Source organism: Micromonospora sp. NPDC049529, from assembly GCF_055586685.1.
In genome coordinates, this window is sequence record NZ_JBVJHT010000010.1 from 94,779 (window position 1) to 206,628 (window position 111,850).

A 111,850-nucleotide genomic window follows, 5' to 3' on the forward strand; every position below is an offset into this window, starting at 1 on the left:
ACCCTCGGTTCCCAGATGATCCGCCACCGGTCCTCGGTGTCACGCTTGAGCCGCACGGTGGACGGGTACGCCCAGTGGGTGCCGCCGGGCAGAGTCCAGTCGATCGTCAGGTTCGCCGTCGCAGCGTCCTCACGGACCTGCGCGTCGCCGTCGCGGCGTAGCTTCGCGGTCAGCTCGCCGGAGAGCAACTTGATCTCCTCGACCACCTTGGCCCCGGTGATGCCCTGGCCCTGCGTGTCGACGAAGCGGAGCTGGTCGAGTTTGCCCTCCTGCCATCCGCGCAGGAAGGCGTCCACGGTCTGTTCCGGCGACTCCGTCTGGGAGCAGGCGGTCAGTACTCCGGCGACCAGGCCCAGTCCGGCGAGCGCGGCGATGACCGTTCGACTCCGCTTGACGGAGGATGCACGCGTGTGGCGTTCGTACGGGCGCATGTGGCGGCAGCCACCTTTCGGTCGTTCGTCCCCGATTCGATCCCTGACGGTAGTACGCCTGTGCTGCTGGTGGCGGTTGCGTACGGGGTTCGACGGGAACCGAGATCCAGGTGTGATGACCTGCTGAGTGGGGGTACTCAGGTACACCCGTGCTCCGTACCCGCATCGGGTGAACGGGGAGTGAGGGCGAAGTCGCGATCCGGACGCGCGGTGCGTCAGTCCGCCGATCAAGGTCTGAAGCGGCGGAGGCATACTGGGCGGAGAGTGACCCACAACGCGGTGGGTCGAGGGGAGTGGCACCGATGGACCGGCGTCCGGCGATTAAGTTTCCGGAGTCCGATCTCCGGCAGGTCGATACCGGCCGGGACGACAACTTCGATCCGGTGATCGACGACGACGGCCACGGCCCTCGCGTCGAGGGCGGGGTCACGGGTGCCAGCGTCGACACCCTCTACGATCTCGGTCTGCCACCGGACGCGTTGACGGACGACGTCGAGGACGCCGATCTGGACGAACCGGTTCCGAACGCCGAGCGGCTCGTCGCCCAGGCGGTGTCGCTGGCCGGAGACGATCATGACGCGGCCACCCTGGTCGACCGGTTCTGGCGGTTCGCGCCGGACGAGGAGCTGATCGGGTTCACCGCCGCGGAGATGCTCGCCGCCGCCCAGGCGCACCGTGACCTGGCTCAGCAGCGGGTGCCGGGCGAGCTGAAGCTGCGGATCCACGAACCGGCCCCGGAGCAGCAGCACACGGTGATCGAGATCGTCACCGACGACATGCCGTTCCTGGTCGACTCGGTGACCGCCCTGCTCACCGCCCAGCACCTCGACCTGCACATGCTGGTGCACCCGCTGGTGGTCGTACGCCGGGAGCCGCTCGGTCGGCTGGCCGAGGTCGCCGCCGACGTGGAGCCGGACGACGCGATCGACGGCGACGTGGTCGAGAGCTGGATGCGGATCGAGATCGACCCGGTCCGGGACGCCGCAGAGCGGGACAAACTTCGCAGCGAGTTGCAGCGGGTGCTGACCGACGTCCGCGAGGCGGTGGAAGACTGGCCCAAGATGCGCCAGCGGGCCCTCGCGCTCGCCGACGAGCTGGCCGCCGCCCGTACGTCGGAGACCCGGCCGCCGGTGCCGGAGAAGGACATCACCGACTCGGTGGAGCTGCTGCGCTGGCTGGCGCACGAGCACTTCACCTTCCTCGGCTACCGGGAGTACCGGCTGGTCGACACGGACGGCACCGACGCCGACGGGGCCGAGCAGGCGCTGGAGGCGGTGCTCGGCACCGGTCTGGGCATCCTGCGACAGGACTCCACCGCGCCGAGGGTGCTCGCCTCGATGACGCCGGAGGCGCACGACAAGGTGCTGGAGAAGCGCCTGCTGATCATCACGAAGGCGAACTCGCGGGCCACCGTGCACCGGTCGGCGTACCTCGACTACATCGGCTTCAAGATCTTCAACGACGCGGGTGAGGTGGTCGGCGAGCGCCGGTTCCTCGGCCTCTTCTCCACCTCCGCCTACCGGACCAGCGTCCGGGAGCTGCCGGTGGTCCGCCGCAAGGTCGCCGAGGTGCTCGACCGCTCCGGGCTGAGCCCGCGCAGCCACTCCGGCAAGGACCTGCTCCAGATCCTGGAGACGTACCCGCGCGACGAGCTGTTCCAGATCAAGACCGACGACCTCTACCACGCGGTGATCGGCGTACTGCGGATGGCGGGTCGCCGGCAACTGCGGCTCTTCCTGCGCCGCGACGGCTACGGCCGGTTCATCTCCTGCCTGATCTACCTGCCCCGGGACCGGTTCACCACCCAGAACCGGCTGCGGATGCAGGAGATCCTGCTGCGCGAGCTGAACGGCATCGGGGTCGACTACACCACCCGGGTCACCGAGTCGATGCTCGCCCGGGTGCACTTCATCGTGCGTACCGATCCGTCGAACCCGCCCGGCGGGGTCGACGCCGACCTGCTCGCCGAACGGCTCGCCGACGCCACCCGGCTCTGGGACGACGACTACCGCCTCGTGCTCGAACGCAAGCTCGGTGACGAGCAGGCCAAGCGCCTGTTCAGCCGGTACACCGACGCCTTCCCCGAGGGCTACAAGGACGACCACACGCCGTACGAGGCGATGAAGGACCTGGCCAAGCTCGAACTGCTGGAGGAACCCGGCCAACTGGCCATGCACATGTTCCGCAAGCAGCGCTCGCCCCGGCCGGGCAGTGCAGCCGTCCCCTCCGACGACGAGTTGGAGGTCAGGTTCAAGGTCTACCGGTACGGCGAGCCGATGGTGCTCTCCGCCGTCCTGCCCGTCCTGCACTCGCTGGGGGTCAGCGTCGTCGACGAACACCCGTACGAGGTCGACCGGGTCGACGGCCGGATCTACCTGTACGACTTCGGCCTGCACCTCCAGGACGGCGCCCGCGACCTGGCCGAGGTACGCCCGCACGTGGAGAACGCCTTCTCCGCCACCTGGCGCGGCGAGGCCGAGGTGGACGGCTTCAACGAGCTGGTCCTGCGCGGCGGCCTCACCTGGCGGCAGGTGGTGGTGCTGCGCGCGTACGCCAAGTACCTGCGCCAGGCCGGCACCGTCTTCTCCCAGGAGTACATGGAGTCGACGTTCATCGCGTACCCGGAGATCGCCAGCCTGCTGGTGCAGCTCTTCGAGGTCCGGTTCTCGCCCACCGCACAGCTCGACGCGAGCCAGCGCGAGGTGCAGAGCAAGCAGCTGGTCGAGAGCATCGGCGAGGCGCTGGACGAGGTCACCAGCATCGACCAGGACCGGATCCTGCGCTCGTACCTGACGCTGATCCAGGCCACCCTGCGGACCAGCTTCTACCAGCGGGCCACCGACGGGCGACCGAAGGCGTACGTCGCCTTCAAGCTCGACCCGCAGGCGATCCCGGAGCTGCCGGCACCCCGCCCGAAGTACGAGATATTCGTCTACTCGCCCCGGTTCGAGGGCGTGCACCTGCGGTTCGGGCCGGTGGCCCGGGGCGGGTTGCGCTGGTCCGACCGGCGCGAGGACTTCCGTACCGAGGTGCTGGGCCTGGTCAAGGCGCAGATGGTGAAGAACGCCGTGATCGTGCCGGTCGGCGCCAAGGGCGGCTTCGTCCTGAAGCAGAAGCCGGGCGACCGGGACGAGGCCGTCATCTGCTACAAGGAGTTCATCTCCGCCCTGCTCGACGTCACCGACAACCTGGTCGGCGGGCAGATCGTGCCGCCGCGCGAGGTGGTCCGGCACGACGGCGACGACCCGTACCTGGTGGTCGCGGCGGACAAGGGCACCGCCACCTTCTCCGACATCGCCAACGAGATCTCGCTGTCGCACGGCTTCTGGCTGGCCGACGCGTTCGCCTCCGGCGGCTCCGCCGGCTACGACCACAAGAAGATGGGTATCACCGCGCGCGGTGCCTGGGAGTCGGTCAAGCGGCACTTCCGCGACATGGGCATCGACACCCAGACCCAGGACTTCACCGTCACCGGTGTCGGTGACATGTCCGGCGACGTGTTCGGTAACGGGATGCTGCTCTCCGAGCACATCAAGCTGGTGGCCGCGTTCGACCACCGGCACATCATCCTGGACCCGGACCCGGACCCGGCGGCCTCGTTCGCCGAACGGCGGCGGCTGTTCGACCTGCCGCGCTCGTCGTGGGAGGACTACGACACCAGCCTGATCTCCGAAGGTGGCGGCATCTTCCCGCGTACGTCGAAGACCATCCCGGTCACGCCGCAGGTCCGGTCGGTGCTCGCCCTCGACGAGGGGATCGACAGCATCTCGCCGCAGGACCTGATGAAGGCGATCCTCGGCGCCCCGGTCGACCTGTTCTGGAACGGCGGCATCGGCACCTACGTCAAGGGCTCCACCGAGTCGAACAGCCAGGTCGGGGACAAGTCCAACGACGCGATCCGGATCGACGGCAAGGCGCTGCGGGCCAAGGTCGTCGGCGAGGGCGGCAACCTCGGTTTCACCCAGCTCGGCCGGATCGAGTACGCCCTGGCCGGCGGTCGGATGTACACCGACTTCATCGACAACGCGGCCGGGGTGGACACCTCCGACCACGAGGTCAACATCAAGATCCTGCTCGGTGCCGCGGTCGCCGACGGCGAGCTGACCATGGCCGAGCGCGACGAACTGCTCGCCGAGATGACCGACGAGATCGCCGAGCACGTGCTCCGGGACAACTACGACCAGGCCCGCGCCATCGGCAACGCCCAGGCCCAGGCCGCGTCGCTGCTCCCGGTGCACCGCCGCATGATCAGCGACCTGGAGAAGTCCGGTGCGCTCAACCGCGAGCTGGAGGCGCTGCCGCCCGACGAGGAACTGGCCGTACGCACCGAGAACGGGCTGACCGCGCCCGAGTTCGCGGTACTGCTCGCGTACGTCAAGATCGTGCTGGAGCGGGAGATCCTGGCCGACGGCCTGCCGGACGAGCCGTGGACCACCGAGGTGTTGGAGGGATACTTCCCGACCCCGCTGCGGGAACGGTTCGCCAACCGGATGGCCGACCACCGGCTGCACCGGGACATCGTCACCACCGTGCTCGTCAACGAGGCCATCAACCGTGGCGGCATCTCGTTCATCTACCGGGTGGTGGAGGAGACCGCCGCCTCCGCCGCCGACGTGATCCGGGCGTACGTGGTGGTCCGCGACGTGTTCCGGCTGCGCGACATCTGGGCCGCCGTCGAGGACCTCGACAACAAGGTCCCGACCGAGGTGCAGACCGGCGTCTACCTGGACACCCGGCGACTGCTCGACCGGGCGGTGCGCTGGCTGGTCACCAACCGGCGTTCGCCGATCGACGTACCCGCCGAGATCGCCCGACTGCGCGACGGCGTCTCCCGGCTGCTGCCGGAACTGGACCAGCTCTTCTGTGGCACCGAGCGGCAGGCGCTCATCGCGCACATCGACCTGCTCATGTCGCGCGGGCTGGAACGGGACCTGGCCACGCAGGTCACCCGGCTGATGTACAGCTTCGGCCTGCTCGACGTGGTGGAGACCGCCGCGACCAACGGGCGGGACGTGGGCGAGGTGGCCTCGGTCTACTTCGTTCTCTCCGACAGGTTCCGGGTCGACGCCCTGCTGTCGAAGATCTCGCTGCTGCCACGGGAGGACCGCTGGCAGACCCTGGCCCGGATGGCGCTCCGCTACGACCTGTACGCGGCACTCGCCGCGCTCACCGCCGAGGTGCTCCACTCGACCGACGACTCGGTCCCGGCCGACCAGCGGGTACGCCAGTGGGAGGAGTCGAACGCGACCTCCATCCACCGGGCGCACAAGGCCATGGGCGAGTTCGACGAGTCACGCTCGGACCTGGCCGCTCTCTCCGTACTCCTGCGCCAGATCCGTACTCTCGTCCGCACCTCCGCCGCCACCAACTAACCGCGGCACACAGATCGCGCACATGTAGAGAATGAGTGGCTATCCGAGGCGGGATAGCCACTCATTCTCTACATGAGGCGCGTCGGGGTGGAGACTATCGCTGGTCGAAGATCCGGTTACTCGATCCTAGGTGCAGGAAGACCGTCTCGCCGGTGGCGTCCTGGACGGCGTCGTTGTCGGTGATCGCGTAGACCTGACCGTCGCCGGCAACGGTCAGACCCTCAAGCTTCTCCTGGGTCCAGCCGTTCGTCGCCCGCAGGTCGGGTAGCACGTCGTACGCCAGGGTCTTGGGCAGGACCCGCAGCGGACCCGGCGCCGCGGCGGCGCGCGGCAGGTCCACGGTGTAGACCCGCTTGATCCTGGCGGCCGGTCCGTTGAGCTTGTCCCGCTCGATCACCGCGAGCTTGTCTCCGACCACGGTGATCTCGGAGAGGCCGATCCAGTCACCGGGTGTGCTGGTGCCGGCCAGCCGGTAGCCGAACCAGCTCCAGGTGCCGGCCGACACGTCGTAGCGGCCGAGCCGGACCGTGCCGGCCGGGTCGGTGGCGACCTCGCGTTGCAGGGCTGCCCAGAGCACCTCGCGACCGCGCGAGTCGGTGGTCGCGGTGACGCCCTCGAAGCCCTGCTTGGCCAGGCCGCCGGCGACCTCCGCCGGCAACTCCACCACCTGCTGCGTGACGCCGTTGCGGCCGAGCCGGACCAGCTTGTTGCCGGCACCGGTGGTGCCCTCGACGGCGAGCCAGAAGCCGCCCTGCGGGCGGGCGAAGATGCCCTCCGCGTCGTAGCCGACCGGCTGACCGGCGGCGTCCGAGACGGTCAGCGCGGCGGTGATGACGGCCGGCGTACGGGTCGGGTCGACGGTGAGGATCCGGGTCGGCGTGTACGCGGCGTCGGTGACGCTGTAGAGCAGGTGCGACCTACCCGGTACGGCAGACAGCGCGCCGAGCGCACCCCAGCCGATCGGTGCCTTCGCCTTGTCGGCGGAGACGATCGTCGGGAAGGCCGGCTTGCCCTTGCCGAGTTGGTACACGGTCACCGAGGCACGTACGCCGACCTCGGCGTCGTCCTCCTCGCTGGAGACCGCGAGCAGGTTCCGCCCCGGGATCGGCAGCAGCCCCTCGGGACCGTTGGTGGCCGGCAGCACCTGCTTGAAGACCGGCTTGGTCGGCCGGCTGACGTCGTAGACGGCGACGAAGTTGCTCCGTTCCGAGCCGACGAAGGCGTAGCGGACGCCGTCGTACTCGGCGATCGCGACGCCCTCCGGCTCGGTGCCCTTGTTCTCGGCCCGATCGTCGTTGTGCAGCCCGTAGGTGACGGCGAGCCGCTCGAAGCTGTTGCCAGCATCCCAGGCCACCCGCCCGGTACGGCCGTCGAAGACGGTCCAGCCCCGGGTGCCGCCCCGCCAGTCGCCCTCGTTCGCGGTGGCGAGATAGTGGTCGTCGATCCACGCCACGGCGTCGGGCTCGCGCGGGGTGTCGGTGATCGAGCCGGTCAGGTCGATCGTGCCGTCCTCGACCGTGTCGATGCCGCTGACCGAGGCGGTACCAGCGCTGAACACGCGGATGATCCGGCCGGTCGGCAGGTCGACGATGGCGACGCCGTTGTTCTCCTGGAGGGTGACGGCGACCTCGTTCTCGCCGTTGATGGAGACGTACTCCGGTTCCGGGTCGGTCGGCGCGGCGAATCCGGCGCCGACGAACGCGGGCAGCGCCTGCCCGTCGGCGGCGGTGAACGCCACCGGCCGGGTCTGCCAGCGGCTCGGGTTGTTGCCGGTCAGGTCGACGATCTGGAGGAAGCCGGCCGGGGCCTGCGGCAGGTCGCCGTCCTCGCCTCCGGGCGGGGCCACGTCCTCGTCGCGCTCGTTCTCGATCGCGATGGCCGCGTACCGCTTGTCCTTGCTGATCGCGATGGAGTCGGGCTGGCCGCCGAGGTCGAAACTCCGTACCCGCTGCCGGGTCCGCAGCGAGATGACGTCCAACCGGCCGGACGGCGCGGTGAAGCTCGGGCTGGTGTTGACCACGACCAGGACGTACTGGCCGACCACGGCGACCGAGGTGGGCTCGTCCTCGGCGTCGCCGAGCTCGCCGAGGGCGAGGGTGCCCAGGCCACGGGGCTTGTCGGGGTTGGTCAGGTCGAGGAAGCCGATTCGCCGGGCCAGCGCGTCGGTGTAGATCAGTGTGCGACCGTCCTCGCTGACCGCCGAGATCTCGGCGACGGTCGGGGTGGCCGGGTCCTCACCAGCGGGCCGGTTCTGGAATACCGGGTAGGTGGCGGTGCGGTCGAACGACAGTGCCTGCCGGTCCGCCTTCTGGTGCGCGGTGGCCGTTCCCGCACCGGTGAGGGTGCTGGCGGCGACGGCCGCGACGGTGAGTGCCGTATATATCTTTCTGGCGGGCATCAATTCTCCGTTGCTGCTCGGGTCCCGGCTTGGAAGGTCGCACGGGCAGACGAGCGGTAACGATCCCACGGGTGAACAGTTGGCAAAGAAGTTGATCCTGGTCGGGCCCCCGTGGGGACCCGACCAGGACCGGGAGGATGCGCGTCGGTGGGTGGCGTGAGTGGCGTTACCGCGCCGGGGTTGTCGTGCCGGTGGCGAACACGATGATGTTGTCCGGATAGCTGCGTTTCTTGCGGTCGAATGTGCCGCCGCAGGTGACCAGTCGCAACCCCGCCTTGTCCGACGGTCCGTAGACCAGATCGGTGGGAAAGGCGGTCTTCGGGTACGACTTGACGCCGTCGACGGTGAACTCGGCGACGCTGCCGTCCCTGCGCGGGACCTGGATCTTGTCGCCGGCCTTGAGCGCGCCGAGTTTGAAGAAGACCGCCGGTCCGGTTTCGTGGGAGTCGACGTGCCCGACGATCACCGCGTTGCCGATCTCGCCGGGGGTCGGGCCGAGCCGGTACCAGCCGGCCAGTTCGGCCTGTGTCAGCGGTGGCACCTCGATCATGCCGGCCTTGTCGACGCCGAGTGACATCAGCTTCGCGTTCACGCCGATCTTCGGGATCGTCACGCCGGTCGGTTCGGAGCGCGTCATTGCGTGTGGTCCTGTCGTCGGTGTCCCGGAGGGGTCGGGGTCCACCGCGGTGAGGTCCGGGTTCGGCTCCAGATCCGGGTTCAGGGCCGGCTCCGGGGCGGCGGGCGTGACCGACGCGGGCGGGTTCGGGCCGAGGTATTCGGGTGCGGCCTCCGCCGCCGGCTGCGGCGGAAGTTCGGCGGTGTGGTTCAGCGAGGCGCCGACGAGTCCGGCGCCGACCAGGGCGAGTACGGCGACGAGGACATAGCCGGCGGCACGCCACGAGCGAACGTGGCGGCCGCCGGCCCGTTTCCTCGAAGCCTCAGGCGAGTGAGTCATCGATCCGACGCCGTCGCATCAACATGACGCCGCCGAGCGCGGCCGCGCCCAGCATCGCGGCGCCGCCGGTCGCGAGACCGTTGTCGCCGGTTCCGCCGTCGCCGCCGTCAACCCAACCCGTGGGTACGACCACCAGGGTCCCGAAGCCGCAGGAGCCCTTCAGCTTGTAGTGCCCGGGTGCGGTGTCGGCCGGGATCTCGGTGGTGGTCCAGTAGGTGTGGGCACCACTCTTCTCGTCCCACTTCGACCCCTCGTCCCACTTGGCGCCGTCCTCTTCCTGCGCGGATCCGTCCTCGGCGGCGGCCGGATCCTCGGCTTCGGCGGGTGCCTCGGTCTTCGGCTCCGCCGCCTTGCTCGGCTCCGCCGCCTTGCTCGGCTCCGCCGCCTTGCTCGGCTCCGCCGCCTTGCTCGGCTCCGCCGCCTTGCTCGGCTCCGCCGCCTTGCTCGGGTCGCCCGCCGCGGCCGGCTCGTCGGCCTTTGCCGGGTCGCCGGCGTCGGGGTGGCCGTTGGCGTGGTCGTCCGGGTTGGCGGCCGGGCCGGCCTCTTCCGGCGCATACTCCTCCGGCGCGTACTCCTCGACCGGTCCCAGGTCGGCGGCGGGTGGTGCCTGCTCGGGCGCGGCGGGGCTGTCGCCCGGAGCCGCCGGTGCCTCCGACGCCTCGGGCGCCGTTGCGGCGAGCGGGCTGTCGGGCGTCACGGGCTCGGCGAGGCCACTGGTCGGTGCGCTCTCGACCGCTCCGTCCGGAGCGCCCGCCTTTTCCTTCTTGCTGCGGTACGCCTTGTACTCCAGGTACTCCTTGTACTTTTTGTACTCCTGGTATTCCTTGTCGAGCTGATAGTCCTCGTTGTCCTTGTATTCCTTGTACTGTTCCGTCTCCCTGTAGCTCTTGAGTTCTTCGCTGTCCGGGAGACTCTGGGCGGTTCCGGCACTCGCGGTTTCGTTCGAGGCCTTTGGGTCCTTCTTGTCGTGTTTGGGCTTCAGTTCCAATTTTCCGGTTGCCTTCGACCAGACCCAGGGGCTCTCCTGTGGCTCCTCGCAGACCTCGACGATGGTCACTTCGTGCCCGGGCTTCGCCCATTGTGGCTTCGCCGAGACATGACCTGTCTCGGCGGCGGTGGGAGGGCCATCCGCCGAGGCGATCCCGGGCGTACCGACGAGCAAAGACGCACCGCCGAGGGCAGCTCCGGCGACTACCTTGCCGAGGAACTTCTTAGACATGGCTTCCGTCACTCCTTCCCCTGTTCACCGTGGCCCGACGACAGTCGAACCATGACCGAGGCTAACTGGTTTGTGAGCTTTCGTCGGATTAATGCGTCTTTTCTTCTATCGCCCCGTACGGGTGATGGCCCGTGCTATCCCGACCATCGGGCGGTACGCGCCCCCTGTTGATGAATCAGAGCCGCCGCGCCGACCGGGCGGGTACGAGCACTTCGGCCGTACTCGCCCCGTTGGCGCACTCGAAGCCGCTCTCCCGTGCAATGTCGGGAACACCCCCGTGCGATTCACGCCCAACCGCCCCGCCATTCCCACCAAGCCCGTTCCCCCCATTCCCTCCACCCTCCACACCCCCCTCCCGTGCCCCCACCCACCCCGCCCCCCTCCCGCCCCCTCCGCCCCCCGCGCCCCCTCGTGGATGTAGGGCAAATGGTGGTGACTGAAGGTCAACAAGCGCGTATTTGCTCTGGATCCACGAAGGGTTGTGGCCTGGATCCGGGGAGGTGGGGGTGGGGGAGAGATTGGTGGATGTCGTTGGGGTGTTGTGGTGGAAGCGCTCCCATGCAAGAATTCATCCACTGTGTAGGGGAGCCACACCGCGCAGTGGACGTCGAGGGCATCCGGTTCTCCGGACGACGTCGTCCCGGCCGAAGGCAACGGCCGGTCACCACCACCGCTCTTTGCTGCCCGTCCGGGTCGGGCATTCGAAGTCCCATGGCGCCTTGTGGACAACCCACCGGTTGAACGTCCGCTCGGTCGCCGCGCGCCGGGTCCCGCCCCCGCGGACCGGCTGGCCCAAGGAGATCAGTCGCATGAATTTACGGAGTAAATTGTCCGGCCGACGCAAAGCGCTGGTGGCGGCGGCCGCGAGCATGTTGGTGGCCGCCGGCCTCGTCACCCTTCCGGTCACGGTGGCCCACGCCGCCACCCAGTGCAGCGTCACGTACGCCACCAACCAGTGGCAGGGCGGCTTCAGCGCCAACCTGACCATCCGGAACATCGGTGACCCGCTCAACGGGTGGACCCTGAGCTTCACCTTCCCCAACAGCAGCCAGCGGGTGCAGCAGGGCTGGTCGGCGACATGGACCCAGTCCGGCAGCCAGGTGACCGCGCAGAGCCTGTCGTGGAACGGATCGCTGGCCAGCGGAGCCTCCACCGGCATCGGCTTCAACGGCGCCTGGAGCGGCAGCAACCCCGCACCGACCTCGTTCAGCATCAACGGGACCGTGTGCAACGGCGGCACGACGCCGACCACCCCGCCGACGACGCCTCCGACGACACCGCCCACCACCCCGCCGACGACGCCTCCGACGACGCCTCCGACGACGCCGCCGACCACCACGCCCCCGACCACTCCGCCGCCGGGCGGACCTCGGGTGGACAACCCGTACGTGGGTGCCACGGGTTACGTGAACCCGGACTGGAAGGCGAGGGCGGACGCCGAGCCGGGCGGTAGCCGGATCTCCAACAACCCGACCGGGGTCTGGATGGACCGGATCGCGGCGATCAACGGCTCCGCCTCCGCCCGTGGCCTGCGCGCCCACCTGGACACCGCGGTGGCGCAGGGCGCCGGCTACATCCAGGTCGTCATCTACAACCTGCCCGGCCGGGACTGCTCCGCGTTGGCGTCCGCCGGTGAGTTGGGGCCGACAGAGCTGGACCGGTACAAGACGGCGTACATCGACCCGATCGCGGCGATCATGGCCGACGCCAAGTACCGCAACCTCCGGATCATCAACATCATCGAGATCGACTCGCTGCCGAACCTGGTCACCAACACCGGCAGCCGGCCCACCGCCGTCCCGGCCTGTGACGTCATGAAGGCGAACGGCAACTACGTCAACGGCGTCGGGTACGCCCTGGCGAAGCTGGGCGCGCTGCCGAACACGTACAACTACATCGACGCCGGGCACCACGGATGGATCGGCTGGGACGACAACTTCGGCCCGTCGGCGACCCTGTTCGCCGAGGCCGCCCGCGCCTCCGGCAGCACGGTCAACAACGTGCACGGCTTCATCGTCAACACCGCCAACTACGGCGCCCTGACCGAGCCGTACTTCAACATCAACAGCACCGTGGGTGGTACGTCGGTGCGGCAGTCCAAGTGGGTCGACTGGAACCGCTACGTGGACGAGCAGTCGTTCGCGCAGGGCTTCCGTACCCAGCTCATCAGCGCCGGGTTCAACTCCAACGTCGGCATGCTGATCGACACCAGCCGTAACGGTTGGGGTGGCTCGGCCCGACCGACCGGCCCGGGTGCGACGACCAACGTGGACACCTTCGTCGACGGCGGCCGGACCGACCGCCGGCTCCACACCGGCAACTGGTGCAACCAGGCGGGTGCTGGTATCGGCGAGCGCCCGCGGGCCGCACCGGCCGCCGGCATCGACGCCTACGTCTGGATCAAGCCCCCGGGCGAGTCCGACGGCGCCAGCCGGGAGATCCCGAACGACGAGGGCAAGGGCTTCGACCGGATGTGCGACCCGACGTACGGCGGCAACGTCCGTAACGGCAACAACCCCAGTGGTGCCCTGCCCGACGCCCCGCTCTCGGGGCAGTGGTTCTCGGCCCAGTTCCAGCAGCTGATGCAGAACGCGTACCCGCCGCTGTGATGGTCGGGTAGGTCAGCTGGTCACGACAACGGGATCCCTGGCCCGACCGGTCACGGTCGGGCCAGGGATCTTCCGCGTACGGATTCAGGGAACGGTCTTCTCGACTGCGGCCGAGCCCTCCTCGGCCAGCATCCGGCGAGCCCGTTCGAGGTTGGCCGGGGTGGGATCCTGGCCCCACGCGGCGACCAGGTCCTCCGGATCCCAGGGCTGTTCGGCGCCGGTACGCGTCTCGTCCGGGCCGGGGAAGCCACCGCCCTGCGAGTCGCCGATCAGCTCCTCGGTGGGCGGGAAGTCACCCGGTACGTCGTCCGGCCCGATGAACCTCGGGTTGTCCGGGTCCTGCCCACCGCCCGTGCGCAGCTGCGGCAGGGTGCTCTCGTCGTCGGCGGCCGAGGCCATTTCCGGGGACTCCTCCAACGGCCGGTCCGGGCCCGGATCGCGTTCGGTCATGTTGCTGCCCTCCTGTCCGGTAGCGGCGTCGTTCCCATCGGGCTCGGCTACCCGGGATCGCGCGGGCCATGCCGGCCGCACCGCGCCCGGCCGGCAGGCCACCGTCGGGACGCGTGGCCGTGGAACGGTTCGGACGGGCGGTGCGGCAGCGGTACGGATCAGTGGGCGAGCACCCGGTCGAGGAAGTCGCGGTACCGGCGGATGTTCAGTCGGATCCGCTCGGTCTCGCCGGCATCGTCACCGCCGTCAGCGCTGTCACCACCGTTGTCGAGCTTGTCGCGCTGGTCGGCGAGAGCCGAGGTCAGCGACTCGACGGCCTCTCCGACCAGTCCGCGCGCCTCACCGAGGGCGGCCTGCGGGTCGTCCACGAAGCGCAGTTGCACCTCACGCCAGCGGTCGCGGAGTCCGGCGGTGGTGTCGGCGTCGAGCAGCGGCCCGACCCCGTCCCGGCCGTCCGCATCACCGACGTCCGAAGCGCCCCTGCCCGAGGCACCGACGTCCGAAGCGCTGACGTCCGAGGCACCGACGTCCGAGGGACCGAGGTCCGGAGCTGCGGTGCCCGGAGTTGTCGTGTCCGGCGTGGCCGTGGCTGTGGTCGTACCCGGTCCGGGGTTCGGGGTGTCGGTAGCCCGGCCGTCGTTGCGGCCGTTGTCGGGGCCCACGGTCGTCTCTTCCCGGGCGTCGAACTCCTCGGTCCGGTCGCCGCTGGCCAGCGCGGACGCGGCTACCGCCCCGCTGACGGTCGGGGCACCGAACGAGGTCGGCAGCGGCGCCGGTTCGTGGTACTCGATCCGATCCGGGTCGTCCGCCCGGTCCCGACCGTCGACCGGGTCGCGGCCGTCGGTCCGGTCCCGGTCCGGATCCCGGTCGTCGGTCCGGTCCGGGTCGTCGGGCCAGTCCCGGTCGTCGACCTGTACGGGGGTGCGGTTGGTCTGCTGGTCGTCCTGCTGCTGGTCGTGCTGGCGCATGGGGATGTACTCCTTCACCGGCTCGGCGCGTCCTGCGGCGACTGCCGCGGGGCGGGCTCTGGTGTGTGCTGGGGCTTCTGGGGCTGGGAGTCCGCAACGCCCGCCGGGGAACGGTCGCTCGGCCCGGTCGCGGCTACCGGGTCGGTGCCGAGCAGATCGGCGAAGAGGGCCCGGTAGTGCACCAGGGCCTGACGCAGGTCTTCGGTGCCGGCCTCGCCACGCTCGTCGCGCAGGCGGATCTCGTGGGCGTCGCGGTAGTGGGACAGGGTGCGGGCGTGTTCGACGGAGAGGGTCGCGAGCTGCTCGTCGTAGTTCCCGGTCGGGTAGCCGCGTTCGGCGATCAGGCGGGTGACCAGTTCGTCGGCGGCCCCGACCGAGTCGTTGGGCGCGTCGACGAAGTTGGCCTGGATGTCCGCCCAGGTGGTGGCGTACCGCTGGCGGGACTGCGCGGAGAGCGGGGTGAGGGTCAGCTCGGCGTGCCGGCGGGTGCGTTCGCGCAGTTCCCGCTCGGCGTCGCCGCGGCTCTCCCGTTCGGCGACCGCCTGGTCGTACTCCGGTCCGAAGCGGCGGCGCAGCGCGGCCCGGCGGGCGACCGCCCAGATCGACGCGGCGACCACCACGACGAGTACGGCGGCCCCGACAATGACGATGACCTGCGTGGGTGACATGGGATCCTCCTTCACCCTCTGCTATTCCCGCTGCGAGGTGATCGCCAATCCCCGGCCGGCACATTTTCCCCCGATGGTTGGTTTGATCGTCCCGTACTGCATGGTATGCCCGGTATTGTGTGTGATTTGCGGCGCTCCGGCGGTGTCGCCGGTCAAGCCGGGTAGTTAACTTGACTCATTCCAGAAAACGCGGTTGGGTGGCGGGGTACCAGTCGGATCTCGACCACGTGCCGGACGTCATCGAGATCAGTTTCTGGAGCCGTCGTGCCGGCTGCCAGGAATCGTCAGGAGGAGAAGGATGAGCGATCCCCGGGCATCCAAGCCGACGCTCACGACCCGTCAGGGTCACCCCGTGCACAACAACCAGCAGCAGCGTACGGTCGGGTCACGCGGCCCGGCGACGCTGGAGAACTACCACTTTCTTGAGAAGATCAGCCACTTCGACCGGGAACGGATCCCGGAGCGGGTGGTGCACGCCCGCGGCTTCGTCGCCCACGGCGAGTTCGAGGCGTACGGCCGGATCGGCGACGAGCCCGCCTCGACGTACACCCGGGCCAAGCTGTTCCGGACCGAGGGCAAGAAGACCCCGGTCTCGGTGCGCTTCTCCACCGTCATCGGCGGCCGGGACTCGTCCGAGGCGACCCGGGACCCGCGCGGGTTCGCGGTCAAGTTCCGCACCGACGACGGCAACTGGGACCTGGTCGGCAACAACCTGCCGGTCTTCTTCATCCGGGACGCGATCAAGTTCCCGGACGTGATCCACTCGCTCAAGCCGGACCCGGTGACCTTCCGCCAGGAACCGAACCGGATCTTCGACTTCATGTCCAACACCCCCGAGTCGATGCACATGCTGACCTGGCTGTTCAGCCCGCGCGGCATCCCGGCCAACTACCGGACCCAGGACGGCTTCGGGGTGAACACCTACCGGATGGTCAACGCCGCCGGTGAGGGCGTGCTGGTCAAGTACCACTGGAAGTCGCGGCAGGGGATCGAGTCGCTGACCGAGGAGCAGGCCGCCGCGATCCAGGCCACCGAGCTGGGGCACGCCTCGAAGGACCTGTACGAGTCGATCGAGCGCGGCGAGTTCCCGCAGTGGGAGCTGAACGTCCAGATCATGAGCGACGACGAGCACCCGGAGCTGGACTTCGACCCGCTCGACGACACCAAGACCTGGCCGGAGGACGTGTTCCCACTGCGCCCGGTCGGTGTGATGACGCTCAACCGCAACGTCACCGACCACCACAACGAGAACGAGCAGATCGCGTTCGGCACCGGCGTGCTGGTCGACGGGCTGGACTTCAGCGACGACAAGATGCTCGTCGGCCGGACGTTCTCCTACTCCGACACCCAGCGCTACCGGGTCGGCCCGAACTACCTCCAACTCCCGGTGAACGCGCCGCGCGCGGACGTACGGGTGAGCACCAACCAGACCGGCGGCCAGATGTCGTACGGAATGGACAACCGAGGCGCGAACCCGCACATCAACTTCGAACCGTCGTCCGTCGCCGGCCTGCGGGAGGCCGACGACTCCTACCGCGAGTACCGGCCGCACGTCTCGGGTCAGGTGCTGCGCGCGCCGATCGAGCGGCAGAACAACTACGCCCAGGCCGGTGAGCGGTTCCGCACCATGCCCGAGTGGGAGCGCGACGACCTGGTGCGCAACCTCGTCAACCAGCTGGGCCAGTGCGACAAGCACATCCAGGAAAAAATGGTGTGGCACTTCGACCAGGCGGACGAGGCGTTTGGCCGCCGGGTCGCCGAGGGTCTGGGGCTGACCGCCAACGGCTGATCCGATTGGTCGATGTCGACGCCGTCATGAGCGGTGACGGCACCGGCGCCGACTATCGCGCGCTACCGAGGGGTGTCCCGGAGACTGTCTCCGGGACACCCGTTCCGCCCGTACGCCGATGGTGGGTGCTTGTCCGGCAATAGCGGTGACGGCCCGGTGACAATGGTGCCGGCGGGCCCGACCGATCGGGCATCGGTTGCGATTATGGTCGAGATTGGACAGTGGTTCGGAAGCCCACCCGGAACGTCCGGTAGTGCATACGTCGCCGATTACGTATCCTGCCGGAGGCGCACGCTCGAATTCCGTGACTTCTCCTCGGGAGGACGCGGATCGGCCGGGCCCGGTCTTCCCTCCTGCCACCCCCGGGCGAGGTCCGATGAACAGCCGTAACTGGACGATCCGTTCAAAGATCATCGCGTTGGTCGCGGTGCCGATCGCCGCGCTGCTGGCGTTGTGGATCTTTGCCACCCTGCTCACCGTCGAGCCCGCCACCCGACTGCTCTCCGCGCAGTCCCTGCTCGACAAAGTCGGGAAACCGGGCACCGTCGTGGTCGGTGAACTCCAGGCCGAACGCCGGCTCTCCGTCCGGTACCTGGCCGGCGGTGACCTCGCAGCCTTGACCGAGCAGCGGGCGCAGACCGACCGGGCGATCGCCGACATGCGCCGCCTCACCAACGAGAGCGGTCTGCTCGACTCCGGCGGCGACCAGCTCCGCAACCGGGTCGACCAGCTCTTCGTCGCCCTGGACGCGCTCCCCGCCGGCCGGGGCTTCATCGACCGCAAGGACATGGACCGGGCCGGGGCGTTCGGGCTCTACAGCGGCACCGTCACGCTGACGTACCAGGTCTTCGACTCGATGGCCGCACTGGGCGTCGACGGCGTCAACGTGGAGTCGCTCAACGTGATCTCCCTCGGTCGCGCCCGCGAGATATTCGACCAGGTCGACGCCGTACTCGCCGGGGCGTTCGTCGCCGGCCGCTTCGCCGACGGGGAGTACCCGCAGGCGGTGCAGGCGATCGGCACCCAACGCTTCCTCTACGAGGAGGCGGTGGCCGAGCTGCCGGAGAGCGACCGGATCGCGTACCAACGGATGATCGACGGAGACGACTTCGTCCGGGTCCGGGCGATGATGGCCGAGGTGGTCGAGAAGGGCCGGACCGGTGCCGCGGTGCCGGTCGACGCGCAGGCGTGGCGGACCAGCTACGAGAAAACCCAACAGCAGCTGTACGACTTCGAGCTGGCCGCCGCCGACACGCTGACCGACCGGGCCAAGCCGGTCGCGGTCGAGGTGCTGGTCCGGCTCGGCCTCGCCGGCCTGCTCGGGCTGGCCGCGGTCATCCTGTCCATGTTCATCGCGATCCGGGTCGGCCGCTCGCTGATCGGGCGACTGACCGGCCTGCGTACGGCCGCACTGGACCTCGCCGGCCACCGGCTGCCCGACGTCGTCGGCCGGTTGCGCCGGGGCGAGGAGGTCGACGTCGCCCGCGAGTCCCCGGACCTGGAGTACGGCCGCGACGAGATCGGCCAGGTCGGGAACGCGTTCAGCGAGGTGCAGCGCACCGCCGTACGTTCCGCCGTGGACGAGGCGGGGCTGCGGCGCGGCATGAACGAGGTCTTCCTCAACATCGCCCGGCGCAGCCAGACACTGCTGCACCGCCAGCTCGCCCTGCTCGACAAGATGGAACGGCGGGTCACCGAGCCGGAGGAGCTGGAGGACCTGTTCCGGATCGACCACATGGCCACCCGGATGCGCCGGCACGCCGAGGACCTGGTGATCCTCGCCGGTGCCGCCCCCGGCCGGGGCTGGCGCAACCCGGTCGCCATGGTCGACGTGATCCGGGGAGCGATCTCCGAGGTGGAGGACTACGCGCGGGTCGACGTGGCCGCCGTACAGCCGGCGTCGACCGTCGGCCCGGCGGTCGGTGACGTGATCCACCTGCTGGCCGAGGTGATCGAGAACGCCACCTCGTTCTCGCCGCCGCACACCCGGGTACGGGTCACCGGGCAACTGGTCCCGAACGGGTACGCGATCGAGGTCGAGGACCGGGGCCTGGGGATGACCCCGGAGGCGTTGGAGCTGGCGAACCGACGGTTGGCCGACCCGCCCGAGTTCGACCCGGTGAACAGCGCCCGGCTGGGCCTGTTCGTGGTCGCCCAGCTCGGCGCCAGGCACGGGGTCAGGGTGCAACTGCGCTCGTCGGCGTACGGCGGGGTGACCGCGGTCGCGCTGATCCCCGGTGAACTGGTGGTCCCCGGCAACGGCCCGCTCGCCCTGCCCGGCCGACCGGTGGAGCCGGTCCGGACCAGCGACCCGGTCGAGGTCGGCGAATTGGTGGAGCCGGAGTCGGCGCCCGGTTCGGCGGCACCGACGCTCTCCGGGGCGACGCTGCCGTCGCGGGGCGGCGGCGGTCCCGGAGCGCGGGCCGGGTTGCTCGGCCGGGTCGGTTCGGGGCAGCGGGCCGGTTCGGGTGCACCGGAGCGGCGGGCCCGGACCCTGGGCCGGTTGACCGCGGTGCCGAGCGCACCGGACCGGGACACGCCCGACCGTACGGGTGGTCCGTTCGTGGCGCCCGTACCCAACGGCGTGCCGGGCGGGGCGACCGCGCCGACCGCCGAACCCGCCGAGGTGCCGGCCGGTGAGGACGGCCTGCCCCGCCGGATCCGGCAGACCAGTCTCGCCCCGCAGTTGCGCGAGCCGACCGGGTCGGCCCAGCCGGCCGCCCGGAGCACGGGTGCACCGGCGCAGCGGGCGACGCCGGCCGGACGCTCACCGGAGGAGGTGCGGGCGATGATGTCGGCGATGCAGGCCGGCACCGCCCGGGGCCGGCGGGACGCGGCGAGCCCGACCGACGCACCCACCGTCCAACTGGCGACCATCAAACCGTCCACCGCCGCGCCGGCCAGCGCCCCGCAGACCGTTCCCGACGAGCCGGTCACCGCCCCGCCGGCCAGCGCAGCCGATGCCCCGGTCGTCGACCCGGGCTCCACCGATTCTGGAAGGGACGCGTAGTGGTGCACCCGACGAGGCCGGCCGATCTCGCCTGGCTCCTCGACGACCTCGTGGAGCGCGTACCGACCGCGGAACAGGCCGTGGTGCTCTCCGCGGACGGGTTGCTGATGGCCGCGTCCCGGGGGCTGTCCCAGGAGGACGCCGAGCACATGTCCGCCATGGCCGCCGGCTTCCAGAGTCTGGCCAAGGGGGCAAGCCGGCAGTTCACCGCCGGTCCGGTACGGCAGACCGTGGTCGAGATGGAGTCGGCGTTCCTCTTCGTCACCGCCGCCGGGCAGGGCGCCTGCCTGGCCGTGCTCTGTGGCGCCGACTCCGACATCGGCCTGATCGCGTACGAGATGGCGATGCTGGTGACCAGGGTCGGCGAGTTCCTGAGCACACCGAGCCGTGCTGCTGGGGTGAGCGCCGATGCAAGATGAGCTGCCCGGACCGCACCACGACTGGTTGGATTCCGACGCCGGGCCGGTGGTCCGCCCGTACATGATGACCGGTGGTCGGGTCCGGCCGGCGGTCGGCGGCTTCGACCTGGTCGCGTTCGTGGTCGCGGCCGTCTCCAGCGGTGACGGCCGGGGCGAACAGCTCCAGCCGGAGCACCGGCAGATCCTCCGGCTGAGCCAGGAGCCGATCTCGGTCGCCGAGGTCGCCTCCTATCTCGACCTGCCGTTGGGGGTGGTCCGGATCCTCCTCGCCGACCTGCTCACGGCCGAGCTGATCGCGATGTACGAGCCCTCGTCGGCACCCAGTTTCCCCGAAGACGACATCCTCAAGGCGGTGGTCAATGGACTCCGTGCGCTCTGACCGGACCGGATCGGCCCGGCGAATCCCGCTCGCGTTGAAGATCCTGGTCGCCGGGGGATTCGGCGCCGGCAAGACCACCCTCGTCGGCGCGGTGAGCGAGATCAGGCCGTTGCAGACCGAGGAGGTGCTGACCGACGCCGGGGTGGGCACCGACGACCTGGCCGGTGTCGAGGGCAAGTCCACCACCACGGTGGCGATGGACTTCGGCCGGATCTCGATCAACGAGGACCTTCAGGTCTACCTGTTCGGCACCCCCGGCCAGGACCGGTTCTGGTTCCTCTGGGACGAGTTGGCGTTCGGCGCGCTCGGGGCGGTGGTGCTGGCCGACACCCGCCGGCTCGCCGACTGTTTCCCCTCGGTGGACTACTTCGAGCGGCGGGGGACGCCGTTCGTCGTCGGGGTCAACTGCTTCGAGGGGGCGCAACAGTTCAGCCCGGCGTCGGTCCGAGGTGCGCTGGACCTCGATCCGGACGTGCCGGTGGTGCTCTGCGACGCCCGCAGCCGCCAGTCCGGCAAGGGTGTGCTGGTCACCCTGGTCGAGCACGTGGCGGCCCGGCGCGGCGTGGCGGTCTCGGCGAACTGACCCGTCAGGCGGCGGCGATCAGGCCGACGCCCGGTCAGGCGGCGACGATCAGGACCTCCAGCCGGCGCGGGCCGTGCACGCCCTCGACCCGGTTCAGTTCGATGTCGCTGGTCGCCGACGGGCCGGAGACCAGGGTCAGCGGTCGGGTCGGGTCGGCCAGCCGACGCAGCGCCTGCGGCACCCCGCCGACGACCTGACCGGCCCGGACCACGCAGACGTGATGGTCGGGGACCAGGGTGAGCAGCCGCCGACCCTGGTCGGGGCCGGTGTCGAGGATCAGCGTGCCGGTCTCGGCGATCGCCACCGCGCAGCCGGTGACCACGGCGAGCCCCGGCGCGTCCAGGTCGGTCACCGTCAGGGGCCGCGGCTCGCCGTCGCGCACGACCGTCCCCGGGTACGCGGACAGCCAGCCCGCCGGCAGTCCACCCGGCACCGCCACCGCCGGTACGCCACCGAGCAGCCCGCCGAGCGCCTCGGCCACCCCGTCCGGTGCGCAGTGCGTGACCGTGGCCCGGTAGTCGAGCAGCCGGTCCACCAGCAGCTCGACCAGCGCCGGATCGACCGCTGCGGGTTCAGCCGGTGTGCGGTCGGTCGACGCCGAGCCGACCGGTGCCGACGGTGCCGGCTCCGGGGTGACGACGTACTGCCGGGGAACGGTGACCGGGGCGATCGGTGCGACCGCCCGGAGCCGGGCCATGATCTCGTCCCGTGCGGTTCTGGTCATGACAGCCCCTCCACCGCCGAGCCGGCGGTGCCGGGTGCGGTCCGTCGGTCGTCGGCGGACCACGGTCGGGTCCGCCGGTGTTCAGCCCCGGCCACGGCCGCCCCACCATTCCCGGAAGGTCTCCGGTGCCGGCAGCGGGGCGTCCCGGCTTGCGGTCCAGCCGGACAGCGGCCAGGGCAGGTGCCGGATCGCGGTCCGCCGGCCGCCCAGACGCAACGGGGCGGCGCCCCGGCGGGCGGCACGCAGCGCGGCGGTGTACCGGCGGCGGTCCCGCATCACCCAGGACATCGCCCGCATCGCGGTCCGTTCCGCCGACGGCCGGCCCCGTTTCGCGTCGACTCCCCGCTGGCGCAGGTGCACCAGTACCTCCGGGATGTCGATCCGGACCGGGCAGGCGTCGAAGCAGGCACCGCAGAGCGTCGAGGCGTACGGCAGGGTCGCGTTCGCGCCCGCGTCCGGCCCGGTCATCTGCGGCGACAGGATCGCGCCGATCGGGCCCGGGTAGACCGACCCGTACGCGTGCCCGCCGACCCGCTCGTAGACCGGGCAGACGTTCAGACAGGCGGAGCAGCGGATGCAGCGCAACGCCTGCCGCCCGACCGGGTCGGCGCGGGTGTCGGTACGTCCGTTGTCCACCAGCACGATGTGCACCTGCTGCGGCCCGTCGCCCCCGGTGACCCCGGTCCACATCGAGGTGTACGGGTTCATCCGCTCCCCGGTCGAGGAGCGGGGCAGCAGTTGCAGGAACACCTCCAGGTCGCCGAAGGTGGGCAGCAGTTTCTCGATCCCGACCACCGAGATCAGCGTCTCCGGCAGCGTGAGACACATCCGCCCGTTGCCCTCGGACTCGACCACGACCAGGGTGCCGGTCTCGGCGATGGCGAAGTTGGCGCCGGAGATCGCGACCTTGGCGGAGAGGAACTTGGCCCGCAGGTGGCGGCGGGCGGCTTCGGCGAGGGCGGCCGGTTCGTCGGTGAGCGCGGTGGCGTCCACACCGGGCATCCGTTCGGCGAAGATGTCCCGGATCTGGTGCCGGTTGTAGTGGATAGCCGGGACCAGGATGTGCGAGGGCTGGTCGTCGGCGAGTTGCACGATCAGTTCGGCCAGGTCGGTTTCGACGGCGGCGATACCGACCGCTTCGAGCGCCTCGTTCAGCCCGATCTCCTGGGTGGCCATCGACTTGACCTTGACCACCTCGGCGGTGCCGGTCTGCCGCACCAGCCGGGTGACGACGGCGTTGGCCTCCTGCGCGTCGCGGGCCCAGTGCACGGTGGCGCCGGCCGCGGTGGCGGCGGCCTCGAACCGGTCGAGCAGTTCGGGGAGCCGGGCCAGCACGTCGTCCTTGATAGCCGCACCGGAGACCCGCAGCGCCTCCCAGTCGGGCACCTCGCCGACCACTCGCAGCCGCTTGTCCCGGATGGTGTGGGTGGCCCGGCGCAGGTTGGCCCGCAGTTGCGGGTCGGCGAGCCTGGTCCGCGCGGCCACCGGGAACGGTTGCCGCGCGACGATGTTCCCGGTCCCGGTCATGCGGTCGCCCCCGTCTTCCCGGCGCCGGCCACGGTCCCCGTTCCGGCCACGGTCCCCGTTCCGGCCACGGTCCCCGTTCCGTTCACCGTTCCGGCCACGGTCTGCGCGCCGTCGACCGTGCCGGCGAGGATCTCGGCGTAGTGGACGGCGCGTACCTCGGGCCGGGTGCCGCCGTCGCCGTCAGGTCGGCCGGTGCGGCGGGAGAGTCCACCGCCGATGTGGGCCAGGCAGGAGTTGTCGGCGGCGGCGACGTACCCCGCTCCGGTGGAGCAGACCGCGTCGCACTTGTCGGCCAGCATCGCCCCGGAGACCCCGGCGTTCTTGACCGCGAACGTGCCGCCGAAGCCGCAGCACTCCTGCGCGCCGGGCAGCTCGACCAGGTCGAGGTCGCGTACGGCCCGCAGCAGTCGCAGCGGTTTGTCGCCGAGCCGCAGCATGCGCAGGCCGTGACAGGTCGGGTGGTACGTGACCCGGTGCGGGAACGAGGCGCCGAGATCGGTCACGCCGAGCACGTCGACCAGCAGTTCGGAGAGTTCGTACGTGCGCGGGGCGAGGTCGGCGACCCGCCGGGCCAGGACCGGGTCGCCCTGGGCCAGCCGGGGGTACGACTCCCGCACCATCGCCACGCACGAGCCGGACGGGGCCACCACGGCCTCGTACGGGCCGAAGGTGTCGACGAACCGGCGGACCAGCGGCATCGCCTCGGCCCGGTAGCCGCTGTTGGCGTGCATCTGGCCGCAGCAGCTCTGTTCGGTGGGGAACTCGACGGTGTGGCCGAGCCGTTCCAGGATCGTCACCACCGCCCGTCCGGTGCCGGGGAACACCAGGTCGTTGACGCAGGTCACGAAGAGCGCGATGCGCACCGATTCTCCTTTCGCGGCAGGTCGGACCGTCCGGGGTGGGGCACGTCAGGTGGTCTCGAAGAAGGGGAGGTGCCGGTCGCGGGCGGCGAGCAGGTGGTCGCGCATGGCGGCACCGGCGGTGTCCGCGTCACCGGCGGCCACCGCGTCCACGATCCGGTGGTGTTCCCGGGCGCTGATCCCGTGGTGGGTGGCCGGGAAGTAGAGCCGGAACAGGTGCAGGTGGGACCGGAGCCGGACGACGGCGTCGTGCAGCAGTTGGTTGCCGGCCCGTTCGGCGACGAGGTGGTGGAACCGGGCGTCGGTGTTGGTGAATTCCGCGATGGCGGCGAAGCCCTCGGTGCCCGGTGCCGGGCCGGGCAGTTCGGCCGCCGCGCGGAGCTGGTCGAGCGCTTCGGCGGGGTCGGGCAGCCCGGCGATCCGGCGGGTGGCCCGCTCGGTGGCGACCGGTTCGAGGATCAGCCGCATCTCGACCAGTTCGTCGAACTCGGCGCGGGTGAGCAGCGGGGTGGCGGTGTAGCCGGCGAGTGCGCGTTTGCGGACCAGGCCGTCGGATTCGAGTCGGGCGAGTGCCTCCCGGACCGGGGTCGGGGAGACCTGTAGCTGCCGGGCCAGCGCGTCGATGTTGATCCGCTCGCCGGGTGCCACGGCATGGTCCATCACCAACGTACGCACCGACTCGTAGACGTCGTCGGCGAGTGTCGTTCGTCGCGCGGGCCGCAATACCTCTACCACGATCGAAGATCCTATAGGATCCGTTGCCGGTGACGGAAGGGCTCGGCGGTCGCCGCTTTTGTGGCACCGCGATCGCGTCCTGCCGGGCGGGTCGGCCCGCGCTCTGGTTGGATCGAGCGGGTGCACCGGAACCCGCACCGGGACCGGGCGGCGGACGGAGCGGCGGATGGCTGACGGCGGCGAGATCGTCTACCTCGGTTGTTACACCGGGGAGGCCGGTGGGCGCGGGAGCGGCATCGTCGCGGCCCGACGGGATCCGGTCTCCGGCGCGCTCGACCCGCTCGGCACGGTCGCCCCGACCGTCTCACCGTCGTTCCTCGCCCGGCACCCGACCCAACCCGTGCTGTACGCGGTGAACGAGCGCGCACAGGGAACGGTCAGCGCCTGGGCGATCGAGGCCGACGCCGACCTGCGCCCGCTCGGCAGTTGGTCCACCGGCGGCGACAGCCCCTGTTACCTGGCCGTCGGGGCGGACGGTCGGCACCTGTTCAGCGCGAACTACGGCAGCGGCAGTGTGGCCGTACACCCGTTGGACCTGGTCGGGGTGCCGGGTGAGCGGACCGATCTGCGCACGCACGACGGACACGGTCCGGACCCGCAGCGGCAGGAGCGGGCGCACGCCCACATGGTCTCGCCGGACCCCGACGGCGACTCGCTGCTCGCGGTGGACCTGGGTACCGACACCGTCTACCGGTACGACCTGGACGCGCTCGGCGGGCGGCTGCTGCCGCGCGAACCGCTCAACCGGACCCGACCCGGCACCGGTCCCCGGCATCTTGCCCGCCATCCCGACCGGCGTCGCTGTTATCTCGCCGGTGAACTGGATGCGTCGGTGATTGCGTACACAATGGAGGGTGGTGGCACGCTGCGGGAACGCGGTCGGGTCGCGGCGAGCGCCCGGCACGGAACCGTGCAACCGTCCGAGATCGCGGTACGACCCGACGGCCACTTTCTCTACGTCGCCAGCCGGGGAGTGGGCACGATCTCGGTGTTCGCGCTCGACGCGGAGATCCCGCGATACGTCACCGAGGTGGCCACCGGCGGCACCTGGCCGAGGCATTTCGCATTGATCGGTACGCACCTCTACGTCGCCGACGAACGGGCCGACGTGGTGAGCGTGTTCGTCGTCGACCCGGCGAGCGGGATCCCCGAGCCGGCCGGCTCGGTCGCGGTCGCGAGCCCCACCTGCGTGCTGGGGCCGCTGTCCCCGGTGCCGGTCGCGGGTCGCTGAGTCGGCCAGCGATGGTGATAATTTTTACCGACATAAATGCTAATCAGCGAGGGTCTGTCAAATGCGCGGCTTGCTCCAGTTGAAAGCAAGGGCACGAAAGCTCACCTGCTGGGCGGATTACCCGACAGTTTGACGTCAATCAACTACGCAGTGTGAAATTTCGAGCGAGATCTGTATCTCCTGCGTAACTTTCGACCGAACGTAGGTGGCATTATGCGGAGTCGTTACGCAAGATGGTCAACGTGTCGGGCCGCCATCGCATGCGTAACAGTATTCGTGGAGCAGGCGCCATCGCAGCGGCGATGGCGCTTGTCCTTGTTGTGGTGGGGGCGTGGTTCGGCTATCGGCAGTTGGCCGAACCGGCCTGCACCGGGCAGTTGCGCCTGAACGTGCACGCCGCCCCGGAGATCGAGCCGGCCGTGCGGGACGCCGCCGCCCAGTGGGCCGAGAACGGTGCCGCCGCCGAGGGTGTCTGCGTCGACGTCGCGGTCGCCGCCAAGGACCCGGCCGACGTGGCGGCGATCCTCGCCGGCCAGCACGGAGTCTCGCTGTCCGGGGTGGGCCAGGCGCCCGGCGCCGCCGAAACCCCCGACGTCTGGATTCCCGACTCCAGCACCTGGCTGCAACGACTGAGCAAGGAGGCGGCCGGTTTCGCGCCGACCAACAACGCGCCGATCGGCCGCAGCCCGGTGGTGGTCGCCATGCCGCAGCCGGTCGCCGCCGCAGCCGGCTGGCCGGACAAGAAGATCACCTGGACCGACCTGCTCAAGCAGGTGACCACCGGCACCAAGCTGCGGACCGGAATCGTCGAACCGACCCGCGACGCCGCCGGCCTGTCCGGGCTGCTCGCCCTCGGCGCCGCCGCCGGTGCGGCCGGTGGCGCCCAGGCCCAACAGGCCACCACCTCGGCGCTGCGTGCCCTGGCCGCCGGCCGCTCCACGGTCCGGCAGGACCTGCTGGCCAAGTTCCCCCGGGCCAACGACCCGGCAACGATCGCCTCCGCCATCAGCGCCGCCGCGCTGTCGGAGGAGGACGTCATGGAGTACAACGCCAAGCAGCCGCCGATCCCGCTCGCCGCGCTCTACGTCGAGCCGACCCCGCTGTCGCTGGACTACCCGTACGCGGTGATGCCCGGCATCGAGCCGGCGCGGGTCGCCGCCGCCGAGGGACTGTTCAAGGTGCTCACCGAGGCCAGCTTCAAGGACCGGTTGGCCAAGCAGAACCTGCGCGGACCGGACGGCACCTGGGGCGAGGGCTTCACTGCTCCCCAGGGCGCCCCGAGCCCGGCCGGTACGCCCACCTCCACCGCCTCCCCGGCGGCCGGCGGTACGGCGGCCGGCGGGCCCGACCCGGCCGCGATCAGCCGCGCCCTCTCCACCTGGACCGCGATCACCCTGCCGTCCCGGATGCTCGCCGTGATCGACGTGTCCGGCTCGATGCTGGAGACCGTGCCCACCGCCAACAACGCCACCCGCGCCCAGGTCACCCTCGCCGCCGCACAGGGCGGCCTCGACCTGTTCGACGAGTCGTGGGCGGTCGGCCTCTGGGTCTTCTCCACCGAACTGGTCGGCGCCCGGGACTACCGCGAACTGGTCCCGATCGGTCCACTGACCAGCCAGCGCGGCCAGCTCAAGACGGCGCTGGCCGGCATCACGCCGAAGCGTAACGGTGACACCGGCCTCTACGACACCGTGCTCGCGGCGTACAAGGCGGTGCAGGACGGGTGGGAGCAGGGCCGGGTCAACTCGGTGGTGATGCTGACCGACGGCAAGAACGAGGACGCCAACGGCATCACCCAGGAGAAGCTGCTGGCCGACCTGAAGGCGGCGGCCGACCCGGAACGGCCGATCCAGGTGGTCATCATCGGCATCGGCACCGGCGTCAACCGGGCGGAACTGGACGCGATCACCAAGGTGACCGGTGGCGGCGTGTTCGTCACCGAGGACCCGGCCAAGATCGGCGACATCTTCCTCCAGGCGATCGCACTGCGCCCGGCACCGCGCTGAGGCTCCGACGCTCGGATGGCCGGCCGGCCGATCGCTGACCGGCCATCCGGCGAAACCTTCACCGTACGGCCGGACATCGGACGATCCACCGACGCGGATCGCGCGTTCCGGGGGTTAGGGTACGCCCGGCGGGTACCCGGCCCCACGGGAAGTGACGGTAATCCGTCCGAAGCTCTCGGTAATCGGATCCGTAGGTGAAGATATGCGAGGTGTCCCGGCACCGCGGGTCCGATGGGGAGGACCAGCGGTTGAACCGGGATTCTCCGTGAGTGCGCTGGGGAGGGCCGGTGACGTCGGCAACACTGCTGAGCTCCGCAACTCTGCCTCCGGAACTGCCACCGGGGGCATCTGCTGTCACAACCAGATCACGGCATCGGGCCTACGTCCGAACCACCGTCATCTTCGACAGCATCGCCCTCGGAGTCGCCGTACTCGTCGGATACTTCGCCCGGTTCGGTGGCGACGACCCGCGCGGCTCCGACATCTCGTACTTCATCATCGGCCCGGCCCTGGTGCTGGTCTGGTTGCTCTCGCTGCGCGGACTGCGCTGCTATGACGACCGGGTGCTGGGCTACGGCGCGGACGAGTACCGGCGGGTCACCGCCGCCAGCCTGAGGCTGGCCGGCGGGATCGCGATCGCCGGCTACATCGCCGACGTCGGCGTGTCACGCGGATTCCTCGGCATCTCCTTCGCGCTCGGCACGGTCGGCCTGGTGGTGGCCCGGTTCGCCGCCCGTAAGCGGCTGCACCGGGCGCGTTCCAGGGGGACCGGGTGGGCCCGGCAGGTGCTGGTGGTCGGGGACACCCCGCACGTGTTGGAGTTGGTGCACACCCTGCGCCGAGAGCCGCACGCCGGCTACCAGGTGGTGGGCGCGTGTATCCCGGACGCGTTGTTGGCGCCGGTGCCGCAGCGGCTGGGTGACGTACCGGTGGTCGGTTCGTTGCGCGGGGTCGCGGACGCGGCCATGGCGGTCGGTGCCGACACGGTCGCGGTGACCGCGTCCGGTGAACTCACCGCCACCCGGCTGCGGCGACTGGGCTGGCAGTTGGAGGGCACCGGGATCGACCTGGTCCTGGCGCCGGCGCTGACCGACGTGGCCGGGCCGAGGATCCACACCACGCCGGTTGCCGGGCTGCCGCTGATCCACGTGGAGGCGCCCGAGTTCCGGGGCGCCCGCAAGGTGGTCAAGGGGTTCGTGGACCGGGCGGCGGCCTTCCTGGCGCTCACCCTGGCGCTGCCGATCCTGGCCGTGCTGGCGTTGGCGATCAAGCTGGACAGCCGGGGGCCGGTGATATTTCGGCAGATCCGGGTCGGCCAGGGTGGCCGGGAGTTCGGCGTCTACAAGTTCCGCACCATGGTCACCAACGCGGACGCACTGCTGGCCGAGTTGGCCGCCCGGAACGAGACCGACGGTCTGATGTTCAAGATGCGCGACGACCCCCGGGTGACCCGGGTGGGCAGGTTCCTGCGCAAGTGGTCGCTGGACGAGTTGCCGCAGCTCGCGAACGTCCTCTTCGGTCACATGAGCCTGGTCGGCCCGCGCCCACCACTCCCCTCCGAGGTGGCCCGCTACGACGGCGACGTCGCCCGCCGCCTGCTGGTCAAGCCCGGAATGACCGGCCTCTGGCAGGTCAGTGGCCGCTCCGACCTGACCTGGGAAGACGGCATCCGCCTGGACCTCTACTACGTAGAGAACTGGTCCCTGGCAGCCGACCTGACCATCCTCTGGAAAACCTTCGGCGCCGTAGTAAACAGCCGAGGCGCCTACTAACCCCCCCCCGGCCTCCCGCCTCCCCCGCCCCGCCGATTACGGCGTTGATCATGAAGTTAGCGCGGGTTTCCGGCTTCGGAACCCGCGCCAACTTCATGATCAACGGGGTTAGCCGGTCGGGGTGAGCCAGTGGGCGGGGTTGGACAGGACGGCGCGGACGATGGAGCCGGCGGCGCCGAGGACGGCGGCGTCGCGGGTGAGCAGGGACGGGCGTACGGCAACCGGTGACCAGGCGGCGGTGAGGACGCGCCGCCTCATTTCCGCCTCCAGGGGCGGGCAGAGCCACTGCGCCAGCGGCGCGTAAATCCCGCCGAGCACGACGGTGTCCAAGTCCAGCAGGTTGATCACACCGGAGATGGCCACACCGAGCGCGGTGGCCGCCTCGGTGAGCGCCCCGAGCGCCGCCGGGTCACCGGCACCGGCCTGCTCGGCGAGCCGGGCGATCGCCGCGTCGGCGGGCAGCCCCCGATTGGCGAGCCCGGCCCCGGCCAGGATCGCCTCCTGGCCGGCGTACTGCTCCAGACAGCCTCGGGAGCCGCAGCGGCAGGGGCGGCCGGTGGGGTGGACGGGCAGGTGACCGAGCTCGCCGCTCCAGCCACGGGCGCCCCGGAACAGGGCGCCGTGCAGCACGATGCCGGCCCCGATGCCGATCTCACCGGAGACGTACAAGAAGGTCGCCGGGCCCGGCGGACCGGCGTGCAGTTCGCCGAGGGCGGCCAGGTTCGCCTCGTTGTCGATGGTCAGCCAGCCGCCGACACCGGCCCGCTGCCCGGAGTTGGCCCCACCGGGCCCCTGGCCGGGTACGCGTCCCGGTGGTCGGGCCGGTGCCGGCGCGGCCACTCCCGGTTGACCGGGCGCGGTGAGCCGGTGACCCGCCAGGGCCGGGTGGCTGTTGAGCCCGCCGGCCAGGTCGACGTCGCGCCAGCCGAGGTTCGGTGCCAGCCGGACCACCCCGGTCGAGGTGACCAGACCGGGTACGGCGAGTGCCGTGCCCGCCAACACCAGACGCTGCCGCTGCGTCTCGGCGAGGGCGGTGGCGGCCAGGTCACCGAGGTCGTCGAGCACCTCGGCGGGAGGAATCAGGCGCAGATCGACCCGGCGGACCGCCCGGTGCCGGACGGCGCCGGTCAGGTCGACCACGCAGGCCGCCAGGTAGTCGACGTTGATCTCCAGGCCGAGCCCGGCCGGACCGTCGGTGGCCAGCACCAGGCCGAGTGCGGGTCGGCCGGCACCGGTCCGCGGAGCCGGGTCGACCTCGGCCAGCAGGTGCCCGCCGATCAGGTCGTCGACCAGGGCGGAGACGGTGGCCCGGGTCAGCCCGGTGGCGGTGGCGAGGTCGGCACGGGACGGCGGACGCGGCGCGTCGGTGATGTGGCGCAGCAGCAGGGCCAGGTTGTGCTCACGCAGACTCGCCTGGCGTACGGCCGTGCCCGCCGTACCCACCTGGCCGTTGCCGGGTTGCGTCACGTCTTGACAATGCCACAGGCCGGTCAAATAATTCAACGGGTAAACAAATCAAGTATGTTACGTGGAGGTCATCGATGGCTGCCCAACCCACTCGCGCCGACAAGTTCTCCTTCGGCCTCTGGACCGTGGGCTGGGAGGCCCGCGACCCGTTCGGCGACGCCACCCGCGCCCCGCTGGACGCGGTGGAGGCGGTGCACAAGCTCTCCGAGCTGGGGGCGTACGGCATCACCTTCCACGACGACGACCTGATCCCGTTCGGCTCGGACGACGCCAAGCGCGAACACCACATCAGCCGCTTCCGCAAGGCGCTGGACGAGACCGGCCTGGTGGTGCCGATGGTCACCACCAACCTGTTCACCCACCCGATCTTCAAGGACGGCGGGTTCACCAGCAACGACCGCGACGTACGCCGGTTCGCCCTGCGCAAGGTGCTGCGCAACGTCGACCTCGCCGCCGAGCTGGGCGCCAAGACCTTCGTCATGTGGGGTGGCCGGGAGGGCTCCGAGTACGACGTCGCCAAGGACATCCGGGCGGCCCTGGACCGCTACCGCGAGGCGGTCAACCTGCTCGCCCAGTACGTGATCGACAAGGGCTACGACATCAAGTTCGCGATCGAGCCGAAGCCGAACGAGCCCCGTGGCGACATCCTGCTCCCGACCGTCGGCCACGCCCTGGCCTTCATCAACGAGCTGGAGCACCCCGAGCTGGTCGGCCTGAACCCGGAGACCGGGCACGAGCAGATGGCCGGGCTCAACTACGCGCACGGCATCGCCCAGGCGCTGTGGGCCGGCAAGCTGTTCCACCTCGACCTCAACGGCCAGCGCGGCATCAAGTACGACCAGGACCTGGTCTTCGGTCACGGTGACCTGATGAACTCGTTCGCCCTGGTCGACCTGCTGGAGTTCGGTGGCCCGCAGGGCGCCCCGGCCTACGAGGGCCCCCGGCACTTCGACTACAAGCCGTCCCGGACCGAGAACTTCGACGGGGTGTGGGCGTCGGCCGCCGCCAACATGCGCACGTACCTGCTGCTCAAGGAGCGGGCGGCGGCGTTCCGGGCCGACCCGGAGGTGCAGGAGGCGCTCGCCGCCAGCAAGGTCGCCGAGCTGTCCACCCCGACCGTCGCCGACGGCGAGACGTACGCCGAACTGCTCGCCGACCGGAGCGCGTTCGAGGACCTCGACGTGGCCGAGGTCTCGGCGCGCGGCTTCGGCTTCGTCCGGCTCAACCAGCTCGCGGTCGAGCACCTGCTCGGCGCCCGCTGAACTAGTTAACGACACCCCCCACCACCCCTCAGCCCGCCTCGGAGGCCGGAGATGGCGCTCGTCGCCGGGGTCGACTCGTCGACCCAGTCGTGCAAGGTCGTGATTCGCGACGCGGAGACCGGTGAGCTGGTCCGCTCCGGGCGGGCCGCCCATCCGGCCGGCACCGAGGTGGATCCGGCGGCCTGGTGGGGGGCGTTGCAGGAAGCCGTGGAGCAGGCCGGCGGCCTGGCGGACGTGGTTGCCGCCTCGGTCGCCGGCCAGCAGCACGGCATGGTCTGTCTCGACGAGCAGGGCGAGGTCGTCCGCCCCGCCCTGCTCTGGAACGACACCCGTTCGGCCGGTGCCGCGGTCGACCTGATCGAAGAGCTCGGCGGCGACGGTGACGCGGCTGCCGGTGACCGGGTCGGTGCGCTGGTCGCCGGCCGACAGGCGTGGGCGGAGGCGGTCGGCAGCGTGCCGGTGGCCAGCTTCACCGTGACCAAGCTGCGCTGGCTGGCCCGCAACGAGCCGGCGTCGGCCGAGCGGACCGCCGCCGTCTGCCTGCCGCACGACTGGCTCACCTGGCGGCTGGCCGGGGCGCACGGGCTGGACGCGCTGCGTACCGACCGGGGGGATGCGAGCGGCACCGGCTACTGGTCGCCGCGCACCGGCGAATACCGGCTCGACCTGCTGGAACGGGCGTTCGGCCGGCGGCCGGTGCTGCCGGTCGTGCTCGACCCGACCGGCCGGGCCGGCGAACTGCCCAACGGGGCCCCGCTCGGCCCCGGCACCGGCGACAACGCCGCCGCCGCGCTCGGCGTCGGCGCGCTGCCCGGCGACGTGATCGTCTCCATCGGCACCTCCGGCACCGTGTTCAGCGTGGCCGAGACGCCGTCGCAGGACAGCTCCGGTGCGGTCGCCGGGTTCGCCGACGCCACCGGCCGGTTCCTGCCCCTGGTCGCCACCCTCAACGCGGCGCGCGTGCTGGACGCGGCGGCGAAGATGCTCGGTGTCGACCTGGACGAGCTGGCCCGGCTGGCGCTGTCGGCACCCGCCGGTGCGGACGGGCTGGTCATGGTGCCGTACCTGGAGGGGGAGCGGACCCCGAATCGGCCGCAGGCCACCGGCGCGCTGCACGGGCTGACGCTGCGTACCTCCACCCCCGCGCACCTGGCGCGGGCCGCCGTCGAGGGCCTGCTCTGCGGCCTCGCCGACGGCCTCGATGCGATGATCGCCCAGGGGGCCACGGTCAACCGGGTGATCCTCATTGGCGGCGGCGCCCGCTCCGAGGCGATTTGCCGGATCGCCCCCGAGGTCTTCGGCTGCCCGGTCCTGGTCCCCGCCCCCGGCGAGTACGTCGCGGACGGCGCCGCCCGCCAGGCCGCCTGGGTCGCCCAGGGTGGCGAGGCACCCCCCGTGTGGGCCGCCAGCACCACCCAGGAGTACGACGCCCGCCCGGCCCCCCACATCCGCGCCCAGTACGCCCCCGCCCGCGACCTGGTGATCAACCGCCCCTCCTGACCCCCTTCCCTCCCCGTCCCCTGCCCGCTCGCCCCGCCCCGCTCGCCCCGTTGATCATGAAGTTAGCGCAAGTTCGATCTCTATTGGATGCGCTAACTTCATGATCAACCAATGTTTGTCCGGGGTGGGTGGGGAGGGGGCGGGTTAGAAGGTGATTCCTGCGGCGGTGAGGGGGAGGCCGGTGGAGGGACCGACAAACAACCTGCCGCTCAGGACCGGCAGGGGCGTCGAACGGCTCACCCGTCCTTGCAGATCCACGACGAGTAGCTGGCCGTAGTCGGAGGCTGTGTCGTCAGTGGGGAGCGGACTCAACCGGGAGAACTCGTCGAGACTGGGACCGGGAATCACGCGAATCAGCAGGTGCTCGTCGTCGGCCCAGCCCATTAGTTCTTGACTCCCCGTGTTCGCCCAGCCGACCAGGCTGCGATTCCCCGGCACGGGCACTTTGTGTTGTACTGCGCCGCTGACTGAATCTGTGACGGTGATGGAGATCTGGCCACCGATGTGCGAGGTCAGTGCCATCCGCCTGCGGTCTGGAGAGAAGCCGAAACGGGGCAGGACGCTGTCGACGGTGGGAACGGTACGGATCAGCTTGCCGGTCAGGCCATAGAAGCGGAGTTCGGTCCCCGCTGCACGTGGTCCCAGGGAGCTGGATCGGGTCAGGCTCAGCACGATGCCTTGGCTGTCAGGTGTCCAGGCCGTGTTTACAGGCTGCTCCTGCTCGGGCGAAAGATCGGGCAGCGGGACGAAGGTGGTCGTAAGGCTCTCCGGGTCCACCAGTACGAAGCCGGGCCCGACGACCCCCTCGTACCGAAAGGGGGAGAGGAGGATCCGTTGCCCGTCCGGCGACCAGTGGCCGTCGCCGTCGGCGCCGATCAGGTTGGTGTCGATCCACCGTACGTCACCGCTGACTCGATCCAGGACGCCCCAAAGGGCGGGATCGAGCGTGCCGCTGCCGCCCGTCTGGACCAGTGCGCGGGAGCCGTCCGGCGAGGGCATGGCGGACGTGTAGGGAACGTCGTCGTACCGGCCAGTTGTCCGGTCGAGCAGGAGTGAGCGGCCGTGCGGATTCCCCTTGTTGACGTCGTCCGCCACGCGGGTGTACGCGGTGATCACGAGCGGCTTGAGGCCGCCGCCGACCAACTCGTCTTTTGCCCCGATGGGGGCGAGGGCGGCCACACCGACCAGCGTGGCGCAGACGGCGGCGGCGATTCCGCTGCCGGCGCCCCATCGGGCGACCCGTTGCCGTCGGGCGGTTACCAGCGCGGCCCGCACCAGGTCAGCAGGTGGCGGGCAGGACCCAGCCAGGTCTTCGAACGCGTTCCGGAGCGCTCCGGCGAGACGCTGGTTCATCGGTCTGCCTTTTCCTTCGTACCGAGGACTTCGAGGTCGGGGCAGAGGACCCGCAACCGGGCCAGGGCGCGGGCGGCCTGGCTGCGTACGGTGGATTCGCCGCAGTCGAGAATTTGCGCGATCTCGCTGTCCGGGCGGTCCTCGAAGTAGCGCAGGACGAGCACCGCCCGGTGTTTGGGGGCGAGCTGTGCCAGTGCCTGGGTGAGCGCGAGGTTCAGATCGACCCGGGCGATGGCGTCGCCCGGTGCCCGGACCTCCGGCACCCGCTCGGTGCTCAGCTCCGGGCGCCGCCGCACGCTGCGCCACCAGCTCGTGTGCTGGCGGTACAGGGCCGTGCGCAGGTATGCCTCCGGGTTGCCGGAGTGGATCCGGCCCCAGTGTCGGGCACCCTTGGCCAGGACGGTTTGGAGCAGGTCCTCGGCCTGTTGGCGGTGTCCGGTGAGCGCGAGCGCGGTCCGGAACAGCGAGTGCCCGCGTGCCTCGATGAAGTCGCTGAACTCCCGTTCGAGATCAGCGTCCATCTGGGTCGCACCTATCCCTCATGCCGATGACAACGCCGGGCACGGATCGACCGTTGCTTATCGGCGAGGGAATTTCACCCCCACAGGTCAGCGGTGGCGAATGCCGGCCACGAAAACGCGCCACGCGTCGAGGGTGAAGGTCAAGGTCCCGGCGGTACGGTCCTTCGTGTCCCGAACCAGCACCCGACCGGGCAGGGCCTCACCCAGTATCGCCTTTCGCACGCACGTATGTCCGCGACCTTGGGCGGGCGGACTGCGAATAATCCGTGGCGGCGGATGCCGGTGGTGCTCGGCTTCGGCGCAGTGGCCGGGGCATCTTTGTCAGCAACGGAGGGGTCCCGGTGGCCGGGACCCCTCCGTCTTCTGCTGTCCGGTCCGGTTGCCGCCGGCCGGGCGTCACACCAGGAACACCTCGGCGGTGGTCCCGTCGGGTCGAGTCACTACGAGGTGTCCGTCCGGGGCGAGTCTGAGGATCACGGCCGCGATCTGGAGGCCATGGTTGACCGCGTCGGTGCGGGATACCCGCCAGTTCGATGCCAACTCCTCTACTGCGGCGAGCGCGGCCGGGGTGTGGTTGTACGTCCGTTTGACCAGTTCGGCGACCGGTGTGTCCTGCCCGTCGGTCACGAGGTGGCACTCGGTAGGTGTACCGACAGCGGTGACATCGGCGTACCTCTCTCGCGGAGATCAAGGGCCCAGTCGGGTTGCGGGCACCCAGCGGGGGGTGCACTGCCAGCAGGTGCCCGGTTGCCACGTGTATCGCCCCGGCTGGTGTTGCTGCCATGTCATGTCGGCCGCCCACTTGATCAGGGCCGGAGTCAGCGGCTCGTCCATCCGGCTCATGTCGCCGTCGCCTCTCTCATGATTGCAGCCGTACGGACGTAACCACCGAAGCACGGCAGGTGCCCGGTCCTGTTCGGATCGGTGCAGGCCGCCCAATGGGCGGAAACCCAGACTTCCTGCTCCTCGTTGCGGTTACGCGGGTCCGTCTTGTCGATGGCGACCACCCGGATCGTGGTCTCCTCCGTCGCCGGGTCGTCGCCGGTGTACCACTCGCCGGGCCGGAGATGGAGGAGCGTGCCCGATGGCACCCTGTCCAGGATGCTCATCGGGACCGCCACCAGGTCGCCTGGCGGGCGTTGAGCCGGGCTCGCCGCTCCTGGACGCTCGTCGCCTGCGACTTGGCCGCGTCGAAAATCACGGCCGGCACGTCGGCGGCCCGGGAACACTGCGCTGCTCGGCGCTGGGCCGGGCGGTCGCGGAACGGACCGATCGGGTCCGGGTCGGTACCGGCAAACCACTTCCATCGCATCGTGCACCTCCGTCGAAAGAGTGGGGCGGGGACGCGGCGGCACCCTCCCCTTCGCCGCGTCCCCGCGCGTCGAACCGGCACCGGGGAAGCGGCTCGACGTGATCGGGACCCCGTCACCGTCCACCTTGGTTGCTGACCGTAGTTGGGCGGTGACGGGATCAGCTCGAAAGCTAGTCGACTAGGTAGGCTCTGGCAATAGGCCGCGCCCAACTTGGCGTACTAGCTTTGCCGGCCGTGCTGTGGTCGACTGGTCGGGCTGACCGGAGGTATCCCCATGCCCAAAACACCCGCGTATCTACAGCTCGCAGCAGCTCTGCGCACCCGGATTCTCAACGGCGAACTACCGCCGGGCGCCAAGCTGCCCAGCGAGAGCCAGCTCATGAGGCAGCACGACATCAGCCGCAGTGTCGCGAAGTGGGCCATCGCTATGCTCAAGAGCGAGGGTCTCGTCATCGGCCGCGCAGGATCCGGCGTCTACGTACGCGACGGCCACCGTCTCATTCGCCATGCCCACGGTCGTGACATGCGCACGGTCGGCGGACCCACGTCGCCGTTCGCTCGCGACGCCGAGCGGGCCGAGCGCATCCCGATGTGGGAGCACGACGGCCGCCACGACGTTGCCGACGAGTCGATCGCACGACGTCTCGCCATCGAGCCGGGTGCACCGGTGATGCGGACCGGGTACCGCTTCCTCGCCGACGGCGAGCCAATCCAGCTCTCCACCTCGTGGGAGCCGCTGGCCATAACCGCTGGCACTCCCATCGAGTGGCCGGAGGATGGCGCTGCGGTCGGTGTCGTCGCCCGAATGGACCTGATCGGCGTACGGATTGACGAATTCGAGGAGCGGCTGACGGATCGGCCGGCACTGCCGGAGGAGGTAGCTGCGCTCGACCTGGGCCCGACGTCAGCGACGGTCTGGGTCATCGAGCGGACGTACTACGCGGCCGGTGTGCCAGTGGAGACGGCCACGATCGTGCTACCGCGCGGGCGCTACGAGTTGGTGTACCGCGTACCCGTGCTCTGATCTTCCGATTCGCCGGCGGCCCGGATGCGGACCTATCCGGGGTCCTTGGCGCATGCTGTTCGGGTGTCGGAGATGACCAAGAGCGGTGGTGGGGGCCGGGAGGTCCGGGGCGGTGGCCCGGGGCACCGGTTCTACAGCGTGGTCGTCTTCGTCGTCCTCGCGTCGCTGGACAACGTGGCGATCGGGCTGGTGCCGCCGCTCTACACGCCGATCAGCGAGACACTGCACGTCAACACCTCGGCGATCGGGCTGGTCACCGCGATCAGCTTCCTGGTCAGCGCGGTCGCGGCGGTCGGCTGGGCGTACGTCGGCGACCGGACCAACCGCAAGCCGCTGCTGATGATCGGCACCCTGCTCTGGGCGGCCGGTACGGCCGGCAGTGCCGCCGCCGGCAACTACCCCGACTTCTTCGGTGCCGCCGGGGGCTACCCGGCGTTCTTCCTCGCCCAGGCGGTGGCCGCGATCGGGCTCGGTGCCGTCGGCTCGGTCGGCTTCTCGGTGGTCACCGACCTCATCTCGCCCCGCCGCCGGGGACTGGTGATGAGCTTCTGGGGGCTGTCGCAGGGCGTCGGCACCCTCGGCGGCACACTGCTCGGCGGCATCCTCGGCTCGACCGACTGGCGGCTGCCGTTCCTCGTACTCAGTGTGGCGGGGCTGGTCGCCACGGTCGCGTACCTGTTCACGTACGACATCCAACGGGGGGAGAGCGAGCCGGAGCTTGCCGGGGCGCTCGCCACCGGGCACGAGTACGACTATCGGATCAGCCGGGCCGACCTGCCGAGGATCCTGGACCGGCGCACCAACCGGTGGCTCATCCTCCAGGGGCTGACCGCGCAGGCGGCCTTCGGTTCACTGGTCTGGTTGCCGGTCCTGTTCCAGGAACGCGCCGAGGACCAGGGCTTCTCCAACTCGACCGCGATCATCATCGGCAGTGTCTTCGCCACCCTGTTCCAACTCGGCGGGGTGCTGTCCATCGTCGGTGGACTGGTCGGCGACGCGCTGCAACGGCGTACGCCTCGGGGCCGGGCGTTGGTCGCGGCCGTCGGCATCCTCGCGGCCGTGCCGTTCTACCTGGTCCTGTTCTTCGTGCCGATCCGGATCGACGTCCCCGACGGCGCCGGCGCCGGTACGGTGATCACCTCCGTGATCGGCAGCGTGTTCACCGAGCCGACCGTCGGGTTCAGCCTGCTCACCGCGCTGCTGGCGCTCGCGTTGACCTCGGCGAACTCGCCAAACTGGTTCGCGTTGATCGCCGACGTCAACCCGCCCGAGCACCGGGGCACCGTCTACAGCCTCGGCAACCTGGTCAACGGGGTCGGCCGGGCGGCCGGTAACGGGCTGGTCGGGATCGCCTTCCAGGGGCTGCGGGCGGCCTTTCCGCCGCCGCTGAACTTCGCCGTCGGGCTGGCCGCGTTCCAGCTCTTCTTCATCCCGACCGGGATCATGTACTGGCTGGCGTCGCGCACCTCGCCGAAGGACATCGAGAATGTGCACGCCCTGCTGCACGCCCGCGCCGAGGAGGTCCGCACCCACGAGCCCGGTACGCACACCGGTCGGGAAGGGCCCCGTTAGGCGCGGACCCTTCCCGACCGACGACGGTCACACTCAGTCGCGGAACCAGACGGTGACGTCGGTGGGGACCCGGTCGTCCTGGTCGAGCGGTTCGCTGGCCTGGACCACGGTGGCGCCGGCCGGCAGCGGCACCGGGTCCGGGCCGAAGTTGGTGAGCACGGTCAGCCCGCCGTTGCGGAAGGCGATCACGTCGTCCGCGCTGGTCAACCAGTAGACCGTGCCCCGGCCGAGGCCGAGTTCCCGGCGCAGCCGCAGCGCCGTGCGGTACAGCTCGTACGTCGAGCCGGCCACGCCGCGTTGCAGGTCGAGGGCGTACTCGCCGTAGATCGCCGGCTGCGGCAGCCAGCTCCGGTCGGTGGGGCCGAAGCCGTACGACGGGGCGTCGGACTCCCACGGGATCGGCACCCGGCAGCCGTCCCGCCCCCGGTGGGCATGCCCGCTGCGTTCCCAGCTCGGATCCTGGCGCGCCTCGTCCGGCATCGTGGTGTGCTCGGGCAGGCCCAGTTCCTCACCCTGGTAGAGGTACGCCGAGCCGGGCAGGGCGAGCATCAGCAGCGTCGCCGCCCGCGCCCGACGCAACCCGAGTACGCCGTCCGGCTGCGGGTCGCCGACGCCGATCCCGTTCGGCCGGGTCTGCCCGACCGGCAGCCCGAGCCGGGACGCGTGCCGGATCACGTCGTGGTTGGACAGTACCCAGGTGGTGGGGGCGCCGACCGCCGCACTGGCCTCCAGCGAGCGGGTGATGACCGCGTACTGGGCGGGTGCGGTCCAGGTCGCCTCCAGGTACTCGAAGTTGAACGCCTGGTGCATCTCGTCCGGTCGGACGTACGCGGCCAGCCGCTCGGCGGGCTGCACCCACGCCTCGGCGACCAGGATCCGTTCGCCGGGGTAGCTGTCCAGCACCTGCCGCCAGTCGCGATAGATGTCGTGCACCCCGTCCTGGTCCCACATCGGCGGACGCGGGCCCTCGGTTCCCTCGCCGGACAGCGGTTCCACCGGGTAGTGCCAGTCGGCCAGGTCGGCCTGCTTGATCAGGCCGTGTGCGACGTCGACCCGGAAGCCGTCGACGCCCCGGTCGAGCCAGAACCGCAGGATGTCGAGGAACTCGGCGCGTACCTCGGGCCGGTCCCAGTTCAGGTCGGGCTGGCCGACGTCGAACAGGTGCAGGTACCACTGGCCGGGCTGACCGTCGGCGTCCTTGGTACGGGTCCAGGCGGGACCGCCGAAGACGCTCTGCCAGTCGTTCGGCGGCTCGTCGCCGGACGTACCCCGGCCGTCCCGGAAGATGTACCGCTGGCGCTCCGCGCTGCCGGGGGCTGCGGCCAGGGCCGCGCTGAACCACGGGTGGGCGGACGAGGTGTGGTTCGGCACCAGGTCGACGATGATCCGCAGCCCGCGCGTGTGCGCCTCGTGGATCAGGGTGTCGGCGTCGGAGAGCTGGCCGAACAGCGGGTCGACGTCCCGGTAGTCGGCGACGTCGTAACCGGCGTCGGCCTGCGGCGACGGGTAGAACGGGGAGAGCCAGACCGCGTCGACGCCGAGTTCGACCAGGTGGTCCAGGCGGGCGGTGATGCCGGGCAGGTCACCCATTCCGTCACCGTTGAGGTCGGCGAACGAGCGGGGATAGATCTGGTAGATGACCGCCTCCCGCCACCACTGCGTGGGTTCCGGCTGGTCGGTCCCGGTCGGCGCGGTCGGTGACGACTCGGTGGTCGACGACGGGGTCTGCTGGCTGTTCAGGGCGTACTCCCATGGGTGTCGGGCACGGTGGAACTCGGGCGGCCGGACGGGTCCGGCGTGGTCCGGTGGTGCTGGTGTCCAGTCTGCCGGTGATCGGCTCGCCCCGCCCATGGTCGGGCCGGGTGACTCGTGCGACCGTGTCGATCGGCTCCGGTGTGCGCGACGATGCGCGGACGAGGTCAGCCGCCGCTCCGGGCCGGTCGGTGGATTCGCGGACGAGGTCAGCCATCGGTGGATTCGCGGACGAGGTCGGCCGGTGTCAGGCGATTCGGGGTGGGCCGGTGGATTCGCGGACCACCAGGGCGGTGGGCAGGACGACCGAGTCCGCCGAGGTCGGTCGGGGGCGGCCTTCGAGGGAGTCGAGCAGCAGGCCGGCGGCGAGCCGGCCGTGGGTGGCGGCGGGCTGGGCGACGGTGGTCAGTCCGACGGCGGCGGCCAGGTCGTGGTCGTCGAGGCCGATCACGCTCACGTCCTGCGGCACCCGGAGCCCGGCGGAGCGCAGGGTGGACATCGCCCCCATCGCCATCTCGTCGCAGGCGGCGAAGATCGCGGTCGGTGGGTCGCCCCGGTTGAGCAGTTCGGTGGTGGCGAGGCTGCCGCCGTCGACGGTGAACTCGGCTTCGATGTCGAGTCGCGGGTCGGGCACCAGGCCGGCGGCGTCCAGCGCCTGCCGGTAGCCGCGTCGCCGGTCGAGGTGGGTGGTGAAGGAGAGTTCGGCGGAGGCGTCGCCGGCCAGGTGGGCGATCCGGCGGTGACCGAGCGAGATCAGGTGGGCGGTCGCCGTCCGGGCCGCGCCGACGTCGTCGATCCGCACGCCGGGCCATCCGGGTACGGCGGCGCCGGAGCTGACCGTGACGCCGGGCAGCCGCAGCCCGGCGATGGTGGCCAGGTCGGCGGCGCCGAGCGGGGTGGCCACCAGCATCAGCGCGTCGACCCGTTTTTGCAGGTTGCTGGTCTGGAACAGTTGCCGGCGGTTCTGTTCCCGGTCGCCGAGGTTGTAGAGCAGCAGGTCGTACCCGGCTTCGCGCAGTGTCTCCTCGGCGGCGTCGACCACGGTGCCGAAGAACCAGCGGGTGATCTGGGGGACCACCACCGCGATCGACCCGGTCCGGCCGCCGGCCAGCCGGGAGGCGCTGGGCGAGGCGGTGTAGCCGAGTTGTTCGGCGGCGGCCAGCACGCGGGCGCGGGTGGCCTCCGACACCGTCGGCAGCCCGCGCAGCGCGCGGGAGACCGTGGCGGTGGAGACCCGCGCCAGCCGCGCGACGTCGTCGATCTTGGTCACGGTGTACGTGCTCCGCTCACTCAGGCCGCCGGTGGCGGCCCCCGTCCATCGTCGGGCGCCTCCGGCGTCAGCCCTTGACGCTGCCGGCGAGCAGGCCGCGTACGAAGTAGCGCTGGAGGGAGAGGAAGACGATCAGCGGTATGACGATCGAGATGAACGCCCCCGAGGTGAGTCGTTGCCACTCGCCGCCCCGGGTACCGGCCATCTCTGCCAGCCGTACGGTCATCGGCGCGGTCTCGTCCCCGCCCCCGGCGAAGATCAGCGCGACCAGCAGGTCGTTCCAGACCCAGAGGAACTGGAAGATGCCGAACGCGGCCAGCGCCGGGGTGATCAGCGGCAGCACGATCGACCGGAAGATCTTCGGGTGGGTGGCGCCGTCGACCCGGGCCGCCTCCATCAGGTCGCGCGGCAGTTGCGAGACGAAGTTGTGCAGCAGGAAGACGGCCAGCGGCAGGGCGAAGCAGGTGTGCGCGAACCAGACCTGGATGAACCGCTGCTCGTCGGCGAGGTCCCAGGCGGGCATCAGTGTGATGCCGCCGACGCTGACGCCCTGGGAGAAGAAGCTGAGCAACGGCACCAGCGCCATCTGCAGCGGCACGATCTGCAAAGCGAAGATGCCGATGTATACCCAGTCCCGACCCCGGAAGTTGATCCAGGCCAGCGCGTACGCGGCCAGCGCGGCGAAGGCGAGCGGGAAGAGCACCGACGGGATCGTGATCACGACCGAGTTGGTGAAGTAGCTGGCGAGTTGCCCCGAGGAGGAGGACCGGCCGAACAGCACCTGCTGGTAGTTGTCCAGGGTGACCTGCGGGTTGCTGAAGAAGGTCCACCAGCCGGTGGTCTTGATCTCGTCCTCGGGGCGGAACGAGGAGATGAACAGACCGAAGGTCGGCAGGGTCCAGAGCACCGCGATGACGATCGACACCACGGTCGCGGTCCGGCTGTTGAGCCGCTTGCGTACCCGGCCGGCGACGGTCTTCGGCTGGTCCGTGGCGACGGTGGCCTCGATGCGTACGGGAACGGCGGTGGTCATGTCATACCTCCCGCTGCTTGCGCAGGTTGCGGATCTGGTAGATCACGATCGGGATCACCAGGACGAAGAGGAAGACCGCGAGGGCCGAGCCCTGACCGGTCTCGCCGTAGCGGAACGCCTGGTTGTACATCTCGCTGGCGATCACGTTGGTGTCGAAGTTGCCGTTCGTCGCGGTCCGGACGATGTCGAAGACCTTGAGGGTGCCGATCGAGATGGTCACCACGACCACGATCAGCGCCGGCCGGATGCTCGGCAGGGTGACCTGCCAGAACATCTGCCACGGGGTGACCCCGTCCAGTCGGGCCGCCTCGACGATGTCGCCGGGAATGGCCTTGATCGCGGCGGAGAGCACCACCATGGCGAAGCCGGCCTGGATCCAGATCAGGATCACGATCAGCAGCAGGGTGTTCAGCGGCGGATCCTGCAACCACTGTCGAGGGGCCCCGCCGAGCCACACGACTATCTGGTTGAGCAGGCCGATCTGTGTCTCGCCCTCGCCCCGGTAGGCGTAGACGAAGCGCCAGATGATGCCGGCGCCGACGAACGAGATCGCCATCGGCAGGAAGATCAGCGACTTGGCGACCGCCTCGAACCGGGCCTTGTCCACCAGCACCGCGTAGAGCAGTCCGGTGGTGGTGGCCAGCAGCGGCACCGTGATCACCCAGATCAGGGTGTTGACCAGCACCCGGACGATCTCGTCCTGGCTGAACAGCCAGCCGTAGTTCTGTAGCCCCACCCAGGTGTCGCTGCCGCCGTCCATGAAGGAGAGCACGACCGTCCGGATGGCCGGGATGACCAGGCCGATGAGGAGCAGCAGCACGGTCGGCAGCAGGAAGAAGAGGCCGAACAGGCCCTCGGTTCGTCCGGGGCGCCGCCGCCGGGTGTCGCCGGCCACGGCGCCGCCGCCGACCGAGGCCGCGACCAGCCGGGCCTCGCGTCGACGGGCGAACCAGTTGGGTACGACGTCGAGCAGGAGCAGCAGGCCGCCGACCACGACGACGAAGGCCACCAGCCCGTACAGCAGCATGACGAGCTTGGGGGTCTCGTCCGCGAAGTCGAAGTTCATCCGCCCTCCCGGGGCCGTCTACGGACCGGTGGTCCGACCCGAACGTCATCGGGCCGGACCACCGGCGGAACTCATTTCGGCCAGGTGCTCTCGATCTGGGAGAGCGTTGCGGCGGTGTCCTTACCGTTGATCCACTCGATCATGCCCTTCCAGAACGTGCCCGAGCCGACGGCTGCCGGCATCAGGTCCGAGCCGTCGAACCGGAAGACGGTGTTCGGGTCCTGGAGGATCTGTACGGAGAGCTTGTCGATCGGGTTCGGGACGTTGTTGATGTCCAGGCCCTTGTTCGCGGAGACGTTGTTGCCGAGCTTGGCCCGGGTGTTGGTGTACTCCGGCGAGGCGAGGTAGGTCTGCACCTTCTGCACCTCGGGACGGTCGGCGAAGGCGACGCTGAACTCGCCGCCGCCCAGCACCGGCTTGCCCTTGCTCGGGTCGATGGCCGGGAAGTAGAAGGCGTAGACGTCGCCGTCCTCGGCGACCTTGGTGCCCTGCGGCCAGTTGTTGGCGTAGAACGACGCCTGCCGGTGCAGCGCGCACTTGTTCTCGAGGATCGGCAGGCCGGCCTCCTGGAACGAGGTGGCCGCGATGCTCTTGACGTCGCCGTAGCCGCCGTTGACGTACTTCGGGTTCTTCAGGATCTTGCCGGCCTCGTTGAGCGCGGAGGCGACCTGCGGGTCGTTGAACGGGATGCCGTGGGTGGTCCACTGGTCGTAGACGTCGGGCGTGACCGTCCGCAGCATCAGGTCTTCGATCCAGTCGGTCGCCGGCCAGCCGGTGGCCTCACCGGACTCGATCCCGGCGCACCACGGCTTCTCGCCGGTGGCTGCGATCTTCTCACTGAGGGTGAGCAGTTCGGCCCAGGTGGTCGGGACCGTCCAGCCCTTCTCCTTGAAGGTCTTCGGCGAGTACCAGACGAAGGACTTCACGTTGGAGCCCAGCGGGGCGCCGTAGAAGGTGCCCTTGACGGTGGAGTACTTCAGCCAGTCCGCCGGGTAGTTCTTCTCGGCCATCGCCTTGGTCTCGGCCGAGGCGGGCTTGAGCTTGCCGGCCTCGGCGAAGCGGGCGAGCAGGCCGGGCTGCGGGATGAAGCTGATGTCGGGGGCGTTGCCGCCGTCGACCCGTACCTGGAGTTGGGCCTCGAACTCGCCGCTGCCCTCGTAGTCGATCGTGATGCCGGTGCAGTCCTCGAACTGCTTCCAGGACTCCTCCAGGATGTCGGCCTCGGCCTCCCGGATGGACGCGTAGATGCTGACTTCTTCTCCGTCGCTGCCCTGGTATGCCTCGTAGGCGGCGCACTCCGGGGAGTCCGCGTTGTTGCTGCTGTTGCTGTCACTCGAAGAGCAGGCGGTGGCGCTGAAGGTCAGCGCCAGCGCGCTGGCGATCACGAGGGCCTGGCGTGGTCTGGTGAAGACCGCCATGCCGTCCTCCTTCCTTCGCCGGCGCATCGGGAGACCCCGGGGGATCCGCGCCGGCCCGATGGGCGTCCCCACATGTAAGCGCTTGCAGGAAGGGGCGTCCAGCCCTGGGGCGGCACGAGCCCGTAACGATTCGGAAACCTGTTCGTTTACCTCTGCCCGCCCTGACGAGGGGCGGGACGACTGGCCCTGTTCCACATATTGGATCTTGCGCAATTCGGCAATCGACAAATGTCAAGATTTCGTCATCGATCGGGCTGGATCGCCGGGGTACGACAGCACAGCGCCGGGGCCGTCGCGCCGGGCCTTCCGTCGGGGAGGACGAAGACCCGTCACGACGACCCCGGCGGGTCGACGGGAACCGAAGTTCCGGGACGGATGGAACCGAGGTTCCGGGGGAGGTGGAACCCGAGGTTCCGGGAGGGGAGGAACGAGGAGGGGAAGTTCGTGAGGAGGGATAGGGGGAATGGAACTCGGGGGGAGAGGGATCGGGGCGCTAGTTGAAGATGCTGACCCCGCCCGGACCCACCAGCAGCCCGATGATGATGAGAACGATGCCCCAGAGGAGCTGCCGCCGGAACAGTGCGAGCACGCCCGAGACGACCAGTACGACTGCGAGAATCCAAAGAATCAGGTCCATGAACGGTCAGTACCCGACCCGAATTCCGCGGAAACCTTCGCCCGTTCCGCCTGCTCTGCGAGGTGGAACACACTGTAGGCCTGCTTGATCACCGGGTGTGCCACGTTGCGTACGCGTACCCCGCCGGGCGTGGTGCCGCGCTCGGTCCCGTGGTGGGCGTGACCGTGGATGGCCAGCGCCACCGGCGCCGAGTCGATCGCCTCGCCGAGCAGGTACGAGCCGAGGAACGGGTAGATCTCCAGCGGCTCCCCGGCGAGGGTGTCCGGCACCGGGGCGTAGTGGGTCAGCGCCACCCGTACGTCGGCGTCCAGCTCCCGCAGCGCGGCGCCGAGCCGGTCCGCGACCTCGGTGGTGGTACGGATGAACGCCTTCATCTCCGGTTCGCCGAACTCGCTGGCGCACTTGCCTGCGAACCCGCCGCCGAAGCCCTTGGCCCCGGCGATGCCGAGCCGGTGCTCACCGCACTCCAGCACGACCCCGGTCCCCTCCAGCACGGTGATGCCCGCGTCCTCCAGCACCCGGACCACCGCCGGCACCTGGTCGCAGTGGTGGTCGTGGTTGCCGAGCACGGTCACCACGGGTACGTCCAGCCCACCGAACTCGGTGGCCACGCAACGCGCCTCGGACTCGGAGCCGTGCCGGGTCAGGTCACCGGCGAGCAGCAGCACGTCGGCGTGCTCCTTGATCTGGTCCAGTGCCGGCCGGAACCGGCCGACGACGTCCTCGTCGAGGTGCACGTCGCCGACGGCGGCGATCCGGATCACCATGTCGTTCCCCTCACGGCAGCTCCTCCACCTCGGTCGGCGCCTGGGTACGGATCAGTCCTATGTCGACCTTCAGGGGTAGGTCCGGGTACGCCTCGGCGACCTGGCGCAGGATCTCCTCCCGCCGCTGCTGGCTCTCGACCTCGCCGTAGAGCACCAGCGACCCGTCCCGACGGTCCACCGTGATGCCCTGCTCGGCGATGTCGGTGTTCTCGGTCAACAGCCGCTGCACGGCCGCTTCCAGGTAGTCGTCGGATCGCTCGACGGCGACCCGGTCGGATTCGGTCATGCGAGCACCTCCTTCTCGGTTCGGGCAACCTCCGCCCGAGCGGCCTCGGTCCGGGCGTCCGCCTCCGCCGTCGCGTCCGGTACGACATCCAGCCGGTGCAGCAGGATCAGGAACGCCTCCGCGTACGGCGAGTGCCCGGTCTCCTCCCGGACCCGGTCCCAGTCGATCTGCTCGCGCAGGGACCGGGCCAGCGGCAGCCCACGGGCGAAGTCGCAGTAGTGCTGGGAGAAGCTGAGCAGCTTGTGCACCATCAGCCGGGTGGCGGTGAGCACCGGCATGTGGATCGCGTCCACCGGGCGGATGACGGTGTCGAGCAGGGTCTCGTCGGTGACCGGGGTTTCGATCGGGCGGTGGATGAGGTCGACCAGCCGGCCGTCGTCGTACACCTTGACCAGCCAGTCCTCCGGCGGTCGTTCGGCGACGAAGCCCTCCGCGACCAGGGCCTCCAGGGCTCGTTCGGCGTCCTGCTCGCGGAGCAGGAAGTCGACGTCGTGGTCGCTGGAGTGGCCGCCGTGGGCGTACACGGCGAAGCTTCCCCCCAGCGCGAAGGGAATCTCGGACTGTTTGAGGACGGCGGCGACCCGCTTGAGGGTATGCAGCAGACCCTCGTCCCCGCGGTGATCCATAACGTCTCCCGTGGTGGTTGGTGGCGGGCATCTGGTCGGTTGGTGCCGAATTTGTCGGTACCCGGCGTCCTGCTCGTTCACACCTCGTTCGGGATGTCGGCCCGGAATCCACCCCGCTGCCAATTGCCGCGTCGTCGGCCAAAACCGGCGCAGGATTTCCGGAAATTCGCCGCATATGATCACGAAAATCATCGAGGGGTGCGAGCGCCCGGTACCGTTGCTGAGCGTGGCCCCATCTGCGCAGGATCGGCACGCTGAAACGGTCGGCAGGGGGCGACTTCGCGTCGTCGCGCTTGTCGGCATCGATGGCTCTGGCAAGACCACCCAGGCGCACCGACTCGCCGCCGCGCTGGAGCGCGCCGGAGTACCGACCACCTACTCGCGCAACGCCGGCGGCCGGCGCTGGTTCGGCCGCGCGGCCCGCCGGCTCGGCCGCCCCGACGCCCGGCGCCTGCTCGGCGACCGGGGACTGCTGTTCGCCGAGTCGGTGCTCCGATGGCTGGCCATCGCCCGCGCGCTGGTCCGGTCCGCCGTCCGCCGCCGGCTGGCGGTGATGGACCGCTACTCCTTCGACCAGTACGCCAGCATCCGGGTGCACCGGGGCACGCCCCGCGCGCAACGGCTGGCCCGTCTCGGCTACCGGGTCTTTCCCGAACCCGAGGTCACCTTCCTGCTCGTGGTCGACCCGGCGGAGGCGTACCGGCGGATCGAACGGCGGGGCACCGACCACGAGAGCATGGAGTACCTGACCGCGGCCGACGCCGCCTACAAGTCCCTGCCCGAGTACGGCACCTTCGTGGTGATCGACGCGAACCGGGCACCGGACGAGGTCACCGCCCAGATCGCGGTGTACCTGCGTCCGTGGCTGTCGCCGGAGTCGCCGACGGGCGCCCCGCCGGCCCGGCTGCCCGAGCCGCCCCCGTCACCGCCGCTGCCGCCACCGGCGGTGCTGAGCCGCACCGCCCACCCCGGCGGCTGACCCGCCGCCGGGGGCGATCCCACTACGCGCTCGGCGTAAGCCTTCTGCCGTCGGCAGACCAGGCTGGCCGTGCCGCCGGCCGGACAGCAGGATCGACGCATGCGTCTACTCGTACTCGGCGGCACCGTGTTCCTCGGCCGCGCGGTCGCCCGACTGGCCGCCACGGCCGGCCACGAGGTCACCTGCGCCGCCCGTGGGGTCTCCGGTGAGCCGGTGGCCGGCGTCCGGTTCGTGCAGGTGGATCGCGACGATCCGGGCGGACTGTCCGCTCTGGACGGTGAGCGGTTCGACGCGGTCGTCGACGTGACCCGGCGTCCGAGCCACGCCCGGCACGCCGTGGCCGCCCTCGCCGACCGGGTCGGCCACTGGTCGTACGTCTCCACCTGCTCGGTGTACGCCGACAACAGCATCCCCGGCCAACGGGCCGCCACGGCCCCGATCGTCGCACCCGCCCCGGACGACGTCGACAACCCCGTCGGCGAGCACGCCGAGTTCTACGGCCCGTGCAAGGTCTCCTGCGAGCGGGCCGTACTCGACACGATCGGAACGGAGCGGTCGTTCATCTGCCGGGCCGGTCTGATCGTCGGCCCGGAGGACCCGAGCGACCGCTTCCCGTACTGGGTGGACCGGCTGGCCCGGGGCGGCGAGGTGCTGGCCCCCGGCGCACCGGACGACCGCGTCCAGTACGTCGACGTCGCCGACCTCGCCCAGTGGCTGCTGTACGCGGCCGAAACCGGACTGACCGGCACCTTCGACGGCATGGGCGCACCGATGCCGAGGGCGGAGTTCCTGGCCGGGGTGGCCGCCGGGGTGGGCCGCCCCGACCCGGAGCTGACCTGGGTCGAGCAGGACTTCCTGGTCGAGCGGGACGTCCGGGAGTGGTCGGGTGAGCGGGCCCTGCCGCTCTGGCTGCCGCTGCCCGAGTACGCGGGATTCCTGTCCCGGGACGTGACCGACTCCCTCGCCGCCGGCCTGCGTACGCGACCGCTCGCGCAGACCGCCGCCAGCACGCTCGGCTGGCTGCGGACCCACCCGGACGACGTACGCCGGGGCGGGTTGGAACCCGCCGACGAGGCGCGGGTGCTCAGCGAGTGGGCGGCGCGTGGTTGACGCCCCGGTGGCACCTGAGTAACTTTCGCTGGTGGGGAAGATTGCGAGGGTTTCCGCAGGTCATGTACCTGGCGGCCTGATCGTCCGGATCACCGGTCTGCTTCCCTCGCTCTCCCCGGCACAACTGCGGGTGGCCCGGTTCGTGCTCGCCGACCCGGCCGGGGCCGCCCGCCGTACGATCACCGACCTCGCCACCGCCGCCGAGACGTCGGAGGCCACCGTCGTCCGGTTCTGCCGCGCGCTCGGCCTGACCGGCTACCCGCAGCTGCGGATCCGGCTCGCCACCGAGGCGGCCCGACGGATCGACCCGCCGGACGCGCGGGTGGTCGGCGGCGAGATTCCACCCGGTGCCGACCTGGCCCAGATCATCGCCACCATCGGCTTCCACGACGCTAGGGCGGTGGCGGAGACCGCCGAGCAGCTCGACCCGGCCGTCTGCGAGCAGGTGGTCGCGGCGATCCACGCCGCCACCCGGATCGAGATCTACGGCGCCGGGGCGAGCGGTCTGGTCGCCGCCGACTTCCAGCGGAAACTGCACCGGATCGGCCGGCTCGCCTTCTGTTTCCCGGACGGCCGCACGGCCCTGGCCTCGGTCGCGCTGCTCGGCCGGGGCGATGTGGCGGTGGCCATCTCGCACACCGGCAACACCGCCGAGGCGGTCGCGGTGCTGGCGCGGGCGCGAACGCTGGGCGCGACCACGGTGGCACTGACCAACCACCCGCGCGCGCCGATCGCGGCGGTCGCCGACTTCGTCCTGGCCACGGCGGCTCGGGAGACGACGTACCGCAGCGGGGCGATGGCCAGCCGGCTGGCCGCGCTCACCGTGATCGACTGCCTCTTCGTCGGGGTCGCCACCCGCAACCGGGCCCGGACCCGACGGGCCCTCGAACTCAGCGCCGAGCCCCTGCCGCCGCCACCGGTGGACCCGCCGCAAACCCCGACCCCGGTACCCGTTGCCGGGCTGAGTTGATCAAGGGGACTTTGCCGGCCGGGCGGATTGTTCACCACGTACAGGGGTAATCCTCGGCCGTGGTGGTGAACCGTTCATGGTCCTGGTGCGTCTTCTCGTAGTGACGAGGATCGCAGGTCGGTGGTGATGCGGATCGCTGCGCGTCGTTGTGTCGTGGTGTTGCGATTTATCCGGCCGGAGACTGCGTAAGCGATCCGATAGTTGGTCCGGAAACGGGCCGCGCCGCAGCTGAAGAGGCCTCCTGACAGCAAACGTCGATCGTGCTCACAGCAACTACTCAGGCATTCGTGACACTTTCGACCCACGGGATGGAATCCCCAACGCGTCTCAACTGTTGTGTAGGTGTCAGCGCCACAGGGCACAGCAGGGGTTACGGGGGAGGGCTGATGAACGTGGGGATGGCAGGTAACCGGGCAACCGGGGTAGACGAGGGGACCGTGAGCGACGTGGAGAAGAGCATCGTTATGCGTACCGACGAGGTCGCCGAGGAGCGTGACCTGGTTGGCGTCTACCTGCACGAGATCTCCCGCACACCGCTGCTCGACGCCGCCAAGGAGGTCGACCTCTCGAAGTCGATCGAGGCGGGCCTCTACGCGGAGCACCTGCTCGAAGAGGGCAGGGTTCCGGCGGGCGTCGGCCGCGAGGAGCTGGAGCGCCTGGTGGTGGAGGGCGATCGCGCGAAGGATCTGTTCATCCGGGCGAACCTGCGACTGGTGGTGTCGATCGCCCGTCGTTACGTCCGGTCCGGGATGCCGATGCTCGACCTGATCCAGGAGGGCAACACCGGCCTGGTCCGGGCGGTGGAGAAGTTCGACTACGAGCGGGGCTACAAGTTCTCGACGTACGCCACCTGGTGGATCCGTCAGGCGATCAGCCGGGCGATCGCCCAGCAGGAGCGGACCGTACGGCTGCCCGTGCACCTGGTCGAGGACGTCAACCGGATGCGCAACGTGGCCCGGCAGCTCACCCGTGAGCTGGGTTCCGACCCGGAGCCGGAGCAGATCGCGAAGTCCCTGGGTGTGACCGTGGAGCGGGTGCACGAACTGGTCCGCTGGTCGCAGGACACGGTGTCGTTGGACACCCCGGTCGGCGACGACGGCGACACCAACCTCGGCGACCTGGTCGCCGACAGCGACGCGCCGTCGCCCGAGGAGATCGTGCTGACCGCACTGGAGCGGCAGCGGATCGAGGGGCTGCTCAACCACCTCGACGACCGTTCGGCCGGCATCATGCGGGCCCGCTACGGCCTGGAGGACGGGCGCGAGCACTCGCTCACCGAGGTCGCCTCGCGCTTCTCGCTCTCCCGCGAGCGGATCCGCCAGCTGGAGATCCAGGCGCTGGGTCGGCTGCGTGAGCTGGCCCGCGCCGAGGGCCTGCAGGCCGCCTGAGCCTGACCGAACAATCAACGGCGAACGTGGCCGGTGTTCCCTCCGGGGGCACCGGCCACCGTCGTCTGCGGGTCGGTGAACCAGAACGGTCAGGTGCCGATCCCGGCCACCACGTCGGCGAGCCGGCGCTCGGGCGTGGCGGCACAGGCCCGGGTGACCGCGTCCAGAGCCAGCGGGGTGTCCAGTTCGGGCACGCCCCGAGCCAGCGCGATCGCCTGGAGGGCCCGCGCCCGGTCCTCCTTCGGCGCCTGCCGGAACTCGGCGCAGCTGGACTGGGTGGTGAGGCCGCCGCTGCCGTCGAGGTCGGCGAGGATGTTCCGGGCCGCCAGGCAGACCACCAGCACCGCGACGGTCAGCACCGCCAGGGCGACGAGCAGCGTACGGCGGGACAGCCGCCGACCTCCGCCGGACGGACGGCGATCCGGGCTGCCCAGCGGGGTGGGATCGGCGGCGGGGTTCTGCGGGCCGTCGGGCGGGACCGCCGCGACGGCGGCGGCCAGCTCGGCCGCGTACGTCGGGTCGTCGTGGACGGCGGTGGCGAGCAGTCGGCGTACCAGGGAGTCGTTTTGGGGCTGGCGGACGAACTCGGCCAGCGCCTCCGCCTCGCCCAGGGCACGCAGCCGGGCGGCCACGGTCTCGTAGAGCGACCGGGCGGCGGGATCCGTGTCCGGCCCCGCCCCGGTCACCCCGACCGCCGGCAGGTACGGCGTCAGGCGTTCGATCGCCGTACCCGCCAGCGGGTCGGGGTTGCGGGGTGTGGTCACCCGGGCAGGTTAACGGACCCGGCCGTAGCCGTACGGTTTCATCATGTCCACGCTGGCCAGTTTCACGCTGTCGCCGAAGCTCGGCGCGTGGATCACCTGGTTGCCGCCGACATAGAGCGCGACGTGCCCGAGACCGCTGTAGAAGACCAGGTCACCGGGTTGCAGTGAACTTCGGCTGATGTGCGCCACCTTGCCCCACTGCATCTCCGCGTTGTGCGGCAGGGACTTGCCCGCCGCCTTCCACGCGGCCAGGGTCAGCCCCGAGCAGTCGTACCCGTTCGGGCCCTCGGCCGCCCAGACGTACGGCTTTCCGATCGCGTTGTACGCGTACGTCACGGCGACGCCGGCCTTGCCGGAGACGGCCGGGATCTTGCCGGTGTACCTGGTGCCGGTCGAGGTCACCGAGCCGTACGCCTTGCGGCGCAGCTCGGAGAGCTTGGCGATGTCGGCCTCGATCTTCTTCTTGCCGGCGTCGAGTTCCTTGGCCTGTGCGGTCTGCCGGGCCAGGGTGCCGTCGAGCTTGGCCTTCTGGTCGACGTACTGCTGCTGGGTGGCGGTCAGGCCGGCGAGCTGCTGGTCCCGGTCGCGGGCCAGGTAGTCGAGGGTGCCGAGCCGGTCGATCAGGCTGTCTGCGGCGTTGTCGCCGAGCAGTGCGTCCGCCGTACGCAGCCCGCCCGCCTTGTACGCCTTCGCGGCGAGTGCCGCCATCTCGGCGCGGCTCTGCGTGGCCTGCTGTTCCAGTGGTGCGAGCTTGACGGCCAGTTCTGCGGTCGCGGCCTTGGTGCTCTTGATCTGCTCGTTGAGCTTGTTGTACGACTCGACGATCTTTTCCAGCTCGGTCGAAGCCTTGTTGATCTGTTGCGTGAGCTCGGCGGCGGACGGTTCCGCCTGGGCGATCGTGGCGGGGGCGATCAGCCCGACCGACAGAGCCGCCAGTACCAGCGAGCGCAACAGGATCCGCGCGGATGGCAAGAGTGCGGAGCCCCTTCCTTTCTCGCCGCCGATCGGATCTCCCGATCCGCTGGTCCGGGTGCTGCCGGACCGGGGTCGAGCCGGCGGGTCGCGCCACGGCGAGCGGGGTGTCCGCTGACGGCCACCACCCAGGGAGAAGGTGGCGTCCGTTGTGGAGCGACTGCGGACCGCGACTGCGGAGTGTCACTGCGTGGTCGGGTCCGGCCGGAGCGTTTCGGCGGCGCCGGGCCGGCATCACCCAGGGGGATGACTGACCACCGGACCAGCGAAAACCAACCTAGTCCCAGGTCGGGTGGCGGCGACAGTGGGGGCCGCGCGTTCTGGGGCAAGGACAACGGATAGGTGGAATGTCGTGATCACTTGACGTGGTGGGTCGAAGTCGGTTGGTGATATCGCGGGTGGGTCCCGTACCGGGACTCGCCAAGTGCCCCTTTGGCCGGTGTTGGCAAATGGGGTAGCGCACGATGGTGGGGTAAAGCGTCACAAAGAAGGACATAAATCTGTCCAGGGCGCTAGCTGCCGCCTGGAAATCTGCCAGGTGGCTGAAACAACCCTTCCCAGTCCTGGCACGTCCTTCGCACAATGATTGCAGGGCCGGAATCGAATTCCGGCAACGGCATCGTTGCAAAACGATGATCGGCACCTGGCTGCCACCAAGTGCCGATCTTTACAGATCCCCCACGTCAGCCCGCCTCACGAGCCGTTGGAGGCTGTCATGCATCCTACTCGCGACTCCGCGCGCCGAACAGGTACACAATCCGTCACCGGAAGGCGGGCCGACCGGCCGGCCCCGGTCGAGTTCTACCGGCAGCCCGGCGTACGGGTCACCAGTGAGTCGTTCACCGTGGCGGGCCGCCGGTTCCCGGTCGCCGAACTGACCCAGCTGCGGACCGCCCGGGGCCCGCACGACCCGCTCACCGTACGGACCGTCGTGGTGACCGGCGGTGTGCTGGTCGTGATCGGGGTCGCCTTCGGCTACACCGGTGAGTTCTACCGGCTCAACGCCGCCACGTACCTGGCCCTCGGTGCCGCCGCGTTCCTGCCGGTGGTGCTCGCGTTCCTCGGCCACAAGCTGCGCCCACCGACGCACGAACTGTGGGGGCGCTACCGGGGCGAGATGACCCTGTTGTTCAGCAGCGACCAGGAGCGACAGTTCAACCAGCTCACCCGGGCCCTGCGCCGGGCCCAGGAGGTGGCCCGGCTCGGCGGCGTCACCGAACCGCTGGTCACCTCGTCGCCGCCCTGGGAGCCCCCGGACCGCTGACCGCGCGGGTCAGGCCAGGTCGCGGGCGATGGCGGCGATCCGTTCGAGGGACTCCTGCGGGCTCAGTGCCGCCCGCCGCAGTCCCTCGAACGTCATCAGGTGCGAGGTGACCGACTCCGGATGGTCGAGTACGTCCTCCAGCCCGGTGCTCTCCAGGTAGACCGCGTCGGTCTCCTCCGAGCCGGCGAAACAGACGATCACGAACTGGCCGAGCGGGGTGTAGATGGTGGAGGTGAACGGCAGCACCTGGATCGTGATGTGCTCCACCTCGCCGAGGCGTACCAGGTTGAGCAGTTGTTCGCGGATCACCTCGCGGCCACCGGTCTGCCGGTGCAGGGTGGCCTCGTCCAGCACGACGTCGATGGTGGGCGGGTCGGGTCGGTCGAGCACCTCACGCTGGCGGCGCAACCGTAGCGCCACCGACGCCTGGGCCTCCGCCTCGTCGTTGAAGTTGGGGATCACGGACTGCACCACGGCCTGGGCGAACGCCTCGGTCTGGAGCAGTCCGGGCATGCCGACCGACTGGTAGAAGCAGAGCCGGGACGCCTCCGCCTCAAGCCCGATGTACGCGTAGTACGCCGGCGGCACGCTGTCGCGGTACTGCGACCACCAGGTGCGCTGCCGGGCCACCCGGGCCAGTTCGACCAGCTTCGCGACCTGCGCCGGATCGGTCACCTGGTAGTGCTGCAACAGCGCCTTGACGTCGTTGGTGGAGATGGAGACGTAACCGGACTCGATCCGGATCAGCTTGGACAGCGACCAGTCCATCGCGACGGCCACCTGTTCCTGGGTGAGCCCGGAGGCCTCGCGGGCCCGGCGGATCGCCGAACGGAGCCTGCGTCTGCCCACCGTCGGGCCGAATGCCGTGGTCATCAGAGTCTCTCCGTCAACGGCAGACCGGCGGCGGGGCGAGGGGGCGCCGTGCCGCTGTCGTCAGGAAGCCACCTGGCCATCCGCTACCTGCCGGATGAGCGGGATATCGAGCAGGCTACACCGGCGGTGCAAACGAACACCAGGGTTGCCGCAGCGGCCCGCGACCGGCCGGTAGCCGTCGGTATACCATTAAGGTGAAACACCATAATGTACGCATTTCCGGGCTATCCGCCTCGCTGAGCGACCGGTATCGTCTGCTCGTCGCGGCACCTGCCGTGCAAGGTAGCGGGTGTCAAGGAGGATGCATGTCGCAGCCGGGTCCCGGCACGGGTACGTGGCGGAAGAGCACTCGATGCGAGTCGCAGAAATGCGTCGAGGTTGCCGAGGTCACGGCCGGAATGGCGGTCCGCAACTCCACCGACCCGGACCGGTACGTCGTCTTCCCGGCCTCCGCCTGGCAGGCGTTCGTCGACACCGTCCGGACCCGCGAGCTCGACCCCCGCTGACCGCCCGCCCGGCAACCCGCCGGGGGTGACCACCGGCGCCCGGTCCGGTGCCGGAGGGCGTACCGGGGACGTAGCCCGGCCGGATGGATTCACGTGCGCGTTCACGGTTCACTCAGGGGTCGCAGCCTTCTCCGGCCGGTCCCGCCGTGCGACATTGGATCGAGACGGAACGTCCCGACACCAGGCCGTTGGCGCCCCGCCGATCCGTCTCGCGGATGCTCCCCGCCTGCCCCGGCGGGGGCTTCCGTGTACGTGCGGGAGGGGTGCCCGCAGTCCGACCGGCCCGGGGGTCAGCCGGCGACGGTCTGCGGCTGCGGCTGCTCCTCCCGTACCTGAGCGGCGATCCGGCGCCGCACCACGCGTTCGGCGTAGAACGACACGAACGGGACGGTGCCGGCGAGCATCACCAACAGCATCTGACCGAGCGGCCACTTCGCCCGGCGGGTCACGTCGAACGCGGCCACCAGGTAGATCATGTAAAGGAAGCCGTGTGCCGGGCCGATCGTCTCCACCACCACCGGGGAGTCCCAGCCGTACTTCAGTGGCATTCCCACCACGACCAGCAGGATCAGCACGACACCTACGACGTAGGCGATCACACGGTATCGGGTCAGGGCTGCGCCCACTTCGTTCCGTTCCTTTCTACCGGCCGGGGCCGGGGTAGTCGGCGGGCTTGGCGCCCGGATTCGCGTTCAACCACGCCAGGTAGTGGTTGTACTCGCTCAGTTCGGGATCGCTCTCCCGGTCCGGGACCGACACCGGCAACCGGGCGGAACGGGCCGAGCGGACCGGTCGCCGTACGCCCGGAGTGCCGGCCGGCGGCGGTGCCGGCGCGGTCGGCGCGGCCGGGTCCTCGGGACGCAGGGTGTGCCGGGCCTCGCGGATCCAGAGGAAGACCACGAAACCGGCAAAGATCGGCCACTCGATCGCGTACGCCCAACTGAGCGTGTTACCCGCTGCGGCCCGGCTGATCTGCCACCAGCCGAGCGCCAGGAACCCGGCCACGAGCGCGATGGTGAGCACGTGGCGGGCGATCCACGCCGGTGTCCACAACCGTCTCATGGGTCTAGAGCGTACCGGCGGCCGAGCCGGTTCTCCGACGCGGCGTCGTAGTTCGGTTCCGCCAGCTTCTGGTTTGGGGCCGGTCCGGGGTGGGCATCCGTCCAGTCGCCAACCCAGTCGAGCAACCGGGGGCGATAATGACCGAATCAGCACGCGGTGCCCAGTTCGGGACACCCGGATCCGTCGATGACAGCCCCGAGCAACGGGTCGGGGAGTGGGGCGGCGAGCACCCCGCCACCTCCGGAGCGGTCGCCGCCGACTTCGTCGAGACCGAGGACCTGGGTATCGACCCGGCCGAACTCGGTGACGACGACGTGATCCGGGAACTGCACAGCCTGCACCGGACCCGGCTGGACACGCTCCGGCACGCCGCCGACACGGCGCTCGCCAACCACCTGCGCCGCACCGCCGAACTCGAAACCGAGTACCTCAGCCGCCATCCGGGCCGCGAGGTCGACCCGGCCCGACTCCGGGACGGCGGCTGACGTGGCGGCGCACGCCGAACGGGGCATGTCCGCGCCGCCCGAGGTGGTCTTCAACACCGCCACCGATCCGGAACGGGTGGACGCCTGGCTGCCGGCGCCACTGCGCCGCGACGGCGGCACGCCGACCGGAACCACCGACGCGTTCGGGGCCCACTGGCGGACCAGCGGCTCCCCGACCTGGTCGGCCCGGCTGGAGGTGCGACCGGGCGACGCCGGCGGGGCCAGCGTACGGCTGGAACTGGACGCCGACCCGCAGGACCGGGCACTCGACCGACTCGCCGACGAGTCCCTGGTCAACCTGGCCCGCGAGGTGTCGGACAACCTGACCGCCGGCTGACGCCGCGACCGGCGAACCGGAGACCGGTGGAGGGGAACCACCGCCGCCCCCACCGGCAGCGCACCACCTTGCGTGCCATCAGTGACGCCCACCAGCGGTGGACCGAGGCTGCACCGGGATCGATCGAGGGAGTCGGTAATGACCGTTCGGGACAGGGTGACACGGCTGCGCCGGGCGTACGCGCCCCACGAGCACCGACCGCTCGGCGGTTACCTGGTCGCGCTCGGTGCGTACGCCGGGGTGACCGCCGGGCTCACCGGCATCGTGCGGGTCACCCGTACGCCGGTGCCGGACGCCCCGACGACCAAGGATGTCGTCCTGCTCGCCATCGCCACCCACAAGCTCAGCCGGCTGCTCACCAAGGACGCCATCACCAGCCCGCTGCGCGCCCCGTTCACCAGTTACGACCGGCCGATCGGCCACGGCGAGGTGATGGAGCAGGTACGCGACCAGGGCAGCAGTACCCGGCACGCCCTCGGTGAGTTGCTCAGCTGCCCGTTCTGCCTGGCGGTCTGGGTGGCGACCGGCCTGACCGGCGGCCTGGTCCTCGCCCCCCGACTCACCCGCCTGGTGGCCACCGCCCTCACCGCCGTGGCCGCCTCCGACTTCCTCCAACTCGCCTACGCCACCGCCCAACAATCCGCCGACGGCAACGGCCCCCCACCACCCCCACCCCCCGCTCCCCCCGCTCCCCCCGTTCCCCCCTCTCCCCCCTCTCCCCCCTCCCCACCGCACCCCCCAACGTCGTCGATCTAGGGCAAATACGTGTGATCGAAGATCGAACCACCTGTATCTGCCCTAGATCCACGGATGTGGCAGCGGGCGGGGAGGGAGCGGGCGGGGAGGGAGGGAGGGAGGGGGTGCGTTATTGCTGTTGGGGGGTGGGCCAGTCTTCGGGGGAGTCGGGTTGCTGGGTGGGGTTCTCGGTGGTGGGGAACTGGTCGTCGAACTGCGCCTGATCGTCGTTCTGCTGCTGATCGGGTTGCTGGTCGGGCTGGTCCTGCCGGGGTTGGCCGACGGCGGGCTGGTTCTGTTCGCCCTGCTGGTCGTACTGACTCATCGGGTCTCCTCGGGTGTCCGGGGGCTTTCCGGTCAGGCGGGGGTGCCGCCGAGCAACTCGGCGGCCTCGTCGTCCGCGTACTCGCCCTCCGGCATGGCGCTGATCCGGGTGAGCAACTCGGCCGGCAGTTCGGCGGCGACCGCGCGACGGTGGATCTCCCCCTGGGTGAGTCGTTCCTGGCCGTCGTAGAGGTCGTCGAGCAGGTCGTCGAGGGCGGGGCGGAGCGGATCGTCGGTCACGAAAGCCCAGCTACCCGGCCGGGGGTGGGTCAAACGCGACGTCCCGGAGGCCCGCGCCGGGCGGTCGACGGGCAGTGACATGCCCCACAGCGGTGGGCGGAATCCCGGACGGGGTCGGCTCGTTGTGATGACTGTCGGTGTGACCAGTGTCCCCGGGCCTCACCTAACTGCCCTCGCGGAATACCGTTCGGCTGGAGCCGCGTCGTGCCACTCGCCGAGAGGCGACCTGCACACCGACACCCGCGCCGCCCATGGCTTCAGCCGTGGGCGGCGTATTTTTTGCCGCTGATTCGTACATTCGTCATGGTTTCCACCCGTGCCGCCCACGACACTCGGGGTCGTGGGCGGCCCGTGGGCGGCCTCCCCAGGACGCGGTCGGGCGACGGGTGGACGAGCGGGCCGGCGGGTGGGCGACGGGCGGATCGCTCAGCGGTCGGGCGGTACCGGCACACCGGCGGCCGGGGCGAACCGGCCGTTGCTCAGGCGCAGGACCACCACCGCCCCGGCAACCGAGCGGGTGCCGGGATCGGTTTCGGCGACCGCGCCGGCCGGACAGTCCGAGTCGACCGGATCCGGTTGCACCGCGACCCGGAAACCGGCCGCCCGCAGCCGCTCGGCGGCATCCTTCGCCACCGTGCACTCCAGCCTGGGCAGCGGCTGTTCGGGTAGCCCCATCAGGGTCGCCGAGGCGCGCGGGAAGTCCCGTTTCGGCCTGCCCTCCATCGCGTCGGCCAGGGTCTGCGACACCGCCGGATTCACCACCTCACGTGGCATCTCGCCGGTGCCGTCCGGCCAGTCCGGATCGGCCAGGATGCCGGCGACCGCGAGCGAGGTGGTGGTCATGACGACCGAGGCCGTACGGCGGCCGTCGGTCGTACCGGTCTTGCCGGCCAGTGGGTGCCCGACGAGCTGCCGGGCCTGGCCCGCCGTCGCCTCCCGGCACCGGTCCGCGGTCGACGAGTCCCCGACCGGGCACCGGGCGACGTCGACAGCCGCGTACGCGACCTCGGGCCGCACCGCGCGGGTGCACCGGGGCCGGACCGCGTCGAGCAGACCACCGGCCCGGTCCCGGATCTCCTGCACCGGTGTCGGTACGCAGTACCGGCCCCCGGCGGCCAGGGTGGCGTACGCGTTGGCCAGGTCCAACGGAGTCGTCGCCGACACGCCCAGGGTGAAGGCGCCCCACCGGTCGGCCGACTTCGGGTCGTCGGCCAGGGCCGCGTCCCCCTGTGCCCGGAAACCGATCCCGAGCCGGCGGGCCACGTCCACCACGTTCGCCGCCCCCACCCGTTCGACCAGCGGGACGAAGTACGTGTTGACCGACGCACCGAACGCGCTCCACATGTCGTGCCGGCCGGCCATCTTCTCCTCGTAGTTGACCGGGCAGTACCGCGACGTACCCGGACACGCCGCCGGGCTGTCCCGCTCCACGGCGTACGACGACTCGTAGCGCTTCGGCGCGTCGATCGTGGTCGACAGCGGGAGGCCCCGCTCCAGGGCGGCCACCACCGTGAAGATCTTGAACGTGGAGCCGGCCTGGTACCCGGTCACGTCGGCACCGCCGGTGAGCAGCGGATTGGTCGTACGCGGATAGCTGCCCCGGACCCCGGCCGCCGCCTTCGCCGGATCGGTGGCCGGGCCGTTGGCCGGCTCCGCCGGGTCGTCCGACGCGAAGGTGCGGTTCGCCGCCAGGGCCCGTACCCGCCCGGTGCCGGGCTCGACGGCGGCCAGCATCAGCGCCTGCGTCGCCCCGGTCGGCAGCTCCCGCTCCACGTTGCGGTGTGCCGCCTGCTGGGTCGGGGCGTCCAGGGTGCTGACGATCCGGTACCCGCCGCCCTTCAACCGGCGCTCGCGGTCGTACTCGGTGCCGCCGAACGTCTCCTGACCCAGCCACCACCGGTAGAAGTAGTCACAGAAGAAACCCCAGTGTTGCTGGCCGGTGACCGAGCAACCGTTCGCCGCCACCCGGCCCTGCACCGCCAGCGGCACCGCCCGCGCGGTCGTCGCGTCCGCCTCGCCGATCGCCCCGGTCTCGACCATCTGCCCGATCACCCAGTCGCGCCGGTCGCGGGCCTGCGCCGCGCCCGGCCCGGTCCGGTCCAACGCGTCGTAGAAACTCGGCGACTTCACCAGCCCGGCCAGCATCGCGGCCTCCGGCACGGTCAGCTCCCGGGGCCGCTTGCCGAAGTAGAACCGGGCGGCGGCGGAGATGCCGTAGGTACCGTGGCCGAACGGGGCCAGGTTCAGGTAGCGCTGGAGGATCTCGTCCTTGCTCAGGTGCGCCTCCAGGACCGAGGCCATCCGCATCTCCCGCAGCTTGCGGGCGCCGGTGTCCTCGCTCGCCGCGACCACCACCTGCGGGTCCGACGTCGAGTAGGTGGTGGACATCCGTACCAGTTGCATGGTCAGGGTCGAGGCGCCCTGCCGGCCGCCGACGCTGTTGGCGACCAGCGCCCGCAGGAAACCGCGCAGGTCGACGCCCCGGTGTCGGTAGAAACCGTGGTCCTCGGCCGCCACGATCGCTTCCCGCATCGCCGGGGAGATGTCGGCCAGCGCCACGTCCTGGCGGTTCTCGTCGAAGAAGACGGCCAGCGGGGTCCGGCCGTCGGCGGCGAACACCCGGCTCGCCTGCGGTGCCTGGACCACCCGCAGCTCCACCGGCAGGCTCTCGAACGTCGCCACCCCGGCCCTCGCCACCAGACCGGTGAACGCCAGACCGGGGAACGCCAACGCGGCGACCAGCACCCCGGCAGCCAGACCGGCGACCAGCATCGCCCCGATCCGGATCAGCCGGACCCGCCGGGGTGAACGACCAGGCGCCGCGGCGGACCGGTGGGCGCCGCGCCGACGGAACACGGCGGGGCGGACCGGACCGGGTCCGTGCGGGCGGAACTGTCGGTGCGCGGGCATTCGACACCCCCTTCGGGTACGACCGGCGGCGGCCAGGAGAACCGGCGCGGACGCGTACGACCGGGACCCCGACACCCACCGGCGACCCGGACCCGTCCGCCATCCGGTCCGAGCCCCAGTAGATCTGCCGGGCGGACCGGCGGTGGCCGACGCGGCCAGGATCCCCCGAAGGGGATCGTGTCTCGTGCGGATGGTCCGGCAGTTCGCAAGACCACCTGTGCCGTGACGGGCCCCGGATCGGATAGCGTCGTGCCCATGCCCGAGACCGGTTACCCCTGGCCGATCGAGACCACCCGGCTGGACAACGGCCTGCGTGTGGTCGTCAGCGAGGACCGCAGCGCCCCCGTGGTGGCGGTCAACCTCTGGTACGACGTCGGGTCGCGCCACGAACCCGACGGCCAGACCGGCTTCGCCCACCTCTTCGAGCACCTCATGTTCGAGGGCTCGGTGAACGTGGCCAAGACCGAGCACATGAAGCTGATCCAGGGCTCCGGCGGTTCGCTCAACGCGACCACCAACCCGGACCGGACCAACTACTTCAACACCGTGCCGGCCGAGCACCTGGCGCTGGTGCTGTGGCTGGAGGCCGACCGGATGGGCGGGCTGGTGCCCGCGCTGACCCAGGAGACGCTGGACAACCAGCGCGAGGTGGTGAAGAACGAGCGCCGCCAGCGGTACGAGAACGTCCCGTACGGCGACGCGTGGCTGCGCCTGCTGCCGCTGCTCTACCCGCCGGGGCACCCGTACCACCACTCGACGATCGGGTCGATGGCCGACCTGAACGCCGCCGACCTGGCGACCTTCCAGAACTTCCACACCACCTACTACGCGCCGAACAACGCGGTGCTCACCGTCGTCGGCGACACCTCGGCCGGTGAGGTCTTCGCGCTGGCCGAGCGGTTCTTCGGCGGGCTGAAGCCACGGGCCGACATCCCGCCCGCGCCGGACGGGCTGGTGGTGCCGGCGACCGGCGTACCGGCGACGGAGACGGTGCACGCCGACGTGCCGGCGCCCCGGGTCTACCTGGCGCACCGCACGTACCCATTCGGCACCCCCGAGTACGACGCGGTGACCGTGCTCGGCTACCTGCTCGGCCACGGCCGGGGCAGCCGCCTCTACCAGCGGCTCGCCGACGGGGCCCGGCTCGCCCAGCCGGACAACGTCGGCGCGTACGGGGTCGACCTGGCGCACGCGCCGGCCCCGCTGATCATCACCGCGACCGCCCGCCCCGGTGTCTCCGCCGAGGAGTTGACCGCCGGGCTGACCGAGGTGGTCGACGAACTCGCCGACGGCGGGGTGACCGGGGCCGAACTCGACCGGGCCCGCGCCCTGCTGACCACCGCCTGGTGGCGGTCGCTGGCAACGGTCGACGGCCGGGCCGACACCCTCGGCCGGTACACGCTCCAGTTCGGTGACCCGGCCCGCGCCGCCGACCGGCTGCCGGGCTGGCTCGGTGTCGGTGCCGACCAACTGGCCGAGGTGGCCGCCGAGGTGCTGCGTCCGGCCGACCGGGTGACCCTGACCTACCTGCCGGAGGAGAAGGCATGACGCTCATCGCTGACCGTCCGGAGACCGGCGAGCCGAGGCCGTACCGGTTCCCGAACGTGGTCCGGCGGACGGTGGCCGGCGGTGAGGTGGTCGCCGCCCACCTGCCCGGCCACAACCTGGCCGCCGCCACGCTGCTGCTCGACGCGGGCGCCGGCCGGGAGCCGCTCGGCCGCGAGGGGCTCGGCGGGGTGCTGGCCAAGGCCCTCGAAGAGGGGACCGCGCAGCGGGACTCGTCGGCGTACGCGCTGGCCCTGGAGGGGCTCGGCACCGAGCTGAGCATCGGCAGCGACTGGGACGCCTTCCAGGTCGGGGTCCAGGTGCCGGGCCGCCGGCTGCTCGCCGCGGTGCAACTGATGGCCGAGGCCGTCCGCACGCCCAGGCTCGACCCGGCCGACATCGTCCGGGTACGCGACGACGAGGTCACCGCGCTGCGGATGTACTGGGCCAACCCCGGCCCACGGGCCGACGCCGCGCTGCGGGCCGACCTGTTCGGCGCCGACCAGCGGCACGGCCGCCCGATGGACGGCGACCCGGACTCGGTGGCCGCGATCGGGGTGGACGACGTCAAGGCGTTCCACGCCGACTGGCTGCTCCGGCCCGGCACCCTGCTCGTCGCCGGTGACCTGGACAAACTCGACCTCGACGCGCTCGGCGAGGCGGCTTTCGCCGGGGCGGCCGGGCAACCGGCACCGGTCGATCCCCCGATCGGGGTCGCGGTACGCGACCAGCGGCGGATCATCGTGGTCGACCGGCCCGGTTCGGTGCAGTCGACGTTGCGGCTCGGGCACCCCGGAGCGCACCGCGCGCACCCGGACTACGTGCCGATGACCCTGGTCGGCACCGTGCTCGGCGGGGCGTTCACGTCCCGGCTGAACCACCTGCTGCGCGAGGTGCGCGGCTACACGTACGGCATCCGCTCCGACTTCGGCCTGTCCCGGCGGTTCGGCCGGTTCGTGGTCGCCGGGAACGTACAGACGGCGGTGACCGCGCCGGCCCTGGTGGACGCGATCGGCGAGATCAGCCGTACCGCCGCCGAGGGGGTCACCGAGCCGGAGTTGGCGGTCGCCCGGTCCTGGCGGGCCGGTCAGCTCTCGGTCGAGCTGCAGTCGCCCCGGGCGATCGTCGGCGCCCTCGGCACCCTGGTCGTGTACGGGCTGCCGGACGACTACCACGCGACCCTGCGTACCCGGTTGTTGGCCGCGACCGAGGCGGAGGTTTCCGCGGCGGCCGCGACCCACCTGCACCCGGACGGCCTGACCCTGGTGGTCGAGGGCGACGCGGCGCTGATCCGGGACGAGATCGTGGCGACGGGGCTCGGCGAGGTCGTCGACGCCGGGCGGTAGCCCGACGGTGTGACGTGGTGGAGCCGGTCAGCGGGAACGCTGGCCGGCTTCCTCCGTCCGGTCGCCCGCCCCGACCCGTGCGCCGCCCTGCTCGGGTGCCTCGCGCTGGCGCGGGGTGGTGGCCGGCTCCGGTCCGGTCGGGCCGGTGCCGCCCGGTCCGCCGTCGGTCGCGCCGCCCGGCGCGTCGGGCGAGTCGTTCGTCGCGGTGGGGTCGACCGGTGCGCCGGTCGGTCCGCCGGGACCGGTGGTCGGGCCGACCGGCGGTGCGGTCTGCGGACCGCCGCCCTCCGGGCCGGGCCCGGCCGGGCCGGCCACCCGCGCCCGACGGGCCGCCCACCAGCGTTCACCCGCGCCGACCAGCAGGAACACCCCGACCACGTACGCCCAGCCGACCAGCACGTCGATCACGTAGTGCTCGCCGGTGTAGACCAGGGTGAAGGTCATCGCCAGCGGGTACGTCAGCAGCAGCGGCCACCACCGGCGCTTGACCGACGGCAGGAAGAACAGCACGACGAAGAGCGCGAACGCGGTGTGCAGCGACGGCATCGCGGCCACCGGGTTCGAGGCGAGCTGGAGCACGTTGAGGGTGTTGCCGGCGCCGTGCAGACCGAACTCCTGCCAGCCCCGGTTCGAGATCCGCAGGACCTCGACCGGCAGGAAACCCTCCACCGAGGCCCACCACGGCGGGGCGGCCGGATAGGCGAAGTACGTGATCAGACCGGCCAGGCTCAGCGCGAACCAGCGGCGCATGAACGCGGCCCAGCGCGGGCGCGACTTCAGCCAGAGCACCACCGCCGCCGTCAGCGCGGCGACGAAGTGGGAGAAGTAGACGAAGCTGGCGAGGACGTCGTACCAGCGCACGTCGGGGTGGTAGAGGTGCTGCTGCAACCAGATGGTGGGGATCTGGCCCCCGGTGGCCCAGCCGAACATCCACTCGTCGGCGTGGATCAGCTCGGTGACGTGCGGGTCGAAGTAGTCGTCGGCGAAGCCACGGGAGACGTTGTAGATCGCCAGCAGGATCACCACCGGCAGCCAGTCCCGGGCGAAGACCAGGTGCTGCCGCCACGGCAGGTGGATGCGCCAGGCCACCGTCGCCGCCCAGAGCCAGAAGAAGGCGTAGAGCGGGTCGGTGGGCAACCCGATCAGCAGCCAGCCGGCCACGAAGGCGACGACCCAGGCCGCCATCGCACCGGCCCGCCGCAGACGCAGCTCAGCGGGGGTGCGTTCGGGGGCGGACCCGGCCGGTTGCTTCCTGCTCATGGCGACCCAGGCTAGCCGGCCGGTTCGATCCGGACCGACGGCGGGGCGGAAACTCCCGGATGGGACGACCGGGTCGGGGTGGGAATTTTCCGGGCGCCGGCCAGTATTGTGCGGCGAATGGAATCGCTGACCGCCCGCGGTCGCCTGGTCCGGGTGGTGGTGACCCTGGTCGGCGCCGGCCTGCTGCTGGCCGGGACGCTGGTCGGCTCCGACGACAACTTCCCGTTCGGCCCGTTCCGGATGTACGCCACCACCGACCGGCTCGACGCCCCGGTGGCCGAGGCACTGGTGCTGGCGCGGGACGCGGCAGGGGAGAGCTTCGTGCTGACCGAGCGGGAGACCGGCATCCGCCGGGCGGAGATCGAGGGGCAGCTGAGCCGCTTCACCGCCGACCCGACCCGGTTGAACCTGGTCGTGGACGCCTACCACCGGCGCAACCCGGACCGGCCGCCGCTCGCCTCGGTCTCGATCGTGGTCCGCCGGCACGCGATGGTCGACGGCCGGCCGACCGGGGTCGACACCGACGAGACCGTCGTCAACTGGCAGGTGACCCGGTGAGGCGGGTCGGCGACTGGCTCACCGCGCCGGTGCCGCTGGGCCGGGTGGCGGCGTTCCGTACGGTGGCGTACCTGCTGGTCGCGGCGGACATCGTCTTCTTCACGGGCTGGTTGCGGGGCCGGACCGCCGTCTCCGGCGAGCTGTACGCCCCGCTGCTGGTCGGCCGGATGATGCCGCTGCCGACGCCGAACGCGGCCCTGGTGACCACGCTGTTCTGGGTGCTGCTCGCGGCCACCCTCGCCGCCGCCACCGGGCGGGCGCCCCGGCTGCTCGGCTGGACGGTGCTGGCCCTCTACTTCGAGTGGCTGGTCATCGCGTTCAGCTACGGCAAGGTCGACCACGACCGGTTCGGCATCCTGGTCGCCCTGGCCGTGCTGCCGACCGTCGGCCGGGCCCGGCACGGCGACCTCACGCCCAGCGCCGCTGCCGGGTGGGCGCTGCGGGTGACCCAGCTCGCCGTGATCGCCACCTACTTCCTCGCCGCCTGGGCGAAGCTGCGCTACGGCGGGCTCGACTGGCTCACCGGCGCCACCCTGGCCCGTGCGGTGATCCGGCGCGGCACCTTCGCCAGCGACTGGCTGCTCGACGTGCCCGTACTGCTCGTCGTCGGACAGTTCGGGATCATGGCGTTCGAGCTGACCAGCCCGCTGGTGTTCGTCCTGCGCGGTCGGGCCCGGTACGCCATGATCGGCTTCTTCTACGTCTTCCACGCCGTCACCTGGTCGGCGATCACCATCTCCTTCATGCCGCACCAGGCGGCGATGACCAGCTTCCTGCCCCTGGAACGGGTGCGCCCGGTGCTCTGGGTACGGCGCCGCCTCACCGGCCGTTGGGGCGGCAAGCCCGGCCCGGTTGTCGACCCGCTCGGCGTACCGGTCTCCCCGGCCGGACCCGTGACACCCGTCGCCCCGCCGGGTCTCACCCCGCCGGAACGGGCCGCCGGCGGGAACTGAGTGCCGGTCGGAGCGATCTTCTGGGTAGCCTCACTGACATGAGGATTGGCATTGTGGGCGCCACCGGCCAGGTCGGCGGCGTCATGCGGCAGGTGTTGGCGGACCGGCGGTTCCCGGCGGAGCAGGTGCGGTACTTCGCCTCGGCGCGTTCGGCCGGCCAGGTTCTGCCCTGGGGTGAGACCGAGGTGACCGTCGAGGACGCGGCGACCGCCGACTATCGCGGACTGGACATCGTGCTCTTCTCCGCCGGCAAGGGGACATCGCGCGAGCTCGCCCCACGGGTCGCCGAGGCCGGCGCGGTGGTGATCGACAACTCCTCGGCCTGGCGGATGGACCCCGACGTGCCGCTGGTGGTGGCGGAGGTCAACCCGCAGGCCGCGGCCGTACGCCCGAAGGGCATCATCGCCAACCCGAACTGCACCACGATGGCGGCGATGCCGATCCTGCGCCCGCTACACGAGGAGGCCGGACTGGTCAGCCTCGTCGTCGCCACGTACCAGGCGGTCTCCGGCGCCGGCCTGTCCGGCGTCGCCGAACTCGACGAGCAGGTACGCAAGGTCGCCGAGCAGGCCACCGCCCTGACCTTCGACGGATCGGCGGTGGACTTCCCGACCGCGCGCCAGTTCAGCGCGCCGATCGCGTTCAACGTGCTCCCGCTCGCCGGCTCGATCGTCGACGACGGCTCGGGCGAGACCGACGAGGAGCAGAAGCTGCGCAACGAGAGCCGCAAGATCCTCGGCCTGCCCGAGTTGCTGGTCTCCGGGACCTGCGTCCGGGTGCCGGTGTTCACCGGTCACTCGTTGCAGATCAACGCCCGCTTCGCCCGGCCGATCAGCCCCCGCCGCGCGGTGGAACTGCTCGCCGACGCGCCCGGCGTGGCGCTGGCCGAGGTGCCGACCCCGCTGACGGCCGCCGGGCAGGACCCGACCTACGTGGGGCGGATCCGGGCGGACGAGACCGTCGAGCACGGCCTGGCGCTCTTCTGCTCCAACGACAACCTGCGCAAGGGCGCGGCCCTCAACGCGGTCCAGATCGCCGAACTGCTGGCCGACGTCGGTTCGGCGGGCTGAGCACCGTACGTCGACGGGTCGCCGGTCAGCGTCGCCCGGCGACCGGCCCGGCACAGTCAGTGGAGGACGACATGGCGGACGACGGTTTCGACGAGGCGCTGCTCGACCTGCTGGGCAGCCGACCGTACGGGGTGCTGGCGACCATCAGACGGGACGGTCGACCCCAGCTCTCGAACGTGCTCTACCACCTGGACCGGGAGCGGAACCTGATCCGGGTCTCGGTCACCGACGGTCGGGCCAAGACCGCCAACCTTCGGCGGGACCCCAGAGCCAGCCTGCACGCCACCTCGCCCGACGGCTGGGCGTACGCGGTCGCCGAGTGTGCCGTCGAGCTGACCCCGGTCGCCGCCGACCCGCACGACGACACTGTCGGAGAACTGGTCGACCTCTACCGGTCCATCGGGGGCGAACACCCGGACTGGGACGACTACCGGCGGGCGATGGTGGCCGACCGGCGACTGGTGCTGCGGCTGAGCATCGGGCGCCTCTACGGGATCGCGCCCCGGAACTGAACCGGCGTCGGGCCCGCCCGGAATATCGTTGGATTGCTCACTTACCGCCGGCCACAGTGGTGGAAATGCTCTCCTGCGGTCGATTCGAGATTCGGGCATGATCCCGCCCCTACCATCAGGCAATGGTGCATCTCGATGCGATCCGATCCGCCGCCCGGTCACTCACTCCGAAGTGGACAGAACAGATCGGCGAACTTGTCTCGTGTGAATCACCTCCCGGTGCGCTGCCCCAACTGAACACCTGTGCCGACCTGCTCGCGCAGTGGGGCGAAGCGGTCCTCGGCCGTCCCGCCCAGCGGGTGCTCCGGGACGGACTACCCCACCTGCTCTGGCCGGCGCAGCGGCAGAAGGTGCTGCTGCTCGGACACTTCGACACGGTGTGGCCGGCGGACACCATCGGGACGTGGCCGTACCGGGTGCGGGACGGGATCGCCACCGGTCCCGGCGTCTGCGACATGAAGGGCGGCATCGTCCAGCTCTTCGCGGCGCTCTCCCTGGTCACCGATCCCTCCACGGTCGGGGTGCTGCTCACCTGCGACGAGGAGACCGGCTCGACCACCTCCCGGCCGCTGATCGAGGAACAGGCCCGCCGCTCGGGGGTGGTGCTGGTCTGCGAGCCGTCCACCGAGGACGGGTCGCTCAAGGTGGCCCGCAAGGGCGGATCGGCCTACCGGGTCGAGGTACGCGGCCGGGCCGCACACGCCGGAGTGGAGCCGTTCCGGGGCATCAACGCCACGGTCGAACTGGCCCACCAGGTGCTGGCCGTGCAGGCGCTGGCCTCCGTACCGGACGGTACGACCGTGACACCGACCATGGCCAGCGCCGGGACCACGTCGAACACGGTGCCCGAGGCGGCGAGCTTCTGCGTCGACGTACGCTCCTGGAGCCGGGCCGAACTGCACCGGGTGGACCGGATGATGCACCGCCTCCAGCCCCGGCTGGCCGAGGCCGGGCTGACCCTGCGCGGCGGGCTCAACCGGTACCCGATGACCCAGGCGGTGGCGCTGCCGCTGCTCGCGATGGCCCGCTCCGCCGCCGTCGAGATCGGCCTCGAACCACCGGTCGGGGTCTCCGCCCCCGGCGCCTCGGACGGGAACTTCACCGCCGCACTCGGTGTGCCCACCCTGGACGGGCTCGGCGCGGTCGGCGGTTTCCCGCACGGCCGGGGCGAGTACATGGACCTGCGGCGGGTGCCGGAGCGGGTGGCGTTGCTGACCGCGCTGGTCGAACGACTGCTGGCCGGCCCGCTGCCGCCGCACCTCCCGCCGGCCGCGCTCGACGGACCCGCCGGGACCGACGTCCCGATCCCGGTCGACGTGCCGGCCGGCCACCCCGGCTGAGCCGCACCGGCGGTCGCGCCGACGTCGTTCCCACCCGCCCGCGTCCCACCCACCCGTCGGCAGTTCCGTTCGGCGACACCCCGGCGCCGGTAGCCCGGAGTCCGGTCCGGCTGCCTAGGATCGGAGCACCACTGCTGTCCGCCGCTTCCGGGTCCGGCGGACCGGGCCGACGCCGTACGTGACGGACGTTGACCGGCTCGCCGAGCGCACACCCGGCGAAGGTGGGCGCGGGCAATGACCGGCACAGCCGAGATCGCGGCGGAACTTCCCGCCGGCACCCTCGTCGGCCCCCGGTTCGGGGTCGAGGAGGAGTTCCTGGTCGTCGATCCGGAGACCAGGGAAGCGGTACCGCAGGCCGAGGCGGTGCTGCGACGGGCGCGACCGGAACTCGGCGAACGCGTCGGCGGCGAGATCACGACGTTGCAGGTCGAGACCAAGACCACGCCCTGTCACGGGGTGGCCGAACTGCACCGGGAGCTGGTGCAGGGCCGGGCCGTGATCGGGGCCGCCGCCGCGGCCGAGGGACTGCGGGTGGTGGCGAGCGGCAGCGCGGTGCTGGGTGACGTCGTGCCACCACCGATCGTCTCCGGCGAGCGCCCCGCGCGGGGTACGGCGACCTTCCGGGGCCTGCACGACGAGGTGGCGATCTGCTCGGTGCACGTGCACGTCGAGATGCCGGACCGGGACCGGGCGGCGCTGGTCAGCAACCACCTGCGGCCGTACCTGCCGGTGCTGATCGGGTTGACCGCGAACTCGCCCTACTGGGCGGGGCGCGACACCGGGTACGCGAGCTGGCGCACCATCGCCTGGCACCGCTGGCCGGTGGCCGGGCCGCCGCCGTACTTCACCTCGGCCGACCACTACGACCGGACGGTCGACACCCTGCTCGACGCCGGGGCCCTGGTCGACCTGGGCACCCTGTTCTGGGACATCCGGATCTCGGCACACCTGCCCACCCTGGAGATCCGGGTCGCCGACGTACCCATCACCGCCGAGGAGTCGGCGCTGTTCGCCGCCCTGGTCCGGGCGCTGGTCGTACGCGTCGGGGTGGAGGTCGACCGGGGCGAGCCCGGCCCCGTCGTCGCGCCCGAACTGCTTCGGGTGGCCTACTGGCGGGCCGCCCGCGACGGGCTCGCCGGACACGGCGTCGACCCGCTCACCGGCGACCTGCGGCCGGCGGTCGACCTCGTCGACCGGCTCTTCCGGTACGTCGCCCCGGTGCTGGAACGCAACGGCGACCTCGCGCCGGTCAGCTCGTGGCTGGACCGGTTGCTCGGCTCGGCGGCCGACGGTGCGGTGCGGCAGCGGCGGGCGGCGGCCCGGCGCGACCGGCTCACCGACGTGGTGGACGACCTCGTCGCGCAGACCGTGCCGGAGCTGGTCCGGGTCGATTGAGCACGCTCGCGGTTGGGCGGCGCGCCCGCTCCGGTCCACCCTGGGAGTACGGGGCTGACACCCGGGGAGGCGTGGATGGATACCGCCCAGCAAACCACCAGACCGGTCGAATCGATCCGGCGACCAGCTGCCGAAATGGTGCACACCGCACGGGCGTACGCGGAGCGGATGGGCGCCCGTCGGTCGGTACGCGACTTCTCGTCCGAACCGGTGCCGCCGGAGGTGATCGAGGCGGCGATCTCGGCCGCGGCGAGCGCGCCGAGCGGGGCGAACGTGCAGCCGTGGCGGTTCGTGGTGCTCACCGACCCGGAGCGCAAGCGGCTGTTGCGGGAACGCGCCGAGGCCGAGGAGCGGGAGTTCTACGACCGCCGGGCCGGCGACGAGTGGCTGACCGCGCTGGCCCCGATCGGCACCGACTGGCACAAGCCGTTCCTTGAGGTGGCGCCGGTGGTGATCGTGGTGTTCGAGGTGCACCGGGGCGGGGAGAACCCCAAGCCGTACTACGTGAAGGAGTCGGTCGGCATCGCGGTGGGGATGCTGATCAGCGCCCTGCACCTGGCCGGGCTGGCGACGCTGACCCACACCCCCAGCCCGATGCGGTTCCTCAACGAGGTCTGCGACCGGCCGGCGTACGAGCGGCCGTACCTGGTGCTGCCGGTGGGTTATCCGGCCGACGACGCGCGGGTGCCGGAGCTGACCCGCAAGCCGTTGGCCGAGGTGATGATCGAACGCTGAGCCGGCGAGCCGGCCGCCAGGTCGGCCCGCCGGAGCTGGGTCAGGCCGTTGGCGGCTGCGCCGGTACGCCGGCCCGGCCGAGTTCGTCCTGGAAGAACGCGTGCAGCGGAGCGATGTGCCGGTCCTGGCGGGTCCACTCGGCCAGCAGGTCCTCCAGCAGATGCCGCTCGGCGACCAACTCGCCGTCGCGGTAGTGCCGGACCACCGGGTGGATGAAGGCGCTCTCCGCCGCCCGGTCCGGCGTCGGGTGGCGTTCGATCGCGAACACGTCCGAGTAGTCGTCCCGGCCCCAGCGCAGGGTGACGGTGTAGCACTCGCCGAACCGCTCCACCGCGTAGTCCTCGGGCAGGTCCTGGTAGTACCGGAACTCGCCGGTCTGCTCGTCGGGCACCAGCGCGTCGCAGAGGTACTCGAACTGGGTCCAGAGGGCCGAACTCCAGTTCAGCCGCTCCAGCACCAGCGAGGTCAGCTCCTTGGGCTCGGCCGGCAGCACGTCGTACGGCAGCGGCTCCTCGCCGTACGCCTCGCGGAGCAGCCGGGTGAGCGTACGCAGGTTGTAGCGGAACCCGTCGATGAAGGCCGACGAGGCGCGTTTGAAGTCGCGGGCCTGGGCGATGGTGCCGGCGAAGTAGAGCCCCGGCACGTTGGTCGACTGCCAGTCCGGGCCGGTCGCCGGCATCCGCCCGTTCGGGGCCAGTTGGGGGCGGCAGTTCGGGGCGAACACCGAGGTGTCCATCACGAACCCGGTGCAGCGGATCACCGAGTCGTACTCCAGCAACTCCCGTTCGCCGTCGGCGTGGGTGTAGCTGATCTCGACCTCGTACGCGTCGCCCGCCGGGCGGATCACGTCGACGACGCAGTCGAGCACCGCGTGCAGCGTCTTGAACTGGTAGCTGTCCAGCATCGCGCCGTAGTGGGTCCGTACGTTGCCGGGGTGTTTGGTGTTCCAGGCCAGCTGGAGCGTTCGGGGGCTGGCCACGTGCACCATGGAGGCGTGGCCGAGGATCGCCGACGCCGTCTCGAACGCCGAGTTGCCCTTGCCGATGATGAGCACCCGGTGGTCGGTGAAGGCCGTCGGGTCGGTGTCGACCGTCTCGTAGCCGATGGCGTGCTCGATCCCGTCGATCTGCGGTACGTAGGGCGTCGCCCAACCGGTGGCGACGATGACGCAGCGGGCGCGGATCAGCGCTCGACCGGTACGGACCAGGAAACCGCCACCGTCGGCGTCGTCGATCCGTTCGATGCGTTCGACGGCCTCGTCGAACCGGATCCCGAGTTGGTGTTCCCGCTGGAAGTCGTCGAGATAGCGGACCAGGTCGTCGGCGTGCGGAAAATAGTCGCTGCTGTAGTGCGGGAAGTGCAGATCGGGGCGGTGGTTGAGCAGTGAGTTCCAGTCCCAGCGGAGCCGGATCTCGGGGTCGTTGCTGTGGGTGTGCACCTTGTTGAGGGAGATCAACCGACGGTGCCGGGGGTAGTGCCGGAAGAAGGTCGCCGGCTCCGCCTCGCGTTCCAGCGTGACGTAGTCCGCGCCGGCCTGTTGCAGGTAGTAGCTCAGTTGTATCCCGGCCGGGCCACCTCCGACGATGACGTACTGGTGCTGTTCCGGCTCTGTCGTGGAGTCCCCGCCGGTTGGCCGGTGCTCGTGACGCTGCTCGCTGGTCCGGTTCTCGGGCACGCCGTTACCTCCAGGTTGCTTACCGCTAGAGATCGACCATGGAGGATGCGGCCGGGCCTGTCAACGGGAGTTCGGAAGTGCCCGTTCCTACCTAAAAGGCAATAACAAGGGGTCCTTCCGGCCGTTTCCGGCGGGCGCTGTTTAATACCGATCATGAGTACGGAAACAAGCACTGACCTGCGGGTCGGCATTCTCGGATACGGCATCGGTGGACAGCGTTTCCACGCCCCGCTGGTGGCGGCGACGCCGGGCCTGACGGTGGCGGTGATCGTCACGAGCAACCCGGAGCGTGCCGACCGGGCGCGGGCGGACTATCCGCTGGCGCGGGTGGTGCCGAGCGCCGACGACCTGTTCGCGCTCGCCGACGAACTCGACCTCGTGGTGGTCAGCACCCCCAACCGGACCCATGTGCCGCTCGCCCTGCGGGCCATCGAGGCGGGACTGCCGGTGGTGGTCGACAAGCCGTTCGCGCCGACCTCGGCGGACGCCCGACGGGTGGTCGAGGCGGCGGCACGGGCCGGCGTCGGGCTGACCGTGTTCCAGAACCGGCGGCTGGACTCGGACTTCCTGACCGTACGCGGGGTGCTGGCGTCGGGACGGCTCGGCGAGGTCTACCGCTTCGAGTCGCGGTACGACCGTTGGGTGCCGACGCCGAAGGAGAACTGGCGCGAGTTCGGCGACCCGGCCGAGGCCGGTGGACTGCTGTACGACCTCGGTGCGCACATCGTCGACCAGGCGCTGCAACTGTTCGGCCCGGTCGAGCAGGTGTACGCCGAACTCGACCGCCGCCGGCCGGGTGTGCTGGTGGACGACGACACCTTCGTCGCGTTGCGGCACGTCAACGGGGTGCGTACGCACCTGTGGGCGTCGGCGCTCGCCGGCACCCGCAACCCGCGCTTCCGGGTGCTGGGCGACCGGGCCACCTTCACCAAGTACGGGCTGGACGTGCAGGAGCCGCAGGTGCTCGCCGGCAGGCGGCCCGGTGACCCGGGCTGGGGGGTCGAGCCGGCGGAGAACGCCGGGGTGCTCGGGGTGGACGACGACGTCGAGACCGTACCGACCGAAATCGGCCGGTATGAGGCGTTCTACGCCGAGGTTCGGGATGCGGTGCTCGGGCGGGGCGCGTTCCCGGTCGACCCGGCGAGCGCGGTCGAGGGGCTGCGGGTGATCGAGGCGGCGTACGCGTCGGCGACCGAACGCCGGGTGGTCACGCTCGACCACTGAGCGGGCGGTGCGTCAACCGGTGGGGCGAGAGCCGTTACCCGGCGGCGGGTGCGGGTAGACGGCACACGCCGACAGAGAGAGGAGCACCATGACGACCGTCGGAGAGTTCATGACGACCCGGTTGGTGACCATGGACGGCACCGACACACTCACCGCCGCGGCCCAGGAGATGCGGGACAGCGCCATCGGCGACGTCATCGTGACCAGCGGGGACGCGGTCATCGGCATCGTCACCGACCGTGACATCACGGTACGCGGGGTGGCAGACGGGCTGGACGTCAGCAGTGCGACGCTCAGCCAGATCCTGAGCCAGGACGTCGTCACGGTGACCCAGTACGACGACGCCGTCGCCGCCGCCGACCTGATGCGGACCTACGGCGTACGGCGGCTGCCGGTGATCGAGGAGGGCCGCCTGATCGGGCTGGTCTCGCTCGGCGACCTGGCGGTGGAACGGGAACCACAGTCCGTTCTCGCCGACATCAGCGCCGACGACCCGAACAACTAGCGCCCCGGTACGACCGGTACGACCGGTACGACCAGTGCGACCAGCACGTACGCACCACCGACGACAGGCCGTGACCGCGCCGATCCCCGTACCGGGAGTCGGCGCGGTCGCGTCGGTACACCCCTGCGCACGCGCGGTGGCGGCTGTGGCGGCTGTTGTTCCACCCGCCGAAACTCACCCCCGACGGAGGATGACCGGCCACCGGAACGTGCGCGACGCTGCGGTGACGTGGGCTACTCGTGCAGTACCTGAGAGGAGGACCGATGGCGGATCCGACCGTTGACTTCTTCGACGGCCTCGGCCATCGCGGGCCCGAGCCGTTGCTGACGAAGGTCCGGGGCACGGTCCGGTTCGACCTCGGACACCGCGACGGGACGGATCACTGGGTGCTGGTGATGAGCGAGGGCAACATCAGCGCCAGTCGCGGGGAACGGCCGGCGGACTGTGTGATCACCACCCAGCTCCAGTTCTTCGACAAGGTGACCCAGGGCGAGGCGAACCCGATCGCGGCACTGCTGCGCAACGAGATCACCGTCGAGGGCAACCTGATTCTGTTCCACTACTTCCAGCGGCTCCTGCCGGGTCCACCGGGCGCCCGCGACCCACGTGAGCTGGTCCGGGAGAGGAGGCAGAAGTGACCGACAACATGGTGAGCATCCTCGACGGCAACACCTTCCTGGTCAGCGACACCCGGGGCGACATCGACCCGTCGCCGACGTTCCCCACCGGCCTGTTCTCGTTCGACACCCGGTTCCTGTCCCGCTGGGAGCTGACCATCGACGGCGAACGGCTCAACGCGCTGTCCATCGACGACCTCCAGTACTACGAGACCCGGTTCTTCCTCGTCCCCGGCGAGCCGACGCACTACGTCGACGCGAAGGTGTCGGTGGTCCGCCAGCGGACCATCGGCGGCAGCTTCGACGAACAGCTCACCGTGCTGAACCACCAGGGCGAGCCGGTCGAGCTGACCATCCGGATGGAGGTCGGCTGCGACTTCGCCGACCTGTTCGAGATCAAGGACGTACAGGAGAAGGTCGGCGCGGCGAAGGCGTACGTCGAACCGGGGCGGCTGCGGCTCAGCTACCGCCGGGGCACCTTCCGGCGCGAAACGTTCATCACGTCGAGCACCCCGGCCGAAATCGACGAACACGGGCTGACCTTCCGGGTGCAGATCGCCGCGCACGCGGAATGGACCACCAACCTGCACGTGGAGACCATGGTGGAGGGGGCCGGCGGGCGTGACCTGCGGCTCGGACTGATCAGCCACACCAGCCGGATCAAGACCGAGATGCAGCACGACCTCGCCCAGTGGGTCGACCGGGCACCGAAGCTCGCCTGCGACTGCGAACCGCTGGGTGATACCTACGAACGCAGCCTGGTCGACCTCGCCGCGCTGCGCTACACCCCGCTCTCCTTCGAGTCGAAGGTGCCGACCGCCGGCCTGCCCTGGTTCATGACCCTGTTCGGCCGGGACAGCATGTTCACCTGCCTCCAGTCGCTGCCGTTCACCCCGGAACTCGCCGGCCCGACGCTCCAGATCCTCGCCATGAAACAGGGCACCAAACTGGACGACTTCCGGGACGAGGAGCCGGGCAAGATCCTGCACGAGCTGCGGTACGGCGAGTCGGCCGCGTTCGAGGACCAGCCGCACTCGCCGTACTACGGGGCGGCCGACTCGACGCCGTTGTTCGTGATCCTGCTCGACGAGTACGAGCGCTGGACCGGTGACGTGGAACTGGTCCGCCGGCTGGAGCAGGAGGCCCGCGCCGCCCTGCGCTGGATCGACTCGTACGGCGACATCATGGGCAACGGGTACCTCTGGTACGAGCGGCGCAACACCCGCAACGGGCTGGAGAACCAGTGCTGGAAGGACTCCTTCGACGCCATCTCGTACCGGGACGGGCGGCTGCCGTCCTTTCCCCGTGCCACCTGCGAGCTACAGGGCTACGCGTACGACGCGAAGATGCGCGGGGCCCGGCTGGCCCGGCGGGTCTGGCACGACCCGGTCTACGCCGACCGGCTGGAGCAGGAGGCGGAGGACCTGCGATCCCGGTTCAACCGCGACTTCTGGGTCGAGGACGGCGAGTACTACGCGCTGGCCCTGGACGCCGAGGGCGGCCAGGTCGACGCGCTCTCGTCCAACATGGGTCACCTGCTCTGGAGCGGCATCGTCGACCCGGACCGGGCCGGCCGGGTCGCCGAACACCTGCTCGGCCCCCGGCTCTTCTCCGGCTGGGGGGTGCGCACCCTCGCCGAGGGCGAGGGGCGGTACAACCCGGTCGGCTACCACGTCGGCACGGTCTGGCCGTTCGACAACTCGTTCATCGCCTGGGGCCTGCGCCGGTACGGCTTCGACGAGGAGGCCGGCCGGATCGCCGAGGCGATCATCGACGCCTCGCAGTACTTCCGGGGCCGGCTGCCGGAGGCGTTCGCCGGCTACGACCGGGTGCTGACCAAGTACCCGGTCCAGTACCCGACGGCGTGCAGCCCGCAGGCGTGGTCGACCGGTACGCCGATGCTGCTGCTGCGTACGATGCTCGGCCTCGAACCGCACGACGAACACCTGGTGGTCGACCCCGCCCTGCCGAAGGGGATGGGGCGGCTGGAGTTGCTCGACATTCCCGGCCGGTGGGGCAAGATCGACGCGTTCGGCCGGGGTCGGGTCGACATCCACCACGAGCAGGAGGTGGTCGACCTGGAGAGCGAACGGTCGAGCCAACCGCTGATGCAGGCGCTGCCGGACGGCCGCTGACACCGGCGTCGCCGAACCGCCGGGACCCGGTCCGCTAGCCTCGCCAGCTGCGGTCGGGGTGCCGGCCGGCGCGCAGCGGACGCTCGACCCAGTGCAGGAAGCGTTCGGCGAGTTCTTCCTCGGTCAACCCCGGCAGCTCCTCGCGGGCCTGCCCCAGCAACAATCGCAGCTGGTTGCCGAGCCCGACCGGATTGCCCTGGTAGACATACTTCAGCTGGCGCTTGCGGACGATGCACGGCCACGCCTGGCCACAGCCGCGACAGGACCAGTCGGGTCGGGCGGGAACATGGACCGCAGATGTGTCAGTCACCGTGCAGAACCCCGTCCGTCGAGCGCTCGTCCTCCATGGCCCGCCCTCATCCCGATCCCATTGACGTGTCTGACCTGGGTCAAACGGAAAATGGCAGGCTGGCGTGACGGTAACCGTTGCCGCGTCCCCATCCATGGAACAGTCGTGTTTCCGGCAGTTACTCCGCCGGACCGTCGTGGTCGGTCTCGTCGGCCGCCGGCCGCGACTCGGTACGCAGACGACCCCGCCCGAACGCGTCGATCCGCCCCCACCGGCCCGGTATCCCGAGCAGTTCGATCCGGCCCAGGCTGGCCGGCACCGCGGGCCGGACGGTCAGCCCGTCCTCCTGCGGTTCGAGGCCGAGCATCGTACGCAGCAACATCAGTGGCGTACCGGCCGACCAGGCCTGCGGGCTGCACGCCGTCGGGTACTGCACGGGGTACGTGGTGAGGTCCCGGTCGTAGCCGGCGAACGCCTCCGGCAGCCGGCCCTGGAAGTACTTCGCCGCGTCGACGATGCTCTCCGCGATCCGGGCCGACTCCTCGGTGAACCCGTACCGGGCCAGGCCGGCGGCGATGATCGAGTTGTCGAACGGCCAGACCGTGCCGACGTGGTAGCCGAGCGGGTTGTACCGGCCGTTGCCCTCGGCGAGGGTACGCACACCCCAGCCGGAGAACATCGCCGGACCGAGCAGGTGCCGGGCCACCATCGCCGCGCGGTCGTGATCGACGATCCCGCTCCAGAGCAGGTGCCCCATGTTCGAGGCGAGCCCGTCGACCTGCCGGCCGTCGCGGTCCAGCGCCAGCGCGTAGTACTCCCCGTCCTCCACCCAGAAGTCGCGGTTGAAGCGCGACTTCAACTCCGCCGCCTCCCGCTCCAACCGGTCGGCGAGCGCCGGATCGTCCCAGAACTTCCGGGCCATCCGGGCTCCCCGGATCTTCGCGTCGTAGGCGTACCCCTGGAGTTCGCAGGTGGCGCGGGGAAAGCCGGGCAGGCTGCCGTCGCGGAAACAGATCGCGTCCCAGGAGTCCTTCCAGCACTGGTTCTCCAGGCCGTTGCGGATGTTGCGCCGCTCGTACCAGATGTAGCCGTTGCCGAGCAGGTCACCGTAGGTGTCGATCCAGCGCAGGGCCTGCCGCGCCTCGTCGGCCAACTCACCGACCAGGGCCTTGTCGCCGCTCCAGCGCTCGTACTCGTCGAGCAGGATCACGAACAGCGGGGTCGCGTCGGCGGAACCGTAGTACGGCGAGTGCGGCTGCTCCTCGAACGCCGCCGACTCGCCGTACCGCATCTCGTGCAGGATCTTGCCCGGCTCCTCGTCGCGCAGGTTGTCCAGCCTGGCCCCCTGGAGGTCGGCGAGGGTACGCAGGGTGGGCGGGGCGATCTCCGGGATGAACGGCAGCGCCTGCAAGCAGGTGATCATGCTGTCCCGGCCGAACAGGGTCATGAACCAGGGCAGGCCGGCGGCGGGCAGTTTCTCCTTGCGCAGCAGACCGGTGTAGCGCAGCGCCGCCAGGTCGGTGATGCTGCGTTCGTACGAGTCGTTCAGCGGCTCGCAGTCGCAGGCCAGGTGTGGTGCGCGGGCCATCCACTCGTCGAGCCGGCGCTGCACGTCCGGGCGTCCCCGACCCCGCTGCGACGTCGGCAGCTCCGCCGCGGCCGAGTCGTCCGCGCTCGGAAAGAGCGTCACCACCCGCAGTACGGTCGTCCACTTGCCGTGCGGTTCGACCCGGATCCGGAACGTCATGCCGTGCTCGTCGATCTCGGCCTCGCTGCTCGCCGAGATGACCGTCTCGCGGTAGAACGCGTCCCGCCGGTACCTCAGCCGCAGCGTGCCGTCCTGCACCCGGGCGGAGACCTCGCCGCGCTTCGGCAGCAGGTTCTTGATCTCGAACAGGTCCGCGAAGTCGCTGGCGATCTCCATCCGTACGGTGAAGTCGACCGGCTGCTCCTCGTGGTTCAGTACGGTCAACCGCTCCTCGAACCCGCCGCCGACCGTACGCTGCCGGATCACCGACGCCTTCGCGTCGATGTAGTGCGTCGGCTCGCCCGGCGCGAGGAAGAAGCTGGTCTGGAAGTACCGCAGGTCGTCGACGGAAAGCGAGTGCAGGCGCTCGCCGTTGATGGTCAGTTCCCAGCGGGCGATGAACCGGGTGTCGAGGGCGAACAGGCCGGTGGGGAAGGACGGCGACGGGTCGATGTCGCCGTTGCGGCTGCTCACCACGAAGGTCGCCCCGTCGAGGATGCTGACCGGCTGGCTCACCGGACGTCCCGCTCCCGGGCCAGCCGGCGCGGGTCGACCGCGTCCGGGGCGGCGGGAAAGAACCGCCGGAACATCATCAGCAGCGGGATGTCACCGTCCAGCACGCAGTCCGTACGGATCATCGCGGAGATGACGTTGGCCTCACCGGTGGTGAACCGGTCGAACAACTCCCGGTCGACGTGCACGACACAGTCGGCGTCCCGCCGGTCCTGCGAGACCGACATGTTGCCGTGGTACATCGAGACGAACCAGTACTCGGTCTCCGCCCCGTGGCGCAGGTCGAAGCGCAACGTGCCGTGCGCCCGCCTCGACAGCAGGTCGGGCGCGCGTTCGCCGAGCCCGTGGAAGAAGCTCGAGGTCACCTCGCTCATCGCGTACTCCTCCTCGTACGAAGAAGCATCGCCGGTCGCACCGGGCGGCCACATCACCCGGAACAGGTGAACTAGCCGCCCGCGTCCCGCCGGTACCGCAGCACCAGCAGGCCGCTGGCTGCGGCGGCGGCGATCGGGGCGAGCACGAAACCGACGGTCACCTGCCCGCTGGTGTCCAGCAGGGCGCCGTTGACCGCCGCCCCGGCCGCGCTGCCGACGGAGAAGGCGGTGGCCGCCCAGGCGAACGCCTCGGCGACCGTGCCGACCGGGGCCACCCGGTCGATCGCGACGAACGCGACGGTGAGCAGCGGCGGCAGCGCGAGCCCGCTGACCGCCATCAGCACCAGCATCACCGGCGGGGCCGGGGTGAGCAGCAGGGGCAGGTAGCCGGCGGCGAAGACCGCCGTCGCCCGGGGCAGGGTGGCGTACCGGCGCAGGCCGGTGAAGCGGACGTAGAGCAGGCCGCCGACGAGGGCACCGGTGGCCTGGGCGGCGAGCAGCCAACCGGCCCACGATCGGGCCCCGGACGCCTCGGCGTAACCGGTCGCCGCCACCGTCACACTGCCCACCCCGGCGCCGACCAGCACCAACGCGCCGAGGATCAGCCGCAGCCGGGCGGCGCGCAGCGGCCCGGCCCAGTGGCGTACGGCCGGCTCGCCCCGCCAGCGGCGGACCGCGCCGGTGGTGGCGAACCAGGCGGTGCCGACGGCCTGGAACAGCGCGGCGGCGACCAGGCCACCGACCGGGCCGACCAGGCCGACCGCGCCGAGGGTGACCACCGGTCCGAGGATGAAGATCGCCTCCTGGACCGCGATGTCCAGGGTGTACGCCGTCTGCACCTGGTGGGCCGGGAGCAGGTCGCGCCAGAGCACCCGCAGGCACGACTCGAACGGCGGGGCGCCCGCCCCGGCCAGCGCGGCGGCGAAGACCGTCACCGGCAGGTTGACGTGCGCGGCGGTGAGCGCGAAGCCGACCGTGGAGACGACCGCCGACAGCCAGAGCACCGGCGGCTGGCGCCACCGGTCGGCGATCCGGGCCAGCATCGGCTGCCCGACCGCCGTGCCGGCGGTGAACGCGCCGACCAGCAGCCCGGCCACGGTCAGGCTCATCGTCTCGCGGGCGAAGATCAGCAGGGCCAGCGGTGCCGCACCGAGCGGAATCCGCCCGAGCAGGCTCGCCAGCAGCACCCGTGCGGTCTGCGGCGCCCGCAGCACGGCCAGCGCCGAGTTGTCGGTGGTCTCGGCGGGGTTCTCGGTCTCCGGGCGTGCTTCGGTACCGGAGTTCGGACGTGCTTCGGTGTCGGAGTCGTGACGTGCTTCGGTGTCGGAGTTTTCGGGCATGACGGGACGCTCCCGGAACAGGTGGGGGACCGGACGGGTGATCGGTTCGGTGAACCCGTCAGGGAGCGAAGTCGGCGCGCTCGTGGTCGTTGCCGTAGAGCGGCAGCGCGGGCGTGATCCAGCACCGGTACGCGGAGGCGGTGGCGTCGAGCGGGATCACGCCCGCAACTGTATCGGCCGAGCCCCGCCCGGGCGACCCGCCGGTCCCGCCCCGGCGACCGCGACCAGCGAGTCCAGCCCGGGCGACCGCGACCAGCCGGTCCCGGCCGGGCGGCTCAGCGGATGGGGTGCAACCGCAGGTGCGAGCGCTGCCGCAGCCGGATCCCGGAGGCGAGCGCGACCAGGGCGGTGAGCGCCACCGCGAAGACCACGCCGTGCACCAGACCACGGGTCAGGTAACCGCCGTCGGTGTGGTCGATCGCGTACGTGCCGATCTCCCGGCTGGCCCAGAACGGCAGGAACCTGGAAGCGGTGCCGGCCGGGTCGAGCATCATCTGCAACCCGACCACGGTCAGCAGGACCAGCGTGCCCTCCAACTCGCGTGGCAGCACCGCGCTCAGCAGCAGCCCGAACGGCGCCGCGGTGGCCACCGTGAGCAGCATGATCAGGGCGATCGCGCCGTACCGGACGTCGTGCTGGTCGAACCGGATGAGCAGGAAGTACGGCAGCGAGAGCAGGATCCCGACGGTCCAGAGCGCGAGCAGCCGGCCCAGATGCAGGTGGTACGCCCGGTAGCCGGACAGGCGCAGCCGGGGCTCCATCTCCCGGGCCGCGCTGCCGGCGAACAGGGCGGCGGTGCTCAACGCCCAGCCGAGCCCCAGACAGACGAAGCGGATCGACTGGCCCAGGTGGTCGCCGCGCCGGCTCAGGTAGAACAGCAGCGGCAGCACCAGCAGGATCACCAGGACCGACCGCCGCCGCAGCATCTCCCGCAGCGCCATCTCGGCCACCGTCAGCAACTTGGTCATCTCGTCCCCCCGCCGGTCGTCTTCCCGGCTGTCCCCGTGCCGGTCGTCTCCCTGCCGGTCAGGTCGAGCACGGTGTCGACCCGGTCGAGCTGGTTGAGCAGGTGGGTCACCACCACGATCGCCTTGCCGGCCGCCCGCCAGTCCCACAGCTGGTGCCAGAAGTCGAGGTAGGTGCCCCGGTCGAAGCCCTGGTACGGCTCGTCCAGCAGCAGCACGTCCGGGTCACCGAGACCGGCCAGCACCAGGTTGAGCTTCTGCCGGGTACCGCCGGAGAGGTGCCGGGCCTGGGCCGGCCCGGTCGGATCCCAGTCCAGCTCGTTGGCCTGCCGCCGGCCCGCCGACCGCGCCGTCTCGCGGGGCAGCCCACGGCCCGCGCCGACCAGCACGAAATGCTCCTCCGGTACGAGGAAATCGTTGGTCCCGCCCGACTGCGGGCAGTAGCCGACGGTGCCGTACACCTGCACCCGTCCCCGGTCCGGGCTGGCCAGTCCGGCGCAGATGCGCAGGAAGGTGCTCTTGCCGGAGCCGTTCGCGCCGACCACGGCCGCGATCTCGCCCGCCCGTACGGTCAGGTCCACCCCGGTCAGCACCGGGTGCCGGCGGTAGCGCTTGCTGATGCCGCTCGCCGCCAGGCGTACCGGGCCGGGTGCGGCGCCGTACGTCCGGGGTTGGGCCGCGCCGACGCTGTCCGCCACCGCCGCCGCGTACGCCGCCGGGGGCCCGAACACCCGCAGCGGCGCCTCGCCGCTGTCGCGCAGGTGGGTGGCCGCCTCGGCGACGACGTGCCCGGCCAGGTCCCGGTCGACGCCGTGCCGGCGCAGCTCGCCGGCCAGCGCGGCCAACCATCCCTCGTGGTGCACCGCTTGCTCGTGGCTCACCGCGTCTCCACCTCCCGCAGAATCGCGCCCACCCCGCCGCTGAACGCGGCCCAGTCGGCGGTGGTCCGGCGCAGCGTCTCGTTGCCGGCGACCGTGATCCGGTAGTACTTGCGGGCCGGGCCGGTCGTGCCCTCCCGCCACTGGGCGCTGACCAGGCCGGTGCGCTGCAACCGGAGCAGCACCGGGTAGAGCGTGCCGCCCTGGATCGGGCCGACACCCGCCGCGTTCAGCGACTGGGCCAGCTGGTAGCCGTACGACTCACCTCGGGCGAGCAGCCCCAGTACGCACAGGTCGAGCACCCCCCGCAACCACTGCCCACGCCGCTCCTGATCCACCCCCACAAGGTAGCAGACCTACCTACCTAGCCCCACCACCTAGCCCCGCCCTCTCCCCCCACCCCCTCACCCCCCACCCCCAAGATCCGCACTCTTGTAGAGAAAGTGGGGCATCGGGGCGAGGAATTCGCACTCTTTCTCTACAAGTGCGGGCGGAGGCGGGCGGGCGGAGGCGGGCGGGCGGAGGCGGGCGGGGGTGGGGGTGTGGGAGGGGTTGACAGTGGGCGTCAAGTGCTTGACAGTGGGTGTCAAGTGTTCGGGGCGGAGGAGGGGGAGACGTGGTGGTGTCCGCCGATCGGAAGCAGCTCGCGGAGCAGCTGGTCCGGCTGCTCGACATTCGGCTGCTCGACCCGTTGGAGATCCTGCTCGACGGGGACGAAAGCGTGGAGGCGCTGCGTACCGTGGTCCGGATCCGGGCGGAGACCTGGGCGGACCGGATCGTCTCCGGCGACGACGGGCAGGCACTCGGCGTGATCATGCGGGTGGTGTCGACGCTCTACCCCGACGACGGGCCGTTCGAGCCGCCACTGGACTGGTGGCGCAGCCCGCTGGGCCGGGCGGTGACCCGTCGGGTCGGCCACCCCACCGCCGCCGCCGTCTCGTACGCGGTGGCCGGCGCCATGCTCGGCATCACCCGCCAGGGCGTACACGACCTGGTCAACCGGGGGCGGTTGACCCGCCACCCGGACGGCGGGGTGGTGCCCGCCTCGGTTCGGGACCGACTGCTCCAACTCGACGGGCAGGCCGACCGTGCCTGACCTGATCCTGGCGGGCGCCGGTGTGCCGCTCGCCGTACGCGACTTCGGCGGCACCGGCTCGCCGGTCATCCTGCTGCACGGGGCCGGCGGCAGACTGGCCGACCTGGAGGCGCTGGCCGAGCGGCTGCGGTCGGCGTACCGGGTGGTGGCGGTGGACCTGCGCGGGCACGGCGGGTCCGGCGACGGCCCCTGGACCATGGACGCGGTCCTCGCCGACCTCGACGCGCTCGCCGGTGAACTGGGCCTGGTCGCGCCCGCGGTCGTCGGCTGGTCGCTCGGCGGCATGGTGGCGACCGAGTGGGCGCGGCGGCATCCCGAGTGTCCGGGCGCGGTCAGCCTGGACGGCGTACCGGCACCGACCCGGCCGGAGCAGTTGGCCGACCTTGCGCCCGAGCATGCGACGGCCGAACTGGCCCGGCTGCACGACGCCTTCGCGGCGATGACGGCCGAACTGGCCCGATCGGGCTCACGCCCCGGCCCGGAAACGGTCGAACAGGTACGCCGGGCCATGGCCGCCTTCGACCTGTTCCCGGCGTTGCGGGCGGCGCGGTGCCCGCTGCTGCTGGTGCTCGCCCCGGTCGACCTGGGGCCCCGGCAGCCGTTCCGGGAGCTGTACGACGCCTACCGGAGGGCCACCTCGGTCGGGGTCGCCGAGGCGGTCCGGGCCAACCCCCGACTGCGCGTGGTCGAGCTGGCCGGGGCCACGCACGCCATGGCCGTCGAGCAGTCGGAGCGGGTCACCGCACTGGTCAGGGCATTCCTCACCGACCCCGGCGGTGACCATCCGGACAACCCGACCGGGGCGTGAGTTACGTCGCGATGTGGTCCGGGTAACGTTCGATGATGCCAGAACTCGTGTACCCGCCCGTGATCGCGACCGCCAAGACGCTCTTCCGCGTGCTCGACCTGCGGCTGCGAGTGGAGGGCGGGCAGCACGTGCCCCGCTCCGGTGGCGCCGTGATGGCCAGCAACCATGTCAGTTATCTCGACTTCATCTTCTGCGGCCTGGGCGCCCAGCCGTCCGGTCGGCTGGTCCGGTTCATGGCCAAGCAGGAGGTTTTCACCAACCGCTACGCCGGCCCGCTGATGCGCGGCATGCGGCACATCCCGGTCGACCGGGACAACGGCGCCGGCTCGTACGCGACCGCGGTCAGCGCGCTGCGCGCGGGCGAGGTGGTCGGGGTCTTCCCGGAGGCGACGATCAGCCGCTCGTTCACTCTCAAGCAGACCAAGAGCGGGGTGGCCCGGATGGCCGACACCGCCGGTGTACCGGTACTGCCGGTGGCGCTCTGGGGCACCCAGCGGCTCTGGACCAAGGGGCGGCCGAAGACCCTGACCCGGCGGCACACCCCGATCACGATCCTGATCGGCGAGCCGTTGGTGCCGGCCGACTTCGGCACCTCGGGTGGGCTGATGGCGGAACTGCGCCGGCAGCTCACCACCCTGATCGACCGGGCCCAGCGGGAGTACCCGGACCAGCCGGCCGGCCCGGAGGACACCTGGTGGCAGCCGGCGCACCTGGGCGGCTCGGCACCGACCCCGGAGGAGGCGGCCGAACTCGACGGCGAAACCCGCCGCCCCCGCCGCCCCCGCGCCACCGACCTGGTAACCGAACCCGAGCGCTAACCCCGCCGGACCCCAAGCCCCCGCCCGCCCGCCCCCGCCCCCGCCCGCCCCCGCCCCGCCCCCCGCCCGCGCCCCCGCCCCCGCCTCGTTGATCTAGGGCAAATACAGGTTAGTTGATCTCTAGCGACCACCATTTGCCCTAGATCAACGGGGAGAGGTGAGGGGGGTGGGCGGAGAGGAGGGGCGGGGAGGGGCGGGTGGGGTTGGATGAGGTCCCAGCGGTTGCCGTAGGGGTCGGTGAAGACGGCGACGGAGCCGTACGGCTCGTGGCGGGGCGGTTCCGCGAAGTGGACGCCCGCGGTTGTCATCCGGTGGTGGTCGCGGTCGAAGTCCTCGGTATACAGGAAGAGGGCCACTCGGCCGCCGGTCTGGTCACCGATGCGGGCGGCCTGTTCCGGGGTGGCGGCACGGGCCAGCAGCAGCGCGGTTTCGGTCGAGCCGGGCGGGGCGACCACCACCCAGCGGGTGCCGTCGCCGCGCGGGGTGTCCTCGACCAGCCGGAAGCCGACCCGATCGACGTAGAAGGAGATCGCCTCGTCATAGTCGCGCACGACGAGGGTAACCAGTCCGAGATGGGGCATCTCACCATGATCGCCGGTCGCTCCGCCACGCCGGTCACGGGGGAGCGGGGGCAGATATCCGGGCCGAATGCGGATTGGCGAGGATTCTTCGTACCTGGTTCGGGTAGATGGCCGGATGCGATTGATTCGCGGGTGGCGCGGGGTGCGCCCGGCGGCCGAGCCGAACGGCGGCGTGTCGGGGCCGGCGACGTGGGACCCGTACGCCTCGACGGGGGTTCCGTCCGGGCGGCGGCACGGTCTGCCGGAGCGGCCAGCACGCGTGGTGGTCATCTCGGCCAGTGCGGGGGCCGGTCACGAGGGCGCGAGCCGGGAGTTGGCGCACCGCCTCCGGGGCCGGGGATTCGAGGTGGACTGCCGGGATCTGGCGGACATCTTCCCGTACGGGCTCGGCAAGCTGCTGCGCGGCACCTACCACGGGATGCTGAGCAGGTTTCCGTGGATCTACGGGTCGCTGTTCGCGATCGGCTGCAACTTCACCGGCGCCGGCCCGATCACCCGCGCCCTGCTCCGTCCGGTCCGGCCCGAGGTGAGTCGGCTGGTCGGACCGGACACCAGGGCGGTGGTGTCGACCTACCCGATCGCCACCCAACTGCTCGGGCCGCTGCGCCGCAAGGGGCAGCTCGGGGTGCCGGTCATCACCTACCTGACCGATTTCGCGGTCAACCCGCTCTGGGTCTCGCCCGGTGTCGACGTCTACTGTGCGGCGCACCCGACCAGCCGGGCCCAGGCCCGTGCCCTCGGCGCGACCGAGGTACGGGTGGTCGGCCGGCTCGTCTCGGCCGGCTTCGGTCCGGGTACGGAGGGAGCCCGGCGACACGCCCGTGAACAGTTCGGCCTACCGGTGCACGGGCGCCTCGCCCTGCTGGTCGCCGGCTCGTGGGGGGTCGGCGAGGTGGCGACCACCGCCGCCGAGATCGCCCGTACCGGGGTGGCCACTCCGGTGGTCGTCTGCGGCCACAACGAGGCGCTCTACCGGCGGCTGCACCGCCAACGGGTGGCCCACGTCTTCGGCTGGGTCGACGACATGCCGGCACTGCTGCGCGCCGCCGACGTGCTGGTGGAGAACGCGGGTGGGCTGACCGCGCTGGAGGCGATGGCCAGCGGCCTGCCGGTCGCGACCTACCGCCCGATCCCCGGCCACGGTCGGGCCAACGCGGTCACCATGGCGCAGGCCGGGATGGTGAGCTGGGTACGCCGCGCCGAGGACCTGGGGCCGACGTTGGTCGAGCTGACCGACGGCGTACGCGGCCGGCAGCAGCGCGAGGCGGGGCTGGAGCTGTTCGAATCGGACCCGGCGCGGGTGGTGGCCGACGTCGCCCGGGGGGTGGAGGCGCTGCCGAACCCGTTGCCGAGGCCGTCGTCTCGTACCCGTGGTCGGCGTGGTCGCCGCGCCCGTCGGGCCGGTGTCCTGGTCTGCCTGGCGGTCGCCGCCCTGAACTGGTACGTGCACCACCACGCGCAGCAGCCCACTCCACCAGGACGGCGCAGGTGAGGTCCTGCCCGCGCGGCGTGGGCTGATCCGATGGTCTTCCTCGCGGTCCTGTTGGGCCTTGCCTCGGCGCTGTTCTTCGCGTTCAGTTCGGCGCTGGAGCAGCACGCCGCCAAGCAGGAGAAGCCGACCAAGGCCGGTGACCCTCGGCTGCTGATCCGGTTGCTGCACCGGCCGCTCTGGCTCTTCGGCGGCATCCCGGACGCGATCGGCACCGGGCTCCAGGCGGTCGCGCTGCGGTTCGGTCCGCTGGCGCTGGTCGAACCGCTGCTGATGAGCGGCCTGTTCATGGCGATTCCGCTGGAGGCGGCGCTGGAGAAGCGCCGGCCGCACCCGAAGGACCTGATCCTGGCCGGGGTCGCCATCATCGGTCTGGCCGCCTTCCTGATCACCGCGAATCCCCGGGCCGGGGTGGAGCAGCCGTCGACGATGGCCTGGCTGGGCGTCGGTGGGGTGGTCGGCGGCCTGATCGCCATCTGTCTGCTGATCGCCTGGCGGGCCCGGGACGCCCACCGGGGCACCCTGCTCGGCATCGCCACCGGCCTGCTGTACGCGGTCGCCGCGGCCCTGTTGAAGACGATCAGCGAGGACCTGACCAAGCACCCGTGGACCCTGCTCGCCCACTGGCACATCTACGCCCTGATCCTGGTCGGCGCGGCGGCGCTGATCCTGAACCAGAACGCGTACCAGAGCGGGCCGATCGCGGCTCCGCTGACCGCGATCACCCTGCTCGACCCGTTCGGTGGAGTAGTCATCGGAGTAACCGCCTTCCACGAGACGCTCTCCACCGGCGGGTTCCGACTGGTGATCGAAATTGTCGCCGTGATTTTCATGATCGTCGGGATTTCGCTGGCCAGCACCACCCGCTCGAAGTAGCCCGGCCCGATCGGAACCTGAAACAGACTTCGCCGGCCTCACCGTCCAGGCGGGTGAAGTTGGGTACGCTCAGTCACGACTACTTAGCGCGAGTGATGGGTTACTGACATCTGGTGCGGCGGTCCCGGCCGGCTCGCGTCGACAGGTGGACTCTGCGCGAGAGGCTGCATGTGCTCGAATTGACCGGCAACGTCTCCAGCCAGCCGCCCGGAGACCCGGCCGCCCAGCCATCCGGGGACCCGTCCGCGTTGCGGCGGATCCCGGACACCGCGCTGTCCGGCGAGAACTTCCCGGTCGCCCTGCGGATCCTGCCCGGCGCCGTCCGGCGGCACCTGCTCGCGCTCTACGGGTACGCGCGCTATGTGGACGATCTCGGCGACGAGCCCGTACCGCTGTGGGACGACGAGCCGGCGCGCAGCCGTGAACCCGCCCGTGATCCGATCAGCGAACCACCGCGCGATCCCGGCAGCCAGCCGCCGCAGGACCCGAACAGTCCACCCGCCCGCGACCCGGGCAGCCCACCCGCCCGCGATCCCGGCGGCATGCCGCCGCAGGACCCGAGCAGCCCGCCCGCCCGCGACCCGGCAACCGGCTCCACCCGCGGCAGCCGACCCGACACCCCGGCCGCCTGGTACGACACCCCGGCGGCCCGGTCGGCGGCACTGCACCGGTTCGAGGACGAACTCCGCGCCATGTACGCCGGCCAGCCGCCCACCCATCCGGTGCTGGTCGCACTCGCCCCGACGGTCGCCGACCGGCGGCTGCCGATCGAACCGCTGCGCCGGCTCATCGCCGCCAACCAGCGTGACCAGGCGGTGCACCGCTATGACACGTACGACGAACTCGTCGACTACTGCCACCTCTCCGCCGACCCGGTCGGCGAACTGGTGCTGCACGTCTTCGAGGCGCAGTCGGCCCGGCGGATCGCCCTGTCCAACCAGATCTGCACCGCGTTGCAGGTGATCGAACATCTCCAGGACGTCGCCGAAGACTACCGCCGGGGCCGGATCTACCTGCCCACGACCGATCTGGACCGGTACGGTGTGGCGCCGGACGACCTGGCCGCGCCGTACGCCAGCGACGGGCTGCGGGCGGTGATCCGGTTGCAGGCCGGACGGGCCGCCGCCGCCTTGGACGCGGGCGCGCCGCTGGTCGGCGCGTTGCACGGCTGGGCCCGGTTGGCGGTCGCCGGCTACCTGGCCGGGGGGCGGGCCGCCCTGGCCGCCCTGGCCCGCTCCGACCACGACCCGCTGAGCCGGGTACCCCGGCCGACCCGTGCCGGCACCGCCGGGCAGTGGCTCAAGACACTGATCGTGAGGCCCGGATGACCGCCCCGGGCCGGCCCGCCGGCTCCGCACTGGACCGGGCCTACCGGGAGTGCGAGCGGATCACCCGGGTCGAGGCCCGCAACTTCTCGTACGGCATCCGGCTGTTACGGCCCGACCGGCGCGGCGCGCTCTGCGCGGTCTACGCGGTGGCCCGCCGGATCGACGACCTCGGCGACGGGGACCTGCCCCCGGCGGCCAAGGTGGCCCGGCTGGACCAGGTCCGGGCCGCGCTGCACCAGTTGCCCGAGGCCGGCGGCGACCCGGTGCTGCTCGCCCTGGCCGACGCCGGTTCCCGGCTGCCGATCCCGCTGCCCGCGCTCGACGAACTCGTCGACGGCTGCCTCGCCGACGTCCAGGGCACCGCCTACGACACCTTCGACGACCTGGTCGGCTACTGCCGGCAGGTGGCCGGCTCGATCGGCCGGCTCTCGCTCGGTGTCTTCGACGTCCGGCCGACCGTGTCCCGGTCGGTCGCCAGCGAACTGGCCGACACGCTCGGCATCGCGCTGCAACTGACCAACATCCTCCGCGACGTCGTCGAGGACCGGGGCAACGGCCGGATCTACCTGCCCCGCGAGGACCTGGACCGGTTCGGCTGCACCCTCGCACCCGGCATCGACGGCGGCCTCGCCGACCCACCGGACCGGCTCGCCGGACTCGTCCGCTGGCAGGCCCAGCGGGCCGAACGGTACTACCGGACCGGGCTGCGGCTGCTGCCGTTGCTCGATCGGCGCAGCGCCGCCTGCGTCGCCGCGATGGCCGGCATCTACCACCGGCTGCTGGCCCGGATCGTCGCCGACCCGCTGGCGGTCACCCGACGCCGGGTCTCCCTGCCCGGCTGGCAGAAGGCGTACGTGGCGGCGCGGGCGATGACCCGGAGCAGCGCGTGAACGGCGACGAGGTGTGCGTCGTCGGGGGCGGCCTGGCCGGCATCGCCGCCGCGCTGCGCCTGGCCGACGCCGGGGCGCGGGTCACCCTGCTGGAGGCCCGGCCGGAACTGGGCGGGGCCACCTACTCGTTCCGCCGCGACGATCTCGTGGTCGACACCGGCCAGCACGTCTTCCTGCGCTGCTACCACGAGTACCGGCAACTGCTCGACCGGCTCGGCACGGCCGGCGGAGCCCGGCTCCAGGACGTGTTCGCGGTGCCGATCCTGCGGGTCGGCGTACCGCCGCACCTGCTCACCCGTACCCGGCGACTGCCCGCGCCGGCACACCTGCTGCCGGCTCTGATCAACTACCGGCCGTTGCGGGTGGGGCAGCGGCTCGCCGCGATCCGGGGCGCCGCCGCGCTGCGTACCGTCGACCCGGACGACCCGGCCAACGACGAGGTCAGCTTCGGCGACTGGCTCACCGGGCACGGGCAGGACGCGCCGACCGTACGCCGGTTGTGGGAGCTGATCTGCGTCGCGGCGCTGAACGCGCCGCCGGACCGGGCGTCGCTCGCGTTGGCCGCGCGGGTGTTCCGGACCGGGCTGCTCGACCGGGCCGACGCCGGTGACATCGGCCGCCCCACGGTGCCGCTGGCCGAACTGCACGGCGAACCCGCGCGGGCGCTGCTGCGCCGCATCGGCGGCACGGTCCACACCGGGGTCAGGGTGCGCGAGATCGCCATCGACCGGGGTCGGTTCCGGGTCAGTGCCGACGGGGTACGGCTCACCGCCGAGGCGGTCGTGCTGGCCGTCCCGCACCCGCAGGCGGCCCGGCTGGTCCCGAGCCAGGCGGCTCCCGACCGGGAGCGCTGGGCCGGGCTCGGCGCAGCGCCGATCGTCAACGTGCACGTGCGCTACCGGGAGCGGGTCACCGACCTGGAGTTCGCCGCCGCCCTGGACAACCCGGTGCAGTGGGTCTTCGACCGGACCCCGCCCGGCGCCCGGGGCCAGTACCTGGTCACCTCCATCTCGGCGGCGGAAACCGTGCTGCGGACACCGTCGGCGGAACTGGGGCGCAGCCAGCTCGCCGCGCTCGCCGACCTCTTCCCGGCGGCCCGGCGGACCCCGGTCCGGGACGTGTTCGTCACCCGCGAGCCCCGGGCGACCTTCCGGCAGGGGCCCGGCACCCGCCGGGACCGGCCGGCGGCGGGCACCCGGCTGCCCGGGATGGCGCTGGCGGGAGCGTGGACCGACACCGGATGGCCGGACACGATGGAGGGCGCGGTACGCAGCGGCCGGCAGGCCGCCGACGTCGTGCTCGCCCATCTCGGGTCGAGATCGAGTACGACGGAGGCGCTGAGATGACCATGACCTTGCCTGGCTTCCTGGCCGAGGTGGACACGCTCGTGCAGCCCGAGATCCGGGCGGCGCTCGACCGGATCGACGAACGCACCCGGTTGACCGCCGGCTACCAGCTCGGCTACTGGGACGCCGAGGGGCAGCCGACCACCCGTGGCGGTGGCAAGGGGCTGCGACCGGCCCTGGTGCTGCTCTCCGCGCGGGCCGCCGGCAAGACCGCCGAGGACGCGCTGCCCGGCGCGGTGGCGGTGGAGCTGGTGCACAACTTCTCGTTGCTGCACGACGACGTGATCGACGGGGACGCGGAGCGGCGCCACCGGCCGACCGCCTGGGCCGCGTTCGGTATCGGCCCGGCGATCCTGGCCGGCGACGCCCTGCTCAGCCTCGCCGGGGACGTGCTCTCGGCGATGCCGGGGCACGGCGGCACCTGGGGGCTGCGCTACCTGAACGCGGCGGTCCGCCGGCTGATCGCCGGCCAGGCCGCCGACGTGGCGTTCGAGCACCGGGACACGGTGACCCTGGACGAGTGCCTGACCATGGCCCGGGACAAGACCGCCGCGCTGCTCTCCTGCTCGGCGACCCTGGGCGCGGTGCTCTGCGGCGGCCCGCCCGCGCTCACCCTGGGCCTGGCCCTCTACGGCGACCGGCTCGGCCTCGCCTTCCAACTCGTCGACGACCTGCTCGGCATCTGGGGCGAACCGGCGGTCACCGGCAAGCCGGTCCTGTCCGACCTGGTGGCCCGGAAGAAGTCGGTGCCGGTGGTCCGCGCGCTCACCGCCGGCGGCACCGCCAGCGACCAGCTCCGCGAGCTGTACGCCACGCCGGGTGAACTGTCCGGCCCCGACCTGGCGCTGGCCGCCACCCTGATCGAGGAGACCGGCGCCCGGGACTGGACCGAGAAGGAGGCGGACCGGCTGCTCACCGAGGCCCTCGCCGAACTGGACCGGCTGACCGAACTCGGCACCGCCGGTGGCCCGGACGCGAACGCGCTGGCCGATGTGCACCGGGAACTGGTTGAGATCGCCCGGTTCATGACCGGCCGGGACCACTGATGGCCACCACCCGCTCCGAGTCGAACGTCGACGGAACCGTCGACGAAGCCGTCGACGGCGGCGCGGTCGACGGGGCGGTCGAGCCCGCCGTCGGGCAGGCGGTCGACGGGGCGGTCGCACTCGGCGTCGAGCGGGCCGTCGACCTGGCCGTGGCGGAAGCGGTCGACTCGGCCGTGGTGCCGGGCATCGGGTCGGCGGGCGGCGCCGCGCTGGACGTACCGGTCGACCCGACCGGTGACGACCGGCGGGAGCGGCTGGTCGCCGGGCTCGGCCGGGCCCGCGAACACCTGCTCGCCGGCCAGCAACCGGGCGGCTGGTGGCAGGGGGAACTGGCCACCAACGTGACCATGGAAGCCGAGGACCTGCTGATGCGGCAGTTCCTCGGCATCCGTACCGACGAGGAGACCGAGACCACCGCCCGGTGGATCCGCAGCCAGCAGCAGGACGACGGGAGCTGGGCCAACTTCCACGGCGGACCCGGCGACCTGTCCACCACCATCGAGGCGTACGCGGCGCTGCGGCTGGCCGGGGACCAGGTGGACGACGACCACCTGCGCCTGGCCCGCGAGTTCGTCCTCGCCCACGGCGGCATCGAACGCAGCCGGGTCTTCACCCGGATCTGGCTGGCCCTGTTCGGCGAATGGCCCTGGGACCGGATCCCGGCGGTCCCGCCCGAGGTGGTGCTGCTGCCGTCCTGGGTACCGCTGAACATCTACGACTTCGCCTGCTGGGCCCGGCAGACCATCGTGCCGCTGTCGATCGTCCGGGCCCTGCGCCCGGTCCGCCCGCTCGGCTTCGCCCTGGACGAGTTGCGCACCGGTATCCGCACCGTACCGGTCACCTCGCTGCGGACCCGTACCGGTTGGTTCCAGCGCCTCGACGGGGTGCTGCGCGGGTACGAGCGACACCCGGTACGGGCCGTACGCCGCAACGCGCTGCACCGGGCCGCGGAGTGGATCGTGGCCCGGCAGGAGGCGGACGGCTCCTGGGGCGGCATCCAGCCACCGTGGGTCTACTCGCTGATCGCGCTGCACCTGCTCGGTTACCCGCTCGACCACCCGGTGCTGCGTACCGGGCTGGCCGGGCTGGACCGCTTCACCGTACGGGAGGCCACCCCGCAGGGGGAGCTGCGTCGGTTGGAGGCGTGCCAGTCGCCGGTCTGGGACACCGCGCTCGCGGTGACCGCGCTCGCCGACGCCGGCCTGCCGGACGACCATGCGGCCCTGGTACGGGCCAACCGCTGGCTGCTCGACGAGGAGATCCGGGTCGGCGGCGACTGGGCGGTCCGCCGGCCGGACCTGCCGCCGAGCGGCTGGGCGTTCGAGTTCGACAACGACGGCTACCCGGACACCGACGACACCGCCGAGGTACTGCTGGCGTTGCGGCGCAGCCCCGGCGACCCGCGTACGCCCGAAGCCCTGGAACGGGGCGAGCGGTGGCTGCGCGGGATGCAGTGCCGCGACGGCGGCTGGGGCGCGTTCGACGCCGACAACACCCGTACGATCGCCCGCGACCTGCCGTTCTGCGACTTCGGCGAGGTGATCGACCCGCCCAGCGCGGACGTCACCGCGCACGTGGTGGAGGCGCTCTGCGCCCGTGGGCCGTCCGACTCGGCGGCGGTCCGGCGCGGGGTGGCCTGGCTGCTGCGGGCCCAGGAACGCGACGGTTCCTGGTTCGGCCGCTGGGGCGCCAACCACGTGTACGGCACCGGGGCGGTGGTGCCCGCCCTGGTCGCGGCGGGCCTGCCGGTCGACGACCCGGTGCTGGTACGCGCGATCGGCTGGCTGCACCGGGCGCAGAACCCGGACGGCGGCTGGGGCGAGGATCTGCGGTCGTACCGGGATCGTTCCTGGCGGGGGCGGGGCGACTCGACCGCGTCGCAGACCGCCTGGGCGCTGCTGGCCCTGCACGCCACCGGGGCCGGCGACAGCGAACCGGCCCGGCGCGGCGTCGACTGGTTGCTGGCGACCCAGCGCGCCGACGGCGGCTGGGACGAGCCGCAGTACACCGGCACCGGCTTCCCCGGCCACTTCTACATCAACTACCACCTGTACCGGCTGGTCTTCCCGATCAGCGCCCTCGGCCGCATCCTGACCGACCTGCCCACCGCCGACCTGTCCACCGCTGCCCTGTCCACCGCTGCCCTGCCCGCCGCCGACTTGCCGAGCGCCGACCTGCCGAGCGCCGACCTGTCCACCGCCGAACCGGGCACCGGTGCCGCCGCTTCCGTGGCCACGACCGGCTCGGATTCCGTTCGGGGGCGCGGATGACCGGGCTCGGCGAACGCACCGACCGGGACGGCGACTGGGTGCTGTTCGCCCCGATGCGGATGGAGGCGCACGCGCTGCGCCGGTCGCTGCCGGCGGGTGCGCCGCTGCGGCGTACCGGTCGGGGTCTGCTCCGGGCCACCCGCGCCGCCGCCGGCTACGGCGCCACCCCGGCCCTCGCGGTCGCCGGCATCGCCGGTGGCCTCGACCCGGCGCTGCGGCCGGGCGACGTCGTCGTCGCCACCGAGGTACGCCGGGACAGCCGGACCGGGGATGCGGCCCTGGCCTGCCCGTCGGCGCCGATGATCGCCGCGTCGCTGCGCCGGCTCGGGCTCACCGTGCACCTGGGACCCGTGGTGAGCAGTAACCGCCTGATCGACGGCGCCGACCGGGAACGGCTCGCCGCGACCGGGGCGCTGGCCGTCGACACCGAGTCGTCCGCGCTGCTCGCCGGCCCGCCGGACCGGCCCACCGCCTGCGTACGGGTGATCGCCGACGTCGCGTCGGAGCCGCTGTTCCGGGCCGCCACCCTGGGCCGGGTCGCGACCGCGCTGCGGACCCTGACCCTGGTCGGGCCGGTGCTGACCGAGTGGGCGGCGGCGACCACCGTACGGGAGGTGGTGCTGGCCGCGCCCCGGTCGTTCTGTGCCGGGGTGGAACGGGCCATCACGGTGGTCGAGCAGGCCCTGGAGCGGCACGGCCCCCCGGTGTACGTGCGCAAGCAGATCGTGCACAACACGCACGTGATCGACGACCTGAGCCGGCGCGGTGCGGTCTTCGTGGACGAGTTGACCGAGGTGCCCGACGGCGCGGTCACCGTCTTCTCCGCCCACGGCGTCTCCACCGAGGTACGCGAAACCGCCGCCGCCCGTGGGCTGCCGGTGATCGACGCGACCTGCCCGCTGGTGACGAAGGTGCACAGCGAGGCGCGCCGGTTCACCGGCCAGGGTCGTACGGTGCTGCTGATCGGCCACGCCGGACACGAGGAGACCGAGGGCACGCTCGGTGAGGTGCCCGGTGGGATCACCCTGGTGCAGAGCCCCCGCGAGGCGGAACGGGTCGAGGTCGCCGACCCCGGCCGGGTTTCCTACCTGGTCCAGACGACCCTGGCGGTGGACGAGGTGAGCGGGGTGCTGGACGTGTTGCGCCGCCGTTTCCCGGCGCTGACCGGGCCGGCTTCCGACGACATCTGCTACGCCACCACGAACCGTCAGGTCGCGCTCCGGTCGATCGCCGACGAGGCGGACCTGGTGCTGGTGGTCGGCTCGGCGAACTCCTCGAACTCGATCCGGCTGGTCGAGGTGGCCAACCGGGCCGGCACCCCCGCCCACCTGGTCGACGACGTCGGCGCGGTGGACCTGCGCTGGCTCGCCGGTGTCCGCACCGTCGGCGTCACCGCCGGAGCCTCGGCCCCGCCGCACCTGGTCGACGCGACCGTCGCGGCCCTGGTCGGGCTCGGTGCGCGGGCCGTTCGGGAACGTACGACCAGCACCGAAGATGTGCACTTCACCCTGCCGAAGGAGAAACGTCCGCGATGAGTATGCCGTTGCGTCAGAGCATTCGGGTCGGCCGCTACCTGATCGAGCAGAAGCTGCGCCGCAAGCAGTACTTTCCGCTGCTGGTGGAGTTGGAGCCGCTGTTCGCCTGCAATCTCGCCTGCGCCGGCTGCGGCAAGATCCAGCACCCGGCGGACATCCTCAAACGGCGGATGCCGGTGGAGCAGGCGGTCGGCGCGGTGATGGAGTCCGGGGCGCCGATGGTCTCGATCGCCGGTGGCGAGCCGTTGATGCACCCGCAGATCGACGTGATCGTCAACGAGCTGGTCAAGCGCCGCAAGTACGTCTTCCTCTGCACCAACGCGGCCCTGCTGATCAAGAAGCTGGACAAGTTCCGGCCGTCGCCGTACTTCTCCTTCGCGGTGCACATCGACGGGCTGAAGGAGCGGCACGACGCCTCGGTCTGCAAGGACGGTGTCTTCGACGAGGCGGTGGCGGCGGTCAGGGAGGCGAAGCGGCGGGGCTTCCGGGTCACCAGCAACACCACGTTCTTCTCCACCGACACCCCGCAGACGGTGATCGAGGTGCTCGACTACCTCAACGACGAACTCGCCGTCGACCAGATGATGCTCTCCCCGGCGTACGCCTACGACAAGGCGCCGGACCAGGAGCACTTCCTCGGGGTGGAGGAGACCCGGTCGATGTTCAGCAAGGCGTTCGCGGACGGGCGGCGGCGCAAGTGGCGGCTGAACCACTCGCCGCTGTTCCTGGACTTCCTGGAGGGGAAGGTCGACTTCCCGTGCACCGCCTGGGCGATCCCGTCGTACTCGCTCTTCGGCTGGCAGCGCCCCTGCTACCTGATGAACGACGGCTACACGAAGACGTACAAGGAGCTGATCGAAACCACCGACTGGGAGAGTTACGGTCGAGGCAAGGACTCCCGCTGCGCCAACTGCATGGCCCACTGCGGGTACGAACCCACCGCCGTCCTGGCCACCATGAACTCCCTCACCCAGTCCATCCGAGCCCTCCGCTCCGCAAGCTGACCCCACTCCGCCCCACCCCGCCTTGTCGATCTAGGGCATATGGGCGCTAGTGGATCTCTATTAACACGTATTTGCCCTAGATCAACGGGTCAGCCCCAGCGGCTTTGCCCTAGATCAACGGGTCAGCCCCAGCGGCGGGAGAGGGTGCGGTAGGTGTGGGGGAGGGTGGCTCGGATGGCTACCGGGAGGCGGAGCCAGGTGGGGAGGTAGGCCTCGGGGCGGGCGGCGAACATGGCGGTGAGCAGGGCGGCGGAGGCACGTTCGGCGGGGACCGGGCGGGGTGACCGGCGGTCGTAGGGGCGACCCCGGCGGACGAAGAACGCCGTCTCCACCACGGCCGGCACGAGTTCGGTGACCACGATCCCGTGGGCGGCCACCTCGTGGCGCAGACTGTCGGCGAAGACGCTCAGCCCGGCCTTGGTCGCCGAGTAGACCGCCTCCTCGCGTACGCCGAGCCGGCCGGCGATCGACCCGACGAAGCCGAGATGTCCCCGCCCCCGGGCCAGCATCCCGGGCAGTACGGCGCGGGTGAGCAGGATCGGCGCGCTCAGGTTGAGCGCCACCATCCGGGCGATGTCGGGCTCGGTCATCCCGGTCAGCGGCCCGGCCCAGCCCTGACCGGCGTTGTTGACCAGCACGTCGACCCGCCCGGCCTCGGTCAGCACCCGCTCGGCCAGTTCGGCGGCGCCGGCCGGTTCGGTGAGGTCGCCGATGACGGCCGTACCGCCGATTTTGTCGGCGAGTTCGGTGAGCCGAGTGGCGTCCCGGCCGGCGAGGAAGACCCTGGCGCCGGCGCCGGCGAGTTGCCGGGCGGCGGCCGCGCCGATGCCGGACGACCCACCGGTGACCAGCGCGGTAGCGCCGTCGATGCGGAAAACTCCCATCCCGGTAGTGTCGCCGCTCGGCGCCCCGAAGACCGGCAGACCGGACAAACTCGGCGTGCCGCATATCTGGTCGTCGATGCGCCTTCCCCTAGGGGTATGCACCGCGTGTGGAGCGCGAACCCCTATTGCCGTTCCGGTCCGGGACTGATTAGCTACAGCGAGCTATGACGCAAAACCCTCGAACCATAAATAAATGGTGTGCCCGTGGTGAGTTCATCACTGATCCGGAAGAACAGGATATGTGCTGCTCAAAGGCTTGCCGATGAACCGGCCGGGTGGACTACGACGTCGGGTCGCCCGCTGGCTCGACCCGTCGATGGACGACCGGCTCACGCCCGAGCCGACCGGCCCGTACGCCTCCGCCGCCCCGCCGGGCCCCGCTCCCGGCGTACCCGGTCCGGACGCCGGGGCGGCACGGGCCTGGCCGGCGCTCTGTGAACAGTTCGCGCTGCGGATCCTCTCCGCCTCCTACCAGACCGGCGGGCAGCTCGCCGCGGTCGAGGCGGACGAACAGGACCCCGGCCGGCTGGCCCAGTTCTACCGGATCGACCACGCCAACACCCGGATCCGCCGGCAGGCGGAAAATCTGCTGGTGCTGGCCGGGCGGACGGTCGACGACGCCGGCCGCCAGGTCACCTCGCTGCTCGACGTGGTACGGGCGGCGACCTCCGCGATCGAGCACTACCCCCGGGTACGCCTCGGCGTGATCGCCCATCTCGCCGTGGTCGACTTCGCGGCGGACGACGTGATCCGGGTGCTCACCGAGGTGCTGGACAACGCGGCCCGGTTCTCCCCACCGACCGCGCCGGTGACCGTCTCGGCCCACCTGACCGAGGTGGGCAGCGTGCTGCTGCGGGTCGAGGACACCGGGTTGGGCTTCAACGCCGCACAGCTCGTCGACGTCAACAACATGCTGGCCAGCACCGCTCCGGTGACCGTGGTCGAGTCCGGCGCGAGCCGGCTGGGCCTGCTGGTGGTGCAGCGTCTCGCCGCCGCGCACCGGATCGGCGTACGACTGACCGCCCGACCCTCCGGCGGCACGACGGCGACCGTGCTGCTCCCCGTCGGGCTGCTCTGCGAGATTCCGTCCGTACCGGAGGCCCCGCCGCACGCCCCGCCGAGCCGCCAGCTCCCCTCCGGTCATCTCCCCGCGCACCCGCCACCCCCGCCGCCCGGCCACCTCCAGGCCGGCCCGCGCACCGTGGGCGACCTGCCCGGTCCACGGTTCGGCGGCGATCCGTCCGGCCCGCGCAACGGCAGTGACCTGCCGGGTGCACGTATCGGCGGCGACCCGTTCGGCCCGCGTAACGGCAGTGACCCGTCGGGCCCGCGTAACGGCGGTGACCCGGCCGGTCCACGCATCAACGGTGACCTGTCCGGTCCGCGCGTCAACGGCGACCCGTTGGGCCCGCGTAACGGTAGTGATCCGGCCGGTCCGCACAACGGGCGGGGACCGTCGGCGGCCCGGGGCGGCCTGCCCCGGCGGGAACCGGCCAGCCTGCGCGGGGACATGCCACCGCCGCGCCCGTCCGCACCGGCCGGCCCGACGGTCGGATCCGACCAGCTCGCCTGGCCGGACGAGACGATCGACTTCGCCGCCGGGTTCCGCGACGGCCGGGAACCCCACCCCAGCAACCGTTCCGAAGGACACCGTGATGACCAGCCCGCGCAATGAGCTTCCCCGCCCGGCCGCAGCCCACTCCCCGCAGGACTTCGCCTGGCTGATCGGGCGGTTCGCGGCCGAGACGTCCGGGGTGACGCACGCCCTCCTGGTCAGCCTGGACGGGCTGCAACTCGTCGCCTCGGAGACGGTGCCCCGCGACCTCGGCGACCAGCTGGCCGCGTTGACCTCCGGACTGCTCAGCATGGCCGACCGCAGTGCCGCCCTGCTCGACCTGGGGCTCTCCGAGTACCTCACCGTCCGCCTGCCCGGCGGGCACCTGCTGTTCATGCGGGTGGGTGACTCGGCCGGGCTCGCGGTGGCCGCCACCGGCGGCTGCGACCTGCGGGTGGTGGCGTACCAGATGACGAAGTTCGTGGCCTCGGTCGGTCACCTGCTCAGCCCGCAGGTGCGCAGCGACCTGCAACGGCGTACCGCCAGCCAGGCTGCCGGCTGACGACCACGGCACCGCACACCCGCGTACGACGCGCCGACAGCGGCGGCCCGGACTCCGGGCGTACCCGTCGGCGATCCTCCACCCGCACTCACGAGGGAGCGAACGCCACCGTGGCTACCGCACATTGGAAGGTGCGACCCTACGTGCTGACCGGCGGCCGTACCCGTACCCGGCAGCGCCTCTTCGTGCACACCCTCATCTCGGTGCAGTACTACGATCCGCGGTTCGCCGCCGGTCTGCCGCCGGAGACCAGGACGCTCTACGACCGGGCCCGGCGGACCACCTCGGTGGCCGAACTCTCCGCGTACTCCGGGATGCCGCTCGGGGTGACCCGGGTCGTCATCGACGACCTCGCCACCACCAACCGGTTGCAGGTCCACCCGGAGACCTACTCGTCCCCGTTCGATTCCCGGCTTCTGGAAAGACTCCGCGATGGCCTCCTACAGCTCGCCTGAGCCGCCCGTGCCGACCTCGGCGAAGATCGTCGTAGCCGGTGGATTCGGGGTGGGTAAGACCACCTTCGTCGGGTCCATCTCGGAGATCCCGCCGGTCAACACCGAGGCGTGGATGACGGCGGCGAGCGAGCCCGTGGACCGGCTCGACCCGGGCATCGACAAGACCACGACCACCGTGGCGATGGACTTCGGCCGGCGGACCGTCGCCGAAGACCTTGTCCTCTACCTCTTTGGTACGCCCGGACAGGCGCGGTTCTGGCCGATGTGGGACGACCTGTGCCGGGGCGCCGTCGGTGCCGTGGTGCTGGTCGACACCCGCCGCCTGGACGTGTCGTTCGCGGCGGTCAACTACTTCGAGCAGGACAGCAGCCTGCCGTTCGTGGTCTGCGTCAACCTCTTCGACGGTCGGCTCGTGCACCAGTTGGCCGACGTACGCCGGGCGCTCGCCCTCGACCCGGACGTACCGGTGATCACCTGTGACGCCCGGGACAGCGGCTCGGTCGCCCGCGCGCTGCTCAGCGTCGTGGACCACACCATCCGGCGCACCGGCGGCGGCGCCCCGACCGGCCGGTACACCGCCCCCGCCCCGGCTTCCGCCCACCGATAGTCCCTACCACCCCTCGGGAGAAACGATGCGGAAAATCCTGATCGTCGGCGCCGGACAGTCCGGCCTGCAACTCGGTCTCAGCCTGCTGGCCGAGGGCTACCAGGTGACCCTGATGTCGGCGCGTACCCCGGAGGAGATCCGAGCGGGCTGGGTGACGAGCACCCAGGCGATGTTCCACGTGGCCCTGGAGACCGAGCGCGCGTACGGGCTGAACCTCTGGGAGGACACCGCGCCCCGGATCGAGGGGCTGCACGTCTCGCTCTCCGCCCCGCCCGGTCAGCGTGCACTGAGCATCGTCGCCCCGCTGGACCACCCGGGGCAGAGCACCGACCAGCGGCTGAAGATGGCTGCCTGGCTGGAGCTGTTCGAGGAGCGCGGCGGGATCGTGCACTACCAGGGGGTCACCACCGCCGACCTGGACGGGCTGACCCGGATCGGCCGGTACGACCTGACCGTCGTCGCCGCCGGAAAGGGAGAACTCGTCGGCGTCTTCGACCGGGACCCGGCCCGTTCGCCGTACGCGGCGCCGCAGCGCGGGCTGGCGGTGTCGTACGTGCACGGGCTGGCACCCGATCCCCGGTTCCCGGCGCCGAGCGTCGGCTTCAACGCCGTACCGGGTCTGGGGGAGCTGTTCGTCATTCCGGGCCTGACCCGCAGCGGACCCTGCGACATCCTGTTCTGGGAGGCGGTGCCGGACGGGCCGCTGGACCTGTGGCAGGAGCGGCGCGACCCGGCGGAGCAGCTCAAGCTGACGCTCGACCTGGCCCGTCGCTACACCCCCTGGGTGTACGACCGCTGCGCCGCCGTCGAGCTGACCGATGCCCGCGCCACCCTCTCCGGCCGGTACACCCCGACGGTCCGGCACCCGGTCGCCGAACTTCCCTCCGGTGGGCTGGTGCTGGGCATGGCCGACGTGGTTATCTCCAACGACCCGATCACCGGCCAGGGCAGCAACACCGCGGCGAAGTGTGCCGCCGCGTACCTGGAGGCGATCGTCCGGCACGGCGACCAGCCGTTCGACCGGGCCTGGATGGAGGCGACCTTCGCCGGCTTCTGGGACCGGACCGGGGCGGCGGTGACCGACTGGACCAACGCGATGCTGGCGCCGCTGCCCGAGCACGTGCAGCAGATCCTCGGCGTCGCGTCGACCAACCCGACGGTGGCCCGCCGGTTCGCGAACGGCTTCTCCGACCCGAACGACTTCGGCGACTGGCTGATGGACCCGGCCAAGACCGCCGCCTACCTCGCCTCCGCCGGCTGACCGGGCGGGTTTGTCGTCTTCTGTGGACGGAGACGCCACCGCCGGCCACCGTGCGGGGGCTTGCGGGGCAACCGGAGCCGGCTGATTCGGTTACGGTGGGTCATGGAGACGATGTCGCTCACCCCGCCGTTCGGACCGGAACTCGTCGTCACCGCTGACGAGCGTCAGGTCCTGGAGAGTTTTCTCGACTTCTACCGCCGGGTCATCGTGACCAAGCTGCACGAGGTGCCGGACGCCGACGCCAAGCGCCGGCTCGTCCCCTCCGAGACCACGCTCGCCGGGGTGCTGCGGCACCTGGCGGTGGTGGAGCGGAACTGGTTCCAGCACCACCTGGCCGGGCACCCGACCCCGGACGAGGACGCCGACGGCGGCTGGTCGGTCGAGCAGACCACGATGGCGGAGCTGCTGGAGGCGTACTCGCGGGAGTGTGCCCGGTCCCGCGCGACGGCCGCCGGGTACCGGCTCGACGACACCGGCAGCCACGACCAGCTCGGTCGGGTGTCGCTGCGCTGGATCTACGTCCACATGATCGACGAGACCGCCCGGCACGCCGGGCACATCGACATCCTGCGCGAACTGACCGACGGGTCCACCGGGTCCTGGTGACGACCGAGGCATCGACGTCATCCCGGCCGGTGATTTTTCTCCGGCCGGGATGTCGAGACGGCGGCGGCTGCCGCGACCTAACCGTGGAGGCGGACGCATCGGGCGGACGCCGAACCCACACGAGGGGCAGCCGACCATGAAGCCGGTGGACGATCCGATCACCATGTTGTCACGGGCGCTCGACCAGACCGGGGCGGTCATCGCCCGGATCCGGCCGGAACAGGCCACGTTGCCGACCCCGTGCGCGTCCTGGGACGTGCGCACGCTGGTCAACCACGTGGTGGACGAGGCACACCGGTTCGCCGAGGTGGCGCAGACGGGCCGGCGCGGGCACAGCGACGGTGACGTCATCGGCACGGACTGGAACGCCGCCTACCGTACGGCGGCCGGAGCGCTGCTGGCGGCGTGGCGGCAGCCGGGCGCGCTGGAGCGTACGCACACCCTGCCGGGTGGGGTGATCCCGGCGAGTTGGGCGCTCGGCCAGCACATCACCGAACTCGTCATCCACGGCTGGGACATCGCCAAGGCCACCGCCCAGCCGACCGATCTCGATCCGGAACTGGGCCGGCTCGCGCTCGGCTGGAGCGAGGCGAACCTCCGGCCGGAGTTCCGGGGAGCGGAGGCGGACGGCTTCCACATCGCCGAGGCCACCCCGCTGCCCGACGACGCACCGCTGTACGACCGGCTCGCCGCGTTCAGCGGCCGGAACGTGAGCTGACCGACTGCCGTACCCGGCGCGGCGGTCTATAACTGAGCGGGTGGACGGGGACACGCGACTTTCGGCGGAAGAATTCCTGCGGGCGCGGGGCACGGAGGAGATCGCCCATCCGGGTGGGACGCTCTACGACCACCTGTGCCGGGTCGCGGACCGGCTCGTCGCCTGGGGCGCGTCGCCCGACGTCCAACTGGCGGGTCTCTGTCACGCCAGCTACGGCACGGACGGATTCGACACCGCACCGCTCCAGCCGTCCGAGCGGGCCACCCTGGTCGAGGTGATCGGCGTGGACGCCGAGGCGCTGGTCTACCGGTACGGCAGCTGCGAGCGCCGGGCCGTCTACCCCCGGCTCGGCGAACCCGGCCCGGTGCCGTTCACCGACCGGTTCACCGGCACCGTGGACCAGCCGACCGAGGCGGAGCTTCGCGCTTTCGTGGAGATCACCGTCGCGAACGAACTCGACGTGCTGGGTCACAACCCGGCCCTGGCCGCCGAGCACGGTCCCGCGCTGTGGCGGCTGTTCGGTCGGGCCCGGTCACGGATGTCGCCGGCCGCCTGGCAAACCTGCCAGCACCTGTTCGACCTCGACGGTGGTTGGGTGGGGGAGCGGCCGGTCGCGGCGGTCCAGATCGACGTGCTCGACCATCTGGTGCTGACGGTGGCCGATCTCGACCGTACGGTCGACTTCTACCGGCGGGCGCTGGGGATGCGGCCGGTGAGCTTCGACAACGGCCGGCGGGCGCTGGCCTTCGGCACCAGCAAGATCAACTTGCATCAGCTCGGCGCGGAGCCCACCCCGCGCGCGGCCCGCGCCACGCCCGGCAGCGCCGACCTCTGCTTCGTCGCCGGCACCCCGCTGGCGGAGGTGCTCGCCCACCTGGCCCGCGAAGGGGTGCCGGTGGAACTGGGACCGGTGTCGCGCACCGGGGCGATGGGGCCGATGAACAGCGTCTACCTGCGCGATCCGGACGGCAACCTGATCGAGATCAGCAACTACCCGTAGCCCTCGACTACCGATGGCCCGTAACCATCGGTAGTCCGCCCGACGGAACTGACCGGCCGGGCGACGCTGCCCGGCCGGTCAGCTGCTCCGGGGTGTCAGTGCCGGGCGGTGACCAGCGGCCGGGCGACCGTCGTGGTCGGTCGCGGACCGGCCAGCAGCCGCCGCGCCACCGCCAGCACCCCGACCCCGACGAGTACGGCGAAGCCGAGCAGCGCCACCCGCGCGCTGACGTGCTGCAACGCGATGCCGATCCCGATCACCGGTACGGACAGGCCGAGGTATCCGGCGAGGAAGAGCCCGGCCAGCGACTCCGCCCGGCTCTCGTCGCTGGAGATGGCGACGGTGGTGCCGAGGGTGCCCTTGAAGATCGCCCCGGCCCCGGCCCCGGTCAGCACCGCGCCGACCAGGAAGACCGCCAGGCTCGGGGTCGGCAACCAGGCGGCGAGGACGACCAGCCCGATCCCGGTCAGCAGGGTGCCCATGCCGAAGGCCAGGCTGCGCCGGATCGACCAGGTGGGCGTGGTCAACTGGATCACCACCCCGGCGGCGAAGAGCAGGAAGACGGCCGCCCCGGCGAGGGCGCGGGAGGGGTGGTGCAGGGTGCCGGCGAGGAACGTGCCGGAGAGCCCGGTGAGCACCCCGAGCCCGGCGAAGGCGAGGAACGACCCGCTGAGCGCGGCGTAGAACCGGCTCCGGGCGGCGGCCGGCACCGCGACCCGCTGCACCCGGTAGCGCGGGCGGGGGTTCGGCAGTTCCCGGACGTCCGGCGAGAGCAGTACGCCGACCAGCGCCAACGCCAGCGCGACGAGCAGCACCGCGTACGGCAGCCGCAGCGGCTGGGGGGCGTACTCGGCGAGCAGGCCGGCGATCAGCGGGCCGAGGCCGAGGCCACCGAGGTTGGCGGTGGCGGCGACGAGCTGGGCCCGGCGGGGTGACGCGTCCGGCCGGTGCGCCCGGTGCAGTTCCGCCAACCAGACCGTGGCGGTCGCGGTCACCACGCCGACCGACAGGCCGCTGAGGATCCGGGCGACGAACAGGCCGGGCAGGGCCGGCCAGAGCAGGAAGACGACCGCGCTGAGCGCGCTGAGCGCGACCGCCGGGGCGAGGATCCGGCGTCGGCCGTGCCAGTCGGAGATGTGTCCGGCGGTGAACAGGGTGACCATCACACCGGCGGCGTAGGCCGCGTAGATCAGCGTGACGGTGAAGGTGCTGAACCCGTCGTGCTGCTGGTAGAGCGGGTAGAGCGGGGACGGCACGGTGCCGAGCGCCATCACCGCGACGAAGGCGAGCGCGACCGCCCAGAAACCCCGGCCGTGGTGGCGTGCGGACGGCTGGGGTCTGAGGCTGGTGCTGTGCGTGGACATGTTCAAAGCACCTCATGGTGAAGCTGTCGGGTCAGCTCCGAGAGTGCGGCGAATCCTGATCGCCGGCCACGAAGATAACTTCTATCCATTATCTTGATCCGTGATAAACACGGGGGATGGAACTCCGGCACCTCGCCACCTTCACCGCCGTCGCCGAGGAGGGCAGCTTCACCCGCGCCGCCGACCGGCTGCGGGTGGTCCAGTCCGCCGTCTCCGCCGCCGTACGCAACCTGGAACGGGAACTCGGCGTACCGCTGTTCGAACGGACCACCCACCGGGTCGAGCTGACCGACGCCGGCCGGCTGCTGCTGCCCGAGGCCCGGCGTACGCTCGCCGCCGCTGCCGGTGCCCGTGAGGTGGTCGACCAACTCCGGGGCGGCCTGCGCGGGACCGTACGGCTCGGCATGATGCAGGCCCAGCGCGCCTCGACGGTCAGCGTGGCCCGGCTGCTGGCCGAGTTCCGGGCCGAGCACCCCGGTGTCGACGTCGAACTGCGGGTCGGCGCGAGTGCCGCCCACGCCGCCGACCTGCGTAGCGGGCGCCTCGACCTGGCGTACCTCGCCCTGCCGGCCGGGTCGGCGACCGGCCTGAACCTGATCCCGATCGAGGCACAGAGCATGCCGCTGGCCTGCCCCGCCGATCACCCGCTGGCCGGCCGGACCGATGTCGACCTGGCCGACCTGGCCGACGAGACGTTCGTCGACACCCCACCGGAATGGGGCAACCGGATCGCCACGGACCGCGCCTTCGCCGCCGCCGAGGTACGCCGCACCGTCCGCTACGAGGTCGGCGACCTGGGCAGCGTGGTCGACTTCGTGCAGTACCGACTGGCCGTGGCGATCGTGCCGCCGACCGCCGCCGTCAACTCCGACCTGCGGCTCGTAC

103 protein-coding genes and 2 pseudogenes (2 of these 105 only partly in view) are annotated in these 111,850 nt (G+C 71.2%); 58 read left to right on the top strand and 47 right to left on the bottom strand.

Annotated features, from left to right (window positions below; genetic code table 11):
- On the bottom strand, nucleotides 1–431 hold the 5' end (the start) of the coding sequence (locus tag ACZ6QQ_RS18705) for a penicillin-binding transpeptidase domain-containing protein (RefSeq protein WP_465877657.1). Its footprint begins 1,534 nt before the window's first position; 431 of the gene's 1,965 nt are visible here — the first part of the coding sequence; the start codon lies at nucleotides 429–431; its stop codon lies beyond the left edge, outside the window.
- Nucleotides 432–733: 302 nt separating this feature from the next.
- Between ACZ6QQ_RS18705 and ACZ6QQ_RS18710 the strand changes: the two genes are divergently transcribed.
- Complete coding sequence (locus ACZ6QQ_RS18710) at nucleotides 734–5,803, top strand: NAD-glutamate dehydrogenase (protein WP_465877658.1); 5,070 nt, start codon at nucleotides 734–736, stop codon at nucleotides 5,801–5,803.
- 94 nt (nucleotides 5,804–5,897) lie between these two features.
- Here the strand turns inward: ACZ6QQ_RS18710 and ACZ6QQ_RS18715 are convergent, their stop codons facing one another.
- The 3 genes from ACZ6QQ_RS18715 to ACZ6QQ_RS18725 form a co-directional block, all read right to left on the bottom strand.
- Entirely contained in the window at nucleotides 5,898–8,201 is a 2,304-nt protein-coding gene (locus ACZ6QQ_RS18715; protein ID WP_465877659.1) for an esterase-like activity of phytase family protein, read from the bottom strand.
- A 166-nt stretch (nucleotides 8,202–8,367) separates the two neighbouring features.
- Complete coding sequence (locus ACZ6QQ_RS18720; RefSeq protein ID WP_465877660.1) at nucleotides 8,368–9,156, bottom strand: class F sortase; 789 nt, start codon at nucleotides 9,154–9,156, stop codon at nucleotides 8,368–8,370.
- Complete coding sequence (locus tag ACZ6QQ_RS18725; protein WP_465877662.1) at nucleotides 9,140–10,213, bottom strand: hypothetical protein; 1,074 nt, start codon at nucleotides 10,211–10,213, stop codon at nucleotides 9,140–9,142. The genes ACZ6QQ_RS18720 and ACZ6QQ_RS18725 overlap by 17 nt, the downstream gene beginning before the upstream one ends.
- 971 nt (nucleotides 10,214–11,184) lie before the next feature.
- On the opposite strand from ACZ6QQ_RS18725, the gene ACZ6QQ_RS18730 reads away from it, so the two are divergent.
- Nucleotides 11,185–12,984 carry a glycoside hydrolase family 6 protein gene (locus tag ACZ6QQ_RS18730; RefSeq protein ID WP_465877663.1) on the top strand — a complete coding sequence of 600 codons (1,800 nt, stop codon included), beginning with the start codon at nucleotides 11,185–11,187 and terminating at the stop codon, nucleotides 12,982–12,984.
- Nucleotides 12,985–13,068: 84 nt separating this feature from the next.
- On the opposite strand, the gene ACZ6QQ_RS18735 is transcribed toward ACZ6QQ_RS18730, so the two are convergent.
- The 3 genes from ACZ6QQ_RS18735 to ACZ6QQ_RS18745 form a co-directional block, all read right to left on the bottom strand.
- Entirely contained in the window at nucleotides 13,069–13,434 is a 366-nt protein-coding gene (locus ACZ6QQ_RS18735) for a hypothetical protein (protein WP_465877664.1), read from the bottom strand.
- A gap of 158 nt (nucleotides 13,435–13,592) precedes the next feature.
- Nucleotides 13,593–14,402: a hypothetical protein gene (locus ACZ6QQ_RS18740; protein ID WP_465877665.1), complete on the bottom strand. Its 810-nt coding sequence runs from the start codon at nucleotides 14,400–14,402 to the stop codon at nucleotides 13,593–13,595.
- A 14-nt stretch (nucleotides 14,403–14,416) separates the two neighbouring features.
- The gene (locus ACZ6QQ_RS18745; RefSeq protein WP_465877667.1) at nucleotides 14,417–15,070 is read right to left on the bottom strand and encodes a hypothetical protein; all 654 of its coding nucleotides are present in this window, start codon (nucleotides 15,068–15,070) and stop codon (nucleotides 14,417–14,419) included.
- Between the two features lie 298 nt (nucleotides 15,071–15,368).
- On the opposite strand from ACZ6QQ_RS18745, the gene ACZ6QQ_RS18750 reads away from it, so the two are divergent.
- From ACZ6QQ_RS18750 to ACZ6QQ_RS18770, 5 genes are all read left to right on the top strand, one after another.
- Complete coding sequence (locus ACZ6QQ_RS18750) at nucleotides 15,369–16,859, top strand: catalase (RefSeq protein WP_465877669.1); 1,491 nt, start codon at nucleotides 15,369–15,371, stop codon at nucleotides 16,857–16,859.
- 376 nt (nucleotides 16,860–17,235) lie between these two features.
- Nucleotides 17,236–19,869, top strand: a complete 2,634-nt coding sequence (locus ACZ6QQ_RS18755; RefSeq protein WP_465877670.1) for a sensor histidine kinase — start codon at nucleotides 17,236–17,238, stop codon at nucleotides 19,867–19,869.
- Nucleotides 19,869–20,288, top strand: coding sequence for a roadblock/LC7 domain-containing protein (locus ACZ6QQ_RS18760; RefSeq protein WP_465877672.1), 420 nt, complete (start codon nucleotides 19,869–19,871; stop codon nucleotides 20,286–20,288). Before ACZ6QQ_RS18755 ends, ACZ6QQ_RS18760 begins: the two co-directional genes overlap by 1 nt.
- Nucleotides 20,278–20,667 carry a DUF742 domain-containing protein gene (locus ACZ6QQ_RS18765; protein ID WP_465877674.1) on the top strand — a complete coding sequence of 130 codons (390 nt, stop codon included), beginning with the start codon at nucleotides 20,278–20,280 and terminating at the stop codon, nucleotides 20,665–20,667. The genes ACZ6QQ_RS18760 and ACZ6QQ_RS18765 overlap by 11 nt, the downstream gene beginning before the upstream one ends.
- Nucleotides 20,648–21,250, top strand: a complete 603-nt coding sequence (locus ACZ6QQ_RS18770; RefSeq protein ID WP_465877676.1) for a GTP-binding protein — start codon at nucleotides 20,648–20,650, stop codon at nucleotides 21,248–21,250. Before ACZ6QQ_RS18765 ends, ACZ6QQ_RS18770 begins: the two co-directional genes overlap by 20 nt.
- Before the next feature lie 34 nt (nucleotides 21,251–21,284).
- Here ACZ6QQ_RS18770 and ACZ6QQ_RS18775 read toward each other — a convergent pair whose 3' ends face one another.
- From ACZ6QQ_RS18775 to ACZ6QQ_RS18790, 4 genes are all read right to left on the bottom strand, one after another.
- Nucleotides 21,285–21,974, bottom strand: a complete 690-nt coding sequence (locus ACZ6QQ_RS18775; protein ID WP_465877678.1) for a LutC/YkgG family protein — start codon at nucleotides 21,972–21,974, stop codon at nucleotides 21,285–21,287.
- Nucleotides 21,975–22,055: 81 nt separating this feature from the next.
- Complete coding sequence (locus ACZ6QQ_RS18780) at nucleotides 22,056–23,501, bottom strand: LutB/LldF family L-lactate oxidation iron-sulfur protein (RefSeq protein WP_465877679.1); 1,446 nt, start codon at nucleotides 23,499–23,501, stop codon at nucleotides 22,056–22,058.
- Nucleotides 23,498–24,364 (bottom strand): (Fe-S)-binding protein, encoded by an 867-nt coding sequence (locus tag ACZ6QQ_RS18785; protein ID WP_465877680.1) that lies wholly within the window; start codon nucleotides 24,362–24,364, stop codon nucleotides 23,498–23,500. The genes ACZ6QQ_RS18780 and ACZ6QQ_RS18785 overlap by 4 nt, the downstream gene beginning before the upstream one ends.
- Nucleotides 24,365–24,409: 45 nt before the next feature.
- Nucleotides 24,410–25,096 (bottom strand): GntR family transcriptional regulator, encoded by a 687-nt coding sequence (locus tag ACZ6QQ_RS18790; protein ID WP_465877681.1) that lies wholly within the window; start codon nucleotides 25,094–25,096, stop codon nucleotides 24,410–24,412.
- 166 nt (nucleotides 25,097–25,262) lie between these two features.
- Here ACZ6QQ_RS18790 and ACZ6QQ_RS18795 point away from each other — a divergent pair, with 166 nt between their 5' ends.
- The 3 genes from ACZ6QQ_RS18795 to ACZ6QQ_RS18805 all read left to right on the top strand — a co-directional run bounded on the left by ACZ6QQ_RS18795 (nucleotide 25,263) and on the right by ACZ6QQ_RS18805 (nucleotide 30,105).
- Entirely contained in the window at nucleotides 25,263–26,327 is a 1,065-nt protein-coding gene (locus ACZ6QQ_RS18795; RefSeq protein ID WP_465877683.1) for a lactonase family protein, read from the top strand.
- A 302-nt stretch (nucleotides 26,328–26,629) separates the two neighbouring features.
- Nucleotides 26,630–28,333 (top strand): substrate-binding domain-containing protein, encoded by a 1,704-nt coding sequence (locus ACZ6QQ_RS18800; protein WP_465877685.1) that lies wholly within the window; start codon nucleotides 26,630–26,632, stop codon nucleotides 28,331–28,333.
- A 287-nt stretch (nucleotides 28,334–28,620) separates the two neighbouring features.
- Nucleotides 28,621–30,105 carry a sugar transferase gene (locus tag ACZ6QQ_RS18805; RefSeq protein WP_465877686.1) on the top strand — a complete coding sequence of 495 codons (1,485 nt, stop codon included), beginning with the start codon at nucleotides 28,621–28,623 and terminating at the stop codon, nucleotides 30,103–30,105.
- Between the two features lie 108 nt (nucleotides 30,106–30,213).
- On the opposite strand, the gene ACZ6QQ_RS18810 is transcribed toward ACZ6QQ_RS18805, so the two are convergent.
- A complete protein-coding gene (locus ACZ6QQ_RS18810; RefSeq protein ID WP_465877688.1) occupies nucleotides 30,214–31,572 on the bottom strand; it encodes an ROK family transcriptional regulator in 1,359 nt (452 codons plus the stop codon).
- A gap of 74 nt (nucleotides 31,573–31,646) precedes the next feature.
- Between ACZ6QQ_RS18810 and xylA the strand changes: the two genes are divergently transcribed.
- Nucleotides 31,647–32,834, top strand: coding sequence for a xylose isomerase (xylA, locus tag ACZ6QQ_RS18815; protein ID WP_465877689.1), 1,188 nt, complete (start codon nucleotides 31,647–31,649; stop codon nucleotides 32,832–32,834).
- A 51-nt stretch (nucleotides 32,835–32,885) separates the two neighbouring features.
- Nucleotides 32,886–34,334 carry a xylulokinase gene (gene xylB / locus ACZ6QQ_RS18820; RefSeq protein ID WP_465877691.1) on the top strand — a complete coding sequence of 483 codons (1,449 nt, stop codon included), beginning with the start codon at nucleotides 32,886–32,888 and terminating at the stop codon, nucleotides 34,332–34,334.
- A gap of 144 nt (nucleotides 34,335–34,478) precedes the next feature.
- Here the strand turns inward: xylB and ACZ6QQ_RS18825 are convergent, their stop codons facing one another.
- From ACZ6QQ_RS18825 to ACZ6QQ_RS18850, 6 genes are all read right to left on the bottom strand, one after another.
- Nucleotides 34,479–35,687: a TolB-like translocation protein gene (locus ACZ6QQ_RS18825; RefSeq protein WP_465877693.1), complete on the bottom strand. Its 1,209-nt coding sequence runs from the start codon at nucleotides 35,685–35,687 to the stop codon at nucleotides 34,479–34,481.
- On the bottom strand, nucleotides 35,684–36,208 hold the full coding sequence (locus tag ACZ6QQ_RS18830) for a SigE family RNA polymerase sigma factor (protein WP_465877695.1): 525 nt from the start codon (nucleotides 36,206–36,208) through the stop codon (nucleotides 35,684–35,686). The genes ACZ6QQ_RS18825 and ACZ6QQ_RS18830 overlap by 4 nt, the downstream gene beginning before the upstream one ends.
- An 87-nt stretch (nucleotides 36,209–36,295) precedes the next feature.
- Nucleotides 36,296–36,472, bottom strand: a complete 177-nt coding sequence (locus tag ACZ6QQ_RS18835; protein WP_465877961.1) for a DUF397 domain-containing protein — start codon at nucleotides 36,470–36,472, stop codon at nucleotides 36,296–36,298.
- A gap of 132 nt (nucleotides 36,473–36,604) precedes the next feature.
- Entirely contained in the window at nucleotides 36,605–36,835 is a 231-nt protein-coding gene (locus ACZ6QQ_RS18840) for a hypothetical protein (protein WP_465877696.1), read from the bottom strand.
- A gap of 212 nt (nucleotides 36,836–37,047) precedes the next feature.
- The gene (locus ACZ6QQ_RS18845) at nucleotides 37,048–37,317 is read right to left on the bottom strand and encodes a hypothetical protein (RefSeq protein ID WP_465877697.1); all 270 of its coding nucleotides are present in this window, start codon (nucleotides 37,315–37,317) and stop codon (nucleotides 37,048–37,050) included.
- On the bottom strand, nucleotides 37,314–37,520 hold the full coding sequence (locus ACZ6QQ_RS18850) for a hypothetical protein (protein ID WP_465877698.1): 207 nt from the start codon (nucleotides 37,518–37,520) through the stop codon (nucleotides 37,314–37,316). Before ACZ6QQ_RS18850 ends, ACZ6QQ_RS18845 begins: the two co-directional genes overlap by 4 nt.
- A gap of 274 nt (nucleotides 37,521–37,794) precedes the next feature.
- Here ACZ6QQ_RS18850 and ACZ6QQ_RS18855 point away from each other — a divergent pair, with 274 nt between their 5' ends.
- Nucleotides 37,795–38,544: a GntR family transcriptional regulator gene (locus ACZ6QQ_RS18855; RefSeq protein ID WP_465877699.1), complete on the top strand. Its 750-nt coding sequence runs from the start codon at nucleotides 37,795–37,797 to the stop codon at nucleotides 38,542–38,544.
- Nucleotides 38,545–38,616: 72 nt separating this feature from the next.
- Nucleotides 38,617–40,116, top strand: a complete 1,500-nt coding sequence (locus ACZ6QQ_RS18860; RefSeq protein ID WP_465877963.1) for an MFS transporter — start codon at nucleotides 38,617–38,619, stop codon at nucleotides 40,114–40,116.
- Nucleotides 40,117–40,149: 33 nt separating this feature from the next.
- Here the strand turns inward: ACZ6QQ_RS18860 and ACZ6QQ_RS18865 are convergent, their stop codons facing one another.
- The 9 genes from ACZ6QQ_RS18865 to ACZ6QQ_RS18905 all read right to left on the bottom strand — a co-directional run bounded on the left by ACZ6QQ_RS18865 (nucleotide 40,150) and on the right by ACZ6QQ_RS18905 (nucleotide 48,971).
- Nucleotides 40,150–41,967 (bottom strand): glycoside hydrolase family 13 protein, encoded by a 1,818-nt coding sequence (locus ACZ6QQ_RS18865; RefSeq protein ID WP_465877700.1) that lies wholly within the window; start codon nucleotides 41,965–41,967, stop codon nucleotides 40,150–40,152.
- A gap of 148 nt (nucleotides 41,968–42,115) precedes the next feature.
- Complete coding sequence (locus ACZ6QQ_RS18870) at nucleotides 42,116–43,138, bottom strand: LacI family DNA-binding transcriptional regulator (protein WP_465877701.1); 1,023 nt, start codon at nucleotides 43,136–43,138, stop codon at nucleotides 42,116–42,118.
- A 67-nt stretch (nucleotides 43,139–43,205) separates the two neighbouring features.
- A complete protein-coding gene (locus ACZ6QQ_RS18875; protein ID WP_465877702.1) occupies nucleotides 43,206–44,171 on the bottom strand; it encodes a carbohydrate ABC transporter permease in 966 nt (321 codons plus the stop codon).
- Nucleotide 44,172: 1 nt separating this feature from the next.
- A complete protein-coding gene (locus tag ACZ6QQ_RS18880) occupies nucleotides 44,173–45,237 on the bottom strand; it encodes a carbohydrate ABC transporter permease (RefSeq protein WP_465877703.1) in 1,065 nt (354 codons plus the stop codon).
- 71 nt (nucleotides 45,238–45,308) lie between these two features.
- Nucleotides 45,309–46,655, bottom strand: a complete 1,347-nt coding sequence (locus tag ACZ6QQ_RS18885) for an ABC transporter substrate-binding protein (protein ID WP_465877704.1) — start codon at nucleotides 46,653–46,655, stop codon at nucleotides 45,309–45,311.
- Nucleotides 46,656–47,148: 493 nt separating this feature from the next.
- On the bottom strand, nucleotides 47,149–47,292 hold the full coding sequence (locus ACZ6QQ_RS18890) for a GPGG-motif small membrane protein (protein WP_170208550.1): 144 nt from the start codon (nucleotides 47,290–47,292) through the stop codon (nucleotides 47,149–47,151).
- Complete coding sequence (locus ACZ6QQ_RS18895; protein ID WP_465877706.1) at nucleotides 47,283–48,059, bottom strand: metallophosphoesterase family protein; 777 nt, start codon at nucleotides 48,057–48,059, stop codon at nucleotides 47,283–47,285. The genes ACZ6QQ_RS18890 and ACZ6QQ_RS18895 overlap by 10 nt, the downstream gene beginning before the upstream one ends.
- Nucleotides 48,060–48,069: 10 nt before the next feature.
- Complete coding sequence (locus ACZ6QQ_RS18900) at nucleotides 48,070–48,345, bottom strand: BON domain-containing protein (RefSeq protein WP_465877707.1); 276 nt, start codon at nucleotides 48,343–48,345, stop codon at nucleotides 48,070–48,072.
- Entirely contained in the window at nucleotides 48,342–48,971 is a 630-nt protein-coding gene (locus ACZ6QQ_RS18905) for a nucleotidyltransferase family protein (RefSeq protein WP_465877708.1), read from the bottom strand. Before ACZ6QQ_RS18905 ends, ACZ6QQ_RS18900 begins: the two co-directional genes overlap by 4 nt.
- Before the next feature lie 226 nt (nucleotides 48,972–49,197).
- Between ACZ6QQ_RS18905 and ACZ6QQ_RS18910 the strand changes: the two genes are divergently transcribed.
- From ACZ6QQ_RS18910 to ACZ6QQ_RS18925, 4 genes are all read left to right on the top strand, one after another.
- The gene (locus ACZ6QQ_RS18910; protein ID WP_465877709.1) at nucleotides 49,198–49,950 is read left to right on the top strand and encodes a dTMP kinase; all 753 of its coding nucleotides are present in this window, start codon (nucleotides 49,198–49,200) and stop codon (nucleotides 49,948–49,950) included.
- A 99-nt stretch (nucleotides 49,951–50,049) separates the two neighbouring features.
- Complete coding sequence (locus ACZ6QQ_RS18915; RefSeq protein WP_465877710.1) at nucleotides 50,050–51,060, top strand: NAD-dependent epimerase/dehydratase family protein; 1,011 nt, start codon at nucleotides 50,050–50,052, stop codon at nucleotides 51,058–51,060.
- A 31-nt stretch (nucleotides 51,061–51,091) separates the two neighbouring features.
- Nucleotides 51,092–52,030 (top strand): MurR/RpiR family transcriptional regulator, encoded by a 939-nt coding sequence (locus tag ACZ6QQ_RS18920; RefSeq protein ID WP_465877711.1) that lies wholly within the window; start codon nucleotides 51,092–51,094, stop codon nucleotides 52,028–52,030.
- A gap of 398 nt (nucleotides 52,031–52,428) precedes the next feature.
- On the top strand, nucleotides 52,429–53,418 hold the full coding sequence (locus tag ACZ6QQ_RS18925) for a sigma-70 family RNA polymerase sigma factor (protein ID WP_465877965.1): 990 nt from the start codon (nucleotides 52,429–52,431) through the stop codon (nucleotides 53,416–53,418).
- Nucleotides 53,419–53,507: 89 nt separating this feature from the next.
- Here the strand turns inward: ACZ6QQ_RS18925 and ACZ6QQ_RS18930 are convergent, their stop codons facing one another.
- Together ACZ6QQ_RS18930 and ACZ6QQ_RS18935 are read right to left on the bottom strand one after the other, a co-directional pair.
- Nucleotides 53,508–54,182 (bottom strand): hypothetical protein, encoded by a 675-nt coding sequence (locus tag ACZ6QQ_RS18930; protein ID WP_465877712.1) that lies wholly within the window; start codon nucleotides 54,180–54,182, stop codon nucleotides 53,508–53,510.
- A 9-nt stretch (nucleotides 54,183–54,191) separates the two neighbouring features.
- Nucleotides 54,192–55,154 carry a C40 family peptidase gene (locus ACZ6QQ_RS18935; RefSeq protein WP_465877713.1) on the bottom strand — a complete coding sequence of 321 codons (963 nt, stop codon included), beginning with the start codon at nucleotides 55,152–55,154 and terminating at the stop codon, nucleotides 54,192–54,194.
- A 715-nt stretch (nucleotides 55,155–55,869) separates the two neighbouring features.
- On the opposite strand from ACZ6QQ_RS18935, the gene ACZ6QQ_RS18940 reads away from it, so the two are divergent.
- On the top strand, nucleotides 55,870–56,418 hold the full coding sequence (locus ACZ6QQ_RS18940) for a DUF6232 family protein (protein WP_465877714.1): 549 nt from the start codon (nucleotides 55,870–55,872) through the stop codon (nucleotides 56,416–56,418).
- A 9-nt stretch (nucleotides 56,419–56,427) separates the two neighbouring features.
- Here the strand turns inward: ACZ6QQ_RS18940 and ACZ6QQ_RS18945 are convergent, their stop codons facing one another.
- A complete protein-coding gene (locus ACZ6QQ_RS18945; RefSeq protein ID WP_465877716.1) occupies nucleotides 56,428–57,291 on the bottom strand; it encodes a helix-turn-helix domain-containing protein in 864 nt (287 codons plus the stop codon).
- Between the two features lie 305 nt (nucleotides 57,292–57,596).
- Here ACZ6QQ_RS18945 and ACZ6QQ_RS18950 point away from each other — a divergent pair, with 305 nt between their 5' ends.
- A complete protein-coding gene (locus tag ACZ6QQ_RS18950) occupies nucleotides 57,597–57,797 on the top strand; it encodes a DUF397 domain-containing protein (RefSeq protein WP_465877717.1) in 201 nt (66 codons plus the stop codon).
- 290 nt (nucleotides 57,798–58,087) lie between these two features.
- Here the strand turns inward: ACZ6QQ_RS18950 and ACZ6QQ_RS18955 are convergent, their stop codons facing one another.
- Complete coding sequence (locus ACZ6QQ_RS18955) at nucleotides 58,088–58,423, bottom strand: DUF3817 domain-containing protein (protein ID WP_465877718.1); 336 nt, start codon at nucleotides 58,421–58,423, stop codon at nucleotides 58,088–58,090.
- Nucleotides 58,424–58,439: 16 nt separating this feature from the next.
- Nucleotides 58,440–58,859: a hypothetical protein gene (locus ACZ6QQ_RS18960; protein WP_465877719.1), complete on the bottom strand. Its 420-nt coding sequence runs from the start codon at nucleotides 58,857–58,859 to the stop codon at nucleotides 58,440–58,442.
- Nucleotides 58,860–58,993: 134 nt separating this feature from the next.
- Between ACZ6QQ_RS18960 and ACZ6QQ_RS18965 the strand changes: the two genes are divergently transcribed.
- From ACZ6QQ_RS18965 to ACZ6QQ_RS18975, 3 genes and pseudogenes are all read left to right on the top strand, one after another.
- The gene (locus tag ACZ6QQ_RS18965; RefSeq protein WP_465877967.1) at nucleotides 58,994–59,344 is read left to right on the top strand and encodes a DUF6158 family protein; all 351 of its coding nucleotides are present in this window, start codon (nucleotides 58,994–58,996) and stop codon (nucleotides 59,342–59,344) included.
- A 25-nt stretch (nucleotides 59,345–59,369) separates the two neighbouring features.
- Complete coding sequence (locus ACZ6QQ_RS18970; RefSeq protein WP_465877968.1) at nucleotides 59,370–59,681, top strand: hypothetical protein; 312 nt, start codon at nucleotides 59,370–59,372, stop codon at nucleotides 59,679–59,681.
- Between the two features lie 138 nt (nucleotides 59,682–59,819).
- A pseudogene (locus tag ACZ6QQ_RS18975) lies at nucleotides 59,820–60,332 on the top strand (DUF1360 domain-containing protein); the annotation flags it as partial.
- A 214-nt stretch (nucleotides 60,333–60,546) separates the two neighbouring features.
- Here the strand turns inward: ACZ6QQ_RS18975 and ACZ6QQ_RS18980 are convergent.
- The 3 genes from ACZ6QQ_RS18980 to ACZ6QQ_RS18990 form a co-directional block, all read right to left on the bottom strand.
- Nucleotides 60,547–60,741: a hypothetical protein gene (locus ACZ6QQ_RS18980; protein WP_465877720.1), complete on the bottom strand. Its 195-nt coding sequence runs from the start codon at nucleotides 60,739–60,741 to the stop codon at nucleotides 60,547–60,549.
- A gap of 32 nt (nucleotides 60,742–60,773) precedes the next feature.
- Nucleotides 60,774–60,980, bottom strand: a complete 207-nt coding sequence (locus tag ACZ6QQ_RS18985; RefSeq protein WP_465877721.1) for a hypothetical protein — start codon at nucleotides 60,978–60,980, stop codon at nucleotides 60,774–60,776.
- Nucleotides 60,981–61,406: 426 nt separating this feature from the next.
- A complete protein-coding gene (locus ACZ6QQ_RS18990; RefSeq protein WP_465877722.1) occupies nucleotides 61,407–63,890 on the bottom strand; it encodes a penicillin-binding protein in 2,484 nt (827 codons plus the stop codon).
- A 255-nt stretch (nucleotides 63,891–64,145) separates the two neighbouring features.
- On the opposite strand from ACZ6QQ_RS18990, the gene ACZ6QQ_RS18995 reads away from it, so the two are divergent.
- Together ACZ6QQ_RS18995 and ACZ6QQ_RS19000 are read left to right on the top strand one after the other, a co-directional pair.
- Nucleotides 64,146–65,438 (top strand): M16 family metallopeptidase, encoded by a 1,293-nt coding sequence (locus ACZ6QQ_RS18995; protein ID WP_465877723.1) that lies wholly within the window; start codon nucleotides 64,146–64,148, stop codon nucleotides 65,436–65,438.
- On the top strand, nucleotides 65,435–66,781 hold the full coding sequence (locus ACZ6QQ_RS19000; RefSeq protein ID WP_465877725.1) for a M16 family metallopeptidase: 1,347 nt from the start codon (nucleotides 65,435–65,437) through the stop codon (nucleotides 66,779–66,781). Before ACZ6QQ_RS18995 ends, ACZ6QQ_RS19000 begins: the two co-directional genes overlap by 4 nt.
- Nucleotides 66,782–66,808: 27 nt before the next feature.
- Here ACZ6QQ_RS19000 and ACZ6QQ_RS19005 read toward each other — a convergent pair whose 3' ends face one another.
- Nucleotides 66,809–67,966: a phosphatase PAP2 family protein gene (locus ACZ6QQ_RS19005; RefSeq protein WP_465877970.1), complete on the bottom strand. Its 1,158-nt coding sequence runs from the start codon at nucleotides 67,964–67,966 to the stop codon at nucleotides 66,809–66,811.
- A gap of 192 nt (nucleotides 67,967–68,158) precedes the next feature.
- On the opposite strand from ACZ6QQ_RS19005, the gene ACZ6QQ_RS19010 reads away from it, so the two are divergent.
- From ACZ6QQ_RS19010 to ACZ6QQ_RS19040, 7 genes are all read left to right on the top strand, one after another.
- Entirely contained in the window at nucleotides 68,159–68,599 is a 441-nt protein-coding gene (locus ACZ6QQ_RS19010) for a hypothetical protein (protein ID WP_465877726.1), read from the top strand.
- Complete coding sequence (locus tag ACZ6QQ_RS19015) at nucleotides 68,596–69,552, top strand: MFS transporter permease (protein WP_465877727.1); 957 nt, start codon at nucleotides 68,596–68,598, stop codon at nucleotides 69,550–69,552. Before ACZ6QQ_RS19010 ends, ACZ6QQ_RS19015 begins: the two co-directional genes overlap by 4 nt.
- A 38-nt stretch (nucleotides 69,553–69,590) precedes the next feature.
- Entirely contained in the window at nucleotides 69,591–70,622 is a 1,032-nt protein-coding gene (locus tag ACZ6QQ_RS19020; RefSeq protein ID WP_465877729.1) for an aspartate-semialdehyde dehydrogenase, read from the top strand.
- 71 nt (nucleotides 70,623–70,693) lie between these two features.
- Nucleotides 70,694–71,134, top strand: coding sequence for a PPOX class F420-dependent oxidoreductase (locus ACZ6QQ_RS19025; RefSeq protein WP_465877730.1), 441 nt, complete (start codon nucleotides 70,694–70,696; stop codon nucleotides 71,132–71,134).
- A 122-nt stretch (nucleotides 71,135–71,256) separates the two neighbouring features.
- Nucleotides 71,257–72,474, top strand: a complete 1,218-nt coding sequence (locus tag ACZ6QQ_RS19030) for a M20 family metallopeptidase (protein WP_465877731.1) — start codon at nucleotides 71,257–71,259, stop codon at nucleotides 72,472–72,474.
- Nucleotides 72,475–72,708: 234 nt separating this feature from the next.
- Nucleotides 72,709–73,869, top strand: a complete 1,161-nt coding sequence (locus ACZ6QQ_RS19035; protein WP_465877732.1) for a carboxylate-amine ligase — start codon at nucleotides 72,709–72,711, stop codon at nucleotides 73,867–73,869.
- Between the two features lie 135 nt (nucleotides 73,870–74,004).
- Nucleotides 74,005–74,604, top strand: coding sequence for a nitroreductase family protein (locus ACZ6QQ_RS19040; RefSeq protein ID WP_465877734.1), 600 nt, complete (start codon nucleotides 74,005–74,007; stop codon nucleotides 74,602–74,604).
- 40 nt (nucleotides 74,605–74,644) lie between these two features.
- Here the strand turns inward: ACZ6QQ_RS19040 and ACZ6QQ_RS19045 are convergent, their stop codons facing one another.
- Complete coding sequence (locus tag ACZ6QQ_RS19045) at nucleotides 74,645–76,279, bottom strand: NAD(P)-binding domain-containing protein (protein WP_465877735.1); 1,635 nt, start codon at nucleotides 76,277–76,279, stop codon at nucleotides 74,645–74,647.
- 153 nt (nucleotides 76,280–76,432) lie between these two features.
- Here ACZ6QQ_RS19045 and ACZ6QQ_RS19050 point away from each other — a divergent pair, with 153 nt between their 5' ends.
- From ACZ6QQ_RS19050 to ACZ6QQ_RS19065, 4 genes are all read left to right on the top strand, one after another.
- Nucleotides 76,433–77,503, top strand: a complete 1,071-nt coding sequence (locus ACZ6QQ_RS19050; protein ID WP_465877737.1) for a Gfo/Idh/MocA family oxidoreductase — start codon at nucleotides 76,433–76,435, stop codon at nucleotides 77,501–77,503.
- Nucleotides 77,504–77,591: 88 nt separating this feature from the next.
- Nucleotides 77,592–78,008 (top strand): CBS domain-containing protein, encoded by a 417-nt coding sequence (locus ACZ6QQ_RS19055; RefSeq protein WP_465877738.1) that lies wholly within the window; start codon nucleotides 77,592–77,594, stop codon nucleotides 78,006–78,008.
- 263 nt (nucleotides 78,009–78,271) lie between these two features.
- Nucleotides 78,272–78,646, top strand: coding sequence for an SCP2 sterol-binding domain-containing protein (locus tag ACZ6QQ_RS19060; protein WP_465877739.1), 375 nt, complete (start codon nucleotides 78,272–78,274; stop codon nucleotides 78,644–78,646).
- Nucleotides 78,647–78,654: 8 nt separating this feature from the next.
- Nucleotides 78,655–80,760, top strand: a complete 2,106-nt coding sequence (locus tag ACZ6QQ_RS19065) for an amylo-alpha-1,6-glucosidase (protein ID WP_465877972.1) — start codon at nucleotides 78,655–78,657, stop codon at nucleotides 80,758–80,760.
- A gap of 34 nt (nucleotides 80,761–80,794) precedes the next feature.
- Here the strand turns inward: ACZ6QQ_RS19065 and ACZ6QQ_RS19070 are convergent, their stop codons facing one another.
- The 7 genes from ACZ6QQ_RS19070 to ACZ6QQ_RS19100 all read right to left on the bottom strand — a co-directional run bounded on the left by ACZ6QQ_RS19070 (nucleotide 80,795) and on the right by ACZ6QQ_RS19100 (nucleotide 87,204).
- The gene (locus ACZ6QQ_RS19070; RefSeq protein WP_465877740.1) at nucleotides 80,795–81,070 is read right to left on the bottom strand and encodes a flavin reductase; all 276 of its coding nucleotides are present in this window, start codon (nucleotides 81,068–81,070) and stop codon (nucleotides 80,795–80,797) included.
- 157 nt (nucleotides 81,071–81,227) lie between these two features.
- Nucleotides 81,228–83,312 (bottom strand): amylo-alpha-1,6-glucosidase, encoded by a 2,085-nt coding sequence (locus ACZ6QQ_RS19075; protein WP_465877741.1) that lies wholly within the window; start codon nucleotides 83,310–83,312, stop codon nucleotides 81,228–81,230.
- Nucleotides 83,309–83,683 carry an SCP2 sterol-binding domain-containing protein gene (locus ACZ6QQ_RS19080; protein ID WP_465877742.1) on the bottom strand — a complete coding sequence of 125 codons (375 nt, stop codon included), beginning with the start codon at nucleotides 83,681–83,683 and terminating at the stop codon, nucleotides 83,309–83,311. The genes ACZ6QQ_RS19075 and ACZ6QQ_RS19080 overlap by 4 nt, the downstream gene beginning before the upstream one ends.
- A 71-nt stretch (nucleotides 83,684–83,754) precedes the next feature.
- Nucleotides 83,755–85,023: an MFS transporter gene (locus tag ACZ6QQ_RS19085; RefSeq protein WP_465877743.1), complete on the bottom strand. Its 1,269-nt coding sequence runs from the start codon at nucleotides 85,021–85,023 to the stop codon at nucleotides 83,755–83,757.
- Between the two features lie 275 nt (nucleotides 85,024–85,298).
- Complete coding sequence (locus ACZ6QQ_RS19090; RefSeq protein WP_465877745.1) at nucleotides 85,299–85,991, bottom strand: ABC transporter permease; 693 nt, start codon at nucleotides 85,989–85,991, stop codon at nucleotides 85,299–85,301.
- On the bottom strand, nucleotides 85,988–86,869 hold the full coding sequence (locus ACZ6QQ_RS19095; protein ID WP_465877747.1) for an ATP-binding cassette domain-containing protein: 882 nt from the start codon (nucleotides 86,867–86,869) through the stop codon (nucleotides 85,988–85,990). The genes ACZ6QQ_RS19090 and ACZ6QQ_RS19095 overlap by 4 nt, the downstream gene beginning before the upstream one ends.
- The gene (locus tag ACZ6QQ_RS19100; protein WP_465877748.1) at nucleotides 86,866–87,204 is read right to left on the bottom strand and encodes a PadR family transcriptional regulator; all 339 of its coding nucleotides are present in this window, start codon (nucleotides 87,202–87,204) and stop codon (nucleotides 86,866–86,868) included. The genes ACZ6QQ_RS19095 and ACZ6QQ_RS19100 overlap by 4 nt, the downstream gene beginning before the upstream one ends.
- Nucleotides 87,205–87,488: 284 nt before the next feature.
- Here ACZ6QQ_RS19100 and ACZ6QQ_RS19105 point away from each other — a divergent pair, with 284 nt between their 5' ends.
- Genes ACZ6QQ_RS19105 through ACZ6QQ_RS19115 form a run of 3 tightly spaced genes read left to right on the top strand, consistent with a single transcriptional unit; the run spans nucleotide 87,489 to nucleotide 89,588 of the window.
- Nucleotides 87,489–87,962 carry a hypothetical protein gene (locus ACZ6QQ_RS19105; RefSeq protein WP_465877749.1) on the top strand — a complete coding sequence of 158 codons (474 nt, stop codon included), beginning with the start codon at nucleotides 87,489–87,491 and terminating at the stop codon, nucleotides 87,960–87,962.
- Complete coding sequence (locus ACZ6QQ_RS19110; RefSeq protein ID WP_465877750.1) at nucleotides 87,955–88,770, top strand: alpha/beta fold hydrolase; 816 nt, start codon at nucleotides 87,955–87,957, stop codon at nucleotides 88,768–88,770. Before ACZ6QQ_RS19105 ends, ACZ6QQ_RS19110 begins: the two co-directional genes overlap by 8 nt.
- A 35-nt stretch (nucleotides 88,771–88,805) precedes the next feature.
- Entirely contained in the window at nucleotides 88,806–89,588 is a 783-nt protein-coding gene (locus ACZ6QQ_RS19115) for a lysophospholipid acyltransferase family protein (RefSeq protein WP_465877751.1), read from the top strand.
- On the opposite strand, the gene ACZ6QQ_RS19120 is transcribed toward ACZ6QQ_RS19115, so the two are convergent.
- Nucleotides 89,585–90,169 (bottom strand): VOC family protein, encoded by a 585-nt coding sequence (locus tag ACZ6QQ_RS19120; protein WP_465877753.1) that lies wholly within the window; start codon nucleotides 90,167–90,169, stop codon nucleotides 89,585–89,587. The two genes, ACZ6QQ_RS19115 and ACZ6QQ_RS19120, sit on opposite strands and share 4 nt — an antisense overlap.
- A gap of 115 nt (nucleotides 90,170–90,284) precedes the next feature.
- On the opposite strand from ACZ6QQ_RS19120, the gene ACZ6QQ_RS19125 reads away from it, so the two are divergent.
- From ACZ6QQ_RS19125 to hpnH, 10 genes and pseudogenes are all read left to right on the top strand, one after another.
- On the top strand, nucleotides 90,285–91,661 hold the full coding sequence (locus ACZ6QQ_RS19125; protein WP_465877754.1) for an MGDG synthase family glycosyltransferase: 1,377 nt from the start codon (nucleotides 90,285–90,287) through the stop codon (nucleotides 91,659–91,661).
- Nucleotides 91,662–91,691: 30 nt separating this feature from the next.
- Nucleotides 91,692–92,534 (top strand): DMT family transporter, encoded by an 843-nt coding sequence (locus ACZ6QQ_RS19130; RefSeq protein WP_465877755.1) that lies wholly within the window; start codon nucleotides 91,692–91,694, stop codon nucleotides 92,532–92,534.
- A 170-nt stretch (nucleotides 92,535–92,704) separates the two neighbouring features.
- The gene (locus ACZ6QQ_RS19135; protein WP_465877757.1) at nucleotides 92,705–93,862 is read left to right on the top strand and encodes a squalene/phytoene synthase family protein; all 1,158 of its coding nucleotides are present in this window, start codon (nucleotides 92,705–92,707) and stop codon (nucleotides 93,860–93,862) included.
- Nucleotides 93,859–94,752, top strand: coding sequence for a squalene/phytoene synthase family protein (locus ACZ6QQ_RS19140; RefSeq protein WP_465877758.1), 894 nt, complete (start codon nucleotides 93,859–93,861; stop codon nucleotides 94,750–94,752). Before ACZ6QQ_RS19135 ends, ACZ6QQ_RS19140 begins: the two co-directional genes overlap by 4 nt.
- Nucleotides 94,749–96,098, top strand: a complete 1,350-nt coding sequence (gene hpnE, locus ACZ6QQ_RS19145; RefSeq protein WP_465877759.1) for a hydroxysqualene dehydroxylase HpnE — start codon at nucleotides 94,749–94,751, stop codon at nucleotides 96,096–96,098. The genes ACZ6QQ_RS19140 and hpnE overlap by 4 nt, the downstream gene beginning before the upstream one ends.
- On the top strand, nucleotides 96,095–97,144 hold the full coding sequence (locus ACZ6QQ_RS19150) for a polyprenyl synthetase family protein (protein ID WP_465877760.1): 1,050 nt from the start codon (nucleotides 96,095–96,097) through the stop codon (nucleotides 97,142–97,144). The genes hpnE and ACZ6QQ_RS19150 overlap by 4 nt, the downstream gene beginning before the upstream one ends.
- Nucleotides 97,144–99,414 (top strand): squalene--hopene cyclase, encoded by a 2,271-nt coding sequence (gene shc, locus ACZ6QQ_RS19155; protein ID WP_465877761.1) that lies wholly within the window; start codon nucleotides 97,144–97,146, stop codon nucleotides 99,412–99,414. The genes ACZ6QQ_RS19150 and shc overlap by 1 nt, the downstream gene beginning before the upstream one ends.
- Before the next feature lie 59 nt (nucleotides 99,415–99,473).
- Nucleotides 99,474–99,905: pseudogene (locus tag ACZ6QQ_RS19160) on the top strand (phosphorylase family protein); the annotation flags it as partial.
- A gap of 87 nt (nucleotides 99,906–99,992) precedes the next feature.
- Entirely contained in the window at nucleotides 99,993–100,949 is a 957-nt protein-coding gene (ispH, locus tag ACZ6QQ_RS19165) for a 4-hydroxy-3-methylbut-2-enyl diphosphate reductase (RefSeq protein WP_465877973.1), read from the top strand.
- On the top strand, nucleotides 100,946–101,953 hold the full coding sequence (hpnH, locus tag ACZ6QQ_RS19170) for an adenosyl-hopene transferase HpnH (RefSeq protein ID WP_465877763.1): 1,008 nt from the start codon (nucleotides 100,946–100,948) through the stop codon (nucleotides 101,951–101,953). The genes ispH and hpnH overlap by 4 nt, the downstream gene beginning before the upstream one ends.
- 122 nt (nucleotides 101,954–102,075) lie before the next feature.
- Here the strand turns inward: hpnH and ACZ6QQ_RS19175 are convergent, their stop codons facing one another.
- Complete coding sequence (locus ACZ6QQ_RS19175) at nucleotides 102,076–102,837, bottom strand: SDR family NAD(P)-dependent oxidoreductase (RefSeq protein ID WP_465877764.1); 762 nt, start codon at nucleotides 102,835–102,837, stop codon at nucleotides 102,076–102,078.
- A 262-nt stretch (nucleotides 102,838–103,099) separates the two neighbouring features.
- On the opposite strand from ACZ6QQ_RS19175, the gene ACZ6QQ_RS19180 reads away from it, so the two are divergent.
- From ACZ6QQ_RS19180 to ACZ6QQ_RS19215, 8 genes are all read left to right on the top strand, one after another.
- Nucleotides 103,100–104,512: a sensor histidine kinase gene (locus ACZ6QQ_RS19180; RefSeq protein ID WP_465877765.1), complete on the top strand. Its 1,413-nt coding sequence runs from the start codon at nucleotides 103,100–103,102 to the stop codon at nucleotides 104,510–104,512.
- On the top strand, nucleotides 104,493–104,954 hold the full coding sequence (locus ACZ6QQ_RS19185; protein ID WP_465877766.1) for a roadblock/LC7 domain-containing protein: 462 nt from the start codon (nucleotides 104,493–104,495) through the stop codon (nucleotides 104,952–104,954). Before ACZ6QQ_RS19180 ends, ACZ6QQ_RS19185 begins: the two co-directional genes overlap by 20 nt.
- Nucleotides 104,955–105,085: 131 nt before the next feature.
- Entirely contained in the window at nucleotides 105,086–105,409 is a 324-nt protein-coding gene (locus tag ACZ6QQ_RS19190) for a DUF742 domain-containing protein (protein WP_465877768.1), read from the top strand.
- Nucleotides 105,387–106,016, top strand: a complete 630-nt coding sequence (locus tag ACZ6QQ_RS19195) for a GTP-binding protein (RefSeq protein WP_465877769.1) — start codon at nucleotides 105,387–105,389, stop codon at nucleotides 106,014–106,016. The genes ACZ6QQ_RS19190 and ACZ6QQ_RS19195 overlap by 23 nt, the downstream gene beginning before the upstream one ends.
- Nucleotides 106,017–106,041: 25 nt before the next feature.
- Nucleotides 106,042–107,277: a styrene monooxygenase/indole monooxygenase family protein gene (locus ACZ6QQ_RS19200; protein ID WP_465877770.1), complete on the top strand. Its 1,236-nt coding sequence runs from the start codon at nucleotides 106,042–106,044 to the stop codon at nucleotides 107,275–107,277.
- Between the two features lie 102 nt (nucleotides 107,278–107,379).
- Nucleotides 107,380–107,883 carry a DinB family protein gene (locus ACZ6QQ_RS19205; RefSeq protein ID WP_465877771.1) on the top strand — a complete coding sequence of 168 codons (504 nt, stop codon included), beginning with the start codon at nucleotides 107,380–107,382 and terminating at the stop codon, nucleotides 107,881–107,883.
- Nucleotides 107,884–108,028: 145 nt separating this feature from the next.
- The gene (locus ACZ6QQ_RS19210) at nucleotides 108,029–108,601 is read left to right on the top strand and encodes a TIGR03086 family metal-binding protein (RefSeq protein ID WP_465877772.1); all 573 of its coding nucleotides are present in this window, start codon (nucleotides 108,029–108,031) and stop codon (nucleotides 108,599–108,601) included.
- Between the two features lie 40 nt (nucleotides 108,602–108,641).
- On the top strand, nucleotides 108,642–109,601 hold the full coding sequence (locus tag ACZ6QQ_RS19215; protein ID WP_465877773.1) for a VOC family protein: 960 nt from the start codon (nucleotides 108,642–108,644) through the stop codon (nucleotides 109,599–109,601).
- Nucleotides 109,602–109,696: 95 nt separating this feature from the next.
- On the opposite strand, the gene ACZ6QQ_RS19220 is transcribed toward ACZ6QQ_RS19215, so the two are convergent.
- Nucleotides 109,697–110,965 carry an MFS transporter gene (locus ACZ6QQ_RS19220; RefSeq protein WP_465877774.1) on the bottom strand — a complete coding sequence of 423 codons (1,269 nt, stop codon included), beginning with the start codon at nucleotides 110,963–110,965 and terminating at the stop codon, nucleotides 109,697–109,699.
- Nucleotides 110,966–111,081: 116 nt separating this feature from the next.
- Here ACZ6QQ_RS19220 and ACZ6QQ_RS19225 point away from each other — a divergent pair, with 116 nt between their 5' ends.
- Nucleotides 111,082–111,850: the 5' portion of a LysR family transcriptional regulator gene (locus tag ACZ6QQ_RS19225; RefSeq protein WP_465877775.1), read on the top strand. The gene runs 131 nt beyond the window's last position; the window shows 769 of its 900 coding nt (coding positions 1–769); the start codon lies at nucleotides 111,082–111,084; the stop codon falls past the right edge of the window.

What these genes read in the sequence shown, in the direction of transcription:
- ACZ6QQ_RS18710 (WP_465877658.1), top strand. Translation starts at nt 734, where the DNA reads ATGGACCGGCGTCCGGCGATTAAGTTTCCGGAGTCCGATCTCCGGCAG.
- ACZ6QQ_RS18715 (WP_465877659.1), bottom strand. Translation starts at nt 8,201, where the DNA reads ATGCCCGCCAGAAAGATATATACGGCACTCACCGTCGCGGCCGTCGCC.
- ACZ6QQ_RS18720 (WP_465877660.1), bottom strand. Translation starts at nt 9,156, where the DNA reads ATGACTCACTCGCCTGAGGCTTCGAGGAAACGGGCCGGCGGCCGCCAC.
- ACZ6QQ_RS18730 (WP_465877663.1), top strand. Translation starts at nt 11,185, where the DNA reads ATGAATTTACGGAGTAAATTGTCCGGCCGACGCAAAGCGCTGGTGGCG.
- ACZ6QQ_RS18735 (WP_465877664.1), bottom strand. Translation starts at nt 13,434, where the DNA reads ATGACCGAACGCGATCCGGGCCCGGACCGGCCGTTGGAGGAGTCCCCG.
- ACZ6QQ_RS18740 (WP_465877665.1), bottom strand. Translation starts at nt 14,402, where the DNA reads ATGCGCCAGCACGACCAGCAGCAGGACGACCAGCAGACCAACCGCACC.
- ACZ6QQ_RS18745 (WP_465877667.1), bottom strand. Translation starts at nt 15,070, where the DNA reads ATGTCACCCACGCAGGTCATCGTCATTGTCGGGGCCGCCGTACTCGTC.
- ACZ6QQ_RS18750 (WP_465877669.1), top strand. Translation starts at nt 15,369, where the DNA reads ATGAGCGATCCCCGGGCATCCAAGCCGACGCTCACGACCCGTCAGGGT.
- ACZ6QQ_RS18755 (WP_465877670.1), top strand. Translation starts at nt 17,236, where the DNA reads ATGAACAGCCGTAACTGGACGATCCGTTCAAAGATCATCGCGTTGGTC.
- ACZ6QQ_RS18765 (WP_465877674.1), top strand. Translation starts at nt 20,278, where the DNA reads ATGCAAGATGAGCTGCCCGGACCGCACCACGACTGGTTGGATTCCGAC.
- ACZ6QQ_RS18770 (WP_465877676.1), top strand. Translation starts at nt 20,648, where the DNA reads ATGGACTCCGTGCGCTCTGACCGGACCGGATCGGCCCGGCGAATCCCG.
- ACZ6QQ_RS18775 (WP_465877678.1), bottom strand. Translation starts at nt 21,974, where the DNA reads ATGACCAGAACCGCACGGGACGAGATCATGGCCCGGCTCCGGGCGGTC.
- ACZ6QQ_RS18780 (WP_465877679.1), bottom strand. Translation starts at nt 23,501, where the DNA reads ATGACCGGGACCGGGAACATCGTCGCGCGGCAACCGTTCCCGGTGGCC.
- ACZ6QQ_RS18795 (WP_465877683.1), top strand. Translation starts at nt 25,263, where the DNA reads ATGGCTGACGGCGGCGAGATCGTCTACCTCGGTTGTTACACCGGGGAG.
- ACZ6QQ_RS18800 (WP_465877685.1), top strand. Translation starts at nt 26,630, where the DNA reads ATGGCGCTTGTCCTTGTTGTGGTGGGGGCGTGGTTCGGCTATCGGCAG.
- xylA (WP_465877689.1), top strand. Translation starts at nt 31,647, where the DNA reads ATGGCTGCCCAACCCACTCGCGCCGACAAGTTCTCCTTCGGCCTCTGG.
- xylB (WP_465877691.1), top strand. Translation starts at nt 32,886, where the DNA reads ATGGCGCTCGTCGCCGGGGTCGACTCGTCGACCCAGTCGTGCAAGGTC.
- ACZ6QQ_RS18825 (WP_465877693.1), bottom strand. Translation starts at nt 35,687, where the DNA reads ATGAACCAGCGTCTCGCCGGAGCGCTCCGGAACGCGTTCGAAGACCTG.
- ACZ6QQ_RS18830 (WP_465877695.1), bottom strand. Translation starts at nt 36,208, where the DNA reads ATGGACGCTGATCTCGAACGGGAGTTCAGCGACTTCATCGAGGCACGC.
- ACZ6QQ_RS18845 (WP_465877697.1), bottom strand. Translation starts at nt 37,317, where the DNA reads ATGAGCATCCTGGACAGGGTGCCATCGGGCACGCTCCTCCATCTCCGG.
- ACZ6QQ_RS18850 (WP_465877698.1), bottom strand. Translation starts at nt 37,520, where the DNA reads ATGCGATGGAAGTGGTTTGCCGGTACCGACCCGGACCCGATCGGTCCG.
- ACZ6QQ_RS18855 (WP_465877699.1), top strand. Translation starts at nt 37,795, where the DNA reads ATGCCCAAAACACCCGCGTATCTACAGCTCGCAGCAGCTCTGCGCACC.
- ACZ6QQ_RS18860 (WP_465877963.1), top strand. Translation starts at nt 38,617, where the DNA reads ATGACCAAGAGCGGTGGTGGGGGCCGGGAGGTCCGGGGCGGTGGCCCG.
- ACZ6QQ_RS18865 (WP_465877700.1), bottom strand. Translation starts at nt 41,967, where the DNA reads ATGGGCGGGGCGAGCCGATCACCGGCAGACTGGACACCAGCACCACCG.
- ACZ6QQ_RS18875 (WP_465877702.1), bottom strand. Translation starts at nt 44,171, where the DNA reads ATGACCACCGCCGTTCCCGTACGCATCGAGGCCACCGTCGCCACGGAC.
- ACZ6QQ_RS18880 (WP_465877703.1), bottom strand. Translation starts at nt 45,237, where the DNA reads ATGAACTTCGACTTCGCGGACGAGACCCCCAAGCTCGTCATGCTGCTG.
- ACZ6QQ_RS18885 (WP_465877704.1), bottom strand. Translation starts at nt 46,655, where the DNA reads ATGGCGGTCTTCACCAGACCACGCCAGGCCCTCGTGATCGCCAGCGCG.
- ACZ6QQ_RS18890 (WP_170208550.1), bottom strand. Translation starts at nt 47,292, where the DNA reads ATGGACCTGATTCTTTGGATTCTCGCAGTCGTACTGGTCGTCTCGGGC.
- ACZ6QQ_RS18895 (WP_465877706.1), bottom strand. Translation starts at nt 48,059, where the DNA reads ATGGTGATCCGGATCGCCGCCGTCGGCGACGTGCACCTCGACGAGGAC.
- ACZ6QQ_RS18900 (WP_465877707.1), bottom strand. Translation starts at nt 48,345, where the DNA reads ATGACCGAATCCGACCGGGTCGCCGTCGAGCGATCCGACGACTACCTG.
- ACZ6QQ_RS18905 (WP_465877708.1), bottom strand. Translation starts at nt 48,971, where the DNA reads ATGGATCACCGCGGGGACGAGGGTCTGCTGCATACCCTCAAGCGGGTC.
- ACZ6QQ_RS18915 (WP_465877710.1), top strand. Translation starts at nt 50,050, where the DNA reads ATGCGTCTACTCGTACTCGGCGGCACCGTGTTCCTCGGCCGCGCGGTC.
- ACZ6QQ_RS18925 (WP_465877965.1), top strand. Translation starts at nt 52,429, where the DNA reads ATGGCAGGTAACCGGGCAACCGGGGTAGACGAGGGGACCGTGAGCGAC.
- ACZ6QQ_RS18940 (WP_465877714.1), top strand. Translation starts at nt 55,870, where the DNA reads ATGCATCCTACTCGCGACTCCGCGCGCCGAACAGGTACACAATCCGTC.
- ACZ6QQ_RS18945 (WP_465877716.1), bottom strand. Translation starts at nt 57,291, where the DNA reads ATGACCACGGCATTCGGCCCGACGGTGGGCAGACGCAGGCTCCGTTCG.
- ACZ6QQ_RS18950 (WP_465877717.1), top strand. Translation starts at nt 57,597, where the DNA reads ATGTCGCAGCCGGGTCCCGGCACGGGTACGTGGCGGAAGAGCACTCGA.
- ACZ6QQ_RS18960 (WP_465877719.1), bottom strand. Translation starts at nt 58,859, where the DNA reads ATGAGACGGTTGTGGACACCGGCGTGGATCGCCCGCCACGTGCTCACC.
- ACZ6QQ_RS18970 (WP_465877968.1), top strand. Translation starts at nt 59,370, where the DNA reads ATGTCCGCGCCGCCCGAGGTGGTCTTCAACACCGCCACCGATCCGGAA.
- ACZ6QQ_RS18980 (WP_465877720.1), bottom strand. Translation starts at nt 60,741, where the DNA reads ATGAGTCAGTACGACCAGCAGGGCGAACAGAACCAGCCCGCCGTCGGC.
- ACZ6QQ_RS18990 (WP_465877722.1), bottom strand. Translation starts at nt 63,890, where the DNA reads ATGCCCGCGCACCGACAGTTCCGCCCGCACGGACCCGGTCCGGTCCGC.
- ACZ6QQ_RS18995 (WP_465877723.1), top strand. Translation starts at nt 64,146, where the DNA reads ATGCCCGAGACCGGTTACCCCTGGCCGATCGAGACCACCCGGCTGGAC.
- ACZ6QQ_RS19000 (WP_465877725.1), top strand. Translation starts at nt 65,435, where the DNA reads ATGACGCTCATCGCTGACCGTCCGGAGACCGGCGAGCCGAGGCCGTAC.
- ACZ6QQ_RS19005 (WP_465877970.1), bottom strand. Translation starts at nt 67,966, where the DNA reads ATGGCGGCCTGGGTCGTCGCCTTCGTGGCCGGCTGGCTGCTGATCGGG.
- ACZ6QQ_RS19010 (WP_465877726.1), top strand. Translation starts at nt 68,159, where the DNA reads ATGGAATCGCTGACCGCCCGCGGTCGCCTGGTCCGGGTGGTGGTGACC.
- ACZ6QQ_RS19020 (WP_465877729.1), top strand. Translation starts at nt 69,591, where the DNA reads ATGAGGATTGGCATTGTGGGCGCCACCGGCCAGGTCGGCGGCGTCATG.
- ACZ6QQ_RS19025 (WP_465877730.1), top strand. Translation starts at nt 70,694, where the DNA reads ATGGCGGACGACGGTTTCGACGAGGCGCTGCTCGACCTGCTGGGCAGC.
- ACZ6QQ_RS19030 (WP_465877731.1), top strand. Translation starts at nt 71,257, where the DNA reads ATGGTGCATCTCGATGCGATCCGATCCGCCGCCCGGTCACTCACTCCG.
- ACZ6QQ_RS19035 (WP_465877732.1), top strand. Translation starts at nt 72,709, where the DNA reads ATGACCGGCACAGCCGAGATCGCGGCGGAACTTCCCGCCGGCACCCTC.
- ACZ6QQ_RS19040 (WP_465877734.1), top strand. Translation starts at nt 74,005, where the DNA reads ATGGTGCACACCGCACGGGCGTACGCGGAGCGGATGGGCGCCCGTCGG.
- ACZ6QQ_RS19050 (WP_465877737.1), top strand. Translation starts at nt 76,433, where the DNA reads ATGAGTACGGAAACAAGCACTGACCTGCGGGTCGGCATTCTCGGATAC.
- ACZ6QQ_RS19055 (WP_465877738.1), top strand. Translation starts at nt 77,592, where the DNA reads ATGACGACCGTCGGAGAGTTCATGACGACCCGGTTGGTGACCATGGAC.
- ACZ6QQ_RS19060 (WP_465877739.1), top strand. Translation starts at nt 78,272, where the DNA reads ATGGCGGATCCGACCGTTGACTTCTTCGACGGCCTCGGCCATCGCGGG.
- ACZ6QQ_RS19065 (WP_465877972.1), top strand. Translation starts at nt 78,655, where the DNA reads ATGGTGAGCATCCTCGACGGCAACACCTTCCTGGTCAGCGACACCCGG.
- ACZ6QQ_RS19080 (WP_465877742.1), bottom strand. Translation starts at nt 83,683, where the DNA reads ATGAGCGAGGTGACCTCGAGCTTCTTCCACGGGCTCGGCGAACGCGCG.
- ACZ6QQ_RS19085 (WP_465877743.1), bottom strand. Translation starts at nt 85,023, where the DNA reads ATGCCCGAAAACTCCGACACCGAAGCACGTCACGACTCCGACACCGAA.
- ACZ6QQ_RS19090 (WP_465877745.1), bottom strand. Translation starts at nt 85,991, where the DNA reads ATGACCAAGTTGCTGACGGTGGCCGAGATGGCGCTGCGGGAGATGCTG.
- ACZ6QQ_RS19115 (WP_465877751.1), top strand. Translation starts at nt 88,806, where the DNA reads ATGCCAGAACTCGTGTACCCGCCCGTGATCGCGACCGCCAAGACGCTC.
- ACZ6QQ_RS19120 (WP_465877753.1), bottom strand. Translation starts at nt 90,169, where the DNA reads ATGCCCCATCTCGGACTGGTTACCCTCGTCGTGCGCGACTATGACGAG.
- ACZ6QQ_RS19125 (WP_465877754.1), top strand. Translation starts at nt 90,285, where the DNA reads ATGCGATTGATTCGCGGGTGGCGCGGGGTGCGCCCGGCGGCCGAGCCG.
- ACZ6QQ_RS19130 (WP_465877755.1), top strand. Translation starts at nt 91,692, where the DNA reads ATGGTCTTCCTCGCGGTCCTGTTGGGCCTTGCCTCGGCGCTGTTCTTC.
- ACZ6QQ_RS19140 (WP_465877758.1), top strand. Translation starts at nt 93,859, where the DNA reads ATGACCGCCCCGGGCCGGCCCGCCGGCTCCGCACTGGACCGGGCCTAC.
- ACZ6QQ_RS19150 (WP_465877760.1), top strand. Translation starts at nt 96,095, where the DNA reads ATGACCATGACCTTGCCTGGCTTCCTGGCCGAGGTGGACACGCTCGTG.
- shc (WP_465877761.1), top strand. Translation starts at nt 97,144, where the DNA reads ATGGCCACCACCCGCTCCGAGTCGAACGTCGACGGAACCGTCGACGAA.
- hpnH (WP_465877763.1), top strand. Translation starts at nt 100,946, where the DNA reads ATGAGTATGCCGTTGCGTCAGAGCATTCGGGTCGGCCGCTACCTGATC.
- ACZ6QQ_RS19175 (WP_465877764.1), bottom strand. Translation starts at nt 102,837, where the DNA reads ATGGGAGTTTTCCGCATCGACGGCGCTACCGCGCTGGTCACCGGTGGG.
- ACZ6QQ_RS19180 (WP_465877765.1), top strand. Translation starts at nt 103,100, where the DNA reads ATGAACCGGCCGGGTGGACTACGACGTCGGGTCGCCCGCTGGCTCGAC.
- ACZ6QQ_RS19185 (WP_465877766.1), top strand. Translation starts at nt 104,493, where the DNA reads ATGACCAGCCCGCGCAATGAGCTTCCCCGCCCGGCCGCAGCCCACTCC.
- ACZ6QQ_RS19195 (WP_465877769.1), top strand. Translation starts at nt 105,387, where the DNA reads ATGGCCTCCTACAGCTCGCCTGAGCCGCCCGTGCCGACCTCGGCGAAG.
- ACZ6QQ_RS19200 (WP_465877770.1), top strand. Translation starts at nt 106,042, where the DNA reads ATGCGGAAAATCCTGATCGTCGGCGCCGGACAGTCCGGCCTGCAACTC.
- ACZ6QQ_RS19205 (WP_465877771.1), top strand. Translation starts at nt 107,380, where the DNA reads ATGGAGACGATGTCGCTCACCCCGCCGTTCGGACCGGAACTCGTCGTC.
- ACZ6QQ_RS19220 (WP_465877774.1), bottom strand. Translation starts at nt 110,965, where the DNA reads ATGTCCACGCACAGCACCAGCCTCAGACCCCAGCCGTCCGCACGCCAC.